95 protein-coding genes and 1 pseudogene (2 of these 96 cut by a window edge) are annotated in these 115,343 nt (G+C 60.3%); 55 read left to right on the top strand and 41 right to left on the bottom strand.

What is annotated here, in order from left to right; all coding sequences use genetic code 11:
• The 13 genes from CAG34_RS04200 to CAG34_RS04260 all read right to left on the bottom strand — a co-directional run.
• A protein-coding gene (locus CAG34_RS04200; RefSeq protein ID WP_085588196.1) for a TonB-dependent siderophore receptor crosses the window boundary here: on the bottom strand, positions 1 to 862 show its 5' end (the start). 1,550 nt of this gene lie to the left of the window's left edge; only the first 862 of its 2,412 coding nucleotides appear in the window; its start codon is at positions 860 to 862; its stop codon lies off the left edge, out of view.
• A gap of 34 nt (positions 863 to 896) precedes the next feature.
• Positions 897 to 1,391, bottom strand: coding sequence for a RidA family protein (locus CAG34_RS04205; protein ID WP_025339468.1), 495 nt, complete (start codon positions 1,389 to 1,391; stop codon positions 897 to 899).
• 19 nt (positions 1,392 to 1,410) lie between these two features.
• The gene (locus CAG34_RS04210; protein ID WP_085588198.1) at positions 1,411 to 2,973 is read right to left on the bottom strand and encodes an FAD-dependent oxidoreductase; all 1,563 of its coding nucleotides are present in this window, start codon (positions 2,971 to 2,973) and stop codon (positions 1,411 to 1,413) included.
• A gap of 517 nt (positions 2,974 to 3,490) precedes the next feature.
• Positions 3,491 to 4,591: an LLM class flavin-dependent oxidoreductase gene (locus tag CAG34_RS04215; RefSeq protein ID WP_085588200.1), complete on the bottom strand. Its 1,101-nt coding sequence runs from the start codon at positions 4,589 to 4,591 to the stop codon at positions 3,491 to 3,493.
• A 31-nt stretch (positions 4,592 to 4,622) separates the two neighbouring features.
• Positions 4,623 to 5,957 carry an LLM class flavin-dependent oxidoreductase gene (locus tag CAG34_RS04220; RefSeq protein WP_085588202.1) on the bottom strand — a complete coding sequence of 445 codons (1,335 nt, stop codon included), beginning with the start codon at positions 5,955 to 5,957 and terminating at the stop codon, positions 4,623 to 4,625.
• A 72-nt stretch (positions 5,958 to 6,029) separates the two neighbouring features.
• A complete protein-coding gene (locus CAG34_RS04225) occupies positions 6,030 to 7,649 on the bottom strand; it encodes an ABC transporter ATP-binding protein (protein WP_085588205.1) in 1,620 nt (539 codons plus the stop codon).
• Positions 7,646 to 8,560: an ABC transporter permease gene (locus CAG34_RS04230; RefSeq protein WP_085588207.1), complete on the bottom strand. Its 915-nt coding sequence runs from the start codon at positions 8,558 to 8,560 to the stop codon at positions 7,646 to 7,648. The genes CAG34_RS04225 and CAG34_RS04230 overlap by 4 nt, the downstream gene beginning before the upstream one ends.
• A gap of 1 nt (position 8,561) precedes the next feature.
• Positions 8,562 to 9,512, bottom strand: a complete 951-nt coding sequence (locus tag CAG34_RS04235; RefSeq protein ID WP_085588209.1) for an ABC transporter permease — start codon at positions 9,510 to 9,512, stop codon at positions 8,562 to 8,564.
• Entirely contained in the window at positions 9,509 to 11,134 is a 1,626-nt protein-coding gene (locus CAG34_RS04240) for an ABC transporter substrate-binding protein (protein WP_085588211.1), read from the bottom strand. Before CAG34_RS04240 ends, CAG34_RS04235 begins: the two co-directional genes overlap by 4 nt.
• A gap of 155 nt (positions 11,135 to 11,289) precedes the next feature.
• The gene (locus CAG34_RS04245) at positions 11,290 to 12,084 is read right to left on the bottom strand and encodes a class II aldolase/adducin family protein (RefSeq protein WP_085588213.1); all 795 of its coding nucleotides are present in this window, start codon (positions 12,082 to 12,084) and stop codon (positions 11,290 to 11,292) included.
• 17 nt (positions 12,085 to 12,101) lie between these two features.
• Positions 12,102 to 13,046, bottom strand: a complete 945-nt coding sequence (locus tag CAG34_RS04250; RefSeq protein WP_085588215.1) for a D-isomer specific 2-hydroxyacid dehydrogenase family protein — start codon at positions 13,044 to 13,046, stop codon at positions 12,102 to 12,104.
• Positions 13,043 to 14,176 (bottom strand): acyl-CoA dehydrogenase family protein, encoded by a 1,134-nt coding sequence (locus tag CAG34_RS04255; RefSeq protein WP_085588217.1) that lies wholly within the window; start codon positions 14,174 to 14,176, stop codon positions 13,043 to 13,045. The genes CAG34_RS04250 and CAG34_RS04255 overlap by 4 nt, the downstream gene beginning before the upstream one ends.
• 167 nt (positions 14,177 to 14,343) lie before the next feature.
• Entirely contained in the window at positions 14,344 to 15,234 is an 891-nt protein-coding gene (locus CAG34_RS04260) for a LysR family transcriptional regulator (RefSeq protein WP_075045447.1), read from the bottom strand.
• 198 nt (positions 15,235 to 15,432) lie between these two features.
• On the opposite strand from CAG34_RS04260, the gene CAG34_RS04265 reads away from it, so the two are divergent.
• Entirely contained in the window at positions 15,433 to 16,398 is a 966-nt protein-coding gene (locus CAG34_RS04265) for an ABC transporter substrate-binding protein (protein ID WP_085588219.1), read from the top strand.
• Between the two features lie 16 nt (positions 16,399 to 16,414).
• Complete coding sequence (locus CAG34_RS04270; protein WP_075045444.1) at positions 16,415 to 17,371, top strand: aliphatic sulfonate ABC transporter substrate-binding protein; 957 nt, start codon at positions 16,415 to 16,417, stop codon at positions 17,369 to 17,371.
• Positions 17,372 to 17,439: 68 nt separating this feature from the next.
• Here CAG34_RS04270 and CAG34_RS04275 read toward each other — a convergent pair whose 3' ends face one another.
• The 7 genes from CAG34_RS04275 to CAG34_RS04305 form a co-directional block, all read right to left on the bottom strand.
• Entirely contained in the window at positions 17,440 to 17,931 is a 492-nt protein-coding gene (locus CAG34_RS04275; protein WP_085588221.1) for a GNAT family N-acetyltransferase, read from the bottom strand.
• 299 nt (positions 17,932 to 18,230) lie between these two features.
• Positions 18,231 to 19,496: an MFS transporter gene (locus CAG34_RS04280; protein ID WP_025339453.1), complete on the bottom strand. Its 1,266-nt coding sequence runs from the start codon at positions 19,494 to 19,496 to the stop codon at positions 18,231 to 18,233.
• Between the two features lie 33 nt (positions 19,497 to 19,529).
• Positions 19,530 to 20,600 carry a sugar phosphate isomerase/epimerase gene (locus CAG34_RS04285; RefSeq protein WP_085588223.1) on the bottom strand — a complete coding sequence of 357 codons (1,071 nt, stop codon included), beginning with the start codon at positions 20,598 to 20,600 and terminating at the stop codon, positions 19,530 to 19,532.
• A 112-nt stretch (positions 20,601 to 20,712) separates the two neighbouring features.
• Positions 20,713 to 22,218, bottom strand: a complete 1,506-nt coding sequence (locus CAG34_RS04290; RefSeq protein WP_085588225.1) for a PLP-dependent aminotransferase family protein — start codon at positions 22,216 to 22,218, stop codon at positions 20,713 to 20,715.
• 512 nt (positions 22,219 to 22,730) lie between these two features.
• On the bottom strand, positions 22,731 to 23,081 hold the full coding sequence (locus CAG34_RS04295) for a RidA family protein (RefSeq protein ID WP_085588227.1): 351 nt from the start codon (positions 23,079 to 23,081) through the stop codon (positions 22,731 to 22,733).
• 17 nt (positions 23,082 to 23,098) lie between these two features.
• The gene (locus CAG34_RS04300; protein WP_085588229.1) at positions 23,099 to 24,343 is read right to left on the bottom strand and encodes an FAD-binding oxidoreductase; all 1,245 of its coding nucleotides are present in this window, start codon (positions 24,341 to 24,343) and stop codon (positions 23,099 to 23,101) included.
• Between the two features lie 7 nt (positions 24,344 to 24,350).
• The gene (locus CAG34_RS04305) at positions 24,351 to 25,772 is read right to left on the bottom strand and encodes a PLP-dependent aminotransferase family protein (protein WP_085588231.1); all 1,422 of its coding nucleotides are present in this window, start codon (positions 25,770 to 25,772) and stop codon (positions 24,351 to 24,353) included.
• A 345-nt stretch (positions 25,773 to 26,117) separates the two neighbouring features.
• Here CAG34_RS04305 and CAG34_RS04310 point away from each other — a divergent pair, with 345 nt between their 5' ends.
• Complete coding sequence (locus CAG34_RS04310; RefSeq protein ID WP_085588233.1) at positions 26,118 to 27,518, top strand: amino acid permease; 1,401 nt, start codon at positions 26,118 to 26,120, stop codon at positions 27,516 to 27,518.
• Between the two features lie 114 nt (positions 27,519 to 27,632).
• Here CAG34_RS04310 and CAG34_RS04315 read toward each other — a convergent pair whose 3' ends face one another.
• The 4 genes from CAG34_RS04315 to CAG34_RS04330 all read right to left on the bottom strand — a co-directional run bounded on the left by CAG34_RS04315 (position 27,633) and on the right by CAG34_RS04330 (position 30,269).
• The gene (locus CAG34_RS04315; protein ID WP_085588235.1) at positions 27,633 to 28,649 is read right to left on the bottom strand and encodes an alpha/beta hydrolase; all 1,017 of its coding nucleotides are present in this window, start codon (positions 28,647 to 28,649) and stop codon (positions 27,633 to 27,635) included.
• Positions 28,650 to 28,671: 22 nt separating this feature from the next.
• The gene (locus CAG34_RS04320; RefSeq protein ID WP_085588360.1) at positions 28,672 to 28,917 is read right to left on the bottom strand and encodes a DUF2790 domain-containing protein; all 246 of its coding nucleotides are present in this window, start codon (positions 28,915 to 28,917) and stop codon (positions 28,672 to 28,674) included.
• Between the two features lie 263 nt (positions 28,918 to 29,180).
• Positions 29,181 to 29,660: a DUF1348 family protein gene (locus tag CAG34_RS04325; protein WP_085588237.1), complete on the bottom strand. Its 480-nt coding sequence runs from the start codon at positions 29,658 to 29,660 to the stop codon at positions 29,181 to 29,183.
• Positions 29,661 to 29,705: 45 nt separating this feature from the next.
• Positions 29,706 to 30,269 carry a TetR/AcrR family transcriptional regulator gene (locus CAG34_RS04330; protein WP_085588362.1) on the bottom strand — a complete coding sequence of 188 codons (564 nt, stop codon included), beginning with the start codon at positions 30,267 to 30,269 and terminating at the stop codon, positions 29,706 to 29,708.
• Between the two features lie 277 nt (positions 30,270 to 30,546).
• On the opposite strand from CAG34_RS04330, the gene cynR reads away from it, so the two are divergent.
• Complete coding sequence (gene cynR / locus CAG34_RS04335; RefSeq protein ID WP_085588239.1) at positions 30,547 to 31,464, top strand: transcriptional regulator CynR; 918 nt, start codon at positions 30,547 to 30,549, stop codon at positions 31,462 to 31,464.
• A gap of 442 nt (positions 31,465 to 31,906) precedes the next feature.
• Here cynR and CAG34_RS04340 read toward each other — a convergent pair whose 3' ends face one another.
• From CAG34_RS04340 to CAG34_RS04360, 5 genes are all read right to left on the bottom strand, one after another.
• Complete coding sequence (locus CAG34_RS04340; RefSeq protein ID WP_085588241.1) at positions 31,907 to 32,170, bottom strand: DUF2790 domain-containing protein; 264 nt, start codon at positions 32,168 to 32,170, stop codon at positions 31,907 to 31,909.
• A 185-nt stretch (positions 32,171 to 32,355) separates the two neighbouring features.
• Positions 32,356 to 32,826, bottom strand: coding sequence for a cyanase (gene cynS / locus CAG34_RS04345; RefSeq protein ID WP_085588243.1), 471 nt, complete (start codon positions 32,824 to 32,826; stop codon positions 32,356 to 32,358).
• Between the two features lie 32 nt (positions 32,827 to 32,858).
• On the bottom strand, positions 32,859 to 33,521 hold the full coding sequence (locus CAG34_RS04350) for a carbonic anhydrase (protein ID WP_085588245.1): 663 nt from the start codon (positions 33,519 to 33,521) through the stop codon (positions 32,859 to 32,861).
• Positions 33,522 to 34,159: 638 nt separating this feature from the next.
• On the bottom strand, positions 34,160 to 34,639 hold the full coding sequence (locus CAG34_RS04355; protein WP_085588247.1) for a nuclear transport factor 2 family protein: 480 nt from the start codon (positions 34,637 to 34,639) through the stop codon (positions 34,160 to 34,162).
• A gap of 228 nt (positions 34,640 to 34,867) precedes the next feature.
• Entirely contained in the window at positions 34,868 to 37,696 is a 2,829-nt protein-coding gene (locus CAG34_RS04360; RefSeq protein WP_085588249.1) for a winged helix-turn-helix domain-containing protein, read from the bottom strand.
• A gap of 461 nt (positions 37,697 to 38,157) precedes the next feature.
• Between CAG34_RS04360 and CAG34_RS04365 the strand changes: the two genes are divergently transcribed.
• The 4 genes from CAG34_RS04365 to CAG34_RS04380 all read left to right on the top strand — a co-directional run bounded on the left by CAG34_RS04365 (position 38,158) and on the right by CAG34_RS04380 (position 43,834).
• Entirely contained in the window at positions 38,158 to 39,105 is a 948-nt protein-coding gene (locus CAG34_RS04365; RefSeq protein WP_256573517.1) for an alpha/beta fold hydrolase, read from the top strand.
• A 73-nt stretch (positions 39,106 to 39,178) separates the two neighbouring features.
• Positions 39,179 to 39,778 (top strand): glutathione S-transferase family protein, encoded by a 600-nt coding sequence (locus CAG34_RS04370; RefSeq protein WP_085588251.1) that lies wholly within the window; start codon positions 39,179 to 39,181, stop codon positions 39,776 to 39,778.
• A gap of 37 nt (positions 39,779 to 39,815) precedes the next feature.
• Entirely contained in the window at positions 39,816 to 40,937 is a 1,122-nt protein-coding gene (gene serC, locus CAG34_RS04375) for a 3-phosphoserine/phosphohydroxythreonine transaminase (protein ID WP_085588253.1), read from the top strand.
• Positions 40,938 to 41,281: 344 nt separating this feature from the next.
• Positions 41,282 to 43,834 (top strand): EAL domain-containing protein, encoded by a 2,553-nt coding sequence (locus CAG34_RS04380; RefSeq protein ID WP_085588255.1) that lies wholly within the window; start codon positions 41,282 to 41,284, stop codon positions 43,832 to 43,834.
• A gap of 22 nt (positions 43,835 to 43,856) precedes the next feature.
• On the opposite strand, the gene CAG34_RS04385 is transcribed toward CAG34_RS04380, so the two are convergent.
• Entirely contained in the window at positions 43,857 to 44,771 is a 915-nt protein-coding gene (locus CAG34_RS04385) for a LysR family transcriptional regulator (protein WP_054572910.1), read from the bottom strand.
• Between the two features lie 199 nt (positions 44,772 to 44,970).
• Between CAG34_RS04385 and CAG34_RS04390 the strand changes: the two genes are divergently transcribed.
• The 22 genes from CAG34_RS04390 to CAG34_RS04495 all read left to right on the top strand — a co-directional run bounded on the left by CAG34_RS04390 (position 44,971) and on the right by CAG34_RS04495 (position 69,360).
• On the top strand, positions 44,971 to 45,939 hold the full coding sequence (locus CAG34_RS04390) for an ABC transporter substrate-binding protein (protein ID WP_015270114.1): 969 nt from the start codon (positions 44,971 to 44,973) through the stop codon (positions 45,937 to 45,939).
• Positions 45,940 to 46,014: 75 nt separating this feature from the next.
• Positions 46,015 to 46,866: a proline/glycine betaine ABC transporter permease gene (locus CAG34_RS04395; RefSeq protein WP_015270115.1), complete on the top strand. Its 852-nt coding sequence runs from the start codon at positions 46,015 to 46,017 to the stop codon at positions 46,864 to 46,866.
• Positions 46,863 to 47,696 (top strand): glycine betaine/L-proline ABC transporter ATP-binding protein, encoded by an 834-nt coding sequence (locus CAG34_RS04400; RefSeq protein WP_085588258.1) that lies wholly within the window; start codon positions 46,863 to 46,865, stop codon positions 47,694 to 47,696. The genes CAG34_RS04395 and CAG34_RS04400 overlap by 4 nt, the downstream gene beginning before the upstream one ends.
• Positions 47,697 to 47,707: 11 nt before the next feature.
• Positions 47,708 to 49,231 (top strand): histidine ammonia-lyase, encoded by a 1,524-nt coding sequence (gene hutH, locus CAG34_RS04405; RefSeq protein ID WP_085588260.1) that lies wholly within the window; start codon positions 47,708 to 47,710, stop codon positions 49,229 to 49,231.
• Between the two features lie 159 nt (positions 49,232 to 49,390).
• Positions 49,391 to 50,911 (top strand): FAD-dependent monooxygenase, encoded by a 1,521-nt coding sequence (locus CAG34_RS04410; protein WP_085588263.1) that lies wholly within the window; start codon positions 49,391 to 49,393, stop codon positions 50,909 to 50,911.
• A 204-nt stretch (positions 50,912 to 51,115) separates the two neighbouring features.
• Entirely contained in the window at positions 51,116 to 52,120 is a 1,005-nt protein-coding gene (locus tag CAG34_RS04415; protein ID WP_085588265.1) for an AraC family transcriptional regulator, read from the top strand.
• A gap of 107 nt (positions 52,121 to 52,227) precedes the next feature.
• Positions 52,228 to 53,658 (top strand): coniferyl aldehyde dehydrogenase, encoded by a 1,431-nt coding sequence (locus CAG34_RS04420; RefSeq protein ID WP_085588267.1) that lies wholly within the window; start codon positions 52,228 to 52,230, stop codon positions 53,656 to 53,658.
• Positions 53,659 to 53,688: 30 nt separating this feature from the next.
• The gene (locus CAG34_RS04425; protein WP_085588269.1) at positions 53,689 to 55,047 is read left to right on the top strand and encodes an FAD-binding oxidoreductase; all 1,359 of its coding nucleotides are present in this window, start codon (positions 53,689 to 53,691) and stop codon (positions 55,045 to 55,047) included.
• A 192-nt stretch (positions 55,048 to 55,239) separates the two neighbouring features.
• The gene (locus CAG34_RS04430) at positions 55,240 to 56,577 is read left to right on the top strand and encodes a DUF1329 domain-containing protein (protein ID WP_085588271.1); all 1,338 of its coding nucleotides are present in this window, start codon (positions 55,240 to 55,242) and stop codon (positions 56,575 to 56,577) included.
• An 18-nt stretch (positions 56,578 to 56,595) separates the two neighbouring features.
• A complete protein-coding gene (locus tag CAG34_RS04435) occupies positions 56,596 to 58,422 on the top strand; it encodes a DUF1302 domain-containing protein (protein WP_085588273.1) in 1,827 nt (608 codons plus the stop codon).
• Between the two features lie 45 nt (positions 58,423 to 58,467).
• Positions 58,468 to 60,828, top strand: coding sequence for an RND family transporter (locus CAG34_RS04440; RefSeq protein WP_085588275.1), 2,361 nt, complete (start codon positions 58,468 to 58,470; stop codon positions 60,826 to 60,828).
• Positions 60,829 to 60,841: 13 nt separating this feature from the next.
• Positions 60,842 to 61,819 (top strand): YCF48-related protein, encoded by a 978-nt coding sequence (locus tag CAG34_RS04445; protein WP_085588277.1) that lies wholly within the window; start codon positions 60,842 to 60,844, stop codon positions 61,817 to 61,819.
• Positions 61,820 to 61,856: 37 nt separating this feature from the next.
• Positions 61,857 to 63,077 carry an amine dehydrogenase large subunit gene (locus tag CAG34_RS04450; RefSeq protein ID WP_256573520.1) on the top strand — a complete coding sequence of 407 codons (1,221 nt, stop codon included), beginning with the start codon at positions 61,857 to 61,859 and terminating at the stop codon, positions 63,075 to 63,077.
• Positions 63,071 to 63,625, top strand: coding sequence for a MauE/DoxX family redox-associated membrane protein (locus CAG34_RS04455; RefSeq protein WP_085588279.1), 555 nt, complete (start codon positions 63,071 to 63,073; stop codon positions 63,623 to 63,625). The genes CAG34_RS04450 and CAG34_RS04455 overlap by 7 nt, the downstream gene beginning before the upstream one ends.
• Complete coding sequence (locus CAG34_RS04460; RefSeq protein ID WP_256573521.1) at positions 63,622 to 64,218, top strand: redoxin domain-containing protein; 597 nt, start codon at positions 63,622 to 63,624, stop codon at positions 64,216 to 64,218. The genes CAG34_RS04455 and CAG34_RS04460 overlap by 4 nt, the downstream gene beginning before the upstream one ends.
• A 2-nt stretch (positions 64,219 to 64,220) precedes the next feature.
• Positions 64,221 to 64,739 carry a methylamine dehydrogenase light chain gene (locus tag CAG34_RS04465; protein ID WP_371858034.1) on the top strand — a complete coding sequence of 173 codons (519 nt, stop codon included), beginning with the start codon at positions 64,221 to 64,223 and terminating at the stop codon, positions 64,737 to 64,739.
• A gap of 2 nt (positions 64,740 to 64,741) precedes the next feature.
• On the top strand, positions 64,742 to 65,164 hold the full coding sequence (locus CAG34_RS04470) for a hypothetical protein (RefSeq protein WP_085588282.1): 423 nt from the start codon (positions 64,742 to 64,744) through the stop codon (positions 65,162 to 65,164).
• A 14-nt stretch (positions 65,165 to 65,178) separates the two neighbouring features.
• Positions 65,179 to 65,784, top strand: coding sequence for a c-type cytochrome (locus CAG34_RS04475; protein ID WP_085588284.1), 606 nt, complete (start codon positions 65,179 to 65,181; stop codon positions 65,782 to 65,784).
• A 55-nt stretch (positions 65,785 to 65,839) separates the two neighbouring features.
• Positions 65,840 to 66,334, top strand: coding sequence for a hypothetical protein (locus CAG34_RS04480; RefSeq protein ID WP_085588287.1), 495 nt, complete (start codon positions 65,840 to 65,842; stop codon positions 66,332 to 66,334).
• Positions 66,331 to 67,044 (top strand): NAD(P)H-dependent oxidoreductase, encoded by a 714-nt coding sequence (locus CAG34_RS04485; RefSeq protein ID WP_085588289.1) that lies wholly within the window; start codon positions 66,331 to 66,333, stop codon positions 67,042 to 67,044. The genes CAG34_RS04480 and CAG34_RS04485 overlap by 4 nt, the downstream gene beginning before the upstream one ends.
• A 2-nt stretch (positions 67,045 to 67,046) precedes the next feature.
• Positions 67,047 to 67,829 (top strand): enoyl-CoA hydratase/isomerase family protein, encoded by a 783-nt coding sequence (locus CAG34_RS04490; RefSeq protein WP_085588291.1) that lies wholly within the window; start codon positions 67,047 to 67,049, stop codon positions 67,827 to 67,829.
• Positions 67,830 to 68,007: 178 nt separating this feature from the next.
• Positions 68,008 to 69,360: a sodium:proton antiporter gene (locus CAG34_RS04495; RefSeq protein WP_085588370.1), complete on the top strand. Its 1,353-nt coding sequence runs from the start codon at positions 68,008 to 68,010 to the stop codon at positions 69,358 to 69,360.
• A gap of 90 nt (positions 69,361 to 69,450) precedes the next feature.
• Here the strand turns inward: CAG34_RS04495 and CAG34_RS04500 are convergent, their stop codons facing one another.
• From CAG34_RS04500 to CAG34_RS04515, 4 genes are all read right to left on the bottom strand, one after another.
• Positions 69,451 to 69,669 (bottom strand): general stress protein, encoded by a 219-nt coding sequence (locus tag CAG34_RS04500; protein ID WP_003256807.1) that lies wholly within the window; start codon positions 69,667 to 69,669, stop codon positions 69,451 to 69,453.
• Between the two features lie 200 nt (positions 69,670 to 69,869).
• Positions 69,870 to 71,195, bottom strand: coding sequence for an SDR family oxidoreductase (locus tag CAG34_RS04505; RefSeq protein ID WP_085588293.1), 1,326 nt, complete (start codon positions 71,193 to 71,195; stop codon positions 69,870 to 69,872).
• Between the two features lie 225 nt (positions 71,196 to 71,420).
• Positions 71,421 to 72,722 (bottom strand): Nramp family divalent metal transporter, encoded by a 1,302-nt coding sequence (locus CAG34_RS04510; protein WP_085588295.1) that lies wholly within the window; start codon positions 72,720 to 72,722, stop codon positions 71,421 to 71,423.
• A 196-nt stretch (positions 72,723 to 72,918) separates the two neighbouring features.
• Positions 72,919 to 73,671: an SDR family NAD(P)-dependent oxidoreductase gene (locus tag CAG34_RS04515; RefSeq protein WP_023662722.1), complete on the bottom strand. Its 753-nt coding sequence runs from the start codon at positions 73,669 to 73,671 to the stop codon at positions 72,919 to 72,921.
• Between the two features lie 100 nt (positions 73,672 to 73,771).
• On the opposite strand from CAG34_RS04515, the gene CAG34_RS04520 reads away from it, so the two are divergent.
• The 13 genes from CAG34_RS04520 (at position 73,772) to CAG34_RS04580 (ending at position 90,053) form a co-directional block, all read left to right on the top strand.
• On the top strand, positions 73,772 to 74,731 hold the full coding sequence (locus CAG34_RS04520; protein ID WP_085588297.1) for a LysR family transcriptional regulator: 960 nt from the start codon (positions 73,772 to 73,774) through the stop codon (positions 74,729 to 74,731).
• A 124-nt stretch (positions 74,732 to 74,855) separates the two neighbouring features.
• Positions 74,856 to 75,488, top strand: coding sequence for a hypothetical protein (locus CAG34_RS29125; RefSeq protein WP_256573527.1), 633 nt, complete (start codon positions 74,856 to 74,858; stop codon positions 75,486 to 75,488).
• Positions 75,379 to 75,948 carry an acyl carrier protein gene (locus CAG34_RS04530; protein ID WP_085588299.1) on the top strand — a complete coding sequence of 190 codons (570 nt, stop codon included), beginning with the start codon at positions 75,379 to 75,381 and terminating at the stop codon, positions 75,946 to 75,948. The genes CAG34_RS29125 and CAG34_RS04530 overlap by 110 nt, the downstream gene beginning before the upstream one ends.
• 11 nt (positions 75,949 to 75,959) lie before the next feature.
• Positions 75,960 to 77,234 (top strand): beta-ketoacyl-[acyl-carrier-protein] synthase family protein, encoded by a 1,275-nt coding sequence (locus tag CAG34_RS04535; RefSeq protein WP_085588301.1) that lies wholly within the window; start codon positions 75,960 to 75,962, stop codon positions 77,232 to 77,234.
• 169 nt (positions 77,235 to 77,403) lie between these two features.
• The gene (locus CAG34_RS04540; protein ID WP_085588372.1) at positions 77,404 to 78,318 is read left to right on the top strand and encodes a beta-ketoacyl synthase; all 915 of its coding nucleotides are present in this window, start codon (positions 77,404 to 77,406) and stop codon (positions 78,316 to 78,318) included.
• Positions 78,315 to 79,613 (top strand): beta-ketoacyl-[acyl-carrier-protein] synthase family protein, encoded by a 1,299-nt coding sequence (locus CAG34_RS04545; RefSeq protein ID WP_085588303.1) that lies wholly within the window; start codon positions 78,315 to 78,317, stop codon positions 79,611 to 79,613. Before CAG34_RS04540 ends, CAG34_RS04545 begins: the two co-directional genes overlap by 4 nt.
• Positions 79,610 to 80,815, top strand: a complete 1,206-nt coding sequence (locus tag CAG34_RS04550; protein ID WP_085588305.1) for a beta-ketoacyl synthase N-terminal-like domain-containing protein — start codon at positions 79,610 to 79,612, stop codon at positions 80,813 to 80,815. Before CAG34_RS04545 ends, CAG34_RS04550 begins: the two co-directional genes overlap by 4 nt.
• 43 nt (positions 80,816 to 80,858) lie before the next feature.
• The gene (locus tag CAG34_RS04555) at positions 80,859 to 83,729 is read left to right on the top strand and encodes an aminotransferase class III-fold pyridoxal phosphate-dependent enzyme (RefSeq protein ID WP_085588307.1); all 2,871 of its coding nucleotides are present in this window, start codon (positions 80,859 to 80,861) and stop codon (positions 83,727 to 83,729) included.
• Between the two features lie 9 nt (positions 83,730 to 83,738).
• Positions 83,739 to 84,476, top strand: coding sequence for a 3-oxoacyl-ACP reductase family protein (locus tag CAG34_RS04560; RefSeq protein ID WP_085588309.1), 738 nt, complete (start codon positions 83,739 to 83,741; stop codon positions 84,474 to 84,476).
• Entirely contained in the window at positions 84,473 to 85,237 is a 765-nt protein-coding gene (locus CAG34_RS04565; RefSeq protein ID WP_085588311.1) for an SDR family NAD(P)-dependent oxidoreductase, read from the top strand. Before CAG34_RS04560 ends, CAG34_RS04565 begins: the two co-directional genes overlap by 4 nt.
• Positions 85,238 to 85,239: 2 nt before the next feature.
• Entirely contained in the window at positions 85,240 to 86,523 is a 1,284-nt protein-coding gene (locus tag CAG34_RS04570) for a DUF1302 family protein (RefSeq protein ID WP_085588313.1), read from the top strand.
• A gap of 50 nt (positions 86,524 to 86,573) precedes the next feature.
• A complete protein-coding gene (locus CAG34_RS04575; protein ID WP_085588315.1) occupies positions 86,574 to 87,410 on the top strand; it encodes an outer membrane lipoprotein-sorting protein in 837 nt (278 codons plus the stop codon).
• 33 nt (positions 87,411 to 87,443) lie between these two features.
• Positions 87,444 to 90,053: an RND family transporter gene (locus tag CAG34_RS04580; RefSeq protein WP_085588317.1), complete on the top strand. Its 2,610-nt coding sequence runs from the start codon at positions 87,444 to 87,446 to the stop codon at positions 90,051 to 90,053.
• Positions 90,054 to 90,122: 69 nt separating this feature from the next.
• On the opposite strand, the gene CAG34_RS04585 is transcribed toward CAG34_RS04580, so the two are convergent.
• From CAG34_RS04585 to CAG34_RS04600, 4 genes are all read right to left on the bottom strand, one after another.
• A complete protein-coding gene (locus tag CAG34_RS04585; protein ID WP_003253954.1) occupies positions 90,123 to 90,506 on the bottom strand; it encodes a MerR family transcriptional regulator in 384 nt (127 codons plus the stop codon).
• A 164-nt stretch (positions 90,507 to 90,670) separates the two neighbouring features.
• The gene (locus CAG34_RS04590; RefSeq protein WP_025339443.1) at positions 90,671 to 91,249 is read right to left on the bottom strand and encodes an NAD(P)H-dependent oxidoreductase; all 579 of its coding nucleotides are present in this window, start codon (positions 91,247 to 91,249) and stop codon (positions 90,671 to 90,673) included.
• A gap of 1,034 nt (positions 91,250 to 92,283) precedes the next feature.
• On the bottom strand, positions 92,284 to 93,267 hold the full coding sequence (locus CAG34_RS04595) for an MDR family oxidoreductase (RefSeq protein ID WP_085588374.1): 984 nt from the start codon (positions 93,265 to 93,267) through the stop codon (positions 92,284 to 92,286).
• A gap of 47 nt (positions 93,268 to 93,314) precedes the next feature.
• The gene (locus tag CAG34_RS04600; protein WP_085588319.1) at positions 93,315 to 93,854 is read right to left on the bottom strand and encodes a TetR/AcrR family transcriptional regulator; all 540 of its coding nucleotides are present in this window, start codon (positions 93,852 to 93,854) and stop codon (positions 93,315 to 93,317) included.
• Positions 93,855 to 94,027: 173 nt separating this feature from the next.
• Between CAG34_RS04600 and gcvA the strand changes: the two genes are divergently transcribed.
• The 9 genes from gcvA to CAG34_RS04645 all read left to right on the top strand — a co-directional run bounded on the left by gcvA (position 94,028) and on the right by CAG34_RS04645 (position 106,782).
• The gene (gene gcvA / locus CAG34_RS04605; protein ID WP_085588321.1) at positions 94,028 to 94,996 is read left to right on the top strand and encodes a transcriptional regulator GcvA; all 969 of its coding nucleotides are present in this window, start codon (positions 94,028 to 94,030) and stop codon (positions 94,994 to 94,996) included.
• A gap of 167 nt (positions 94,997 to 95,163) precedes the next feature.
• Positions 95,164 to 97,662, top strand: coding sequence for a CoA transferase (locus tag CAG34_RS04610; RefSeq protein WP_085588323.1), 2,499 nt, complete (start codon positions 95,164 to 95,166; stop codon positions 97,660 to 97,662).
• Between the two features lie 126 nt (positions 97,663 to 97,788).
• A complete protein-coding gene (locus CAG34_RS04615) occupies positions 97,789 to 98,946 on the top strand; it encodes an iron-containing alcohol dehydrogenase (RefSeq protein ID WP_085588325.1) in 1,158 nt (385 codons plus the stop codon).
• 46 nt (positions 98,947 to 98,992) lie between these two features.
• Positions 98,993 to 100,489: a CoA-acylating methylmalonate-semialdehyde dehydrogenase gene (locus CAG34_RS04620; RefSeq protein ID WP_085588327.1), complete on the top strand. Its 1,497-nt coding sequence runs from the start codon at positions 98,993 to 98,995 to the stop codon at positions 100,487 to 100,489.
• 97 nt (positions 100,490 to 100,586) lie between these two features.
• Entirely contained in the window at positions 100,587 to 102,212 is a 1,626-nt protein-coding gene (locus CAG34_RS04625; protein WP_085588328.1) for a BCCT family transporter, read from the top strand.
• Positions 102,213 to 102,413: 201 nt separating this feature from the next.
• Entirely contained in the window at positions 102,414 to 103,469 is a 1,056-nt protein-coding gene (locus CAG34_RS04630) for an ABC transporter substrate-binding protein (RefSeq protein ID WP_085588330.1), read from the top strand.
• Between the two features lie 63 nt (positions 103,470 to 103,532).
• Positions 103,533 to 104,615, top strand: coding sequence for an ABC transporter ATP-binding protein (locus tag CAG34_RS04635; protein WP_085588376.1), 1,083 nt, complete (start codon positions 103,533 to 103,535; stop codon positions 104,613 to 104,615).
• 38 nt (positions 104,616 to 104,653) lie between these two features.
• Positions 104,654 to 105,928: an ABC transporter permease gene (locus CAG34_RS04640; RefSeq protein WP_085588332.1), complete on the top strand. Its 1,275-nt coding sequence runs from the start codon at positions 104,654 to 104,656 to the stop codon at positions 105,926 to 105,928.
• Between the two features lie 5 nt (positions 105,929 to 105,933).
• Positions 105,934 to 106,782 carry an ABC transporter permease gene (locus CAG34_RS04645; protein ID WP_085588378.1) on the top strand — a complete coding sequence of 283 codons (849 nt, stop codon included), beginning with the start codon at positions 105,934 to 105,936 and terminating at the stop codon, positions 106,780 to 106,782.
• 1,020 nt (positions 106,783 to 107,802) lie between these two features.
• Here CAG34_RS04645 and CAG34_RS04655 read toward each other — a convergent pair.
• On the bottom strand, positions 107,803 to 109,068 hold the full coding sequence (locus CAG34_RS04655) for an integrase arm-type DNA-binding domain-containing protein (protein ID WP_085588334.1): 1,266 nt from the start codon (positions 109,066 to 109,068) through the stop codon (positions 107,803 to 107,805).
• A 153-nt stretch (positions 109,069 to 109,221) separates the two neighbouring features.
• Entirely contained in the window at positions 109,222 to 110,136 is a 915-nt protein-coding gene (locus CAG34_RS04660; RefSeq protein ID WP_038409468.1) for a LysR family transcriptional regulator, read from the bottom strand.
• A 206-nt stretch (positions 110,137 to 110,342) separates the two neighbouring features.
• Here CAG34_RS04660 and CAG34_RS04665 point away from each other — a divergent pair, with 206 nt between their 5' ends.
• The 3 genes from CAG34_RS04665 to CAG34_RS04675 all read left to right on the top strand — a co-directional run bounded on the left by CAG34_RS04665 (position 110,343) and on the right by CAG34_RS04675 (position 114,620).
• Positions 110,343 to 111,365, top strand: a complete 1,023-nt coding sequence (locus tag CAG34_RS04665; RefSeq protein WP_085588336.1) for a zinc-dependent alcohol dehydrogenase family protein — start codon at positions 110,343 to 110,345, stop codon at positions 111,363 to 111,365.
• A 514-nt stretch (positions 111,366 to 111,879) separates the two neighbouring features.
• Positions 111,880 to 113,265, top strand: a complete 1,386-nt coding sequence (locus CAG34_RS04670) for a hypothetical protein (RefSeq protein ID WP_085588338.1) — start codon at positions 111,880 to 111,882, stop codon at positions 113,263 to 113,265.
• Positions 113,265 to 114,620, top strand: coding sequence for an aminotransferase class I/II-fold pyridoxal phosphate-dependent enzyme (locus CAG34_RS04675; RefSeq protein WP_085588340.1), 1,356 nt, complete (start codon positions 113,265 to 113,267; stop codon positions 114,618 to 114,620). Before CAG34_RS04670 ends, CAG34_RS04675 begins: the two co-directional genes overlap by 1 nt.
• Before the next feature lie 133 nt (positions 114,621 to 114,753).
• Here the strand turns inward: CAG34_RS04675 and CAG34_RS04680 are convergent.
• Positions 114,754 to 115,343 (bottom strand): annotated as a pseudogene (locus CAG34_RS04680) (MFS transporter); it runs 722 nt beyond the window's last position.

A 115,343-nucleotide genomic window follows, 5' to 3' on the forward strand; every position in this document is an offset into this window, starting at 1 on the left:
GCTCGGCCTTGCGGTACGACCAGGTGCTGAACGAGTAGAGCGTCAGGTCGTCTTGCAGCGGCAGTTCGGCGTTGTAGCCCAGGGTCAGAAGGTTGATCTTCGGCGTGCCATAGCCGCCGTAGGTAACCTTGCCGGCGCGGTCCAGGGCTTCGGCCTGGCTGTAGCCATTGGCGCTGGCCTTGTTGTCGTCGTTCTGGCTGCGGGCGTCCAGTGCCAGCTGGACGATGCCGTCGCGGCCGATCTCGAAGCCCTTGTTCAGGCTTTGCTGCACGGTCTGCTTCTTGCCGTCGTAGCCTTGGCCTGCGGTGGTCACGGCAGTGCCGCTGGCGTCGGCCTTGAGGATCACGTTGATCACCCCGGCGATGGCGTCGGAGCCGTATTGGGCGGCCGCACCATCACGCAGCACCTCGACATGGTCGATGGCACTGATGGGAATCAGGTCGAGGTCGGCGGGGGCAGCGCCGGCGTTGATGCCGCTGATGTTGAGCGTAGCGCTGGTATGGCGGCGCTTGCCGTTGACCAGCACCAGCACCTGGGCGGCGTTGAGGCCGCGCAGGTTAGGGGCGCGGGCCATGCCGCTGGCGTCCCAGCCGGTCTTTTCCGGCAAGGTCAGCGACGGCACGCTGGCGCTGAGGGCTTCCATCAGGCCGGGCTTGCCGGTTTCCTGCAACTGCTTGGCGCTGATCACGTCGATGGGCACCGGGCTGCTGGTTACGGTGCGTTTCTCGCTGCCACGGTTGCCGGTGACGATCACCGTGCCCAGGGCCTGGGCGGCGGGCTCCTCGGCCAGGCTGGGTGCGTTGTGCAGCCCGGCGGCCAGGGCCACGCCGAAAAAAGAGGCAGTTTTAAAAGCTGGCTTCATGCACGCAGTTCCTTGTCTGGCATGGCTGGCGCACTTACGGCGCCTTGGCCGCGATCGCGTCGATTTCCACCAGCGCGCCCGGCAATGGCAGGGCCACCACCTGGATGGCGGTGCGGGTCGGTGTACGGGGTTGCTCGGCGGTGGCGAAGAACTCGGTGTAGGCCGCCTGCAGCCCGGCGAAGTCGAGGGCGCCGCCGTTGGCCGGGTCACCCACCAGGAACACCCGCAACTGGACGATGTCGCCAAGGTCCAGGCCCTGGCTGCGCAGCGCCGTGCGCAGCTTGTTCAGCACCGAGCGGGCCTGGGTTTCGGTGTTGCCCAGCGCCGCAACGCTACCCTTGGGCGCCTTTGGGTCGGCTACGTCCGGTAGGGTGCCGCTGATGAACGTCAGCTGGCTGCCGGCCGGTACCGTGACCAGCTGCGAGATGGGGAAGTTCGAGCCGGGTGGCGCGACGCGCTTGATGCCGTCGGCGTGGGCGTTGAGGGTGAGCGACATGAGTACTCCGGCAAGCAGAAGAAGACGAGGCATGGGGGTGGTTCCTTGCAGGTCAGGCGGCAACGCCGCGGGTGGTCTGGCTGGCGTGTTTGGCAATCAGGCCGACCACCCGGCGGGCGGACTCGGCGGCACTGTTCTGCCAGATGCCCACGCCGCCATGGGCCAGGGCGTCGCTGGCCAGCCAGGTACGCCCCTGGGGCTGGTTGAGCAGGTCGTAGCCGGGCTGGGCGACTTCGTCGTGGACGATCCACGGCGCTTCGCTGAAAGGGATCATCGACCAGTTCACCACCACCGGCCTGGCCAGCTTGTGGCTGTGGCCCGGGTGCAGCGATTCCACCGCCTGGCGCGAGGAGGCGACCTGGGCCTGCAGCGGCTTGGCGGCAAACTGCTGGGCCACCGCGCCCGTGTTGTAGGTGGCGACCAGCACACCCTGGGCGCTGTTGAGGTGATCGCTGGGGTACCACAAGGTGCGGGCTTCGTGGTTGATGTAGCTGAGCCCGCCATAGATCTGGAAGTCGGTTTCCCAGAAGCGCGGCGACTGCCAGGCCACCTTGTTGGCCTTGTCGCCTTCGGCGCTGGCGATGGCCTGCCTGAAGGCCTTGTCGAAGTTGTTCGGTAGCTTGGCCAGCAGTGGCAGGGGCAGGGTGACGATGGCGTAGTCGGCCTGTTCGACGTGCTGCTGGCCGCTCTTGCGGTCGCGCCAGACCACCTTGGCACCGTTGTCACCGGTATCCACCCCCAGCACCTCGGCGCCCAGGCGCACGCTGTCCTTGACCTGGCGATAGAACGCCTTGGGAATCTGGTCCATGCCACCGACCGGCTGGAACATGGTCGAGGAGAACTCGGGGATTTCGTCGAACACCAGCGGCAGTAGCAGGTTGCTGTCCAACAGCTGGTCCAGTGGCACCGGCTGGCGCTGGATCGGGGTCTGGTCGCCGGCGCCGGCGAAGCGGGTGTAGCCGGCGCGTACCGAACCGCGGTACTGCTGCTGGCTGTCGAGGTCGCCGTAGACCTTGAGGAAGTCCAGCAAGGCCTTGCGCTGGCTGCTGTCGAGCTCGGCATCGAGGGAGTTGCGGCTGACACTGCGCGCCAGCAGTTCGCTGAAGTGCCCGCGGGTGTCGTTGACTGCCTGGCGCAGCAGCAGCGGTGGGCGAGCCAGGTCTGGCTGGGCCAGGGCGTTGCGGCTGCTGTTGACCAGCACCTGCAGCTCCACGCCCAGCTCACGGCAGTAGCCGAGGATGGTCAGGTGATGGCTGGGCAGGCGCGCGGCGCCGGCGTTGAAGAAGTGGCCTTGGTCGAACTCGACGGTTTGCGAACTGCCGTCGTTGTGCTCGACGCGGTCGCCCTGGCGCAAGGTCCAGACCCGGCCACCGACCCGCTCGCGGGCCTCCAGCACGGTGACCGAAAAGCCGGCCTTGCGCAGCTCGTAGGCGGATACCAGGCCGGAAATACCAGCCCCGACAATCACCACGCGCTTGCCGTTGCCGCCGCTTGCGGCCAGTTGCAGGGGTTGGAAGGTGGCAGCCAGGGCATTCTGCCCCAGCGCGCCCAGGGCTGCCGAATAGCCGCCAATGGCGGCGAGGCGGGTGATCAGGTCTCTACGGGACAATCCCATGTCGCATGCTCCGAGAAGGTTGGGTTCGGATGTGCGCAACGGGCGGATCGAAGGGAGGGACCCGACGGCGGCTGGCACAAATCCATTTGCCTCCGCCATGTTGGGGTCGGTTTACAGAACCTAATGGACTTTCACGGTGCTGTGAAAGGCTTTTTGGTTCTATATTAATTATGTTTATTGCTGATAAAGCTAATCAGTAGAAATGCGTAATGCTGATGTTGAAGCGGGTGCATCGAGGCGTCGAACCGCCGCGAAGCCCGCTCTCATAGAACTGCACATAACTCATTGAATTAGCAGGGACCCTGTGGGAGCGGCTTTAGCCGCGAACACCGGCGCAGCCGGTGCCATGCACAGTGTTGGATTCTTCGCGGCTAAAGCCGCTCCCACAGGGTACGAGGATCGCTTGCGAATTCAGTTATCTGTGCGACAGCGCGGCCCAAAGGGCTGGAGCGACGAGTCCTGTGCAGTTCCGTGAGCGCGAGCTTGTCCGCGAAAGGGCCTGCACAGGCGGCAGGGCCTATGCAGAACGCGTACTGCGTCCTGCCTCACGCTGGGCCACCAGCGCGCGGATCCGCGGAATCAGCTCCTGTCCGTACTCCACGGCATCGCGCAACTGCTCGAAACCACGGAACAGGAAGGTGCTCACACCCAGTTCGTAGTAGGCCAGCGCCGCTTCGGCCACCTGCTCGGGCGTGCCCACCAGTGAGGTGGAATTGCCGGCCCCGCCGCCCAGGGCTGCGATTTCGGTCCACAGCCGGGTATCGTGCACCTTGCGCTGGCCGGCCAGCTGTACCAGGCGCTCGGAGCCGACATTGCTCTTGCCGAAATTCTTCTCGCGGCGGTTGCCCTGGCGGATGCCGATGCGCTGCCTGGCATCGGCCAGGATGCGTTCGGCCCGCGCCCAGGCCTCTTCCTCGGTGGCCCCCAGGATCGGCCGCAGCGACAGGCTGAAGCGGATGTGATTCTCCCGCCCGTGGCGGGCCGCGGCCTTGCGCACCTGGGCAATGCGCTCGCGCACCTGCTCCAGTGGCTCCCCCCACATCATGTACACATCGGCGTGTTTCGCCGCGACCTCCACCGCCGCCTCCGAAGCGCCGGAGAAGTACACCGGCAGCTTGCCCACCGGCTTGACCAGGGTCAGGTTGTCTTCCACCCGGTAATGCTCGCCGTGGTGGTCGAACGGTGTGGTCTGCGTCCAGGTGTTGCGTAGTACCTGCAGGTATTCGTCGGTGCGGGCGTAGCGGGCATCCTTGTCGAGGAAGTCGCCGTCGCGCTGCAGGTCGCCGCTGTCGCCGCCGGTGATCACGTTGATCGAGGCGCGGCCGCGGCTGAGCTGGTCGAGGGTGGCGAACTGGCGGGCGGCGAAGGTTGGCGCCTGGAACCCGGGGCGGTGCGCCACCAGCAGGCCGATGCGCTCGGTCAGCGCGGCTACGTAGCTGGCCAGGATCATCGAGTCCGGCGCGCTGGTGTTGACTGCCAGCAGGGCCTTGTCGAAGCCGGCGTATTCCTGCGCCTGGGCGAAGGCCTTGATGAAATCAAGGTCGACCAGCGGGCCGCGCGGGGCCTGTGATTCGCTGCTTTCCTGGGGGCCGATGAGGCCGATGAATTCTAGGCTCATGCAATGGAACTCCTTTTCGTGTGGGGCGGATTCAGGCGGCTGCGATCTGCCCGCGACGCAGCGTGTTGCGGTTGGTCGGAACGCTCAGGCCAAAGCTGTCGCGCAAGGTGCTGCCGCTGTATTCGCTGCGCACCAGGCCGCGCGCTTGCAGCAGGGGCACCACCAGCTCGGTGAAATACTGCAGGCCATCGGGCAGCAGCGAGTTGATGATGAAGCCGTCGGCGGCGCCGTCTTCGAACCAGAACTGCAAGGCGTTGGCGACCTGCTCGGGGGTGCCGGTGAAGTCGCGTCTTGGGCGCGAGAAGCGCAAGGCCAGTTGGCGCAGGCTCAGGCTTTCGTCGCGGGCCAGTTGCTTCAACTGGTCGGCGGTGCCCTTGTGGCTGTTGTCGCCAAGGGTGCCCAGGTCGGGGAACGGTGCATCCAGCTCGTGCTGGCTGAAGTCATAGTCGTTGAACGGGCGGCCGAGGGCGACCAGGGCGTCCTCGATGCTCACCAGGTCGACGGCCTGCTGGTAGCGGCGCTCCACCTCTGCTTCGTCGCGGCCGACGATGGGGCGGATGCCCGGCAGGATGAACAGCTGGTCCGGGTCGCGGCCATGGCTTGCAGCGCGTTGCTTCAAATCCTGGTAGTAGGCGCGGGCATCGCTGAACGACTCGGGGTTGACGAAGATCGCATCGGCGTTCTGCGCGGCGAAGTTGCGCCCGTCCTCCGACACGCCGGCCTGGAAGATCAGCGGCTGGCCCTGGGGCGAGCGCTGGATGTTCAGCGGGCCCTTGACCTTGAAGAACTCGCCCTTGTGGCCCAGGGTGTGCAACTTGGCCGGGTCGAAGAATTCGCCGCTCTGCTTGTCGCGGGTGAAGGCGTCATCTTCCCATGAGTCCCACAGGCCCTTGACCACTTCGACGTGCTCGCGGGCGATGCGGTAGCGTACGGCGTGGGGCGGGTGCTGGTCCTTGCCGAAGTTGTCGGCGGTGCCCGACAGCCATGAGGTGACCACGTTCCAGCCGGCGCGGCCGCCGCTGATCAAGTCCAGCGAGGCGAGCTGGCGGGCGACCTGGAACGGTTCGGTATAGCTGACCGTGACCGTGGCCACCAGGCCGATATGGGTGGTGACCGCCGCCAGTGCCGAGAGAATGGTCAGCGGCTCGAAGCGGTTGAGGTAGTGGGGACTGGAGCGGGCATGGATGTGCAGGCTGTCGGCGATGAAGGCGAAATCGAACTTGGCCGCCTCGGCCAATTGCGCCTGCTGCTTGTAGAAACCGAAGTTGACGCTGGCGTCGGCCAGCGCCTCGGGGTGCCGCCATTCGCCCCAGCCGTGGCCGACACCGTGGATCATCGCGCCGAGATGGATCTGTCTTTTGCTCACGTTCAATACCTCTTGCCAGATAGGCCTCAATGTCTGATCCGCGCGGCACGCCCGTGCCGCACGGCAAAACGGTCAAACCGCCACGGGCAGCACGCTGCGCGAATGCCCGGGTATCGCCTCGATCAGCGCCCGCGTATAGGCGCTGGCCGGTTGGCCGAACACCTGCACCGCCGGCCCTTGCTCGACCACCTGGCCGCGCTGCAGCACCAGCACCTGGTCGGCCATGCTCGCCACCACTGCCAGGTCGTGGGAGACCAGCACATAGGCCATTCCCAGCTCGCGCTGCAGCTCATCCAGCAGGGCGAGGATCTGCGCCTGCACCGACACGTCCAGCGCACTGACCGGTTCGTCGAGCAGCAGCACCTCGGGCTCCAGGGCCAATGCCCGGGCGATCGCCACCCGTTGGCGCTGGCCGCCCGACAGCTCCCGGGGCAGGCGGTCGAGGAAGTGCACCGGCAGCTGTACCCGCGTGATCAGTTCACGAGCCTTGCGCTCCAGGGCCTCGCCCTTGAGCAGGCCGAACGACACCAGCGGTTCGACGATGCTGTCGAACACGGTGAAGCGCGGGTCCAGCGCGGCGAACGGGTTTTGCTGCACCAGCTGGATGCGCCGGCGCAGGGGGCGGAACTGCCGCCAGCTGCAGGCACTGACGTCCACGCCAGCGAACTCCACCCGCCCGTGGCTGGGTTTTTCCAGCCAGAGGGCGATCCGTAGCGCGGTGCTCTTGCCTGAGCCCGACTCGCCGACGATGGCCAGGGTCTGCCCGGCATGCACCTCAAGGTTCAGGTCATGCAGGGCGGTGAAGTGGGCATCCTGCCCGGGCAACGCGAAGTGCTTGCCGACGTTGCTCAGGCGCAGCAGCGCTGCCTGGCCCCTCGGCGCGCCAGGCCTGCGCCGTGGCACGAAGGCCGGCGCGGCGTTGAGCAGGTCGCGGGTGTAGGGCTGCCGTGCGCCCCAGAGAATCTGCCTGGGCGAGGCCTGCTCGACGAGCTCACCCTGTTTCATGACCAGCAGGCGGTCGGCGCGGTCGCAGGCCATGCCCAGGTCATGGGTGATGATCAGCAGCGCGATGCCGCGCTCGGCCACCAGCCGTTGCAGGTGGTCGAGGATGCGCCGCTGCACCGTCACGTCCAGCGCGCTGGTGGGCTCGTCGGCGATGATCAGCCGCGGCTCGCCGGCCAGGGCGATGGCGATCAGCACCCGCTGGCGCATGCCGCCGGAGAGTTCATGGGGGTACTGGCGGGCGCGCAGCGCCGGGTCGTCCAGGCCGACCTGGGCCAGCAGTTCCAGCACCTCGGCATCCACCGTCGGGTAGCGTCGGCCGCGAGCCAGCAGCAAGGCCTCGGCAATCTGCCGGCCGATGCGCAGGGTCGGGTTGAGGCTGACCATCGGGTCCTGCGGTACCAGGCCGATGGTGCGCCCGCGCAACTGGCGCCGGGTACGCTCGCTGGCCCGGGCCACATCCACGCCGTCGACCCACAGCTGGCCCTGCTCGATGCGGGCATTGCCCGGCAGCAGGCCGAGCAGGGCATTGGCCAGGGTCGACTTGCCCGAGCCGGACTCGCCGACGATGGCCAGCGTCTCGCCCTGTGCCAGGCTGAACGACAGCCGGCGCAAGGCCTGGATGGGTTGCCCGGCGAAGGTGTAGCTGACACTCAGGTCGCGGACCTCGATCAGGGGGCGCTGGCTCATCGGGCATGCTCCTCGGCGCTGCGCGCCAGGTGGTTGAGGCTGAACACCACGGCCACCACGAACAGCCCCGGCAGCAGGGAGACCCAAGGGGCGGTGATCAGGAAGTGGCGGCCGTTGGCGATCAGCGTGCCCCATTCCGCCGCCGGCGGCGCCGCGCCGAAGCCGAGGAAGCTCAGCCCGGCGGTGGCCAGGATGGCGGCGCCGAAGTCCAGGGTGGCGAGCACCGCCACCGGGCCCCAGGCGTTGGGCAGCACATGGCGCAGCAGTGTGCGCGCCCAGCTGGCGCCGCCCAGGCGGGCGGCCTCGACATAGGGCAGGGTCTTGATGCGCAGCACTTCGGCGCGGGTGGTGCGGGCAAAGCCCGGGATGATGCCGACGCCCACGGCGACTGCCACCGGCACCGTGCCAAAGCCGATCGCGGTGACGATGGCCAAGGCCAGCAGCAGGCCGGGCAGTGCCAGCAACACATCGATCAGGCGCATCAGCGCCGCGTCGACGCGCCCACCGGAAAAGCCGGCCAGCACGCCCAGGCCGAGGCCCCCGAGCAGGGCGATGGCCACCGCCAGCAATGCGGCCAGCACCGACAGGCGCGCGCCATAGACCACGCGGGTATACAGGTCGCGACCCAGCTCGTCGGTGCCGAACCAGTGCACCACGCCGGGGGCGCTGAGCTTGTCGGCGGGCGAGGTGGCGTAGGGGTCGAAGCTGGTCAGCAACTGCGGGGCCAGTGCCGCGAACAGGGCGAACAGCACGATCAATAGCGCCAGGCTGAAGCCGGGCCGGCGCAGTAGCGGGAGCAGGGCCTGCCGGGCGCGCTGCAGGTGCGTGCGCCGCTTCCAGGCGCCGGCAGGGTGTGCCACCTCGCCCGTGGGCTGGGTGTCGATCGGGGACAGGGAAAGGTCGATGGTCATCTCAGCTCACCTTGGCCGTGTGGGTGATGCGTGGGTCGAGGTACGGGTAGAGCAGGTCGACGATCAGGTTCACCACCACGAAGGCGGTGGCCGATACCGCGACGATCGCCAGCACCACCGGGATGTCCTGGCGCAGCACGGCCTCCTGTGCCAGGCGGCCGACGCCGTTGCGCGAGAAGATGGTTTCCACCAGCACCGCGCCGGATACCGTATTGCCGACCTGCAGGCCGATCAGGGTCAACAGCGGCAAGGCCGCGTTGCGCAAGCCATGGCGCGCCTGCACCTGGGCCCGGCTCAGGCCCTTGGCGAAGGCGGTGGTGATGTAGGGTTCCTGCCACACGCCCTGGAAGCCACGCTGCAGCACCTGGGCGTACACCGCGGCGCTGGGGATCGCCAAGGTGATCGCCGGCAGCACCAGGCTGGCCAGGCCCTGGCTGCCGGTGGCCGGGAACCAGCCGAGGCCGAAGGCAAATACCTGGATTAGCAGCAGGCCCATCCAGAACACCGGCACCGAGAAACCCAGCGACGGCAGGCGTGCCAGGGCGGTCTTCAGTGGCCGCCATTGCAGGTAGGCGGTCAGGTAGGCCAGGCCGACCCCGGCCAGCAGCGACAGGGCGATGGCCGCGCCGGCGAGGGCCAGGGTCTGCGGCAGGCGCTCGGCCAGCAGCGCGGTGACCGGCCGGCCCAGCGACAGCGACTGCCCGAGGTCACCGTGCAGGGCGCGCCACAGCAGGTCGAAGTACTGCTCGAACAACCCCTTGTCCAGCCCGTAGTAGGCACGGGCCTTGGCCAGGTCCTCGGGTGACAGGCCATCGGCCTCCATGCCCGAGGCGCTGAGCATGATCGCCAGGGTGTCGCCCGGCAGCAGGTAGAGGATGAAGTAGGTGATGGTGTAGGCGCCCCACAGCACCAACAGGGCCTGGCCGATGCGGCCGATCAGGTAGCGTTTCATGGCTGGCCGACCTGGATGTCACTGAGCAGCGCGAAGCCTTCTGCAGTCCAGCGGAAGTCCTTGACCCGCGGCGCGGTGGCGGCTTGCCAGACGCGTTCGTACAGCGGGAACGCCGACGCCTCGTCGACCAGCAGGTCCTGCAGCTGGCCGTAGGCCTGGGCCCGTTGCGGGGCGGCGGTGGCGGTGATGCCGCTGTCGAACAGCGCCTGGGCCCTGGCCAGGGTTTGCGGTTCGTAGGTGTTGGTGGCCAATGTGGTGCTGCTTGCTGCCCGCGGGTCGAGGATGGTCTGCAGGATGATCGGGTCGGCGCGGGTCATGTAGGTGGAGGTCAGGTCGTAGTTGCCGGACGCGTTCCCGGCCACCCATTCGGCGCGGGTCAGCACATTGAGCTTCAGGTCGATGCCGACCTTGCGCAACTGGTCCTGCACAAGCACGTCACCGGCGCTTTCGGCCGGGGTCAGGTTGTAGCGCAGGGTCAGGCGCTGGCCGTTCTTGTGCCGGTAGCCGTCCTCGCCCTTGTGCCAGCCGGCGGCCTCGAGCAGTTGCTCGGCGCCCGTAGGGTCATAGGCGAGCTTGTCGGCCTGGGGCTTGAAGTACGGCGTGGTGACGTCGTAAACGCCACTCACCACCGGGAACGCGGCGTTGTACACGGTATGCGCGTAGCTGGTGCGGTCGATGGCCTTCTGCAGTGCCAGGCGCACCTGGCGGTCGGCCAGCAGGCGGTCGTTGCGGGTGTTGGGGTAGAGGTTGAGCGCCGGGCCCGGCAGCGAGCGGCTCTGGATGGTCGCGCCCTTGGACTGGAACAGCTTCAGGTCGACTTCCGAGAACGGGTTGCGCGGCCACAGGATGTCGGCCTTGCCCTGCAGGAACAGGCCGTTGCGCACGCTTTCCTCGGGGATGTAGCTGATGTCCACGGCATCCAGGTGCGCCGGGCCCTGGTTGTGCATGTTGGCTGATGGCCAGGCGTAGTCGGCGCGCTTGACCAGCCGTGCGCCCACCTCCGGGGTGTAGTGCTCGAGAATGAACGGGCCGGTGCCGATGATGTTGCCCAGCGAGCGCGCCTGGGCGGTCAGCTTGTAGGAGGCCGGCGCAAGGATGGCCAGGTTGGTGGTCGAGGTGGCCTGCAGGAAACCGGCATTGGGTTTGGCCAGGACCAGGCGCACGGTGAAGTCGTCCAGCACCTCGGCGTGGTCATAGCCGGCCAGGTAGGTGGCACCGAAGATGGCCGGCAGCTGCGTGGCGAAGGCCTTGTTGCTGTCGAAGGCGGTTTTCACGGCGTGGGCGTCGAAGCGTTCGCCGTTGCTGAAGGTGACGTCCTGGCGCAGCTGGAAGGTGTAGCTCAGGGTATCGGCACTGACCTCCCAGCTTTTTGCCAGCCAGGGAATGATGCGGCCGGTTTGCGGGTCCTGGTCGGTCAGGGACTCGGCCACGTTGCGCAGCAGTACGCGGTGCTCCAGCCAGTAGACCTGGAAGGGGTCGACGCTGACCAGGGTGGTGTTGTCGCCCCAGAAGGCGATGTTCAGGGTGTTGCTGGCCGAGGTGTTGCCGGCGGGGGAGCAGGCGGTGAGGGCCAGGGCCAGGGCCAGGGAGCTGATGGCGAACAGGCGGTGCAGTCGGGGCATGGGATGGTCCTTCATTGAGTTGGGGTTACCTGTGCCGGCCTCTTCGCGGGCATGCCCGCTCCCACAGGAGTTTCACTTTCCTTGAGTGGTGCGCCGTACCTGTGGGAGCGGGTTTACCCGCGAAGAGGCCGGTACCGGCGACAGCTGCCTTCCAGTCAGTCCTGGTAATCGCGGCCCTCGCGGTCCAGCTGCCGGATCAACGCATCCCAATGCCGCTGGATGCCTTCCCCCTTGCCATCGGAAAACCGCTTCGACTGTTCATGCACCTTGGCAATCGCCGCCTGCGATGCATACAGCAGCGGGTCATTGCCCCCGGCCTGGGCCGCCACCTGGATGTTGCAGGCCCGCTCCAGCCCATGCAGCTCACGGAATGCGTGCTCGACGCTGATCCCCCCGGTGAGCAACCCGTGGTTGCGCAGGATGAGGATGTTGCTGTCGCCCAGGTTGGCCACCAGCCGCTGCTGTTCGTCCAGGTCCAGGGCCACGCCTTCGTAGTCGTGGTAAACCACCCGGCTGTAGTAGGCCAACGCGTGCTGGGAGATCGGCAGCAGGCCGTCACGCTGGGCCGATACCGCTGCGCCATCCCGGGTGTGGGTGTGCAGCACGGCCTTCAGGTCTGGGCGGGCGCGGTGGATTGCGCTGTGGATCACGTAGCCGGCCTGGTTGATGCCCAGCCCCAGCGGGTCGTCGATGATGGTGCCGTCGACATCGACCTTGACCAGGTTGGAGGCGGTGATTTCGTCGAACAGCAGGCCGAAGGCGTTGATCAGGAAGTGTTCGTCCGGCCCCGGCACGCGGGCCGAAAAGTGCGTGTAGATGTGGTCGGTCCAGCGGAACAGGGCGGCCAGGCGGTAGGCGGCGGCCAGCTTGACCCGTACCTCCCACTCTTCGGCGCTGACCCGGTCGCGCACCTTGTCGGTGCTGGTAGTGACGGCAGACAGTGAACTCATGGTGTGCTCTCCGGTAATCAGTAGCCGCGCGCGGTGTCGACCAGGTTGGCCAGGGGCGCCTGCTCGCGGTAGCGGTGGAAGTTGGCGATGAAGGCTTCAAGCAGGGCCGGGTAGCCGTCCTCGGAAATGGCCGAGGTGTGCGGCGACAGGAACACCCGTGGGTGGTGATACAGCGGGTGGCCGGCGGGCAGCGGCTCGGGGTCGGTGACATCCAGGCTGGCGCGGCCGATCAGGCCGCTGTCCAGGGCCTCGAGCAGGGCTTGCTGGTCAAGCAGGCCACCGCGGGCGATGTTGATCAGGTGCAGGCCAGGGCGGGCATGGGCCAGCACCTGACGGTCGACCAGGCCACGGGTGGCGGCGGTGAGTGGGGCCGCCAACACCAGGTGTTCGCTGCCGGCGAACAACTGCTGCAGGTCGGCGGCGCGCTCCACCCCGGGCACCTCGGCGATCGCCTGGCCGGGGCGGCTCAAGGCCAGCACCTGCATGCCAAGGGCCACCGCCTTGCGCGCCAGGCTCTGGCCGATACTGCCAAAACCGAGAATGCCCAGGGTGCGGCCGCGCAACGGCGCCAGATGGGTCAGGCGCCAGTCGGCATCCTTGACCCACAGCCCCGGCAGTTGCTTGGCGGCGGCGAACACCAGGGCCAGGGCGAATTCGGCAACCTGCTCGGCATTGGCGCCCTTGCCGCTGGTGACCGGTGTGCCCTGGAACACCCAGTCGGGGTAGAAGTCGATGCCCGAGGACACCAGCTGCACCCACTTCAGGCCCCAGGGCCAGCCTGGCGGCGGGGTGTCGATGCGCTGCCCGCGCACGTTGATCGGGCGCAGGATGAATACATCGGCAGGGGCTTGGAGGGCCAGCTGGCCGGGGGCGATATCGATGACTTCATGGTCCGGCAGGTGTTCGCGCAGGTGCTGGTTGGCCTGGGCGTCGAGCTGGCTGGCGATGATCGAATGGCTCATGCGTGCACCTCCGCCAGCGCCGCGCGGCCGGCCTGGCCGAACACCACATCGTCCTGCGGGGTGTGGATGCGGCTGCAGAGCACGTCGCGGTAGTGCCGTTCCAGTGGGTTGCGCCGCGACAGCCCGGGGTTGCCGGCGGCCTCGATGGCCAGCTCCACGGCCTGGATGGCGTTGGCGCTTACCAGGTGCTTGAGCTGCCCGGCATGCTGCGCGGCGACCTGCCCGGCGGTGGCTGCGTCAAGCAGGCCCTGGTTGGCGAACAGCAGGGTGTCGATGCGCCCCAGCACGTCCTGGAAGCGCGGCAGGCTGGCCAGCGGCGCGCCCAGGTTGGAGGGGGCACGCTGCTTGAGAAAACCCGCCAGCCAGTCGCGGGCGGCACGGGCCACGCCGTCGTACACCGCCGGCAGCAGTACGGCCATCCACAGCAGGCTCTCGCCGTCGAGTTCGGCCTTTGGTGCGCTTGCCGGGCTGACGCTGACGGCATGGTCGAGGGGGATCAGCACATCGTCGAAGCGCACTTCATGGCTGCAGGTGGCGCGCATGCCCAGGTGGTCCCAGTCATCGACGATGGTGATGCCGGGCGTGTCGCGGTGCACCAGGAAGCCGCCGACCAGCGGGTCGGCGTCGTCGCTGCGGCCCCAGACCAGGTACCAGGTCAGGCCGTGGCTGCCGGTGGAGTAGATCTTGCGCCCGCTCAGGCGCCAGCCCTCGGCTGTGCGCCGCGCCACGGTGGCGGGCAGGCCGCCGCGGGCCGGGGTGCCGAGTTCGGGTTCAACGCGCAGGGCGTTGATCAGTGCCCCCTGTTGCACGGCATCGCGGGCCACGCGCTGGCGCAGGTGTTCGGGCCAGCGGGCCTCGTCCTGCAGACGAAAGTGCTGCAGGTACTGCATCACCAGGATCAACGCGGTAGCCGGGTCGCCCTTGCCGACCGCGCCGATCACCCGACGGGCGCTGGCCAGGTCCGCGCCAGTGCCACCGAGTGCGCGGGGTACGGTAAAGGCGAGCAGGCCGTGGCGGTGCAGCAGGTCGAAATTGTCCTGGGGGAACTGCGCGCTGCGGTCGTAGCGTTCGGCGTTGGCCGCGAGGGCCTGCGTCAACTCGGCGAGGGCGCTGTCGGAGGGGTGACTCATGGGGTTTCATCCCTGAATGACGGTGTGTTGTTAAGACCGTATTCGTATGGATGAGCGCTGTAAAAGTCTTTTTGGTTCTATGCTAATTATTTGTTTTAAGAATTTATTGTTTTTACTGTTATGCATGAATTGCATTTATTGGCGGGGCGCCAGGCGCCCCTGCGTGGTCAACCCAGGAGCCTGTGCCCTGCCACCTCACCGAAAAGCTCGACCGGTTCCTGCAGGTTGCCCAGGTAACGTGGATGGAACAGCCACAGGTCTACCTGCGGCTTGAAATCACTGACATTGATCACATCCAGCGCATCGCGGTGGCGGCTGGCCTGCAACAGTGGTTCGGGCACCAGCCCCAGGCCCTGGCCATTGGCGACCAGGCCCAGTTGCAACTCGGTGCCGAAGGTTTCCAGGTTGATCGACAGGCTCAGCCCCTGTTCACTCAGCGCCCGCTGCAGACCAGCGCGGAAACCACAGCCGTCGGGGTTGAGCACCCAGCCACGGGTGTAGCAGTCCTTGAGCTTGTAGCTGCGCTTGGTGACGCTGCCCTTGGCGGCTACCACCTTCAGCGGCATGCGCGCGATCGAGCGGCTGGCGATGCCTTCGGGGAAGATCTTGCCCGGTGGGAACAGCGCGGCGGCGGCGTCCAGTTCAGCGTTTTCCATGCGCGCGATAAGGCTGCTACCCCAACCGCTGCTGACCTGGGTGCGCAATTGCGGGTAGGCCTCGCGAATCTGCGCCAGGGCATCGAGCAGCACCACGTCACCCAGGGTTTGCGGCACACCCAGGCGCAGGGTGCCCGAAGGCGCGCCATCGTTGGCCACCAGTTCGCGCAGCGAGTCGATCTCGCGCAGGATCGCCTTGCACTGCTCGTACACCCGCAAGCCCATGGGGGTGGGCTTGAGCGGCTTGGTGTTGCGGTCGAGCAGGGTGGCGCCAAGGTCTTCCTCGAAGTTCTGCACCCGGCGGGTGATCGCCGGTTGCGTCAGTTGCAGGGCCTCGGCGGCGAGGTTGGTGGATTGGCAGCGGATGACCGCGACGAAGGCGTCCATATCATCGATTTTCATAATTGGCGCTCACAGGGTCGGAGGGAAAATAAGGCATTAGCATAATCTGCCTGGCGGGTAATGCCATCGGTTCTGGTTTGATAGATGAAAACGCATATTAGGATATTCCTAAAATCAATTTAATTTATTTGACGGATCTCGCTAGAGTCGCCTGGCACGGGCCGCATGATGCTGCCCGCCCAGACACCGAGGAACGCCATGTCCATCCGATCGAAGCTGCTGACCCTGGCCGCGGCCCTGCTGCTGGCCAGCCAGGCCGGCGCCGCCGAGCGCCTGACCCTGCGCATCGGCGACCAGAAGGGCAACATGCGCGCCCAACTGGAAGCCGCAGGCGCATTGCGCGACCTGCCTTACGACATCCGCTGGGCCGAGTTCCCCGCTGCCGCGCCGCTGGCCGAGGCGCTCAATGCCGGGGCGATCGATGCCGGCATCATCGGCGATGCGCCGCTGCTGTTCGTGCTGGCCTCGGGGGCACCGGTCAAGGCCATTGCCGTGGACAAGTCCGACCCCTATGGCACGGCGCTGCTGGTGCGTCCTGACGCGCAGCTGCACAGCGCGGCCGAGCTCAAGGGCAAGCGCATCGCCACCGGTCGCGGGTCGATCGGCCATCATCTGGCCCTCAAGGCACTGGACCAGGTCGGCTTGAGCGAGAAGGACGTGGAGTTCCGCTTCCTCGGGCCGGTGGACGCCAAGATCGCCCTGGCCAACGGCTCGGTGGACGCCTGGTCGACCTGGGAACCCTACACCGCGCTGGCCGAGCTGAGCGGGCAGGGCCGGGTGCTGGTCAACGGCCGCGGCCTTTCCAGCGGCAACAGCTTCCTCGCCGCCACCGACAAAGCGCTGGATCAACCCGAGCGGCGCGCGGCGTTGCAGGACTACCTCAACCGCCTGGCCGGAGCGCAGGTCTGGGCCAACCAGCACCTGGACAGTTACTCGAAAACCCTGGCCGCGATCATCGGCTTCCCCGAGGACGCCGCCCGCCTGCAGTTCGAGCGCCGCCAACTGCGCTGGCAGGTGATCGACCCGCAGACCGTGGTGCAACAGCAGGACACCGCCGATTTCTACAACGCCCACGGCCTGATGAGCGAACGCCTCGATGTGGCACCGACCTTCGCCACCGGCTTCACCTTACCCGATGCCGCCACGCTGGCCACGCAACCCTGACTCCGGAGACATCTACATGTCCTTCAAACCCCTGCGCCAGCTTGGCCTGGCGCTGCTGGCCAGCGCCTTGCTGCCGAGCCTCGCTAGCGCCGAACAGACCCTGCGCATCGGCTACCAGAAATCCTCGACCCTGCTGACTCTGCTCAAGGCCCGCGGCAGCCTCGAACAACGCCTGCAGGCCGAGGGCATTCGCGTTAGCTGGCACGAGTTCCCCAGCGGCCTGCCATTGCTGGAGGCGCTGAACCTGGGCAATGTCGACCTGTCGGCGGATGTTGCCGACACCGTACCGGTATTCACCCAGGCTGCCGGCGCCAGGCTTACCTACTTCGCCCGGGAGACGCCTTCGCCAACGGCCCAGGCCATCTTGGTGCCGGCGGACTCGCCACTCAGGACCCTGGCCGACCTCAAGGGCAAGCGCGTGGCGGTGACCAAGGCCGCTGGCAGCCACTACCTGCTGATCCAGGCCTTGGCCAAGGCCGGGCTGACCTTCAAGGACATCACCCCGGCCTACCTGATCCCTGCCGACGGCCGCGCCGCCTTCGAGAACCACAAGGTCGATGCCTGGGTGACCTGGGACCCTTACGTGGCCAGCGCCCAGCGCCAGCAGAACGCCCGCATCCTGGCCGACGGCAGCGAACTGGCCAGCTACCAGCGCTACTATCTGGCCAGCAGCGACTATGCCCAGGCCCACCCCGAGGTGCTGCAGCAGGTGTACCAGGCCCTGCGTGAGGCAGGTGTCTGGACCAAGGCCAACCCGGCGGCCGCAGCACGCATCCTCGGGCCGCTATGGGGCAACCTGGACAGTGCCACGGTGCAGCAGGCCAATGCGCGGCGCAGCTACGACGTGCAGCCGGTGAAGCCGGAGAACCTGGCCGAGCAGCAGCGCATCGCCGATGCGTTCTACCGCGAGGGGCTGTTGCCCAAGGCGGTGGATGCCAAGGCGGTGAGCTTGTATCAGCCGGTTGCAGACTAGCGTGGGTTGTCTGTTTGGTTTGTTCTGTCTTGTTTTCAATGTCCGCTTTCGGGCGAAAGCGGTAACTATCAACTAATGGATTTGGCCATTTCCGACGTTCCAGTCCAACCGGTTTGCTCATAGACCGGTTTACCCGTCTCGGTGGCGTGCAGGACAGCGAAGGTGATACCTCGGCGAGCGAACTCGGCGTCAGCAGCCTGCATCAAGGCTGAAGCCAGGCCACGGCGACGGTAGGCCGGCTGGACGAACACATTCAGCACGTACCCACGCTTGTCCAGGGTCGGGTGCGATGGATGGGGAGGCCAATCAATGCTCATCAAGCCAATGGCTGCGACAGGTTGGTCGCCATCCATGAGCTTGAAACCGTAGTACCGACCGTCACCGAGCCGCTCTTCCAGCCATGGGCGAAAGTGCTGAGTCATGACTTGCAGTTTTTCAGGGTCGCCACCCGCCTCAAGAAACATCTCCTGGCGATGCGAGCAGATCATTTTTGCGTCATCGGGCCCGACAGGCCGGCACTCCAAGCCTGAAAACTCTCCACATCCTTGTAGTTCGATCATCGTTTATCCAGTGTCAGTGGCCGATTCATGGAAAGGCAGCCTATGGCACCTTCAGGCCTGTTTGCAATGGCTGACGATCGACCTTGGCAAGCCACTCAGCTTTTGTCATCTCTCAGGGAACTGCACATAACTCATTGAATCAGCGGGGCCCATGTAGGAGCGGCCTTGTGTCGCGATGGGGCGCGCAGCGGCCCCGGCAATTTCAACTGTTGCGCATCATTCCTGGGGCCGCGATGCGGCCCTTTCGCGACACAAGGCCGCTCCTACAGGTACAGCGACAACCTCGAGAGCAACGATGATCAGGCTTGTACCGCGTTGACCCCGCCAGTGGGCATGGATTTTTTGCGCACCGCTTGATAGAGAAGGCTGGACACCATGAAGCCCACAATGGCCAGTATGCTCATCAAGGTGAACACATAGTTGTAGCCCTGTTGACCAGGGAAGTGGTCGAGGAGCGCGCCATAGATGACGTAGGCAAACATGCCGGGGGCATAGCCGATCAGGCAACCGATGCCGAAGGCCGAGCCGGTGATGTGCTGGGGAATACCGACTTCACCCATGGGTGCCCAGAACACGCCGCGCATCGAGAACACAATCAGGGCGAAGGACAGGGTGGCCGCCATCCCCGCATAGATGAAGCCCGGGCTTTTTGGAATCAGCATGATCACGCCCATCAACGGCAGTAACGCCAGGAATGCCCACTTCAGGTAACGGCTGGTGCTCTTGAACTGCTTGTCGGCAATGAAACCACCGGCAGGCCCACCGAGGATTTTCAGGAAGTACTGGTTGATGATGCCGTAGGCGCCGACCAACGCCACGGGCAACCCGTACATTTCCTTGAGGTAGGGAATGAAATAGGTCAGGCCGCAGTAGACGATGTAGACCATGAACACGTTGAGACTGACCAACCAGATACCGGGTACCTTGATCGCCTCCATCAGGTTCGCCAGACCGTTTTTCGGCTTGGCGGCCGATTGCGCGTTACCGCCCTTGAGCAGGAGCCAGGTCAGGGTGCCGGCCAGAATGTCGATGACCGAGTAGAACAGGATCGCCGACTTCAGGCCGGTTTCCCCCGAGCCCATGGCGACGAACACGCCCAGTGCGGAAAAGGCCACCAGCGTATCAACCACGCCACGCCCGCCTTCCAGCAGGCCGAACAACCGGCCTTGCTCCTGATCGTCACCCAGATTACGGATGGCTTTGAGCAGCGATGGCCAGAACAGGCAGTCGGCACAGACGGCCAACAGGCTGAACACGATCAGCAAGCTGCTGAAGGGCGGAAAGGTTGCCAGGTACAACCCAAGAGCTCCGGTCCCGATCAGGCCGAGGGGGATCAGTTTGCGCGTGTCGTAGCGATCGGCGAGCAGGCCGCCAACCACAAACAGTGCAGTCGCGATGATCGCGTTGGCACTCAACAGCACGCCGATTTCAGTGTGGCTCAGGCCCATGAATTCCTGCATGGGGACATAGAAGGCGTCCTTGAGGTTCGCCAACTTGTAAATGGTGCCGCCACCGAGGATGAGAATCAGGAGTCTGAGCCATTTGGCCTTGTTTTGAGTTGTCATTATTGTTCTCCGGGCGTAATCGGGTCGTCAGGTTCAGGCGTTGGAAGGGGTGGCCAGGGTCAGTTCAGCCAAGGTGCGCAGTTCGCCCAGCAAGCGTCGGACATAGGCCACCTGATTGTTCGCCCAGCGGTGTTCGTCGGCCAGCATGCGCTCGAGCGAGTAGCCTTTCGGGAGCGGCGTTTCGCTCATCTCCCGGTAAGCAATGAATGGATCGGCCGCTTCAAGGCTCTGGCGGAAGGCCGGGGCCACGTAGTGATTTTCCTGCTCGAGAATGAACGCGATCACCTGTGGGGTTGCTTCGCCCAGCATCAACAGTTCGAACAGCATGCGGGCGCTGGGCAGGTCGTCTTCGTCGCTGCCTTGCAATACGCCGTAATGGCCGAAGCCGTTCTGTTCGGGGACGATGCGTACGCCCTTGAGGTGAGCCTGGCGGATGTGCGGCGCCAGGTTGTGCAGGGCCTGCAGGGGCTGTTCGCAGGCATTGATCATGTTGCCGAAGTCGAACAGGGCATGCAGGCGAGGGTGGTTGAGACGGTTGAGCAACTGCGCGATTTCGCTGCTCTTGAGTTCTTCATGCTGCTCGAAGTCAAAGTACAGATCGTTGGCGTCGGCCTGTTGTGCGAGGTAGTGCAGGTCGGTCTCGATCACGTCCATCACCCGCGACAGCGTGCCCTCGTAACGTGAGTAGACACGGATGTTGCGCACCCCCAGGGCCTTGGCGATGGCGATCACCTGGTCGACATCCTTTTTCAGCGTGCTGCTGATTTCCAGGTGCACATCCAGCCCCAGCGCCTTGGCCTTGCTGGCAAACGCCTGGAGCTGCTCTGGCGACATCTGGCTCAGGCTGTTTTCCTCGCCGTCGAGCAAGTGCAGGCTCAGGCCTTGCAGCTCGTGGCGATAGGCGAAGTCCAGCAGGTCGGCGGGGGTGACACGACCGTGGGTGAGGTTGGTCAGCAGCGGGTAGGCGTGGGCAAACAGGCGCAATTGCCCGAGACGCTCAAGCAACCGCTGGGCCAGTGCTTCGGTCAGCACTGGAGCAGCTACGTTTTCGACCACCTTGTGGCTCAGCAAGGCGTTGAATCGTTCCTGGATCTTGTTGTTCATTAGAGTCGTTCCTGGTTCAGACTCCGGGTCTACCGGCGCAGCCTTTATCGCGCCAGTCAGGAACTCTCGATAGATCCATTATCAACTAATTGATAAGGCCACTTGCCTCGCATCAAGTGGCTGGCGGAAGGTAACCCAGCGTGCGCAAGGCCTGGGCCAGCTCCTCGACACGCTCCCGGGCCTGCTTTTCGGGCGTGCCGGCAAAGCCGATCAACAGGGCAGGCGGCAGGTCATGCTTGATGCGGTAGTCGCTCAAGGCGTAGGTGTGAATGTTGTGTCGGGCCAGTTGCCGGGCGATGTCAGTGTCACTGAGTTCGGGGGGCAGCCAGGCGATCAGGTGCATGCCGGCATCCGTCGGAGTGATCCTGAAAAAGCTGCCGATCTGCTTTTCAAGTTGTTCGATCAATGCCTGCTGGCGCGCCTTGTACAGTGCACGCATGCGGCGGATGTGCCCCAGGAAGTGGCCTTCGCTCATGAAGTCCGCCGTTGTGGCCTGAAGCAGTGTGGGCGGGCTGCGATCCATGACCGCGCGCAGGGTGCAGAAGGGCTCGACCAGAGCCTGCGGCAGAATCACGTAACCCAGTCGCAGTGACGGAAAGAGCACTTTGCTGAACGTGCCGACGTAGATCACTCGGGCCATCTGGTCCAAGGCATACAGTGCCGGGAGAAGTCGACCACTGTAGCGAAACTCGCTGTCGCAATCGTCCTCGATGATCCAGCTCTGATGCTGCGCAGCCCAGTCGATGAGTGCCTGGCGCCGCACATAACTCAGGGTGACACCCAAAGGATGCTGACGCGAAGGCGTACAAAATACCAGGCGTGCATCAGGGCACTCGACAAGGCCTTGCTGGACATCGATCCCCTGTTCGTCAATACGCAACGGAATGATCTTGGCCCCCTGGGCTTGCAACGCAATTCGCGCGGCGATGTGCCCAGGGTCTTCCATCCAGACACTGTCCTGCGGATTGAGCAGCAGCATGCCCAGCAGGTTGAACGCTTGCTGCGCGCCGGAAACGATCACCACTTGCTCGGCATTGCAGTCGATACCTCGCGCATCGAAGACGTATTCGGCAATCGCTGTGCGAAACGCCTGCAAGCCTTGCAACTCGCCATAACCCAGAATCGCCTTGGTCGGCTTGAGCAAATGACGGTTCATCAGGCGCCGCCAGATGGCTTGCGGAAATTCTTCATAGGTGCTGTGACTGGGCAGGAAGGAGGTCGGCGTCGCGGGATCCCAGTCGGCATAGGACACCCCGCGAAAATGATCGCTGCGCAGCGACAGCATCGACTGGCTCAGTTCGGACAGGCGCGGTGGCTGGCGCGGTTGCTCGTCCTCGATACTCCGGTTTTCCCACTCAGTACCGACATACGTACCTGCACCCGTGCGCGAGGCCAGGAAACCTTCGGCAATCAACTGATCGAAAGCATTGAGGATGGTGATCCGCGACAGCCCCAACTCGATGCTCAAGGTCCGGGTCGACGGCAGGCGCACGCCCCCCTGAATTCTGCCGTTGAGTATCTGTTTGCGAATCTGCAGATACAGCTGGCGGTACAGGGGTATGGCACTGGCACGGTCCAGTTCGATAGCCGACAGCAGCAAACCTGTGGGGGATTTCATGACATGCTCGTCTGGTGAAATGGGACTTGACCTGGAAACCGTCAGGCGACGGGCTTTCAGGGTAGCGAGCGATACCCGATAAGTCATCCGTCCGGCTTTGATGTCCGGCGCAGCGTCCGTTTTGGGTAGATAGTGCCCAGTCGCGAATGGCTGCAAACGACCCAAAGCGAACACTGATCCAAAGCTCTGTAGTCAGTGCAGGCCTCATCGCCGGCAAGCCGGCTCCCACAGGAATATCACCAGCCTTCAGGCATGCGCTGTACTTGTGGGAGCCGCGCTTGCCGGCGATGGGCCGCGAAGCGGCCCCGATTACAGATGTCCGCTTTGGGTCGATAGCGGTCACTCGGCGAAAGCTGCATTTGGGCTAAACACTTATACTGGCGAGAGTATCAGTCCAGGCCTTGTTACACTTGAAACAACCGTTCCAGGAGTTTCGAAACAAAGGGGGAGTTCCGAAACTTGAGCCTTTCGACGGCCATTCGGGCTCGTCACAAGCCCGGCGCCGCGTGGCATTACTGGGGAACGGCGGCGGTAATGATTACTTCCACCAGCAGCCGCGGATCTGCCAGCTTCGCCTCGCCGCAGGCTCGCGCCGGTGCATGGCCGCTGGGTACCCAGGCATCCCATACGGTATTCATCTCGTCAAAGTCTGCCATGTCGGCCAACCAGATAATGGCCTGAAGCAGGTGCTGGCGAGTGGTGCCGGCCTCATCGAGTAGGGCATCGACCCGCGCCAGGGCTTCTCGGGTCTGTTCCGCCACCGTCTGGCTGGCCTCGCCGACCTGGCCTGCAAGATAAATGGTGTCGCGGTGGATCACGATCTGGCTCATGCGCGGGTTGATCTGTTTGCGCAGAATGGTCATGGGTCAATCTCCTTGGGTCAGAAACGGCGTGAGGAAAACGCGTCGATCCATGCAGGCGCTGTTCCTTCGATGAGTTGGGTTACCAGTTGCCCTGTAACCCCCGCCAGTGTCAAGCCAAGGTGCTGATGACCAAAGGCGTGAATCAGGCGCGGTTCGTTCGGCGAGACGCCAATGACCGGTAGCGAGTCCGGCAGCGACGGGCGAAAGCCCAGCCAGCGCCTCGCCACTGGCTGGCGAAGGCCAAGCACGCGCCGTACCCGTTGCTCCAGGTACTCGAAGCGCCGGGGGTTGGCCGGGTCATTGATCGAACCCAGCTCCACGGTGCCGGCCACGCGCAGGCGACCCGCCATGGGGGTCATGTAGAAGGCGCTTTCGACCGGGCAGCAGGGGCGTTCGAGCAAGGTATCTTCCAGGTCGAACTCGATATGGTAGCCACGCTCGGTATCCAGCGGGATGCGATCGCCCAGTTGCTGCGCGAGGGCGGCAGACCAGGCTCCGCCGCAGAGCACCACGCGTTCGGCGAGCAGGCTGTGGCCATCGGCGCAGTCCAGTTGTAGTGCATTGCTGCGCCGAACAAGGCGCTGCACGGTGCTGAAACACAGGGTGCCATCCTGCAGCAGTGGCGCTGCCAAGTCTTCGAAGAAGCGCTTTGGATCATCCAGATGGGAGGATTTGGGGAAGAGGATGCCGCCTACCGTCTTGCCGGCCAGCGCGGGCTCAAGTGCTTCGAGTTCGTCGCGACTCAAGCGCTGTTGAGGGATGCCGAAGCTGTCACGCAGTGCATAACCGCCGTCGGCGCCGCGCAGGCTGTCCAGGCTGGAGTAGGCATAGATGCAGCCTTTGTGGCGCAGGTGCATTTCGGCCACAGGCGCCTCATCCAGCAGTGGTGCATACCCTTCGTAGGTGTGTTGCAGCAATTGTGCAAGGGCCGTCGCGTTGCGCTGGAAATGATGAGGCCGGCACTGATTCAGGAAGCGGACAAGCCAGGGCATCAAACGAGGCAGGCGAGACCACCGTACAACAAAGGGCGAGTCCGCCGAGAAGAGCAGGCGTGGTATGTCGCGCAGCAGGCCAGGTTGTGCGATAGGCATGCAGCCGTAGGGCGCAAATGTGCCCGCATTGCCATAGGAGGCACCTGCAGCGACCGCATCGCGCTCCAGCAACACCACATGGTAACCCTGGCGGCGCAGCCACAAGGCAGTGGCAACGCCGACCGCACCGGCACCGATTACAGCAACTTCACAACGCTCTGGCATCTTCATCTAGGCTTCAGACCCTGTCGAACATGTGCAAATGGCCTTGCTGCGCGAAACGGGCAATGACGTCCAGGGCGTGGACGAGCTGCTCGCGAGACTTGGCCGCGGAAAGGTTGATGCGCACCGCGTTGGGCGACTGGTCATGGCGCAAGCTGAACGCCCCGCCGGGCAGTAGCCCGACGCCATGCTCCTGGCAAAGGCGGGCGAAACGTGACGCGCTCCAAGGTTCAGGCAGCTGCAGCCAGGCATGTGTGCCAACATCGCTGGCCTGGTAATGCAGGCCCTTGAGGTGCTCTGCGAGCAAGGCCTGGCGTTCGCGCAATTCCTCGCGCTGATGGGCAATCAGTGCCTCGCTGACGCGATCCTCGATCAAGCGTGTCGCGATCAGCGCGTTAAGCGGCGAAATGCTCCAGCAGTCGATGCGCAAGGTGGTGGCGATGTTCTGCACCTGTCCGGGTGGCGCGACGACGAAGCCGATGCGCAGGCCCGGTGCGATGCATTTGGAGAGGGCGGTGACATAGAACGTTCGCGCAGGGCGGCGCAACATGAATGTCTCGTCCCTGCACTCGAGCAACGGGCGATAGACATCGTCCTCGATCAGCCAAAGGTCGTCGTGTGGTGCAAGTACCTCAAGAAGGTCCGCACGACGTTGCGCGTCGAGGGTGATGGCGGTCGGGTTGTGGATCGACGGCACGAGGAACAGCACCCGTGGCGCGTAGTTAGCGATAGCCTCGCCCAGGGCTTGAGGGTTCATGCCCCGCTCATCTCCATCCACGCCGACCAGGTTCAGCCCCAATGACCGGCACAGGGCGTTGATGCCCTGATAGGTAATGCTGTCGGCCAACACGGTGTCACCTGCCACTGTCATGGCGCGCAGGATGCAGGCGATGCCGTGCTGAGCACCTTCGGTGATCACCACATTGCTCGCTTGAGCGGGTACATCCAGTGCACGCAACCAGTTCGCCGCGGCTTCTCGCGCCCAGGGCATGCCCTCGGAGGGGTGATATTCCTTCATCCCGGCAAAGCGCGGGTCGCTGGCCAGGCGCGGCAGGAGGGTGGCCAAAGCCTGGGTGTAGGCATCGGTAGCGGGGCGGTTGACGCTGAGGTCGATCATGCCGGGCGCATCGCTTGGCGCCGACTGGAACTGCACCTGTACCTGGCGCGGCACCGCAACCTGGGTGCCCCGGCCTGGGCGGCTCTCGACCAGGCCTTGCTCCTGCAGCACGGCCATGGCGCGGGTCACGGTGGTGATGTTGATGCCCAGTTCGCCGGCCAGCTCGCGATGGGGTGGAAGCCGTTCGCCCGGACGCAGGGCGCCACTGCGAATGGCTTCGGCAAGGGAGGAGGCCAGTTGCGCGTAGAGTGTTTCAGCGCCGTCGCGCTGCAGCAGCGTATCCGTCTTTAGGGCAGCAAGTAGCTCTTTGAATGGGCTCATGGCCTGATTTTTCCTTGTGCTTATCCTTCACATAGCAGGATAACAGCTGGGCTTGTCCTGTATTTTTACCCATGACAAACGATGTTGACAAGACATATATGGGTTGATAGCTTCAAATTGTACTGCTTGTCATGCATTACAATAATACGAACCCCTACGGTAGGAATTCGCCATGACAGATCAGCCGTTCCACAGCCTGGCGCGCAGCCCGCTTGCATTGCTTCCGGCTCCAGGGGGCCGCGGCAGACGCCCAGAATATCCGGCGTCGTATCACATTTCATCATCCGATGTCTCGTTCTGTGAGGCTCGCTTGTACGGCAACACGCAGGATCAGGAGGCGCGCCCATGAGCAATTCGCTGAAGCTGGATGAACCGCGTGAGCGCCGGCTGAGCGGCGCCTTGCGCCAGCGGCACATCACCATGATTTCGCTGGGCGGCATCATTGGCGCTGGCCTGTTCGTTGGCAGCAGTGCAACCATTGGCGCGATCGGCCCCGCAGCGTTCCTCAGTTATCTTGCCGCCGGCATCGTGGTGATGCTGGTAATGCGCATGCTCGGTGAAATGGCGGTGGCGATACCGGGCGTTGGATCGTTTACCGAGTACGCGCGACTGGGGCTGGGCAATTGGGTCGGTTTCACCAGTGGCTGGTTGTACTGGTACTTCTGGGTCATCGTCGTGGCGGTGGAGGCGGTGGTCGGAGCCGACATATTGAAGCAATGGATCCCGCTGCCCGCCTGGGCCATCGGCCTGAGCCTGCTGGCAGTCATGACCGCCATCAATTGTCTGTCGGTGAAGTCCTATGGCGAGTTCGAGTACTGGTTCGCATCACTCAAGGTGTTCGCCATCATCGTGTTCATCGGCCTGGGTTGTGCCTATCTGTTCGGTTGGGCGCCTAGCACCGGCGCCTTGCTGGACAACCTGGTCAACGACCGCGGCTTCATGCCTTACGGCATCGGTGCTGTGCTCGCCGGCGTGCCAACAGTGATCTTCGCGGTGGGCGGCGCAGAAATCGCTACCATCGCTGCAGCCGAATCGGATGACCCTTCCAAGAGTGTCGCTGCTATGACCCGCTCGGTGATCTTTCGGGTGATCGCGTTCTACGTCGTCTCTATTCTGCTGATCGTCTGTATCGTGCCCTGGGGCAGTATCGAGGCAGGGCATTCACCCTTCGTCGCCGCCATGGAGGTCATGCATGTACCGGGTGCGACGGTGATCATGGAAGCGGTGGTTCTGGTCGCCGTGCTGTCGGCGCTGAACTCCGGGTTGTATGTGTCTTCGCGCATTCTGTTCGGCCTCAGCGAGCGTGGCGATGCGCCGGCGGCACTGTCGCAACTGACCGGGCGCCGGGTACCGCGCATGGCTGTATTGCTGAGCAGTGTGATTGGCTACATTGCCATCGCCGCAGCGATCGCGTCACCACAAGGTGTTTTCCTTTTCCTGGTGAACGCCTCGGGCGCCATCATGTTGTTTGTCTACCTGGCCATCGCGATCGCTCAAGTGCGGTTGCGCCGTCAACTGGAGCGCGAAGCGCCACAGCGCCTGACGCTGCGCATGTGGCTGTTCCCCGGTTTGTCCTACGCGGTTATCGCCGCCATCGTCGGGGTGCTGGTGGCCATGGCGTTCCAGGAAGGGCTGCGCACGCAATTGCTTGCCAGCCTGGTCAGCCTGGGGGTGGTTTCGGCGGCGCATCTGTTGGTGCGCAAGCGCCGATTGCACGCCGGGCAGCACGGGACGCGCGCTGCATAATCGCGCCGTCGGATCGAAACCCCGCCAACTGGCGGGGTTTCCTCGCTAGCAGGGTTCCGGAGAGCCTGTAAGCACGACGTGGCGCTAAAGTCGCCCCGGTCCAAGACCTCTTGGTTACTTCAGGTGTTGCTTGATCGCCTGGGCAGCCTGGTCCAGTGCACTGCGGGTACCCGCCACTTGGCCGAGCACATTCAGCAGGCCGAAGTCGTGAATCATGCCGTTGTAACGCACGGCGGTCACCGGTACACCGGCAGCGTCCAGCTTGCGGGCATAGGCTTCGCCTTCGTCGCGCAGCACATCCATTTCGGCGGTCTCCACCAACGCTGGCGGCAAGCCTTTCAACTGATCCAGACTGGCTCGCAGCGGCGACGCGTAAATGTCATTACGCTGCCTAGGATCAGTGGTGTAGCTGTCCCAGAACCACTGCATCATATTGCGGGTCAGGAAGTGACCTTCAGCGAACTGGTTGTACGAGCCGTTGTTAAAGTTGGCATCGGTCACCGGCCACAGCAGGGCTTGGAATCGCAGCTTCGGCGTGCCAGCCTCTTTGGCTTTGATCGCGACCACCGCCGCCATATTGCCCCCGACGCTGTTTCCCACGACTGCCAGGCGACTGCCATCGACACCAATCTGCTTGCCGTTCTCGGCAACCCAACGGGTCGCCGCATAAGCCTGGTTAATAGCAGTGGGGAACCGGGCTTCCGGCGACGGGGTGTAATCGACGTAGACCGCTGCTGCACCGGAGCCGACCACCAAGTCGCGGATTAGGCGTTCGTGCGTAGGGTAGTCGCCCAGCACCCAGCCACCTCCGTGGAAGAACATGAACACCGGAAGTTCTCCTTTCGCACCTTGTGGGCGTATGACGCGAATCTCCAGCGCCTGACCGTCGACCTGAATACTACGGCGCTCGACCTGGATGCCAGAGACATCCACTTTCACGCTGGCCTGAGCGCCAGTGAGCACGGCGCGGGCATCTTTCGGGGACAAGGTTTCTAATGGTTTGCCGTCACCTGCGGCTAGGGCCTGTAGGAAACCTTGAGTGGTGGTTTCCACACCGGGGCTACCGGCTGCGAAGGCGCTGTTGACAGCAAGGGCGAGCAGACTGGCGGTGAGTGTGCGGGACAGTTTCATGGATACGTTCCTGAGGTGCTATTTAATTCTGGTTGGCGTTGGTGGTGGGGCGCAGATAACTGATTTCCTGCAGATTGCCGTCGCTGTCACGGTAGGTGAGGGTTGCGGTGCTGGTGTAGCTGGCGGCGTTGCCCGGTGCGTTTAAAGCGATCACTCGAGCAATGTCCATGTTCATTCCGTAGTGGTATGGGGTGGCGCTCTGGGCGAAGGCGCCGACGCTAACGCCGAAGGTCAAGGTGGCGATGGTGACTGCTTTGCTTAAGGTCATGATCATTCTCCGTTCGTTTGGATAATCAGATCAGCGACTGCGTGCTGCTTGAGTTTTATTTTGCGCGATGATTATTAGTGCGCAAAATATATTTTTGCTATCGGTGTCATTAAGGATTGCATCAACCGAAAACACAGCGTGGAACAACCCGATTGCAAAAAAAAAGCGTGGCTTACCCAATTGAAACCGTATTGGGTGCCACGCAAATTAGAGGGGGATAAAACCTAGGGGGGAATTGCTGAACATCCGTGTTCACAGAAAACTTACAGGCCCAGTTCAGACAAGCTCGGGTGGTCATCTGGACGACGGCCCAGCGGCCAGTGGAACTTACGCTCGGATTCCTTGATGGGCATGTCATTGATGCAGGCGTAACGGTTGATCATCAGACCGTCATCGCCAAACTCCCAGTTCTCATTGCCGTACGAGCGGAACCAGTTACCAGAATCATCATGCCATTCGTAAGCGTAGCGAACTGCCAGACGGTTCTCAGTGAACGCCCACAACTCCTTGATCAAACGATACTCATGCTCTTTGGCCCATTTACGAGTCAGGAAATCTTTTGCTTGCTCGCGGTTAAATGCGAATTCAGCGCGGTTACGCCATTTCGTATCGAGGGAGTAAGCCAGGGAGACTTTTTCCGGGTCACGGCTATTCCAGCCATCTTCGGCCAGACGAGCTTTGAGAATGGCCGTTTCGCGGGTAAACGGCGGAAGTGGCGGGCGAACTTCGTTATTAGCGGACATGATAATTCCTCGCTTACTGGGCTGATATCGCCCGCCTACTGGCAATTAACGATTTAGTAGTTGCTGCGCAATGGTTTTTGCATCAACTGCTGATCGGTTGTCACCAAGCAAATGGGCAACGGTGATGGCGCCGTCGATCAGAATCAGAAATTGGCGTGCAAGTGCCTCTGGATCAGCGGTGCCATATTCTTCACAGATAGAGAACAAAAAAACTTTCAGTTTCTCTTTGTGCTCTTTATCTACAAGTCGTACTGGATCCTCAGGATCGCCGGTTTCACCGGCCGTATTGATGAATGCGCATCCTCTGAAATTTTCAGAGGTAAACCAGTCGCAAAGTACATCAAAAATCCGTAGAAGCTTTTCAGCCGGTGAGTCAGCCTTATTCACTTCTGACTCAAACCATCGCATCCAGTTTCTGTCGCGCCGTTTTAAAATCTCAACGACGAGCGCTTCCTTAGTACCGAAGTAGCGGTAGATACTCTTGCGAGCAACACCAGACGTCTTCACAAGAAGATCCATTCCAGTTGCACCGATTCCGCCGCGATAGATCAAATCTTCCCCGATCTTCAACAACCGCTCTTTGGTTTCGTTACTGCTATCGCTGTTCATGTCGGCAATGGTAGAACGATCGTTCTCCATGGTCAATACCTCCCGCTCCAGTATTTTCAAAAAAGTAAAATCTGCTCAATTTACAAACAGTTAGGCAGCGCCTTGTGATCCTTAGGATACAAATGCTACACGCTGCACGCGGAAAGCGCTTGTTCTGTAAGGAGTCCGTTCCCCGAGGTGCTCCGAAGCCCGAGGATGCATGCACAGCGGTTCTATGCTATTTAGGAAGCGGTGCGCCTTTGCTCGTCGCCATTGGCCAAGCCTATAGTTGACCGCCATGCTGCTCCGACATATCCGATATCTTCTTGCGGTGGCTGAACACCAGAATTTCACAAGGGCAGCAGAGGCGTTGCACGTCTCGCAGCCAACGCTGTCACAGCAAATTCGTCAAATGGAGGACGTTTTGGGGGCCCAGCTTTTTGATCGTTCGGGCCGGACGGTGCGCCTGACAGATGCTGGTGAGATTTACGTGCGCTTTGCGCGCAGGGCTCTACAAGATCTAGATGCAGGTAAAAGGGCGATCCATGATGTCAAGGACTTAGCCAGGGGCTCGGTTCGCCTAGCGATCACCCCAACCTTTACGGCTTACCTGGTCGGGGCATTGGTCGAACCATTCAACTCCCGATACCCAGGCATCTCTCTTTGCATTAAGGAGATGCCTCAGGATCAGATGGAGGCTGCGCTTGCAGAGGATGAGCTAGATATCGGTATCGCTTTTTCTGAAGTGCGCTCACCGGAAATCGAGAGCCAGCCATTGTTTGTTGAAACGTTGAGCATGATGGTCAGCTCCCTACATCAACATGCTGTGCCTGATGCTCTATCGATGACCCAGCTCGAGGAGCAACCTTTGGTGCTTTTAAGTGGAGATTTCGCGACAAGACGTTACATAGATGAGTATTTTCACGAGCACAAAATTGTTCCGCGTGTCGCAGTGGAGGCAAACTCAATTACGGCTATAGTTGAAATTGTTCGGCGTAGCCACTTGGCAACAATTCTTCCAGACGCAATCTCTCAGGAACAGACAGGACTAATCTCAGTCCAATTGACGCCGACACTCCCTTGTAGGACAGCGGCCCTACTGGTCCGACGAGATGCTTACCGGAGCGCCGCTTCAGAGGCATTTATGAATATAGCGAAAAGCTGGGGGCAAAAATCAGGCTCTGTGAGGCCGCTCGACTCTTCTTTAAAGATTTAAGAGTATATCCGCGTCAAAGGCGATGCGTTGTCCTATTGACTAGGTACGTAAATTATCTGATTACAGCCTCTGTTGACACCGCGGCATCGTCCCAGGCAAGGAGTAAATTGCCGCGTGTGCGGCTGGGGTAGCCGCGAAGTTTCGCCTATGCAAGCGGGCACTCGAACGATTATCGAAAGCCAGCACGGTATTATGCATGCGAATTTGAGTGCTGCGCAAAATTTTAAACCGCCGCAATAGTTGGAGGAGGTTGCAGATCTGAAACTTCATGCTGTTCATTGGATTGCCTCGACTAGGTTGTGCGGTTTCTATAATTCCGAGTGACATCTAATCCTTGTTACACTCATTTTGGCTTGATCTGTGGACGACAGCCCTTCCGGGCCTCATTTCAGGCTGCGCACTAAAAGACTTAGTGGCGCAGCCGATTGAAATGAACCATCGTTCAGCTGTCCTTGCATCCAGTTCCGTATACCTGATAGCGAATCCTGTGCTGGTCCCCACTGTGATCGACGTAAGTCATCGTCACCGGGTAAACACCGCATCCGTCAGGTACCGGTGATATATTGACAACGTCAGCAATATCAAGCTTCATGTCGTAACGATAGTCCTCTACGACAGTTTGCTCTTGGGCTTCTGATGCATTCGCAATTGTCATTTGAGCTTGGGCCGCAAGCAGCAGTGAGGCGATAACGATTTTAAGTTTCATGGCTAAACCTTCCGATTGAAGTTTCCAATATTCGAGAAATATAAAGCGCTATTAAAGTGAGCGCGCAAAACCGCTGCATTCAATAGAAGGAATGCGAGGACAACTTCAACAGTAGTGACTTGCGCGCTACGTATTACTTTTGCAACACCTGCGCTTCACCAGTCCGGTGATGAATACAGGCCTATTTAAAATGGCTTGTAAGGCAGGAATTTACCATCAAGAGTGATGACTGCACGAGATCCGCCTTCTGGATCTTCAACTTTCTTGATGTCCATTTTGAAGTTGATCGCGCTGATGATGCCATCACCGAATTGCTCGTGAACGATTGCTTTGAGAGCCGTGCCGTACACCTGGATCATCTCGTAGAATCGGTAGATGGTAGGGTCGGTTGGCACCCCACCTGGGATGGATCCGCGCACTGGAATGGCTTGCAGTTGGGCGACTACTTCATTATCCAGATCCAAATGCGCAACTACGGCCTTGGCTGCAGTTTCGCTCAGTGGGTGCTGGCCCAACAGTGCAGCAGTAAGGTAGAACAGACTCAGGCCAGTGCCTTCGGTCAGGCTCTCCCAGGAAAGATCTTTACGAGCCTTCGCTTCGAGGATTTTTCCGGTCAGCGCCAGGGTTGGGTCCTGATAAGCATGAGATTGTTGCATGGTTTTTCTCCTACGGGTGGTGGTAACTGTCTTCAAGCTACTTTTGTTACTTGCCGGGCAGGGACAGCGCAGGTGGCCGGGTAATCGACAATCGATACGAATTGGCCAGATGTGTTATCCAGTGCGTCTATGCCTCCGCTTGCGATGTCATAGACCCAGCCGTGCAGATTCAACTTACCTTGCTCCTGCGCGATCCGAACGCTTGGGTGGGTCTGCAGGTTGGCCAGTTGTGCAATGACATTTTCTTTGACCAGAGACGCCAGTCGAGCGCTGTCATTACTGTGCAGACGACCCGCATTGATTACCTTGGCGCCTTCTGCGTAGCGCAACCAATTCGAAACTGCTGGCAGGTGATCGAGGCACTTGCATTGGGCGATTGCTGTCATGGCCCCGCAATCGGAATGGCCGCAGATGACTACATCAGTGACACCGAGGACGGCGACCGCGTATTCAACCGTAGCGGAAACACCACCCGGTTCCGGGCCGTAGGACGGCACGATGTTGCCAGCGTTGCGTACCACGAACAGCTCACCGGGTTCTTGCTGGGTGAGCAATTCAGGAACTACACGACTATCGGAACAGGCAATGAACAGGGTTTTCGGGGACTGGGTTGAAGCCAGGTGTTTGAACAGGTTCGAGCGTTGGGGAAATGCCTCACGCTGGAACTTAATCAGGCCTTCGATGAGGTTTTTCATGGCGATTGTCCTGGTGGGTGGCTGTTGGGGTTAGATTGACCCTAAGCAGCGATAGCGTCCAAGACCCATGTATTATCATCAGCATAAGCAGTGCCTATAGTTACGCAGCGTCATGCATCGCCCCACAGCCGCACTCCTTCTTTGCGGCTTGAGGGATACCAGGCGGGATTGTGACGCGGAGTGGAGAGGTAGCCTCAGCTGCGCCGATGGGACTTCAGGGGGCGCTGCATGGAAACCCCGGGCAGATCACCAGTACCTTTGGTGAGTAAACCGGACAGGTCTCGCTCAAGCTTCGCGTGTTCAAGGTCAGGCGGTTCGAAGTGAGGCTGTCTTCGACATGACGCGGATGGCAATCAAAAGGTGTTAGGGAGCTTGCCGGCGCATTACGGGCAGAGCCGCTCCGCAGTGCGAGTAGCTGCTACGTATAGGTGCCGTTCAGGAGGAGATGCAAAACGGTCAGCAGCGCCTAGTGAACCGTCCTTGTCGATTCCTCAATGCGCGGAAGATTTAGGCTCGTGCTTCTGGAGAAGATAGCTACTTGAAGCCTGTTCGAGGTGGGATGGATTGGATAGAGGGCCCGGTTCAGCCCTCGTAGTAGACATCGAAACTGATCGGACGTCCTTGTCCATCAAGTCAGCTCAGAGGCCCAGCTCTGAAAGGCCTGGATGGTCGTCGGGCCTACGCCCGAGTGGCCAATGGAACTTGCGTTCGGACTCCTTGATTGGGAGATCATTGATACAGGCAAAGCGGTTTTCCATCAGACCGTCATCCCCAAACTCCCAGTTTTCGTTTCCGTAGGAGCGATACCAGTTGCCGGAGTCATCGTGCCATTCGTAGGCAAAGCGCACTGCGATTCGATTACCTGTGAACGCCCAAAGCTCCTTAATCAGTCGGTAGTCGAGTTCCTTGGTCCATTTTCGGGTGAGAAAAGCTTTGGCTTCAGCCCGGTTTTGAGCGAATTCGGCACGATTACGCCATTTAGTGTTGAGGGAATAGGCCAGAGAAACACGCTCAGGATCACGGCTGTTCCATCCATCCTCCGCCAAGCGGACCTTCTCGATCGCGGTTTCGCGCGTGAAGGGCGGAAGCGGTGGACGCACTTCAGAGTTGGTATTCATTTTCGGATCTCCTACATCAGGGGCAGGAATTCAGCACCGGCGTCGCGGGCGATGAGTGCAGTACGCGGCGCCATTTTCAGCTTAGGACTGGCAGGCCCGTTCGCTGACCACCGCACAAACCTCGACCAGAAAACTCAAAAGCATCGTGGTTGATTTTGTCGGTTGCAGTCCAACGTACCTCCCTTCTGAGGCTCGGTCCTTGGCTGAAATCTGAAGATCCTGAATTTGTTATCGCCCATTCGTCCCGAACCGAAGCTCCTCTAGGAGCTGGCGTGCATTGATGACGTCTGTGCTCCCAGATCCCTCTCGGATACGGCTACAAGATATCTCCATTAGCTCATAGGCATCCTGCTGCCGACCCACCTTCGCCCACAGGCGAGCCAGGCAAGTGGTCACACGCAGCTCCCAAGAAAAAGCTTCCTGTTGGCGGGCCCACTTCAGTGCCTCTAAGAAGCTGCTTTCAGCTGGTTGATACTTTGCTAGCTGAGTTAGGACCTCGCCTTTTATTCGGAGCAGTTCGGCGGTGTTCCAATAGCTTTCGTTGATGAAGGTGAAGGTGAGGGCTTGTTGAATCTTGTCTTCCGCCTCGATCAAAGCACCAGATCGGCAAAGCTCCTCGGCAAGAATCCCTAAAAATGAGGTGTAATGCCCAGTGAATGACGTCGTTCTTAATGCTTCGACGGCATTGCGAAGCAGCGCTATTTCCTCGTTTGAACTGCGACGGAGAAGTGAAAGCGTATGCTGGAAGCAGCGGGCCCAGGCACTCCATACTTCCAAACCGTGCCGTGAAGTGGTATCTCGCAAAATTGCAAGATAGTGAGCAGAGGTCTCGTAATCTCCTACGATCAGAGATATAGGAATGGTGGCTTCGATTAGTGCATAGCACCTGGTCATAATGTGATCGCAGGCCAGCGCCTGCTCTGCGACCTCTGTGGCCAAGGAGGTTGCTTGATCTGGAAATCCTTGTACCCATAAGGTACGCGCTTGAATGGCTCGAGCAACTAAGCCCTGGTCGACTTGGTACCCTACAGTACTAGTGTGATGGACCGAATGGATATAACGTGAAATCAGATACTCCAATTCCCGCTGCGATTCACGTTGCTCCCCGTAGAAATGAAGCGACACACCGAGCAGACGATGACTCATCAGTATGTCGGGGACATCTTGGCGCTCTTCCGCTAGTACGGCAAATTTTTTTGCGACCTCTAGGGCCGCGCGCGGTTCTCCGCCATAAACTCGGGCTGTCCATAGTCCCCACAGAGCTTTCGCTTGGCCTCTCTGGTCTCCTAGCTTCAAGGCTAAATCAAGAACGTCTGTCCAAAGCGACGCCGTAGTCTTGGAGGGGCCATGTGTGAAAGTTAAGGCCACCGCAAGGCCGGAGCGTAGTTGCATGACGGATTTGGGAGAGGAGCCTGGTACTGCATCCACTGCCGCGAGTGCTGAGGTAAGCCGAACGCGGCACTCATCCACCAACGAAAGCTCCATCAGTAGAGGGATTGATCCGGCTGCCAAATCAATCCCAATCTCAGTTTTTCCCACAGGCGAGAATGACCATTCTAGCGCTGTTCGAACATTGTCTATCTGGTGTTTGTATAGTTTAAGCCATTGTGATGACGGCTCGCGTTGATAATCGCGAAGTGCCTTCACCAGCAAAGCCTTGATGAAGTCGGCATGCCGATAACCGCATGCTACGAACTCTCCATGACTCTTAAGCTTTTCCAACGCATATAGTCGTGTTGTCTCATGAAGCTTGTAGTGCGGCCCCTCAGTGGAACGCTCGATCTGGATCAGGGATTTTTCTACCAGTTCCGACAAACTGTTCAATATTTCAGATCGATCATCGCCCGCGTTGCCTGCTACCGCTACAGCCGTTGCTTGGTCAAAGCTTCCAGATAGAAAACCTAGCTGACGAAAGATCTTCTTTTCAGTGGCGCCAAGCAGTTCATAGCTCCAGTCCAGGGCGGCGCGCAGTGTTTGGTGACGTTGCAGGGATGTTCGATAGCCGCACCGAAGCAATTTAAGACGATCATGCAGTCCATCCGCTAAACCCTCAATCCCCAGCGAAGCAGCACGCGCTGCTGCGAGTACTATGGCCAGAGGGTTGCCATCAAGCTGGCGGCAGATCCCGCTAACCAACGCGATAAGCCTGCCCTCAAGTAGGGCGCTTTGGTCCGCTGCTTTCATCCGAGATAAAAACAACTGGACTGCAGCAAATGGCAGGAGGTCGTTAGCGTTCGACAAGCCAGGGGTAGGAACAGCCAAGGGGAGAACGTGGTAGAGATGTTCGCACTCAATACGAAGCAGCTCTCGACTCGTCGTGACAACGCTCACGCTTGGATTTAAACGCACAAGTGCTTCTACAAACTGGGCAGCGGAGTGAATCACGTGTTCACAGTTATCAAGCAATAGCAGTGTGGCATTGTCGCCCAGTGCCTTAGCAATCCGCTCTGCAGATGCGGCGCCGCCCGCAAACCTCAGTCCGAGAGTAGCGCCTATAGTGTCGGCTACTAGGCATCCCGTAGTGAGCGGCGCTAATTCAACGAACCAAACGCCGCCTGGAAAGTTATCAGACTGTTGCTTCGCCACCTCAATTAGCAGGCGCGTTTTGCCTATCCCTCCAGGCCCAGTTAGCGTGATCACTCGATGTTCCAGCAGATGCTCGTTGACTTCTCTCACGTCTTGCTGCCGTCCGATCAACGGAGAGTCGATAAGCGGCAAATTTCCCTTCGCGGAATTCCGCTTAACTTCCTGTGATACGGTTTTTTCATTGGACGGCATGACGAATCTGTATCCCTGTCCCCAGACCGTCTTGATCACATCTCGATCGGCACCCAACGCTTTACGCAGAGCTGACATATGCACCTGCAAATTATTCTCATCAATGAGCTTGTCAGGCCACACGTGCAACATGATTGCGTCTTTGCTTACTAGCTCGCCGTTCGCGGAGATCAAAAGGTTCAGGATATCAAAGGCAGGTCCGCTTATCATGACTGGTAAGCCGTCAACCAAAAGCTCCCGGCGATTTGACCTTATCTCAATTCGACCGAATTTGGTCATGGTGTGGGCTCCTAATGCAGGCCCCGCTTCTTAGTGAGCAAGGCGTCTGGTAAGCCGCGCATCCATAGCCGTTTCCCTAGCGGATGTCCCAATTCGCTGGTTCCGAGAAGCCTAACCCGGTAGTGGCTAAGCGCAGCGCCCGCTGCACCATCCAGGCAAGCACCGTCCCGGGCGCCTCTGAGCAGTCTAGCTTCAGAATCTTCAGGTTTCCCCCAAGGACTTAAGCATGCGAATGGCGCTAGCTTTGAGCAGCAGCGTCCAGAAATGGTCTGTGCCAGGGGAGGCCTAACATAGCCTCGGGCAGTCTCTCGACTTGGCGGAACAGGCTGCGGTGAGCAGGATTCGTAACCAAAAACTGACTGCAAGGTTACAAATCAGAATGTGTGACCACTATTGTCTAGGCATTGTGGCTATTAAATCGGTATCACACTGACTAAGCCCTTCACCTGGAGGAGTCATTCATGAAGACCGTTATGAAAATTGCTGCATCTTCTGCGCTCTACCTTGCCCTTGTTAGCACTGCCGCTTACTCAGAGGTGCCGCGTGAACAGATTAGTTACCGTACACTTCAAGTTAGTGGGTTTGATGTGTTCTACCGCGAAGCAGGGCCTCACGATGCACCGACCGTGCTACTTTTGCACGGATTCCCGACTTCCTCGCACATGTTTCGCGAACTTATACCTCAATTGGCAGTAAAGTACCATGTTATAGCACCTGACTTACCGGGGTTCGGTTTCACTAAGCGAACGGACAACAGTAAATTTAGTTATACTTTTGATAATTTGACACAAGTTATCGACGGTTTCATTCAGGCGAAAGGTCTAAACAGGTTCGCCATGTACGTTTTCGATTACGGAGCACCAGTGGGGTGGCGGATCGCTACAGCCCATCCGCAAAAGATCTCGGCTATTATTTCGCAGAACGGTAACGCTTACGAGGAAGGGCTCAGTAGCGGGTGGGCGCCAATACAAACGTATTGGGCAAACCCTACTCAACAAAATCGATTGGCACTCCGAAATCTGCTCGAGCTTAAAACGACCAAGTGGCAATACATGGAAGGTGTAAGAGACACTTACCATGTCTCGCCTGACGGGTACACAGTTGATCAGGCCCTTCTGGAGCGAGAAGGCCAACAAGATATTCAGCTCGACTTATTCCTAGATTATGCGAGCAACGTGAAAAAGTACCCGGAGTTTCACGGTTATTTCCGCAAACATCAGCCCCCACTATTGGCGGTCTGGGGGAAAAATGATCCATTCTTTCTTCCTGCTGGAGCTGAGGCGTTCAAAAGAGATATTCCAAAAGCTGAAGTCAGCTTAATAGAAAATACCGGCCACTTTGCCTTAGAGACCCATTCTACTTTAATTGCCGATAAGATCCTTGACTTTCTTAATCGAAACGTAAAATAAGTCACTGTATTCGCCAGGCCTTAAGAAATAGGTAGCACTAACGGTAGTTTAAGTAACGTACTGAGGTGACAGCATGACAAATCATGTGCTGACTTTATATCACGCTCCCCTTTCAAGTAGCTGTCATAGTGTGTTGATCATGCTGTCGCTGCTTGGTATAACTTGCAAGAGGGTCGAGATTGATATAAATGGCGGCACATCCCAGTCCTCAGCATATTCTGCATTGAAAGCTTTTTGGCGGGGCCCGGTGATTGATGATGACGGCGTTGTTATATCCAACTCAAATGCAATTCTCATTTACTTAGGCCGAAAATATGGAGGTGAACAATGGTGCCCAAGTGATCCCGTCGGTTCTGCAGCAATCCAGCGCTGGCTTTCAACCGCAGCCGGGCAATTATTTCATGCCGCTGGAGACACTGGAGTTGCATTACTTCGCACAGGATTGGATGCCGAACAAGCGACTCAGCGTTATGAAGGCTTTCTTGATCTTTTGAACTCGGAACTCACCAGTCGACATTTCCTGGTCAAAGGAATCCCCACAGTTGCCGATATCGCCATGTATACATTCGTGTCTAGTGCTACGAAGGTTAACATAGCTCTTGGTGGGTACCCTCACATACTGAGCTGGCTAGAAAAGATTCGTGCCCTTCCTGGGTTCGTAAACGTTGACTAGCGTTTCGAGATCGGGCTTATAACTATCGGAGCAAATCATGAATAGTTCTGTTTTGATCGGAAATTCGGCCTCCTTAGATTATCGTGCTTTTAACTTCAGTGCAGGGCCATCCGCACTCCCCGATAGCGTTATGAAAAAAATGCAAGCAGAGCTGTACAATTGGCAAGGGCTGGGCCTGTCGGTGATGGAAATCAGCCATCGCAGCGAAGAGTTCAGGGCAGTAGCAGAGAAAGCGGAGGCTGATTTACGTTCGCTGCTGAGTATTCCTGAACACTATGCTGTTTTATTTCTCTCTGGAGGAGCTAGTTTTCAATTTTCGCAAATCCCTTTGAATCTCCTAGGTGAGCATGATCAGGCTGATTATCTGGACACTGGGCTTTGGTCCCAAAAAGCTATCAAGGAAGCGTATAGATATACAAATGTGAATGTGGTGGGCAGCTCGAGGGGGGCTGGTTACTGCTCGATTCCACGTCAAGATGAATGGTCAATTTCCAAATATACCGCTTATCTGCATTATACTGCGAATGAGACTGTCGGCGGCTTGGAGTTAAGTGCTGTTCCTGAAATAGACTGGATTCCGCTTGTGGCAGACTTTTCTTCCAGTATTCTTTCTAGGCCTATTGAGGTTTCTCGCTTTGGGTTGATTTATGCTGGGGCGCAAAAGAATATCGGTCCTAGCGGATTTACGATCGTAATTATTCGTCAAGATCTCCTGGATCGTGCCAGCAAAAAATGCCCTGCACTGCTAAATTACAAGCTAATGGCCGAGCATAAATCGATGTACAATACACCGCCAACATTTTCTTGGTACATCGCTGGCTTGGTATTCGAGTGGCTTCAGGAAAAAGGTGGCTTAGCTGCTATAGCAGCTATCAATGAGCGTAAGCAGCGCTTGCTTTACGATTACATCGACCGAAGCGAATTGTATTTTAACCCTATCGCTCCGGAGTATAGGTCTTGGATGAATGTTCCGTTTCGCCTTGGAGATGTACGCCTAGACGAACTGTTTTTAGCCGGGGCAAAGGAGTGTGGGCTTCTTGGGCTGAAAGGGCATCAATCAGTGGGCGGAATGAGAGCCTCGCTTTATAATGCCGTTACCGAGCAAGCAGTACAGGCACTTGTTGAATATATGTCTGGGTTTGAGCGCTCTTTTGGATAAGTCAGCATAAGCTTCCGGCCGCCCCAACTTTGAACTCCATACTTCTGGACGGTGGAGTTCACCTATTGAAGGTGGCTTGACGCTGGCCGGGCATACCGACAGATTGATGAGCCGTCAGCATCATGCTTGTAGAACTTGTCCGCTTCGGTCGATAGCGGCCGCATGCACCAGAACCGTTATCCAACCTGGCGGTCGTTCACCGCTGGCAGGCCCCCGCGCTGTACTGACCACAGCCCCGTATCAGGCTCTAGGTTGCCTTTCGCCAATCACCGATCGTCAGCTCCATCGACCTCCAAGCTTGCCGCCCGGTCAACCGGGAGACCCTAGGCCGCGATGGTGAACCAATGGACGTCTTTGCTGACAATGAAATGTCGACCCGCAGTGATGTGGTCGGGCAACTGATCGTGGCGTTTTCCCTGATTCTGCTGTTGGCCTTGTTGCTGGGGCTGTTCTCCCTCTACCGCCTCGCCGGGGCGCTGGACGCCCGAGAAGTGGAGCAGAGCCGCTTCTATGCTGAATCCGCCATGGCCCAGCTGCAGAAGAACGACAAGACGTTCCTGCTGACCCATGCCAACTGGCAGGCCGCCTATGATCACTTGGGCGGGCAGGTCGATGCACATTGGGCATACGACGAGGACAATGTCGGCGCCACGCTCTATACCTCCGATGGGTACGAAGGCGTATATGTGCTCGATGACGACGGTACGCGGTACGCAATACTGGACGGTAAGCTCAGCCAGCAGGGCCTTGAGCAGCATACCGTCAGTGCCGGCAAGATCCTGCAGGAGGCTCGACAAGCAGCGCAGCACGAACAGGCGTCTTCAGGCTATCTGGTCTTTCGTGGCCAGCCGGCGGTGTACGTCGCTGCACTGATCCGCCCGCAGACCCAGCCGGCCCGCCCGCCGGGACCAACTGCGGTGTTGGTGTTCATTCGGGTTCTATCGCCACAGGTGCTCTTGCCGCTGGGGCAGGCGGCGGGGCTGTCCGGCCTGGCCGTGGGCGATTCGGCCGATCAGCGCCAAGGGCGCGGTGCCCTGCCACTCGAAGGCAGCGGCCACACCTTGGCATGGGATTTACCGCAGCCCGGCACCGAACTGATCCACACGGTAATCGCGCCCTTGGCTATCGCCGTTCTGTTCATCGCGCTGAGCATGGCATTGTTTGCACGCTATGCGATCCGCGCCAGCACCAGGATCGATCGCAGCCACCGTGCTCTGGTGACTTCCAGGGTTGCCCTGCAATCAAGTGAAGAGCGCTTCAAGGCAGTGGCCGAAGCTGCCTCGGACTGGATCTGGGAAACGGATGTGCTCCTTCGCCTGACCTACCTTTCGGACCGGTTCACCGAACTCACCGGGCACCCCGTCGAAGCGTGGCGACAGCGCCCGATTACCGAGTTGCTGTCGTGTGATACCAGCAACCTCCGGACCTCGCTGCACAGCCTCGCCGCGACAGGCTCTTCCGGCACGCTGCGCTGCCAGTACCAGGACCATCTAGGCCAGCAGCGTATCTGCAGGATCGCTTCTCGCGCGATCGTGGCCGAGGGCGTGTGTACCGGCTTTCGTGGCACGTGCAGCGACATCACCGACGAAGTCGCCGCCCATGCCCAGATTCAGCACCTCTCCTTGCACGACGCCCTGACCGGCCTGCCGAATCGCAACAAGCTGTTCCGTTTCCTCGAACAATCAGCCCCTGGCGCTGAGCTACCCCAGGTGGCGCTGCTGATGCTCGATCTGGACAACTTCAAGCCAATCAATGACAGCCTTGGGCATCCGGCCGGCGACGCGGTGCTGCTCGAGGTAGCGAGCCGCCTCGGTCAAGTTACCCGCGACAGTGATCTGGTCGCGCGTCTGGGAGGCGATGAGTTCATCGTCGTGCTGACCCGGCCAGGCGATCACCAGGACATGGACCGATTCTGCATGCGCGTGATCGAGGCGATCAAACGCCCCATTCAGGTCGAAGGGCATGTCGTGCAAGTGGGGGTAAGCCTGGGTGTAGTGCTGTCGGGCGATTACCCTGGTACGGCGAGCGACCTGATCCGACACGCCGACGTGGCCCTTTACAGCGCCAAGCAGGCGGGCAAGAACACCTGGCGATTCTTTTCGGCACAGATGAACGCAGCATTGATGGAGAAGCGTGTGCTGGAAAGCGAGCTGCGCGAGGGCATACCGCGTGGCGAACTGGTGCTGCATTTTCAGCCGCGCTTCAAGGTCGATGGGGTCTCGATCGCATCGGCCGAGGCCCTGGTGCGCTGGCAACACCCGCGCCTGGGCTTGCTCCGCCCGGATCGTTTCATCCCGCTTGCCGAAGAGTCCGACCTGATCGTGCTGCTTGGCAACTGGGTGCTGCAGGAAGCCTGTACCAAGGCGCGGGGCTGGCCGCAGGCGGTGATGGTCTCGGTCAACATGTCGCCGGCCCAGTTCAGCCGCAGCGATGTGGTCCGCGACGTCGGCAACGCGTTGCGCGCCACCGGGCTGCCAGCCCACCGCCTGGAGCTGGAAATTACCGAGAACGTCATGCTCAACGATGTTGAAGGCGCACTGCACACCATGCTTGCACTGAAGGAGCTGGGCGTGCGCCTGAACATGGACGACTTCGGGACCGGTTACTCCTCGCTGGGCTACCTGCGTACCTACCCGTTCGACAGCATCAAGATCGACAAGCGCTTCGTGCAGCACCTGGGCAAGAGCGGCAGCGACCGTAGCGTGGTCCAGGCCATCATCAACCTTGGCAATGCAATGGGCATGACGGTGACTGCCGAAGGTGTCGAGACCGCCGAGCAACTGGCCTTGCTCAGCGATGACCAATGCCATGAAGTACAAGGCTTCCTGCTCAGCAAACCGCTGGAAAACGAGGCACTGATGGGGATGATGAAAGACCAGGTGTCGTTAGCGCAATGACGCCTCGCAGAGGAGGGTAGTTTCATTCGGATGCAAACGACGGCCGCTCCGCGAACCATGCCACCGCCAGGTCCTTGAACGCCTCAGCCGAAGGCGTCAGCGGATAGCGCTGATCATGCGCCAGCACGATGCTGTGCGTTGGCAATTTCTCCTCGGTCGGCCGACACACCAGCGCTTGGCCATCATAGCTGCGGTCACCAAATGGTCGGGTGTAGATCAGCGCCACGCCAAACCCGTTGGCGACCAGGCTACGCTGCATCTCGAAGGTGCGCACGCGGTGCACAGCGGCGGGCGAAAGATCGTAGAAGCTGAACAGGTCCAGCACATGCTGCCAGCTGTGGACCTGATCGGTGACTACCAGGGTGTATTCGGATAGCGCTTTGAGGCTGACGCGCGACTCTTTGGCCAACGGGTGATCGGCAGCCAGCAGTACCTGAGCGGTCAGCTGGCACAGCTGGGTGCATTGAGTGTTCGGCGGCAGACCTAGATCGTAGGTGATCGCCAGCTCTATCGCGCCCTCACTCAGCCGCTTGCCCACGTAATCGAAGCTGCCTTCGCGCATATCGACCGTGACCCTCGGGCAGGACTCCTGCATCCGGCGCACGATCTGTGGCAGGCAATAGGGCGCCAGGTCTTCAAAACACCCGACCACCAACTCTCCGACACACTCTCCCGCATTGGCATTGATCTCGGCAAAGGTCCGAGCCTCGCTCAGAACGCGCCGGGCCTGGACCATGACGGTACGCCCGAACGGGGTCAGCGATATGCCGAGGCCACGTTGGCGCACGAAAATCGATTGGCCCAGCACCTCTTCCAATTCGCTGATGGCCGCCGAAATGGAGGGCTGCGAAACATGAAGCTCCATGGCGGCAGTCGTCAGGTTCCCGTGCTTGGCCGCTGCGAGCGCGTAGCGCAGTTGTCGCAGTGTGAACTTCATAGGTTTTTCCGTTGTGATACATCAGGACATATTATTTTATCCTTTTTTGAGGTTGTGAAATATTTCCTCTGTGCAGTGGCCACCGATCACAGGTGCCACGCCGATGCCGATTGCAAGGCTGATCAGCCAGTTTGGCGACCCTCTTTGGGCCGGATGCCCTCGACTACTGCAATCCATGTTCTTGTTTGGGAGCGTCACAATGAAAATTACAAAGGCTCTGCTGACCACGACACTATCTTTCGGGCTGCTGGCGGCCGCTGGTGCCAGCCAGGCGGCCGGCTGGTGCGAGTCTGGCAAACCGGTGAAATTCGCCGGATTGAACTGGGAAAGCGGGATGCTGCTCACGGACGTGATGCAGTTCGTGCTGAAAAATGGTTATGGCTGTGAAACCGACAGCCTGCCGGGCAACTCCATCTCCATGGAAAACGCCCTGAGCAGCAACGACATTCAGGTGTTTGCCGAAGAGTGGGTAGGGCGCAGCGAGGTCTGGAACAAGGCTGCCGCTGCCGGCAAGGTCGTTGGCGTCGGCGCGCCGGTCGTTGGCGCAGTCGAAGGCTGGTATGTGCCGCGTTACGTGATCGAAGGCGACCCCAAGCGCAAACTCGAAGCCAAGGCACCGAACCTCAAGACCATCGCCGATCTTGGGCAATACGCCCAGGTATTCAAGGACCCGGAAGAGCCGGACAAGGGGCGCTTCTACAATTGCCCCGCCGGCTGGACCTGCGAGCTGGACAACAGCGAGATGCTCAAGCACTACGGCCTGGAAAGCAGCTACACCAACTTCCGCCCGGGCACCGGCCCGGCACTGGATGCCGCCGTGCTGTCGAGCTACAAGCGTGGCGAGCCGATCCTGTTCTACTACTGGTCGCCGACGCCGCTGATGGGCCTGGTCGACCTGGTCAAGCTGGACGAGAAGCCAGGCGTGGATAAATCCCTGACCATCAAAGTGGGCCTGTCGAAGGCCTTCCACGAGCAGGCGCCGGAACTGGTGGCGGTGCTGGAGAAGGTCAATCTGCCGATCGACCTGCTGAACCAGAACCTGGCGCGCATGAGCAAAGATCGCATCGAGTCGCCGGAACTGGCCAAGTTGTTCCTCAAGGAGCACCCCGAGGTCTGGCACAGCTGGGTCAGCGAAGACGCAGCCAAAAAGGTCGACGCGGCACTCTGAGCGTGTGGGCTCGTCCGGCTCCTGCCGGACAAGGCACGCGACAGTCCGTTTCATGCACTTGCTCGAGAGAATTCCATGTTTCCCAAGAACTTCACGTTTTCCATTGCCGACTGGGTCAATGGCTGGGTCGATGCGCTCGTAACCAACTACGGTGACGTGTTCCGGCACATCTCCGACACCCTGCTGTGGGCCATCGTCAACCTCGAAGGCCTGCTGCGCGCAGTGCCCTGGTGGCTGATGCTGGCCATCGTCGCCGGTATCGCCTGGCACGCCACCCGCAAAGTCGTGACCACTGCCGTGATCGTCGGCTTGCTGTTCCTGGTCGGCGCGGTCGGCCTCTGGGACAAGCTGATGCAGACCCTGGCGCTGATGCTGGTCGCAACGCTGATATCGGTTCTGGTCGGCATTCCGCTGGGTGTGCTGTCGGCGCGCAACGATCGCCTGCGGGCGGTGTTGATGCCGCTGCTCGACATCATGCAGACCATGCCTAGCTTCGTGTACCTGATACCGGTGCTGATGCTGTTCGGCCTGGGCAAGGTGCCGGCGATCTTCGCCACCGTCATCTATGCCGCGCCGCCGTTGATTCGCCTGACCGACCTGGGCATTCGCCAGGTGGATGGCGAGGTCATGGAGGCGATCAACGCTTTCGGTGCCAATCGCATGCAGCAACTGTTCGGCGTGCAGCTACCACTGGCGTTGCCGAGCATCATGGCCGGCATCAACCAGACCACCATGATGGCCCTGTCGATGGTGGTCATCGCCTCGATGATCGGTGCCCGTGGCCTGGGTGAAGACGTCCTGGTCGGCATCCAGACCCTGAATGTGGGCCGCGGCCTCGAAGCGGGCCTGGCCATCGTGATTCTGGCGGTCGTGATCGACCGCATTACCCAGGCCTATGGCCGACCACGGCATGGGGTGGGCAAATGAGCGCCAAACAGACAATGAACAAGATCGAAGTCAAGAATGTCTTCAAGATATTCGGTGCTCGCGCCGAAGATGCCCTGGAACTGATCCGCCAGCAAAAAGCCAAGGATCAGGTCCTGGCCGAAACCGGCTGCGTGGTCGGGGTCAACGATCTCTCGTTGTCCATCGGCAGCGGCGAGATCTTCGTGATCATGGGGCTGTCGGGCTCGGGCAAGTCGACCCTGGTGCGCCACTTCAACCGCTTGATCGACCCGACCAGCGGCCAGATCCTGGTCGATGGCGAAGACATTCTGCAGTACGACATGGAGGCCCTGCGCGAATTCCGCCGGCACAAGATCAGCATGGTGTTCCAGAGCTTCGGCCTGTTGCCGCACCGCACCGTGCTGGACAACGTCGCCTACGGCCTGAAAGTCCGTGGCGAGAGCAAGGCCATGTGCACAGAGCGTGCCCTGCACTGGATCAACACCGTGGGCCTCAAGGGTTACGAAAAGTCGTACCCGCACCAGTTGTCAGGCGGCATGCGTCAGCGCGTCGGCCTGGCCCGCGCCCTGGCTGCCGACACCGACATCATCCTGATGGACGAAGCCTTCAGTGCGCTCGACCCGCTGATTCGCGCCGAAATGCAGGACCAGTTGCTGGAGCTGCAGAAGACCCTGCACAAGACCATCGTCTTCATCACGCACGACCTGGACGAGGCGGTGCGTATCGGCAACCGGATTGCCATTCTCAAGGACGGTCGCCTGGTCCAGGTCGGCACACCGAAAGAAATCCTCTACCAGCCTGCGGACGAATACGTCGATCGTTTCGTGCAGCGTCGCGTAGCTTCGCTTTAAGGAACGCGTGTATGTCGTTTGCCGAAAGAATCATCATCGCCGAGGCGCCAGTGCGTTGGCAGGACGTGGTGGCAGTGGCCCGGCATGGCGCGAAGCTTGAGCTGGCCCCATCGGCCTGGGCGCGGATCGAGAACGCCCAGGCCATTGTCCAGCGCATCGTTTCCAGCGGTGACCGCGCCTATGGCGTCAACACCGGGCTTGGCGCCTTGTGCAATGTCTCGTTGCAGGACGAACAACTCAGCCAGCTGTCGCACAACACCTTGCTCAGCCATGCCTGTGGCGTGGGTACGGCGCTGTCGGACGAACAGACCCGGGCCATCATGTGCGCGGCGATCATCAATTTCTGCCAGGGCCGTTCCGGCCTGCAGCGCAAGGTGGTCGAGGCGCTGCTGACCCTGCTCAACCAGCACATCACCCCGCAGGTGCCGAAGCAGGGGTCGGTGGGGTACCTGACCCACATGGCACATATCAGCATCAGCTTGCTGGGCGTCGGCCAGGTCAGCTATCGCGGCCAGATCATGCCGGCGCAGCAGGCCTTGGCCGAGGTCGGCCTGGCGCCGGTCAAACTGGGTGCCAAGGATGGCCTGTGCCTGGTCAACGGTACCCCTTGCATGACCGGCCTGAGCTGCTTGTCGCTGGACGACGCCACTCGGTTGAGCCAATGGGCGGACGTTATCAGCGCCATGAGCTTCGAGGCCCTGCGCGGCCAGCTCGATGCCTTCGACCCTGAAATCATCGCGATGAAACCGCACCCCGGCATGCAGCGCGTGGGCAGTAACCTGCGGCGCCTGCTCGAAGGCAGCGAAATCATTGCCAGCAGCCAAGGCATTCGCACCCAGGACGCCTTGAGCATTCGCTCGATTCCGCAGGTTCATGGCGCCGCGCGCGATCAGCTGGAACACGCTGCGCGGCAGATCGAAACCGAACTCAACTCCACCACCGACAACCCGATGCTGCTGGGTACGCCCGAGTCGTATCGGGTGGTTTCCCAGGCGAATCCGCACGGCCAGTCGGTAGCCATGGCGGCCGACTTGCTGGCCATAGCAGTGGCCGAGATCGGGGCGATTGCCGAGCGTCGTCTCGATCGCCTGATCAACCCGTTGGTCAGCGGCTTGCCGGCCTTCCTGGTCAGCCAGCCGGGGGTGAATTCGGGCATGATGATTGTCCAGTACGTGGCCGCTTCACTGTGTGCGGAAAACCGTCAGCTGGCACAACCGGCAGTCGTCGACAACTACGTCACCTCCGGCCTGCAGGAGGACCATCTGAGCATGGGCACCAATGCCGGGTTGAAGCTGCACCGCGCCCTGGAGAACTGCACGCAGATCCTCGCCATCGAATACCTGTTGGCGGCCCAGGCATTCGAGTTCCTCAAGGAGCAGCGCTTTGGCGCGGGTACCAGCGTTGCCTGGCGGTTGTTGCGCGAACGGGTCCCGGCGTATGCCCAGGACCGTTGGTTGGCCCCGGATATCGCCAGCAGCGCATCGATCCTGAAGGACCCGGGCCTGCTTGGCGCTGCATTCCCCGAGCTGCTATGACCGATGCAAGGGCCACTCAAGGCTTTGGCTCGTGAGGGTCAAGACCTGTGCAATCGGGGGGCAAATGCCCCTTGATTGCGAACGACCAATAAAACGTTGACTTTGCGCGCGCCCAGGAACATTCATGATTCCAAGGTCATTGATGTTCGAGGTGAGATCATGGCGCAGACCGACGTTCTCATTGTCGGAGCCGGTCCGACCGGGCTGGTTCTTGCTCTTTGGCTCAACAGGCAAGGCGTCGCTGTAAGGATCGTCGACAAGAGCAGTGGTCCTGGCGAAGCTTCTCGCGCCATGGCTGTTCAAGCCCGCACGCTGGAGCTCTATCGTCAGCTCGACCTGGCCGAGCCAGTGATAGAGGCCGGCTATAAAACCCCTGCCATGAACATGTGGGCACGCGGTCGGCACAGGGCGCGTATCCCCTTGGGCGACGCAGGCAGAGAGGTTTCAGCGTATCCCTTCGTGTTGATCTATCCCCAGGACCGCCATGAGCGCCTGCTGGTGCAGCAGCTCCAGTCACTCGGCGTGGAGGTGGAACGGCAGACCGAACTGCTGTCCTTCGAGGAGGGTGAAAGCCATGTCACGGCCCTCCTGAAACATGCTGATGGGCGAGAAGAATCCGTCACTGCGGCTTTTCTGGCGGGGTGCGATGGCGCTCGGTCGCTTGTGCGGCAAGAGATCGGCAGCGGTTTCGAGGGCGGCACCTACAAACAGCTTTTCTATGTTGCGGATGTCAGGGTAACTGGCGTCGAGCCGGCAGGTGAGGGGCATATCGCTTTTGACAAATCCGATTTTGTGCTGCTCTTGTGCTATGGCGAAAAGGACCAGTACCGCTTGATTGGCACCGTGCGTGATGAGCGAGCCGAGCATCCTGAACATCTGACGTTCGAGGACGTTGGCCATGATGCGATCAACGGCTTGAACCTAAGGATTACCGCCGTGAACTGGTTTTCCACCTACCGTGTTCACCATCGCGTCGCGGACCATTTCCGCCGTGGCCGGGCGTTTCTGCTCGGTGATGCAGCGCATGTCCATAGCCCGGCGGGAGGGCAGGGCATGAACACCGGCATTCTGGACGCGATCAACCTGGCATGGAAGCTGGCCGCGGTGTTGAAAGGGACGGCGCCCGACACATTGCTCGACAGCTTCCAGATCGAACGCCAGGCATTTGCCCGCACGCTGGTGGAGACAACTGACAAACTGTTCACCTTCGTTACCGCTCAGGGCGGATTTGCCGACTTTGTACGTACTCGCATCGCGCCGCTCTTCGCGAGCGTTGCATACAAGAGCGAAAACGTCCGTGAGTACCTGTTCCGAGTGGTTTCGCAAACCACCCTCGATTACCGCGAAAGCCCGCTGAGCCAAGGCAAGGCCGGTGGAGTTCAGGGCGGTGATCGCCTGCCATGGCTGCCTGTGGGCACCGAGGACAACTACGCTTCACTGGCAGCCATTCAGTGGCAGGTGCATGTTTACGGCGAAGCCAAGGCCGACTTGTCCCAATGGTGCGCAAGGCACGGTATTGCACTGCATGTTTTCGCTTGGGAGGATGCGTACGAGAAAGCCGGCGTTGCCAGAAATGCTGCTTACCTGTTGCGGCCTGACAACTATGTCGCGCTGGCTGATCCTGAGGGGGAGGCGACTACCTTGAGCCGGTATTTCGAGGAGCAGGGATTGATGCGATGACCACCCCAGCCCCACCAGTCTTGCGCTGTTATGGTCGATACTGAATCTGTCGGCATTTTCCGTGGTTGCACACATGCGTACGCTGTGTATGAATTGTGACTGACAGGCGCCAATTGGGTCTATCAAGAATCACTCAAGTGTTTTGTGTTTGCGTGGCAAGCGCCCTTGAGCCGCTCCACCCAGCACCGATCTGCGAAGAACAACATGAAATCAGCGCGTACCGTTATCTCGGAGAACTTTTTCCGACGCTTCAAGGATATCTTCGCCCCACACCTCGACGCGCTTGGCATTGACCTGGCGCTGCTTGAGCGCGCCGATATTGAAATCCCCGGTGAACAATATGTCGCGCTCTGGGAGGCCGCCGGTAGCTGCAACCCTGCTATCGGCCTGACCTTGGGCAGTCAGACCGAAGCCGACGACTTCGGCGCGCTGGGCCACGCCTTGCACTGCGCACCTAGCGTTGAAAAGGCCCTGATGACGCTGCACACGTACCTCGTGGTGTTCGCCCAGGAGTCGTCCATCGATTATTGCTGCGAGGGCCGGCAGCTGCGTGTCACCTACCAGGTCACCGACGCTACCGTACTCAATCGCCGTCAGGATGCAGAGTTTGCCATTGCCGCGATTCTGCGACAGCTGCAACTGATAACTGCCAGCGCAGTACGGCCATTGCGGGTGGACTTCGAGCACCCTCGTCCGGCAGATGTCTCCATGCACAAGCAATTGTTCATGTGCCCGGTGTTTTTCAACCAGCCGACCAACCGCATCACGTTGCCAGCCCAGGTGCTTGGCCTGCCTGCCACCCGAGGTAACGATCGACTGTTCAAGGCCCTGGAGCCGTACCTTCAGCAGGAGCGCGAGCAACGAAACATCAGCGACGAATTGCTGCCCCGGATCACCCGCATGATCGCACTCGGCATGGCCAGTGGGTTGCCGTCACTCGATCAGGTCAGCCAATACCTGGGCCTCAGCCGGCGTACCCTGCAACGTCGCCTCAAGGACCTGGATATCGAGTTCTCGGTATTGATCGAGGAGGTACGCCGCGACCTGGCAATGGGGTACCTGAACCACTCCGACTATTCGATGACACAGATTTCACTGTTGCTCGGCTACGCCGAATCCGGTTCGTTTACCCGGGCATTCCGCCGCTGGACCGGGCATTCACCGCAGCAGTACCGGCTGGCCGGTCGTACCCATGGCACCGGTGGCTGAAACTCTGGCACCTGCGGTCAATTCAGCCGTTGTCCCCCTCTATACCCTGAAAGAAGCGCCTGCGCCTGCCTTGGGCAGCTGGCCCACTTCATTTCAGGAGAGCGACGATGAACACAGCGGTAAACGCCAGCCCGGCCAAGTGTGGCGAAGCCGAGGCGTTACGCATTCTTTCGCTGCAGCGAGCCGCACAGCGCGAGCAGCCCATACCCACAGTGCAGGAACGCCGTCGGCATCTGCAGCGCCTGAAGCGCTTGCTGCTGGACAATCAGGAAGCCATCTGTGCGGCAATCAGCATGGACTTTGGCAACCGGGCCCACCAGGAAACGCTGCTGCTGGAGCTGTTTCTCAGCGTGGACGGCATTCGCGACTGCCATGGAAGGTTGGGCCGCTGGGCCAGGTCGCAGCGGCGTAAAGGCTCGTTCTGGTTCCCGGGGGCACGTAATCGTGTAGTACCGCAGCCCAAGGGCGTTGTCGGTGTGGTCGCACCGTGGAACTACCCCCTTTTCCTGGTAATGGGGCCAGTGACCAGTGCCCTGGCAGCGGGGAACCGCTGCATGGTGAAGATGGCTGCCAACTCACGGAATCTGTGCGCTTTGCTGCACCGCCTGGTGGGCGCTTACTTCGATGAGCGGACCTTGGCCATTGTGCCGAATGTCAGCGGTTCGGTTTTCTCTGGCCTGCCTTTCGATCACCTGATCTTCACCGGTTCTGCAGATACAGGTCGCCAGGTGATGAAAGCGGCTGCCAGCAACCTGACGCCGGTAACCCTGGAGTTGGGTGGCAAGTCTCCGGTAATCATCGCCGACGATTTCGATCTGAAGACCGCAGCCAGCCGAATTCTGCAAATGAAAACGGTGAATGCGGGGCAAACGTGCGTTGCGCCTGACTACCTGGTGATACATGAAAGCAGGCTCGAAGCCTTCGTCGAGCAGTGCAGGGGCATCGTTCCGGCACGTTATCCGACGCTGGATTCAAAGGACTACACCTCGATCGTGGATGGTGCCTCGTTCGAGCGTCTGCTGGGGTATCTGGACGATGCACGGGGCAAGGGGGGCAGGGTGATCGAGCTGTTGCGGGGCAAGCTCAGTGATCCAGCCTCACGAAAGATTGCGCCGGTGCTGGTGGTCGACGTGTGCGATTCGATGCTGCTCATGCAGGAGGAGATCTTCGGACCGATCCTGCCAGTGAAGACCTATCGCTGCATCGACGAGGCGCTGGAATACATCAACGACCGCGACCACCCGCTGGCACTTTATCTCTTCACCCACCAACGGGCGTTGCAGGAACGGGTCATCGCCCAGACCCGCTCTGGAGGGGTGGCGCTGAACGACTGCGGACTGCACGTGGCCCAGCATGATCTTCCGTTCGGCGGTGTGGGAGCCAGCGGCATGGGGCATTACCACGGTTACGAAGGCTTTCTTGAGTTCTCCAAGCTGCGTCCGGTGTTCCAGCAATTCGCCTGGCCGGCTTTCCCTCTGCTGTACCCACCCTATGGCAAAACCTTCGAGCGTTTGATTCGGCTGATGCTCGGCCGCTGATCTCAACCCTATCCAATGCGAGAACCCGGCATGACTGATAACGAGGCATTGCATGAGCACCGCTCCTTCTGGCAGCACGCCTATGGAGCCTATTCACCTGACGCACCCCTGAGCGAGGACCTGCGTGTCGATGTTGCAGTGATCGGCGGTGGCTTTACCGGGCTGAACGCGGCCTGGCAATTCAAGCGCGACAACCCCGGGGCACGGGTACTGGTGCTCGAGGCAGCGCTGATCGGTTTCGGCGCCAGTGGGCGTAACGCTGGCTTCAGTACCAAGCTGTTCGGGCTGGAACCTGAGTTGGTGGTACTGCGCTGGGGCAAGCAGAGGATGATCGACGCCCATCACTACCTGGAGAAGGCGGTGACGCACACCCGCGAGCTGATCGAAACGCATGGGATTGATTGTGACTACCGGCATGCGGGCCTGATGCGAGTCAGTTACTCCTCTGCGCAATTGGCACGTTTGGGCAAGACCCTGGAGTTGTATGAGTCACTGGGGCTGGCAGCGGACATGCAGTGGCAGAGTCAGGCCCAATTGCGTCAACGCAACGACTCGCCACATCTGCTTGGAGGGATTCGGGAGGCCGACACGGGTTACCTGAACCCGTGCAAGCAGGTGCGTGGCCTGAAGAAACTGGCAGCGGCGGCCGGGGTTCGCATTCACGAGTCCACACCGGTGCTGGATATCGACAACAGTGGCGGCGCAGTTGTGTTGAATACCCCCTCGGCAAGGGTAACCGCCGACAAGGTGGTCATTGCTACCAATGCCTACGCACAGGATGCTCCCGGGCCTCGCAGCTTGCGCTGGCGGCAGTTGCCGTTGTGGACCTACCAGATTGTCACCGAGCCTTTGAGCGACGATATGTGGCAGCGCCTGGGGTGGCAAGGCAGGGAAGCGTTCGGTGATAACCGGCAGATGCTGCATTACTTCCGCCCCACGGTCGACGGTCGCATTGTCATGGGCGGTGGCGATGTACAGGCCTATTCCGGCAGTGCCATGCAGGAGCGCCCGTCCACGGCCGCCTGGGAGCATTGCGAGGCCCACCTGAAATGGATCTATCCGCAGTTGCGTGATGTTCGGGTCGCCTATCGCTGGGGTGGGCCGGTTTCAGTCAACGCCGACATGGTGCCTGAGGTCAGTTTCATCGGTGATGAACGCATGATCTATGCCGGGGGCTGCTTCGGCCATGGTGTCGCATTGAGTCACCTCAATGGCCGGACGATTGCCGATCTGCTGCAGGGGCACAAGAGCGAGCTGACCGATTTCTGGATCGTGAACCGCAAAATCATCCCGATGCCGGGCAACACCCTGTCGTGCTGGGCCGGGCGTACTGCGCGAAGGATGCTGCGGGCCTGGGATTGGTGGGAGGAGCGTAGCCTCAAGGCGTGAGCCTGCGCGGCATGGCACCGGATGACAAACATCCTGACGCATCCTGCCAATCCTCGGCCTGCAGCTTTGAATACTGTCTATCTCACAGAGTCGGAATCGACCTTGGGCTGTTCCTCGGCAGCCCCTTTTTACCCCCTCTGTTTGCTGCGAACTGCCTTTCGATAACCACAAGAACCACGCAAGGAAAAGTTCATGAAACCACGCCCCCTGTCCCTGTTGGGCGGCGCGCTGTTGGCGCTGCTCGGTACCACCATTCCGTTCACGGCATTTGCCGACCTTACCCCCACTGGCGCCGAAAAGGCCGGGAACGCCGATGGCAGCATACCCGCATGGAGCGGCGGCCTGACCCAGGCGCCGGCCGGCTGGTCGCCGGGCCATGGCGACCCGTATGCCGGTGACAAGCGCCTGTATTCGATCGATGCCAGCAACGTCGCTCAGTACCAGGCACAGTTGCCGGAAGGGCAGGTGGCGCTGATCAAGGCCTACCCGGGCTACCGCCTGGACGTATACCCGACGCACCGCAGCTGCGCGATCCCCGCCGAGGTGGCCAAGCGTACTCAGGACTTCGCCGGCCAGGCGAGCATTGGCGCCGACGGCTGGCGCCTGGAGCATGCAGCCGGCGCCGCAGTACCGTTCCCGCAACCGAAAAGCGGCATCGAGGTACTGTGGAACTACAAGCTGCGCTACATGGCCAAGGGCCGCAAGGCGCAGATCTCGTTCCTGCGCCGTGAGGCCGGCGGCGGGCTCACCGAGGTCCGTCAATGGGCCAGCGAGTACTACCCCTACAATGATCCCGCGGTAAAGGCACCCGCGGACACCGACGACATCGAGGCCAAGCTGCTCTACGACATCCAGTCGCCATCTTCGCGCGCGGGTGAAATGTACCTGGTGCACGCCCGTCTCGACCAGCCACAGAACGCCTGGATCTACTTCCCAGGCCAGCGCCGCGTGCGCCAGGCGCCAACCTTCGCTTACGACAACCCGATCGCCGGCTCCGACAACCTGTACTTCGTCGACCAGATCAACATGTTCACCGGTGCCCTGGACCGCTACGACTTCAAGCTGCTGGGCAAGCGCGAGATGGTGGTGCCGTACAACTCCTACCGCCTGGTGGACAAGAGCAACACCTACGACAAGCTGATCGGCGAGCATTACCTGGACCGCGACGCGCAGCGCTACGAAAAGCACCGCGTGTGGGTGGTCGAAGCCACGGTCAAGGCTGACAAGCGCCACTCGTTCGCCAAGCGCGTGTTCTACTTCGACGAGGACAGCTGGAGCCTCCTGCATGTGGACATGTACGACGCCAAGGGCAACCTGTGGCGGGTACAGGAGGGCAGCTTGTGGGCCGACCCCGAGATCCAGGCCTGCACCAGCTTCGAGTACGTCAGCTATGACCTGATCGCCCGGCGTTACATCGCCGATGGCTTCACCCAGGAGGGGGCTGCCTTGGACCTGACCGCCGGCCTGCAAGGCCGGGTTGGCGACAAGCTGTTCAACGCCAACGAACTGCGCCGTCGCGGCGAGCGTTAATCCTCCGGAGACCACAGCATGAACAAACTCCCTTCGCGGGCATGGGCGAAGGCCGCACCGTGCCCGGCGCTGGCCCTGGCGGCATTCGGATTGCTTGGCACCCAGCCTTGCCAGGCCTTTACCTTCGGTAGCGAGGGGGGCCTGTCGGGCAGTTTCGACTCGTCCCTGTCCTACGGTTTCGCCAGCCGCCTGCAGGCCCCCGACTGCCATATGCTGGGTAACGACAACGGCGGTTGCAATACCGGCACCGGCAACGAGCTGGGCCGCTACTACAACCTCGAGCGCGGCAACGGCTACGCCAATGCCGACATCAACTACAGCAACGCTGACGATGGCAACCTCAACTACCACAAGCACGATGTCTTCTCTCAGGTGATCAAGGGCACCCATGAGTTGAGCCTGCGCTTTGGCGAGGGCTGGAGCGCGCTGGGCCGGGTTGCCTGGGCCCGTGATTTCAAGATGGACGATACCCGGCGCACCGACCTGCAAGGTGCGGCTCGACGCGACGCCACCAAACGCTTCGACTTGCTCGACCTGTGGTTGGCGAAAAGCTTCGACATTGGTGAGATGCCGGCCAAGATCAAGGTTGGCAACCAGGTGATCAGCTGGGGCGCGGAGATGTTCATCAGTGGTGGCATCAACCAGATAAACGCGTTGAGCCTGCCCAAGTACCATACCCCGGGCACCCAGCTCAAAGAGGTGTTCATCCCCGCGCCCATGGCTTCGTTCAGCCTGGGCATGACCGACACCCTGAGCCTGGAGGGCTACTACCAGTTCAAGTGGAATGCCTACGATGTCGACCCGGTAGGCACTTATTTCTCCACCGTCGACATCGTCGGTGAAGGGCGCAGGGCGATCCATTACCCGACAAGCTTCGTCGAGGGCCTGCAGCCCGGCACCTGCGTCGGTACACCGACTGGCCGTTGCGGTGACCCGCTGACCAGTGGCCTGAGCCACGATCAACTGGTGGCCAGCGGCCTGGCGGTGCCGTATGGCGGCGAGCGCAAGGCCAGCAACGGCGGGCAGTACGGCCTGGCGCTGCGCTGGATGGCCGAGTCGATAAACACCGAGTTCGGCCTGTTCTATCAGCGCTATCACGACAAGCTGCCCTTTGTCGGCTATACGGCACGGAGCAATCCTGACGCCTTGGTCGTGGACGACTATTTCATCAACTATGGCGAGGACAAAGACCTGTTCGGCCTGTCGATGAGCACCCTGGTCGGTCCTGTGGCCGTGGCCGGCGAGCTGTCGTTCCGGCCCCGGGATAGCGTGGCAATAGACCCTACGGTAGCGTTCGGGCAGGCCTTCACTGGCAGTTTCAACCGTTACAGCGTGTTCGACACTGGGGTGAGCAAGGGCTTTGTCGAGGAACGCAAGTGGCAGGCTGACGTCAACGCCACCTACACCTTTTCGGCCAACGACCCTTTGGGCTTCATCCCCAGTGCCCTGGGTGCGTCCGATGGCTTCCTGCTGGCGGAGGTGGCGGTCACTCGCTATCCGGGGCTGGATGACTCGGGGCGGGTGCCCTACGTACTGCCGGACTACTCGCTGCCCGACCGCACCTCCTGGGGCTACGTGACTGAGTTCGGCGTCAACTACCCGAACCTGTTCGGCAGTGGCGTGACCGTCACGCCACAGCTGGACTTCAGCCACGACGTCAAGGGCACCACGCCCAACGCCATGCCCTTCGTCGAGGGGCGCAAGTCGCTGACCAGCTCGTTGCTGTTCAACTACCGCGACAGCTGGAAAGGCGGCCTGCAGTGGGTGCGCTACTGGGGCGGGGGCGACAACAACCTGATGGCCGACCGCGACTTCATCAGCGGCAACATTTCCTACTCCTTCTGATCCGGCCGCCAAGCGCTGGCAAGGCGCGTGGCGGGGAGGCTTTTCATGCTGGCTTATCTGGTCTCGGCGCTCGAGCGCCTGGTCTTTCGCCATCGCCTGGCGACCCTCGGCCTGCTGGCCGTGGTTACCCTGGTGATGGGCCTGTTCGCCGCGCGTCTGGAGATGTCGGCGGGCTTCGACAAACAACTGCCCCAGCAACACCCCTATATCAAGACGTTCAACCAGTACCGGGACGTGCTGTTCGGTGCCAATCGGGTCATCGTGGTGCTGCGGGCGAACCATGGCGATATCTGGAACAAGGCGGCACTGACCCGCCTGCATGACCTGACCCAGACGCTGTTCTTCCTGCCCGGCGTCGACCGGCGCAGCGTCACTTCGCTGTGGACGCCGAACACCCGTGCAGTGCAGATCACCGAGGAGGGCATGAAGGCCGAGGACGTGGTCGGCGGCGACGTCACTGTCGGCAACCTCGATGCCCGGGCCATCGCCGGCATCCGCGAGCGCACCTTGGCCGGTGGTTTCGTCGGCAGCCTGGTAGCCAACGACCAGCGCGGGGCGATGGTGGTAGCGGAGCTGGCCGACCCGGACCCGGTGACGGGCAAGCGCCTGGACTACCTGGCCTTCAGCCGCCAGCTCGAAGAGCAGGTGAGGGCGCAATACGCCGACGCTGACTTTGATGTGCAGATCATCGGCTTCGCCAAGCAAATGGGCGATATCGGCAGCGGCGCCCGCAGCGTGGTCGAGTTCTTCGCCCTGGCCTTCGTGCTCACGGCACTGGCCGTCTACTGGTATACCCGCTCCTGGCGGCTGACCGTGCTGCCGCTGGTGTGCTCGCTGGTGTCGGTGGTGTGGCAGTTCGGCACCCTGACGCTGCTGGGCTTCGGCCTCGACCCGCTGGCAATCCTGGTGCCGTTCCTGGTGTTCGCCATCGGTGTGTCCCACGGCGTGCAGCAGGTCAACTTCATCGCCAAGGAGGTCTGCGCCGGTGCCGATGGCATGACCGCCGCCCGGCGCAGTTTCGTCGGCTTGATGATCCCGGGCACCCTGGCCCTGATCACTGCTTTCGTCGGCTTCGCCACCCTGGTGCTGGTGCCGATACCGATGATTCGTGAACTGGCTATCACCGCTTCGGTGGGGGTGGCCTACAAGATCGTCACCAACCTGGTGATGTTGCCGCTGCTGGCCAGCTACTGCCGTTTCGACCGGCACTACGTGGCCAAGGTGGAGCGCCTGCGGGCGCGCCGCGAGGGGCTGATGACCGGCCTCGGGCGCATTGCCGAGCCACGCAACGCAGTGCTGGTGACTGCGCTGGGCTTCGGCCTGATGGCGCTGGCGGTATGGCAGAGCCAAGGCCGGCACATTGGCCATGTGCTGCCGGGGGCACCCGAGCTGCACGCCAACTCGCGTTACAACCAGGACGTGGAGCAGGTGGTCAGCCATTTCGCCCTGGGGCTGGACCTGTTCACCGTGGCCGTGCAGACCCCGGCTGGCGGTTGCTACCGGCATGACATGATGGCCTATGTCGACCGTCTCACCTGGTACCTGGGCACCTTGCCCGGCGTGCTGTCGGCGCAGTCGTTGCCAGCCATGGCCAAGCTGGCAGCCTCCGGGGTCAATGAAGGCAATCCGAAATGGGCGGCGCTGCCGTTCGACGAACTGTCCCTGGGCGAAACCGTGCGCCAGGTGCCCGAAGCATTGCGCCTGTTCGATGCCGACTGCACCGTGCTGCCGGTCAACCTGTACCTGGCCGACCACAAGGCCAGCACCCTCAAGCAGGTGACCGCGGCCGTCGAGCGGTACCGCGAGCGTCATGTCCTGCCCGGAGTGGACGTGCGCCTGGCCAGCGGCAGTGCCGGGGTGCAGGCGGCCACCAATGCAGTGGTGGAGAGTTCCGAACTGCCGATGATGCTCTACGTCTACCTGACCATCGTCTTGCTGGTTGGGCTGGTGTACCGCGACTGGCGAGCCATGCTCGCCTGCTGCCTGCCGCTGACCCTGGCGACCTTCCTCGGCTACTGGTTCATGAAGGCCCTCGACATCGGCCTGACTGTGGCCACCTTGCCAGTGATGGTGCTCGCGGTGGGCGTGGGGGTGGATTACGCCTTCTACATCTACAACCGCCTGCAACTGCACCTGGCCGCGGGGCGCGACATCGTCGCCGCGTTCCAGCAGGCCCTGCGCGAGGTGGGTGTGGCCACAGTGTTCACTGCGCTGACCTTGTCGGTGGGGGTGGCCACCTGGTCATTCTCGGCGCTGAAGTTCCAGGCCGACATGGGTCTGCTGCTGACCTTCATGTTCATGGCCAACATGCTCATGGCCGTGACCCTGCTGCCGGCCCTGGCGGTGGTGCTGGAAGTGCTGGTTCCGCGACGGGGGCCGGTTCGCGCACCCCTGGCCGCTCATTGAGAAGGGCTGACTGATGAAGACCGTTCGATTGCTGCCCTGGTTGCTGGGGCTGATGTACGCAGGACAGACATGGGCGGCGCCGGCCATTGCCCTGAACGATGTGCGCCACGCGCCATTGGTGGCGGTGGCCCGGACCGGTGTCGGGGTGGTTGCGGTGGGTGACCACGGTGTGGTGGCGTTGTCCGGTGATGGCCAGCAATGGCGCCAGGCGCGCAGCGTACCGGTGGATGTGCTGCTGACCGCGGTCAGTTTCATCGACGATCGTCAAGGCTGGGCGGTGGGGCATGGCGGAGTGCTGCTGCGTAGCGTCGATGGTGGCCAGGACTGGGTGTTGCAACAACGCCTGGAGGGCAAGCCGGTGCTGTTGTCGGTGGTGTTCACCGATGCCCATCACGGCATGGTCGTCGGTGCCTATGGCTATGCGGCGCGTACGGTCGATGGCGGCGTCAACTGGCTACCGATGCAGGTGGGGGAGGAGGGCGACGACTTCCACCTCAATCAGGTGTTCCAGGCCACCGACGGCAGCCTGTTCATCGTCGGCGAGGCCGGCCATGCCTACCGCTCCACCGACCAGGGGGTGTCCTGGCAGCCCCTGGACACGGGTGTCAGTGGCTCACTGTGGGCCGGCACCGGCCTGCGCGATGGCCGCGTGCTGCTGGCAGGGATGAGTGGGCGGGTGCTGCTGGGCGACAGCCTGGGCCGACACTGGCAGGCACTCGACAGTGGCAGCCAGCAGGCGATCACTTCTGTGACGCAGCTGGACGATGGCCGCGTGGCCCTCGTGGGCAATGCGGGCCTGACGGCGGTTTCCGATTCGCAGGTGACGCACTTCACCAGCGCCCAGCGCGAAGACCGCCTGAACCTGTCGGCCCTGGCCGCGCAATCCGGCCACCTGCTGCTGTTCGGCGCTGCCGGCGTTATCGAGGGTGTGGCACCGGATGCCAAGGCAACTGTCACTACGCGCCAATCCACCGAAAATACCCCTCGATAGACTCAAGCCCAGGCCGATCGCCTGTTGCGGAGCCCCTATGTTCAAGCGTTCCTTGTGTCATCTGTTGTGTGGTCTGTCGTTGTTCGGCGCGGCATCGTCGGCGTTGGCCGGGTTCGTGCCGGAGCAGGCCCGTGTCGAAGTGCTCGGTGATCACCGTGACCAGCACTGGTTCTGGATATGGGGCAGCAATGCCCCCAACATGGTCGATGGCCGCGCCTACCTGTTCAACGATCAGGGTCGCAACCTGGGCCAGTTGAGCACCGGCATCTGGTCCAATGGTTTGCAACTCGCACGCAGCCGCGACGAACTGTATGCCACCGAGATCTACTTCAGCCGTGGCGTGCGCGGCAAGCGCACCGACGTGGTCACCGTCTACGACGCCAAGACCCTCAGCCCCAAGCGCGAGATCCCGATCCCGGCCAAACGCATGACCGCGCTGATTTCAACGGGCCTGAGCGTGCTGTCCGACGACGAACGCTTCCTGCTGGTGCTCAACTTCACCCCCGCACAGTCGATTTCGGTGGTGGACCTGGAAAACAGCCGTTTCGTCACCGAGGTGCCGATCCCTGGGTGTGCTTCGATCTATCCTGCCGGCCCGCGGGACTTCTACGCGATCTGCGGCAACGGCGGCTTCTTCCACCTGCGCCTGGGCGAGCAGGGGCAAGTGGCCTTGCAAGAGCGCACCGCCCCTGCGTTCGATCCGCTGCAGGATCTGCTGCTGACCACCGGTGTACGTGATGGCGACACCTGGTACTTCGTCTCGCAACACAACCGCGCCTATGCCCTTGGCATGAACGCCGACGGCGTGCGGCCGATCAAGCAATGGTCGCTGCTGAGCGAGCAGGAGCGCACCGACGGTTGGGGTATCGCCGGTAACCACGGTTTGGCCCTGCACCAGCAGAGCGGGCGGTTGTATGTGTTGATGCACAAAGATGTGCCGGAGAACTACCAGAAGCCCGGCACCGAGGTGTGGGTGTTCGATGTGGCCACGCAAAAGCGTGTTGCACGCCTGCCGCTCAAGGAGCAGAGCACCGCCATCAGCGTCAGCCAGGGCGCGCAACCACGGTTGTACAGCCTCGACTGGCTGGTGCCGATGCCGAGCCTGTTCACCCTGTGGGTCTATCTGACCGAGGGTGATGCCGGGCTGATCCCGCTACTGCGCCAGGGGGTGAACCTGTACGACGCCGACAGCGGCGAGCACTTGCGCAGCGTCGGCGATATCCCCCTGGGCTTCCTTAATGTGGTGGCGCCATGGTGATCGCCGAGCTGCTGCATGACCCCTTGGTGCATGTCGCCAGTGTCGGCGCCCTGAGCTTGCTGCTGGGGGCCGCCGCACTGCACAAACTGCACGAACCCCGAGCGTTCGCCGACGTGCTGCAACGCTATGCCCAGGTGTTGGGAGCATGGTGCGCGGCGCCCGTCTGGACGTATGCGCTGCCGATGCTTGAGGTGCTGGGCGCCGCTGGCCTGCTGCTGGGCCTGTGGTGGCCATGGGCGGTGCTGCCGGCTGTGTGTCTGCTGGTGCTGTATGCCGGCGTACTGGCCCTGGCCGTGCGCCGAGGCTCTGCCATCGAGGACTGTGGCTGCCATTTCGGTGGCCGTCCTCAGCCTCCAGCGCCGGCAGTGGCATGGCGCAACCTGCTGCTGGCGCTGCTCGCCTGCAACCTGCTGGCACCGATGGCCGAGCGTCAGCTGACCTGGCTGGACGGCTTCACCCTGGTGTTCGTCTTTGTCAGCGCTGCCGCTGTGTACCTGCTGGCGAACCTGCTGATCTCCAACCGCGCATCCCTGAGGCAACGTCCATGACCCATGCTTTGATCATTTCCAGCCTGCTGTCCTGGGCGATCACCCTGATGCTGATCCTCGCCGTGTGGGCCCTGGCGCGTCAGGTCGGGCTGCTGCACGAGCGTATCCAGCCGGTAGGCGCACTGTCGCTGGGCAAGGCGATCAAGGCCGGTGACGCGGCGCCGGTATTCACGCTGGCGAGCCTGACCGGTGGCTCGGTGAGCCTGGGCGGTGTGAGCGGGCAGGCCACCTTGCTGTTCTTCCTGTCCGAGACATGTCCGGTGTGCAAGACGCTGTTGCCGGTGCTCGATGCGCTGCGTCGCCAGGAGCGCCTGCACATCGTGCTGGCCAGTGATGGTGAACCTGACGAGCACCTGGCCTTCATTGCCGCCCAAGGTTTGCAGGCATACCCCTACCTGCTGTCGCGGGAGGTGGGCCTGGCCTACCAGATCAGCAAACTGCCTTATGCCGTGCTCATCGACGAGCACGGCACGGTCGCCAGCCATGGCTTGGTCAACACCCGTGAGCACCTGGAAAGCCTGTTGGAAGCACGGCGCCTGGGGCATGCCACGGTCCAGGCGTACAAAGCCGCGCAGCAGGGGTACCACGCATGACCATCAAATGGTTCGACGAAGCCACCCAACTGTTGACCCGCCGCGTCGCCCGTGGCACTTCGCGCCGGGGCTTTCTTGGTGGGCTGGGTACCTTGCTGGTCGGTGCCGGGGCAACGACCCTGTTGCCTGTGTTCCGCGGCGGCGCGTTCGCCCAGTCCAGTGCCGGGCTGCAGGAGTCGGGTGACCCGAACAGCTGCGAATACTGGCGCCACTGTGCCATCGACGGTTTTCTCTGCGGCTGCTGCGGCGGTACTTCCAGCAGTTGCCCGCCGGGCACCGTGCGCTCGGACATCACCTGGATCGGCACCTGCCGCAACCCCACCGATGGCAAGGACTACGTGATCTCGTACAACGATTGCTGTGGCAAGAGCAACTGCGGACGTTGCGTGTGCCAGCGTGACCAAGGTGATACGCCGCTATATCGCCCGCAGAGTTCCAACGACCTCAACTGGTGTTCCGGCAGCCAGGCGGACATGCCATACCACTGCTCGCTGTCGGTAGTGATCGGGGTCAAGGAGTGACCATGGTCGGGCGACTGTCATGGATGCTGTTGCTGGCAGCGCTGTCGGCCCAGGTATCGGCCACAGAGCCACGTCAGTTCGATTACATGCTCAATTGCCAGGGCTGCCACTTGCCCGATGGCAGCGGTAACCCGCAGCGAAGCGTGCCGGCCTTTACCGGCCAGTTGGGCAAGTTCCTCTGGATACCCGGCGGCCGCGAATATCTGGTGCAGGTGCCGGGTTCGGCATTGTCGGGGCTGTCGGACGATGCCCTGGCCGGAGTCCTCAACTGGATGCTGGCGCGTTTCGATGCCGGCCATCTACCCCCGGACTTCAAACCCTATACCGGCGATGAAATACAGCAGTGGCGTGGGGCAGTGCCTGCGGATGTCGAGACTACCCGCAACCGGCTGCTACAGCGTATCGCCGAACGAGAACGACATTGAGAGCACCCCTACCGATGAAGCCAAGTCTTTGTGCCAGCCTGCTGGTATTTGCCGTCACGTTGCAGGCACACGCTGCTACACCACCGCCCCAGGCCGCCACCTGCGTGGCCTGCCATGGCGCCGAGGGCCAGGGCAACCCGACACTGGGCGCACCACGCCTGGCTGGGCAGCAGGTTGATTACCTGCTCACGCAATTACGCGATTTCAAGGCAGGGCGCAGAGGCTACGACCCGCGGGATGGCCATGGCGCACAGATGCGCGCCATCGCGGCCAATGTGGCGGAAGGTGACCAGGAACCGTTGGCGCGCTATTTCGCTGCCCTTGGCGCCGAGCCTGCAACTGCGCCGACGGCCTCCAACGGCGAGGGGCAAGCGCTTTACCAACACACCTGTGCCGCATGCCACGGGCCGCAGGGGCAGGGCTTTGCGCACCTGAAAACGCCCAACCTGCGTGTGCTCGACCGAGCCTATCTCGACCGACAGTTGCAATCGTTCAGCGACGGGCTACGTGGCAGCGAACAGCATGCCAGCGAGCTGGCGGTCTGGATGCGAGGAATCGCCTTGCAACTGCATGACGATCAGCAAAGAAAGGTATTGCTCGATTACATTGCCGGGCCATGACTCATGGCTGCCCGGCACCTTCGGATTCTTGACCAACAGTAATGGTGATTTCTCTATGCCGTCAGGCACATTCATCAAGGGCTTCCGTCACGAGCTGGCCAACCGCGCCTTCGCCAGGGCTGCAGTCAGGCGCATGGCCACACGCCTGCAGGGCCAGCCAGCGCACCCGTTCTGGAAAACCTACGCCGACCTTGAAACCTTCAACCAGCCACGCTACGAAGCCGCAGCTCAGTTGTGGGGGCTGGACACGGCCCCTGGCCTGTTCACCCGCTGGAAATCATGGCTGGTTTCCTCGGTCCCGCGGCCTCTGCAAGGGTTGCTGCTGCGGTTGGTCCATCGTGAGACCGTGAAGTACTTTGCCTGGCTGCAAAGGCTGCGCGAGGAGGGCCCCTCAGGCGCACAGCGCTTTCTCGATTACATGATCGATCAAGAGCAACTGCAGCTGGACATGATGCGCATGGCCCTGAATGGGCGCTATCGCGACGTAGTGCGCAAAGCCGACGAATTCTTCCTCAAGTACAACGGTGTCAAACTGCTGGAGTTGCCATGAACGTTCTGATTGTCCACGCCCACAACGAACCCCGGTCATTCAACAGCGCCATGGCGCGGCTGGCAGCAGAGGTCCTGGAGGACAAGGGCCATTGTGTAGTGATGTCGGACCTGTATGCCATGCGGTTCAATCCGGTGGCCAGTGCCGAAGACTTCCAAGAGCGCGCAAACTCGGATTACCTGGTCTACGCCCTTGAACAGCGTCATGCCGTCAGTAGCGGGACCTTGGCCGCTGACATTGCTGGCGAGCTGGACAAGATTCGCTGGGCCGACCTCATCATCCTCAATTTCCCCATCTACTGGTTCAGCATGCCAGCCATCCTCAAGGGCTGGATCGACCGGGTGTTTGTCTCGGGCTACTGCTATGGCGGCAAGCGCATCTACGACCACGGCGGGCTCAAGGGCAAGCAAGCGATGCTGGCATTCTCGCTGGGAGGGCAGCCGCACATGTTCGGCCCGGATGCGATTCATGGCGAACTGGAAACTTTATTGCGGCCCATCCAGCGTGGCGTGCTCGGCTACGTAGGTTTGTCGGTACTACCTCCATTCGCCGCGTTTCATGTGCCGTACATCAGCGAAGACGCTCGACATGAGTACCTCGAACAATACCGTCAGCACCTGCTGACGCTCGATGAGCGTCCACCTCTGGTGTTTCCGTCACTGGATGATTTCGACAGCAATATGCGGCCCAAACGCGGACAGGCGAGGTGAACATGCAAGTTCATGTAGAGCGGCAGGATGAAATTGCCTTCCTGACCCTGGGAAACCGCGAGCGTCGCAACAGTTTCGATATCACGATGGCAACTGCACTGCTTGATGCAGTTCGAACCTTGGCAGCGCGTCCGCCGAAGGTAGTGGTGATGCGTAGCAGCGCTGAGCACTTTTCGGTGGGCGGTGATGTGCAACATTTCCGCCAGTTGCTCGCGGGGGAGCAGCAAGCCTGCATGGAAGGTGTCGAACAACTGGTCGGCGCTGTGAACGAAGCGGTGCTTGGTATCACCAGGTTGCCGTGCCCTGTGCTGGGGCTGCTCAATGGCGCCGTTGCCGGCTTCGGGCTTTCATTGGCGTTGAGCTGTGATCTGTTGATCGCCAGTGAAGATACTCGCCTGCACTATGCCTACGGTGGTATCGGCATCACCCCGGACGGCGGTGGCAGTTGGCATTTGCCGCGCCAACTTGGCCTGCACCGCGCCTTGGCCCTTGCATTGCTCAATGGATCACTGACGGCCTGTGAGGCTCGCTCGCTTGGCTTGATCATGGACGTAGTGGCCAGCGAGCATTTGCAGGCAACAGGCCTGCGCATTGCTGGCCGTCTGGTCGCTGGTGCAAGCGCCGCCCAGGCAGGCGCCAAGGCGCTGTTGCGCAATGGTCTGCTTGATGGGCTGCCCATTGCATTGGAAAACGAGCGGAAAACGTTTGTGCGCCTGAGCACCAGCAGTGATTTTGATGAAGGGGTGAGGGCATTCTGCATGCGCCGAACTGCATCGTTCAGCTGAGGTTGGCCCGCTCATTCGCTGGTGGGTCTGGTTTGTCTGGGGGGCAGGGTGCAGTACGGGACTGCGTCCGCATGTGGAATACCATCTGCCACTCCGATGGAGGCAAATGCAGCGGAACGACCTGTTTCGCCAGAAAGTCCAAAATGTAGTCGAAAATTCTTTCAAGGCTTGTGCGCAGATGACCTTCATCGTCTGGTTCGCCATGCTGGGCGCCGTCTTGCTGCTACTGGCGCTCTCATCCTCCTACCTGCGATGGATCCCTGTGACTTCGTCCGTGGTGTGCCTTGCCCTGGGTATCGGCCTGGGCACATCGGGGTTGGGTTTTCTTCATCTGGACCTGAGCAAGGCGAGCGGCTGGATGGAGCACCTCACCGAAGTCGCTGTGCTGTTTTCGCTGTTCTTCAGTGGCTTGAAGTTGCGCCTGCCCTTGCATGACCGCAGATGGTGGGGCGCCTTCTACCTGGCGGGGCCGGTGATGTTGGTCTGCATCGGTGGGGTAACGCTGGTGCTGCATCATGGCCTGAACCTGGGGTGGGGCATATCGGTTTTGATCGGGGCGATACTCGCACCCACAGACCCCGTGCTTGCCACCCTGGTACAGGTGGTTGATGCCCGGGATGATGATCCGGTGCGTTTCAGCTTGTCTGGCGAGGCAGGGCTCAACGATGGCGTGGCGTTCCCCTTCGTCATCCTCGGGTTGTTCCTTCAGCAGGATACCGGCCAGGCATGGTTCAGTGACTGGTTGTTCAAGGACATGCTGTGGGCAGTGACCGCAGGTCTGTTGCTTGGTTACTGGATGGGGCGCGGTCTGGGCAAGCTCACGCTCTTTTTGCGCCTGCGCAACGACGACAGTACCGTGTCGCCCAATGACTACCTGGCCCTTGCCCTGATTGCGCTGGCTTACGTGAGCGCCGAGTCGGTTCAGGCCTATGGGTTTTTAGCGGTGTTCGCTGCTGGCCTCGGTTTACGCCAGGCAGAGGTTCAGACCTCCAATGGCCCCGAAGAGCCGGCTGCTGAACACCTGGTACAGCCCGTGGTAGGCCACCAGCATGTAGCGCCGGAGATGGCCGTCAAAGGTGATGTGCAAGGCCTCGACGACTCGCAGGTGGCAGCAGGCATCATGTTGGGGGATATGCTGGCTTTCGGCAGCTTAATCGAACGGGCAATGGAGGTGTTTCTGGTGACCATGCTCGGGGTAGTACTCATCGAGCATTGGGACTGGCGGGCCTTGATCGTCGCCGCAGCGCTTTTCCTGCTGATTCGTCCCTTGAGCATCCTCCTGTTCCCGGTTCGAGGAATGCTGGATATCCGGCAGCGTGGGCTATTGGGATGGTTTGGCATTCGAGGAATCGGCAGCTTCTACTATCTGTTCTACGCCCTCAATCACGGGCTGCTTGCCACGTCAGCCGCGCAGAGCATCAACCTGGTTCTATCGGTGGTGGCGCTAAGCATTCTGCTGCACGGATTGAGCGTTCAACCGCTGCTTGCCAGATACGAAGCGTGGAAAGGGCGGCTCACTGCTTCGGTGTAGCTTGAAACCGACGCGGCACGTCTGGTGGCCGCTGCGTTCAATCTGAAAAAAAGCCAGGGCGCCGTGCACCCTGGCCGAACTCATTTCAAGTTAGCGATTTTCGCTACCACGACCGCCGCCGTGACTGTTCTGTCCGCCCTTGCGTCCAGCCTCGGAGGCGCGCTCACGGTCGTTGGCAAAATTGCCCCCAGAGCTCTGGCCGCCTTTGCGACCTGCCTCCGATGCCTTCTCACGGTCATTGGCAAAGTTGCCTGGGTTGTTCTGTGCGGTACCACCTTGGTGGCCACGATTGGATTGGTTGTCAGCCATGATCTTTCACCTCATGTCGTCACACAGGAAAGTCTGTGTTCAACTCGGACGTCAGGCAGGGGGGCGTTTGCTCCACTGCTTTCTGCTCGTCCCGACGGGTTGCGCGAAAGAACCCGTGCGGGCGACTGTGGCGCCACAGAGCTTTGTTCTCCAACCTTTGGGAGGGTTCTGACTTGCGTCGAGTTTGACGGCACGGTCGTTCAGCTCCTGCGTCGTGAATGGGTGATTGCAAAACCTACGATCATTCCAAGCGCCGCTGCGCCGATCAGTAGAGGCGTCTTGTCTTTTGACTTCCTCCAACCCCCGTCGATACTCCTCCTGCCACTCGGCGGCTCAAAGAGGTTGCCAGATGATGTTTCGGCTTTGGGACTGCGGTTTATTCCCCGACGCGTCAGCCACCCCGATAACAGAGGCAGACCTGGTACCAGGTAACTGGCCAGATGCGCCAGGCGGGCCGTGGCACCGACCGTGGTGTGGGCGCGTGGTGATATTGCGCAGGCCACCATGGCCTTCGCCACAAGTTCGGGATCATATACAGGGCCCGGAGGCGTCAGCGCATGGCCTGTGTAGTTGCCGCCGTCTCGGAAGCCCGGTGTGTCCATGACGGCCGGATAGATATCGCACACGTGGATCTCGGGGAACGCCGTCAATTCCCCTCGCAGCGCCTCAGTCAGCCCACGTAAGCCGAACTTGCTCGCCGAGTACGCGGCTGCATAGGGTTGGGCCACCCAACTGCCCAGTGACAGCGTGTTGATCAGGATGCCGCTGCCTTGGGCCTTGAACAGGGGAAGGGCTACAAAAGCGCCGCGCAGGTAACCCATCAGGTCAGTCTGGATGACCTGCTCGTGGGCCTCCAGTGGAGTTTCTTCGAAATTGCCGACCGCGCCAACGCCAGCGTTGTTGATCCAGATATCGATCCGTCCGCGGCCAAATGCTGCTGCCTGCGCGGCCAGCGCTTGCACCTGGTCGTTGCGGGTGACATCGGTCGTGATCGCTATGGCATCCGTCCCGCAGTCGGTGCATTCGTCCAGGACGTCGAACAACGCTTGTTCATCGCGCGCGGCAAGCACCAGGCGAGCACCCTTGCAGGCAAATGCGTGCGCGGCGGCACGGCCGATACCGCTGGAAGCGCCAGTGATCACCACGACTTTGCCGCGCAGCGGCCCTCTGCTCGGATAGCCCTCTTGGGGCGATTCCCGCTCTTTGCCAGACGTAGTCTGGTCGTCAACTGGCGCGATCGTTTCGCTGGCTTCGATCCGAGAGATTTCAAGAGCGGTGCCGTCGATCAGGGTCAACGTCAGCCCTTCAACCGTGCCAGCCTCCCGGTTCGGAAACACGGGTTCCCCTTCGGCATCCACGCTGTCGTAGATGAAACGCGTGCCCTCGATCCAACCCACGGCGGTCAGAAGCTCAGGGCCGAGGTAGTACTTCCCGTCCTGGAAGAAGCCTGGGAACTGATGTGCCCGCTCCACGTTTTCCACGCGATAGCGTTCACCTGATTTCATACCTGTCGCTTGATCGATCATTTTGCGAACCCCTGTAGATCTCGAAAATGTCAGCCTTCTGCTAGGCATCTTTGCGTGATGGATATGCAGGGGAAGCCAAGGTGGGTCGTAAAGTTCAGACCAACAAGTCCGGTGGTACGCTGCGTAATGGAATGCAGGCAGAAAAATACCGGTCACGCCGGTATCAGGCCGAGGCGCAGCGCCAATCAGCCCTGGCCAGCATTGAGCCAGGGCTGTGCGTTACCTTCAGGCGATAAGGTCTACTGCCAGCTGGAAGGCTACCCATAGCGCCAGGCCAGTGGCGAAGGCCAGCGCGATGTTTTCGAACCAGTTGTTGCGGTACGCCTTGCCCAGCAGCGATTTCTGGTTGGACATGATCAGCAGGCCCAGCGAGATCACCGGCAGGCCGATGATGTTCAGCGCGCTGACACCGATGGTAAGGGTCACGAAGTCGGGCATACCCGGGATCGACCAGGCCAGTGGCGTCACCAGGATGAACAACATGAACCATTTGTGCATCGGGTCGTTGTGGAATTCCTTTCCATAGCGTTCGCGCCGCTCGGGCTTCACATGCTGGAAAGCGTCGGTGATCAGCATGGGGAACGCAGTGGTCTTGCCAGAAATGCTGGCGAACAAGGTGGCGAATACGCCGACGAAGAAGATGTACCAGCCGATCGGGCCGAAGAACAGTTCCAACGCCTTGCCCAGGTCGCCAAGCGTTTTCACCTCGATGCCGTTGGGCCGCAGGATTTCCGCGCCGACGATCCAGATCGCCAGGTTGATGACGATACCGACGAATACCGCGAACAGCAGGTCGTTGCGCTGGATGCGTTTGTGTTGCGGGCCGACCCAGCCTTTTTCACGCATGACATAGGGGTGCACGAAGTTGGCTACCGAGCCTGCCACGGCACCGATCACCGATACCGCTACCAGCAGTGCGCCGTGAACGCCTTCATCGGCTGGAATGCTGAAACCGATGGTACCTTTGACGATACCCGCCACGTCGGGGCCGGACATCACAGCCAGCGCCAGGAAGGCCAGGGTCATCACCGCCAACAGTACTTTCATGACGCCTTCGATCATTGCGTAGATGTTGCGCCCCACCAGCATCCACACGGCCAGCACCACGGCCATGGAGCACAGCAGTGGGTAGTCGATCCGCAGCAACATCGCCAGCGCTTCACCCGCACCCTTGATCATGTAGGCGTTCATCAGGTGCCCCATCAACAGGGCATAGGCCAACATGAACCAGGCGAACACCGGGTGCAGTTGCGCATAGCCCTGCAGAATGGTCATCCCTTGGTTATTGCACAGCTGGAAACGGGCGATGATGTTTACGATCAGGTATCGGAGCAGCAGCGAAACGGCCAGCACCCACATCATGGCGTAACCGTAGTTCGCCCCGGCGACAGATGAGGTTATCAGATCTCCTGCCCCCAGCCACGACAGAACCGCGATGACGCCGGGGCCAAGCAATTTGATCAGCTTTGACAGGCGATTTTGAGGGGTTACGGCAGTTTTCCCCTCGACAGAAGGTATGCTCGACATGGTGACTCCATTGTTTTTTTTGTGAGAGCGGAGCGTAGTCGATCACAGTAGATAGGATGTCGTACAACTTAAATTCCAGCAAAGATGTTTCTTAATGTTTCGAGGCAAGGTGCAATGTCCAGAGGGCGGCCGAGACGACACCGACAGGCTTCCTCAAATAGTGAGGGAAGGCCGCATTTGTCGCGGCCTTTACTCGTTAGACTTGCGCTTGGCCACCGTCGACGAACAGTTCGGCCCCGTTGACGAAGCTGGCGTCGCTGGACGCCAGGAAAAGAGCGGCTTTGGCAATCTCTTCAGGCTCGCCGACGCGCCCCAAGGGAATCTGCGATGCCAGGTAGTCCAGCAGGCCTTGCTGCTGAGCTGCGTCCGGCCCGGCGAGGTCTACCAGACCCGGGGTGCGAGTCGCGCCGGGGCTGATGGTGTTTACCCGGATGTTGCGATCTTTAAGGTCGAGGATCCAGTTACGGGCAAAGGCACGCACTGCAGCCTTGGAGGCCGCGTACACGCTGAATGCGGGTGTGCCCGAGCTGGCAGCGGTGGAGCCGGTCAAAATTACCGAAGCGCCTTGAGCCAGAAGTGGCAGCGCTTTCTGAACCGTGAACAGCGTACCTTTGACGTTACGATCAAAAGTGTCGTAGTAGTGTTCTTCAGAAATGTCTCCCAGGGGCAACATAGAGCCACCCCCTGCGTTTGCGAACAACACGTCGATTCGCCCGTGCTCTGCAGCCACCTGTTGGTACAGGGCATCAAGTTCGTCCGGCTTGGAAGAATCCACTCGAACCCCTACCGCGCTGCCAATCTGTGCGACGGCGTTGTCCAACTCCGCCTGGCGGCGCCCTGTGATGAATACTCGTGCGCCTTGTTGAGCAAAAAGCTTGGCGGTCGCCAGGCCGATGCCCGAGGTTCCGCCAGTCACGATTGCGATTTTGTTTTCAAGCTTGCCAGTCATGATCATCTCCGGTGTTTGTGATGTTGCGTTGGGAGAAGCGTATCGACGACCGGGAAAAACCAAAATAGAATTGTTGGAAACTCATCGTTGCAGAAATGAAATGAGCAAACTTCCGGATTTTGAAGGGTTGGCGATGTTTGCCAAGGTAGCCGAGGAGGGCTCGTTCGCAGCCGCCGCCAGAGTCATGGGCGTTTCAGTACCCACAGTGTCCAGGGCGGTAGCACGGCTGGAGGAGCGACTGGGGGGGCGCCTGTTCAACCGCACATCTCGACAACTTTCATTGACCGAGTTCGGTCAGAGCATGGCGGGCAGGGCTGGGGAAATCTACCGGCAGGCCGAAGAGGTGGAAGGCGAGGCGATGGAGCTCTCCGTTCGACCTCGCGGCCTGGTTCGCCTCGCGATCCCCATGTCGTTCGGCTTGAGATGGGTCGCGCCCTTGATGCCCCAACTCATTCGGCAGTATCCAGAGCTCTCGGTAGACCTCCATTTGTCCGACGCTTCGGTCGACTTGATCGCGGATGGCTTTGACGCGGCCTTGAGGATCGCTGCATTGCCCGACTCTTCATTGGTGGCTAGAAAACTGTGTGCCGTGACTCAGTTTCTTGTCGCCTCACCGGCCTACCTCAATCAGCACGGAAGGCCAAAGCACCCCCGAGAGCTTGCAAGTATGCCTTGCCTTAGCTACGCCTATCGTGCTCGGACGCAAGTCTGGAGATTCACGCATACATCTGGAGTAGAAGAGGATGTCGTGCCTACGGGGCCTTTGCGTGTCACTAATTCGGAGGCGATGATCCCAATGCTGCTAGAAGGGATGGCCATCTCTGAACTGCCTGAGTTCATCGCGAGTGAGTATCTGGCGGATGGGCGCCTGGAAAGAATCTTGCCGGAGTGGAGTATGACTCGGGGCGGCTTGTATTTCGTGACACCGTCTGCGCGAACTCGGCCAGTGAAGATCAGAGCTGTTTCCGATTTCTTCTTTGAACACCTGTCCGCGCCGACGTGGCGCTGGACGCCGGGGTATGAGTCATCAGGTGATATTCAGCGAGCAGGGCTGGAGTAAGGTTGGTTCATCTACGGAGAATGACATGGGTAGTCAACATCCAAAGGCCCTGGCCCATGAGAAACGCCGGAATCAGAAAAATTTTCCCCAAAATACCCTTTGATACTCCAGCAGCCTATGGCTGGTGCTTGCCAGCGCCGTAGCGCTTCTTGCGGGATCAGTATCCGCGCTGCTTCTGTTCTCCCTCGAGCACGCGGCCCAATGGCGTGCAACCCACCGCTGGGTCATCTGGCTGTTGCCTCTGACCGGCTTTGCAGTGGGGCTGGTTTATCACTTGATCGGCAAGCCGGTGAACGCAGGCAATAACCTGCTAATCGACGAGATTCACGCCTCGAAGAAAACCGTTCCGCTGCGCATGATGCCTCTGGTGTTTGCGGGCACGGTTATATCCCACTTCTGGAACTATCGTGCTGTTTCAAACAATCGATTTTGTCATTTTACGATCCCTCTCCAAGCACCATTGAGCTGCATAAATCAAAGGTTCCAGGGCGCGTCGGGATTTCTCGCAAAAAGCGATGATGGCACGTTGACTCTCCCCTTAGGGGGAGACTTTAGACTCCCGGCCCTCGATATATCTGGCCTGAAAACAGCATTTTTTGGCCCGATGAATTTATTCATTCAATGCGGCTTTTGTAGGGAAACAATCAATGAACAATCCCTTGGAATTGGACAGCGTTATCAGCAGTACACAGGAGATTCTTGCGCAGTTGCTGGTGTTGGACCAGGCCGACGTGGCAGAGCACAGCAGTATCGTTGACGACCTCGGCGCCGACTCGCTGGACATCGTCGACCTGAGCTTCCAGTTGGGTCGTCAGTACGGTTGCACCTTGCCGAAAACCAGCGTGCTGGATCACGCGGTAGCGGTGTTCGGCGACGCCACCCGGTTTGTCGAAAAAGGCCGAATCACGCAGGACGGCGTGGCCTTGCTGGAGCAGAGCCTCAGCGCTTATGCGCCGGGCCAGTTGCACGTGGGCATGCAGCCGGGCGATGTCTTCTCGGCCACCACCGTGCGTAACTGGGCGCAGCAATGCCATAACGTTTTCAACTACCTCCCCGAGGCCTGCCCTGAGTGTGGCGCGGTTCATGCCCAACTCAATGAACGCAAACAAGTGGTGTGTGGCGGGTGCAGTGCTCGCCTGACCCCTCTGGACGGTGACTCGATCTCGCGTCTGTTGGTTGAGCAGTACGCGGCCACCCAGTTGAAAGCTTCGGCGTAGGGGTTGCCTTGATGCAGGCCCGAGAGGTTCTGGTCACCGGCTATGGCCTGGTGGCTCCCATGGCACTGGATGCGGGCTCGCTGTTCACGACGATCAGCGAAAACCGTTCCTGCATTCGCCGGCACCCGGCGTTTGTCGAACTGGGTTTTGCTAACCCGGCGGCCGGATTTATCGATGAGCAACAATGGCAGGCCATCGCGGCGGCCTTTCCGGGCGATCTGCAGACCACCTCCCGCCAGGAATGGCTGGCGCATTACGTGGCCCGTCAGGCGCTGGCCCATGCCGGGTTGGCCGACGGCGCATTTGCCCGAGTCGCCAGCGGTATTTTTGTCGGGGCCAACAAACATTGCGTGAGCGGTGATTTGCGGGACGCTAGCCGTTACATGGACGATCAGGGGCGGGTCGATCTCGACCAGTACCTGGATAACCACACCCTCAGCGGTGGGGCGTTTGCCCGGCGGGTTGATCAGCAAACCCGCCATCTCGCCGAATGGCTGGGTGTACGTGACCATATCTCCACACATTCCGATGCCTGTGCCGCCGGCACCATGGCCATCGGCAGCGCCTATCGAGCGATCGCCCGTGGCGAGATCGACCTGGCGTTGTGTGGCGCGGTGGAGTTGATGGCCCATGAATTGTCCTACTACAGCTTTGATGGGCTGGGCGCACTCTGCCAGCGAGTGGACTTTTCCCCACAAGAACAGAGCCGGCCGTTCATGCCGGACCGCTGCGGTTTTGTGCTGAGTGAAGGGGCGGCGCTGTTGGTGCTTGAATCCCGCGAGCATGCCGAGCGTCGTCAGGCCTGTTCGCTGGGCCGGGTTCTGGGTTACGCGAATCTGTGCGAGGCAGAGAAAATCACCTCCAGCAGCCGCGACGGCAGCAAGTATGCCGCCTGCATGACGGCGGCCCTGGCCGATGCCGAACTGCCCAGTGCGGCTGTGGATCATGTGAATGTTCACGGTACGTCGACACAGGCCAATGACCGTTGCGAGGCCCTGGGCCTGGCGCAGGTCTTCGGCGAAACCCTGGAGCAGATGACGTTCACCGCCAACAAATCTGCCGTAGGGCATTCGTTGGCCGGCAGTGGTGCCATTGAGGCGGTGCTGTCGTTGATGAGCATTCAGTCGGGCGTTGCCTTGCCGACCCTCAATTTTCAGCCGGAAAAATCCGAATTTCCGGAGTTGAAATTCCTTTGCGAACCGTTGCAGCAACCGATCAATGTCGTGCTCTCCAACTCCTTCGGTTTTGGTGGCGTGAACAGTTCGTTGGTGCTGGGCAGGGCATGACATGACCAGATCCAATTCAACCGCTGTTTATATCACCGCTGCGTCGGTACTCAACGCCGCCGGTACAGAATGTGCGTCTCGTGACAGTCAACCTCAGGCCGCGCAACCGTTGGATTTCGACCCGGCACGCCTGGCCCGTTGTGTCGCAGCGCCCGCCTTGCCGGCTGGTGTGTACGACCGCAAACTGTCCCGCAGCCTCGAGCCTCAGGGCGCGCGCCTGCTGTATTGCGCCGGCCGTCTCGCCGAGACCTTGCGTGGTCTGGAACTGCCCGATGAGCGGATCGCATTGACCGCTGCCATTCCGGAAGTGGATGGCCCCAGCTCGTGCTGGGATGCAGTGCAGGCCATTGGCGCACAACCGGCGGATCTGTTGGCGCAATTTTTTGCCCACACACCGCCGCTGCATGCGCTGATGATGCTCAACAGCAGCGTCATGGCCCACGCGGCCGAGGCCTTGCGTTGCAAGGGGCCCATGGGCGGTTTTTGCTCCCAGGGCAATGCCGGGCTGGATGCTTTGATGGAGGCCGCCGCCCATCTGAGCGAAGGCCGTGCCGATGCTGCCGTCGTCGTCAGTAGCAGCCCGAACATCACCCCGGCATTGTACCTGCGTGACGCTACACACCCACCTGTGAACCCCGGCCCGTGGGTTTTCGGCGAAGGTGCTGCGGCACTGTTGCTGACGACCAACCCGGGCAGCGGTGCTCAATCTGCGTTGCGCATTGCTGGGTTTGCCCGTGGTTACAGCGCGCAACCCGAGCGTGGACTGGCGGTTGGTCGCGACGTCATCGAGCGCGCTTTGAGCAACGAAAAACTCTGCCTCAGCGATGTCGGGCAAGTCGTCGCCGATGCACAGGATCCGCAGATTGCCGCGTTGTTTACCCTATCGGGGCACACCCTCGAACACTCCAAGGCGCTGGTAGGTGACCTGGGCGCCAGCGCCTTGCTCAGCGAAATCGCTGTGACCTGGGCACTGGATGGCAGCCGTTACACGCTGTTGCTCGAACATAGCCGAGGCGGGCATTGGGGCGCGGTGCTGCTGGCCAGAACGTCGTCGGACACAGAGACAATGGAGAGTTATCCATGAGCCCCACACGGATCGTGATCACGGGCATGGGCGCCGTCACCGGCTTCGGTTTCGAGTGGCAGTCCATGTGGCAAAGAATGTTGGCCGGCGAGCATTGCATTCGGCCATGGCAACCGGAAGGCGTCGAGGCGGGTGCGTTCCCCGTGCGTTACGCAGCGCCCGTGGATATGGGCTTGATGCCGGCACACTTGAAAGACCATCCGGCCTGGGGATTGTCGCTGGAAAAACGCACCCGCTTTGGTTGGGTCGCGGCCACCCAAGCCATTGCCGACAGTGGCCTGAGCCCCGAACAGTTGCGTGGCGCGGCGGTATTGTCAGCGTCCGGCGCACCTGCTCATCGTTTGCAGGACATGCTGCTCAGCCTGGCGGATAACCCGGCGCAGGCTCCGTCCTGGGCTCAATTGATGGCGCGACAGGCGCAGGTCGATCCTGACAGTTCACTGTGTCAGAGCAACGACCGCCTTGCGCGGGTGATTGCCGATGGTATCGGCAGTGAAGGCCCGGTGATCAATATCAGCAGCGCCTGCGCGGGAGCGTCCCAGGCCATCGGCAATGCATTCCAGATGATCCGTCGCGGCGAGGTCGAGCTGGCCATTGCCGGGGGCGCCGATTCGGTGCTGAGCCTGGACACCATGACCGCGCTGTATCTGCTCGGCGCCGCCAGCAGCGAGCAGCGTTGGGGCACCGAACTGTGTCGGCCGTTCGACCGCCATCGCAGTGGCTTGATTGCGGGTGAAGGCGGTGGTTTTGTCGTGCTCGAAACCCTCGAACGGGCGCTCGCCCGAGGGGCAACGCCGTACGCCGAAGTGCTGGGTTTCGGCAGCAGCCTGGATGCCTACAAAATCACCGCGCCCGACCCGCAGGGCCGGGGAGCGGTGCTGGCGATGCAGATGGCCCTGACGGATGCAGGGCTGGAGCCGCAACAGGTCGATCTGATCAATGCCCACGGTACGTCGACACCGCTCAACGATGCCGCCGAAACCCTGGCGATCAAGACCCTGTTCGCCGAGCGCGAACATTATCGGCGGTTGCTGGTGACGGCCAACAAATCCCAGTTCGGCCACCTGATTGCGGCCGCCGGAGCACCGGAGTTCATGCTCACGGCCCTGGCCTGCCGGGATGATCGGGTCACGCCGACCCTGAACCTGCATGATGCCGACGAACAATGCGACCTCGACTACTGCGCCCATCAAGCGGTCAAGCGCAAGGTCGACGTTGCCCTGAGCAACTCCTTCGGTTTCGGCGGGCTCAACACTTCACTGGCGCTGGGCAAGTACCGGGAGGTGCCGCGATGAAACAGGCTATCGCGATTGCCGGTGCGGGTTGCGTGTTGCCCAGTGGCTGGGGTGTCGAGTCTTTCTGGGCGGCTGCGAACGAAGGGCGCAGCGCAATTACGGCGCTGAACGCCCGACGGTTCAGCAGCGAACGCGTGGTGGCGTTCGGGCAAATTCAGGATCAGGACCACCAACGCAGCCGACAAGACCTTGCGCAAAACCTTCAGCGTTACTGCACGCCGGCAGTGATCTGGGGTGTCAGCGCGGTACGTCAGGCTTTGGAAGAAGCAGGCCTGGCCGATGAGCAGCCGGATGTCCGTTTCGGTTTGTATTGCTGTCAGGGCGGCTACACCCATCCGTCTCTGGAATCCTATGCCGAATTGTTGCTCGGCTGTCGGCAGGACGGCGTCGCCGACATGGCGGCGTTCGCCAGACGGATCCTGCAAGACCGTGCCCAGGACCCTTTTCTGGTGCTCAAAGGCTTGAGCAACTGCTTGCTGGGTGTCACCAGCCTGGCGCTGAAACTGGTGGGTGAGTGCAACGCCTATATGCAAGGTGTCGCCGGCAACCTGGCAGCCTTGCGTGAGGCTACGGCCGCTTTGCAGGATGGCCGGATTGATGCGGCAATCATTGTCGGTGCGGGCAGCGAGCTGGATGCCCTGGCGCTGTCCGGGTTGGTCCAGGCGGGAGTCATCAGCGCCAACGGCTCGAACACTCTGCTGCCGTTTGACCTTCGGGGCACCGGCGGCATTGCCGGGGAGGGCGCGGCAGCATTGGTGCTGCGCCGGCGCGAAGACCTGCCGGCCGGTCCTCAGGCGTGCCTCGCCGACATGACGGCCCATGCCACCCTCGGTCGCTTGAGCCTGCCCGACAGCCCAACCGATCTGTTGGTGTGCAGCGGCACCGGCGATGCGCACAAAGACAGCGTGTTGTGCCAGACGCTGGCCCTTGCGCGCGCCTCGCACATCACCAGCGGGTTGGCGATCAACGGCATTCTCAGCGCGGCGCCGAGCCTGGTGGATCTGATGCTTGCGCGTTGCGCATTGCAGGCCCAAAGCGTGCCGCCGATTGCCGGTTTGCAGCAGCCAGTGGCAAACCTGCCGTTTATTCAGGGCGCGCCCCACGCCGCGAGCCTTGAGCATTGCCTGGTGATGAACCGCGACGACAACGGATTCAGCGCCGCCTATCAAGTGCTCTACAGCGCAAAGGTCACTCAAGACTGACGCTGACTACCGCCTATTTTTTACTTTCAGGGATATGACAGTCATGGATTATCGCGATTTCGTTCGGCCCAAATTCGTCGGCCTGCTCCAGGCACTGGGCCTGGAGTGTGAGTTTCAGCGCGCCCTCGGTAGCCAGTTGTTCTACCGCAACCCCAAGGGCGACATGGTCACGGTCACCGACTTTCTCGGCGGTTACGGTGCGGCACTGTTCGGCCACAACGACCCACAGTTTGTCGATCAGCTATGTGGGCTGCTGCGCAGCGACGTGCCGTTCAACGCACAAATGTCGATCCGCGGTGCGGCCGGGCAATTGGGGCGAGAGCTCAGCGACGCCTTCAATCGCGAACTGAAGAACACCGAACGTTATATTTCGACTTTCTCCAACAGTGGCGCCGAAGCGGTGGAAATCGCCGTCAAGCACGCGGAGTTCCGTCGCCAGAAGAACCTGCAAAAGCAGTTTGACGACATCGATTTCACCCTGGCCAACCTGACCGCCAGCGAACGCGCCTACCGCGAGCTGGATGTGTCCGACCTCGACCTGCCTGCAGGTGTCCTGCCGGCCACCCTGAACAGCGTGACCTTGCGCCAGGTGGTTGAAGCCGTTCGCCAACACAACCTGGCGCAGTTGCACATCGAACCGGTATTCGTCGCCCTGCGCGGCAGCTTCCACGGCAAATTGGTCAATACCGTGCAACTGACCTATGGCCGTCAGTACCGCGCGCCGTTTGCCCGTTTTGGTCTGAACGTCGAGTTCATCGACCCCCAGCAGCCCCATCAGTTGCAGGAATTGCCGGCCCGGCACACGCACCATTGGTTGAGCCTGCAATGGGACGGCGAACACCTGAACGTGCTGAAACTGCCGTTCAGCGCGATTACCGCCGTGTTGGTGGAGCCGATTCAGGGCGAAGGCGGTATCAACGAGTTCGCGGCCGAGTTCTACCTGGGGCTGCGCAAGCTGTGTAACGAGCAACAATGCCCGCTGGTGGTCGATGAAGTGCAGTCGGGTTTTGGTCGCGCCGGGACGTTTCTTGCCAGCAGCCAGTTCAACCTGCAAGGCGACTATTACTGCCTGTCCAAGGCCCTCGGCGGCGGCTTGATGAAAATCGCCGCGACGGTGATCCGCAGCAGCCACTACGAGGGCGAGTTCAGCTACATCCACAGTTCGACCTTCGCCGAGGACGATCCGTCCTGCCATATCGCGCTGTCGGCATTGCGCCGGTTGTTCGCCAATGACGACGCGATGCTCAAAGACATACGCACCAAGGGCGCCTACCTCAAAGCCTCGCTCAATGAACTGAAGATGGCCTATCCGGATGTGATCGCCGATGTGCGCGGGCGCGGCTTGCTGGTAGGTTTGGAACTGCACGACCTGAGTGTCAGCAGCTCGCTGGTACAGGCGTCGGCCCAGTACAACGATGCCTTGGGCTACTTGATCGCCGGCTACCTGTTGCAATTCGAAGCGTTGCGGGTAGCACCTTCGGGCAGCAACTCCAACGTGATTCGCCTGGAGCCGCCAGCCTGTATCACCCTGGGCGAAATCGACGGGCTGATCGGTGCCCTGCAACGGGTCTGCGACATGCTGCGCCGTGGCGATGCGTTGCCGTTGGCGGCGGGTATCTGCGCGGACTCGATTCCCGCCGTGCCAGCCCGTCAGGACGATTTTCGGGTGGCCGAGCCCGTTGAAAAAATCGATGCCAAGGTCGAAGTCGTCGCCCGGGTAGCGTTCATCAACCACCTGATCGATGCCGATATCCTCGGTGACGTCGATCCCTCGCTGGCAGCCCTGAGCCCGGAACAGAAACGCACGTTCATCAACCGCACCAAGCCTGAACGCCGCGCTGCGCCAGTCGGCCCTGTGATCATTCGGTCGCGCCTCGGCATGGCGGTGGAGTTCACCTTGTACCCGCTGTGCATGGATTCCGATGCCATGGCCGAGTACATCCTCAGCGGTGACCTGGACAGCATTCGCGACGAAGTCGGCAAGCGTGTCACCGATGCCCGCGCCGACGGCTGCAGCATCGCCGGTCTCGGGATGTACACCTCGATCGTCACCAACAATTGTCAGGCGCTGAAGATTGCCGACATGGCGCTGACGTCCGGCAATGCCCTGACCATCGGCATGGGGCTCGAAGCCATCGAGCAAGGCTGTGTACAGCAAGGCCTGGCACTGCGCGAGCAAACCGCTGCCGTTGTCGGTGCCGCCGGTAACGTTGCCTCGACCTATGCCTCGGTGCTGTCCGCCACCGTCGATCACCTGATTCTGATTGGCAGCGGTCGTGACGGCTCGGTTCGGCGCCTGGAGAAAACTGCCCAACTGATTTACGCCGACGCGGCCCGTTCGATCCTCAAGGGCACAGCCGAACACGACCGTTTGGCGCAGCGACTGCTGAGCCTTGATGGTTTTTGTGACTTGTTGCGCTCACATGGACAAAAAGCCGACCTCGGTTTGCACATCGCCCGTCTGGTGGATGAGCGCCTTGGCGCGAACGCTTTCATCACGGTCACCAACGATCTCGACGCCCTCAAGGGCGCACGGGTTGTCCTGTGCGCGGCCAATGCGCCTCAGCCATTCCTCGGCGCCGATCATTTCGCCGAGCGCAGCGTGATTTGCGATATCGCCGTGCCGCTGAACGTTCATCAAGACATGCCGAGCCAACGCGAGGACGTGCTCTACATGCACGGCGGCATCGTCCAGACGCCGTTCGACGACGGCCTGGCGCCCAACGTGCGGGCCTACCTGAAAAAAGGTCAGCTGTATGCGTGCATGGCCGAGTCGGTGTTGATGGGCTTGTCTGGCATGAGCCAGCACGGCTCCTACGGCGATATCAGCCGTGAGCAAGTTCAGCAGGTCCGCGCACTGGCCGCGACCCACGGCTTCACCCTCGCGCAATTCAAAACTCGAAACTCGCTTTAAGGAGCGGTCATGACTCAGAAAATAGCTGTCGTGACCGGCGGCAGTCGCGGCATTGGCAAGTCCGTCGTGCTGGCTCTGGCCGGCGCGGGTTATCAGGTTGCCTTCAGTTATGTCCGTGACGAGGCGTCAGCCGCTGCCTTGCAGGCACAGGTCGAAGGGCTCGGCCGGGAGTGCCTGGCTGTGCAGTGTGATGTCAAGGATGCGCAGAGCATTCAGGCGTTTTTTGAACGGGTCGAGCAGCGCTTCGAGCGTATCGACTTGTTGGTCAACAACGCCGGTATTACCCGTGACGGTTTGCTCGCCGCGCAATCGTTGAGCGATATCACCGAGGTCATCCAGACCAACCTGGTCGGCACATTGTTGTGCTGTCAGCAGGTGCTGCCCTGCATGATGCGCCAACGCAGCGGGTGCATCGTCAACCTCAGCTCGGTGGCCGCGCAAAAGCCCGGCAAGGGCCAGAGCAACTACGCCGCGGCCAAAGGCGGTGTAGAAGCATTGACGCGCGCACTGGCGGTGGAGTTGGCGCCGCGCAACATCCGGGTCAACGCGGTGGCGCCTGGTATCGTCAGCACCGACATGAGTGAAGCCCTGGTCGGCGCCCATGAGCAGGAAATCCAGTCGCGGCTGTTGATCAAACGGTTCGCCCGGCCTGAAGAAATTGCCGACGCGGTGCTGTATCTGGCTGAGCGCGGCCTGTACGTCACGGGCGAAGTGTTGTCCGTCAACGGCGGATTGAAAATGCTATGAGCCAGGCACGCACGATTGTGATCACCGGCGCGGCCAATGGTATTGGCCGCGCCGTCGCGGAAAGTTTTGCAGCCCAGGCCGAGCACCTTTTGATCTTGCTTGATCGGGATCTGGCAACCTTGCAGAGGTGGGTCACCGAGGGCGAATTTGCCGCTCGCATCGAAACCCATCAAGCGAACATCGCCGATCTCGCCAGCCTGCAACTTCTGTTCAAGGGCCTGGCCAACCGGGTCGGCTTTGTCGATGTGCTGGTCAACAGCGCCGGGGTTTGCGACGAGAACGAGCCCGAAGATCTGGACAACTGGCACAAGGTGATTTCGATCAACCTCAACGGCACTTTTTACGTCACCTCGTTGTGCCTGCCACTGATGGCGGATGGTGGGCGGATCGTCAACATGTCGTCGATCCTCGGCCGAGCGGGTAAGGTTCGCAACACCGCTTACTGCGCCTCCAAACACGGCATCATCGGCATGACCAAGGCCTTGGCGCTGGACCTGGCGCCACGGCGAATCACCGTCAATGCCATCCTGCCCGCCTGGATCGACACACCGATGCTGCAAGGCGAATTGGCGGCTCAGGCGCGCATCGCCGGGATCACCCACGAGCAAATCCTGCGCAATGCCAAGAAGAAGTTGCCCCTGCGGCGCTTCATTCAGGGCGAAGAAGTGGCGGCCATGGTCCGTTATCTGGCGAGCCCGCAGGCGAGTGGTGTTACAGCGCAAAGCCTGATGATCGACGGCGGTGCCGGGTTGGGAATGTAGCCATGGCTCGACTGGGATTGAACCGCGGCCTTTTGGCCGCGCTGGTCAGCCTCGGCTCGCCGGTAGCGATCGCCGAGTGGTTGCCGGAGCATCATGAAGCGGAGATCGGCGTAGCCACGGCCGTGCGTCTGCACGGTGACGACCAGGTCACGCAAAAGGCCGTGTACCTTAAGTTCAGCCTGGAGGATGCCTGGGACAGCGGCTATTACAAGGCCAAGGGCCGAGCCCGGTACGACTTCCGTTATGACGGCAACAACCCCTACAGTGCGCAAGCCCGGGACGATTACCGGGCGACCGCCGATTGGCGGCACCTTTACTGGGGGCTCTACGTCGGTGACGGCGAGCTGACGGTGGGCTGGCAGCAGGTGGTGTGGGGGCGTGCAGATGAATTACGGGTGCTCGATCAGATCAACCCGCTGGACTATCGCGAGGGGGTGATCGGTCTGTTGGAGGACAGCCGCATCGCCGTGCCGATGATTCGCCTGGTGCAGCCGGTCGCCGAGTGGGAGCTGGAAGCGCTGGTGATCACTGATTTCGTGAAAAACCAGGCGCCGGCCGTCGGCAGCGAGTTCGATGCACTGATCTTTGCCACACCCGATCCGCAGATGTTTGTGGTCGATTCGCGGCCCGGTTATGACGGTCACAGTGGCTTCGGTTATGGCGCCAGTGCCAACGGCCGGATCGGCACGGTGGATGTCAGCTTCGTTGCCCTCAACGCCCGCCAGCAGGACCCGGTTTACGCCGTCGAAGGCCAGACCGAAGAGGGCCTGATTCGCCTCGAACGGCAATTCCCGCGCTATTCCATGGGCGGCGCCAGTGTGGCCATCGATGCCGGCCACAGCATCGTGGTACGCAGTGAAGTCGCCTACTTCGACAATTGGCGCGTCACCAATCCTTACCGCGCTTACGGCAGCGACCAGACGGCGATGACCAAGTCGCTGCTGGGCGTCGATTACCTGTTGCGGGACTGGCTGATCTCGACGCAGTGGCAACATCAGCGGCTGCTCGACTGGCAGCCCGGCATGGTCCAGGACAAACGCGACGACCTGTTCACCGTGTCTGCCGAAGGATCGCAGTTCCAGGATCGCCTCAAGACCCGCCTGGTTTTCGGCATGTCGCCGCCAGCGCAGGACGACAGCTTCGTTCAGGGGATCTTCACCTACAAACCGGTGGACTGGCTCAAGTTGGGGCTCGAAGTCGATGTGTTCTTCGGCAAGCCAGACCGCCAGTTCGGTGCTTACGCCAACCGCGATCAGGTGCGCTTGTCCGCCGGTTATCTGTTCTGACCACACCACTGCGGTGTGCGAACCACTCAAACAATGAAAAGGAAATCGCGATGTTGCCCATCTTCAAGACCCTGACTGTAAGCGCACTGTTGCTGAGCGCCGCTGCCGCCATGGCAGCTGAACCACGCACGGCCGACGACATCATTCGCCAGGCCCGGGACCGCGATGACGGCAAGAGCTTCATGTCCCAGGTGTCCCTGATCCTGATCGACAAGCAAGGTAACAGCCGCATCCGCGAGTTCAGCTACCTGCAAAAGGATTACCCGGACAGCGACAAATTCACCATGTATTTCTCCGCGCCGAGTGATGTGCGTGACGTCGCGTTCCACATCGAAAACCCGCGCGAGGCCCTGGGCCTCGAAGACAGCCAATGGATGTATTTGCCCGTCAGCCGACAGACCCGAAGGATTTCCACCACCGACAAACGCGGGGCGTTCATGGGTAGCGACTACTCCTATGCCGACCTCGACAAGATTCGCGCCGAAGACTATCGCCAAACGCTGGTTGGCGAAGAGCAGTTGCAGGGCCGCGATTGCTACGTGATCGAGCGTGTGCCGGCGACGCCTGCCGTGCTGGCCAAGACCGGCTACAACAAGCTCAAGGTCTGGGTTGACAAGAAAAACTCACTGGTGCTGCGCCAGGACTTCTTCGATGTAAAAGGTGTGATGTTCAAGCAGATGCGCACTCTGAAGACTGAAACCATCGACCAGATCGACAGCATTACCTTCAGCGAAACCGAAGACTTCATCGCCGGTACGCGCTCTCAGCTGCGTTTCAACCAGTTGCAGTACAACGTAGCGCTGGACGACCGCCTGTTCACGCAGACCGCGATCAAGCGCGGGCTGAAAGCCGGCGACTTGCCGGAATACGCCGTGTCTGCCCGCTAAGCGCCGCTCTCGATTCATCTGGAACCCTCATTCATGGAAAGATACCTGAACTTCGTCGAGCGCCATGCGCGGGCAATTGTGTTCGTGCTGGTGGCGATCACCGCCTACTTCACCTACACCCTGGGCGCGCTGATGTCGGACACCAATCCGTATCTGCTCAAGGACACTCACCCGGCGCGCAAGACGATCATTGATTTGCAGCGCGAGTTCACCGGCACATATGACTCGGTCATGGTGGCGCTGAGCAACCCCGAGAGTGTCTTCAACACCACGTCGCTGAACGCCCAGTTCGAGTTGTCCCAGGCCATACGCCGGCTGATGCTGGCGAACGATGAGGACCGTGTCGAACTGCAGCGCATCGTTGGCCTCCACAGTGGCGATCCCGATGCCCAGGCCTTGCTGGTGCAGATCCTCGCCGAAGGCTTTTCACAGAACGATTACGCTGCCGCCAAAGCGCTGCGCGACCATGGGATTGCCCGGCACTGGGACAGCCACGACCTGCAGTTCCTGAGCTTTCTTGCCGAGCGGCTCAACCCGATCCAGGAAATGGCCTCGATGGCTGACCTGGAAAACATCAGCTTGAGTGCCGATGGCGAGTTGTGGATCCACAAGACCCTGCACGCCCTGGATATGGACCCGAGCAAGGTCGAAGCGCAGATCATGGGCAACGAGCAGATGGTTGGTGGCGTCGTCTCGGCGGACAAGAAAGTCGCCATGGTCGTCGCCGAACTGGGCACCAAACAGGACGACGCTCAGGCCCAGTTGCGTGCCTATCACCAGGTCCGCGAGATCATTGCGAAGTACCAGGCCGCTCACCCGGAGTTCACCGATGAGGTGTTCATCGCCGGCATGCCGATCTTCATTGCGGCCCAGCAGGAAATCATCGATCACGACCTGGCGATGCTGTTCCCGATCGTGTTCCTGTTGGTGACCTCTCTGCTGGTTTTCTTCTTTCGCAAACCACTTGGCGTGGTGCTGCCGCTGTTCAATATCCTGTTCTGCACCATCTGGACCCTTGGCCTGATGGCGCTGCTGCGTGTGCCGATGGACTTGCTCACCAGTGTCTTGCCGGTGTTCCTGTTCACCATCTGTTGTGCCGATGCGATCCACGTCATGGCCGAGTATTACGAACAGCTCAATTCGGGCAAGTCTTTCCGCGAAGCCAACCGTGAAACCCAGCGCCTGATGGTCACGCCCGTAGTTCTGACAACGGTCACGACTATTGCGACGTTCTTGATTTCCACCACCAACAACATTGTCAGCATCCGCAACTTTGGCGTGTTCATGTCCATTGGCCTGACGGCGGCGCTGATCATCTCGTTGCTACTGATTCCGGCGTGGATTTCGATCTGGGGCAAAGATGCCGTCCCGCGCAAAGTGCAACTCAAAGAGTCGCTGATCTCCCACTACCTGGTGGTGTTCTGTGCCTGGCTGATTCGCTGGCGCAAGCCGGTATTGCTGGTGACCCTGCCGTTGTTGGCGATGATGACGGTGTTCACGTTCAAGGTGGATATCGAAGACTCGGGCATTGCCTACTTCAAGAAGGATAGCCCGGTGCGGATGTCTGACGAGTTCATCAACCGGGCCGGGGTCGCGGGTACGTCGCCGGGCTGGATCGCTTTCGACACCAAGACTCCGCGTGGCGCGCTGACCACTGAAACCGTGCAGTTCCTCGAACGTCTGGACCAGTTCATCAGGGCCCAGCCGAACGTGAGTTACACCTATTCGGTGGCGACCTACATCAAGCGCATGAACCTCGTGCTCAACGACATGAACCCTGCTTTCCTGCGGGTGCCGCAGGCGGTGGAGCAGGTGACGGTGGTCGATGATGACGGGAAACCGGAGACCTTCGAAGTCGATGGCAACTCGCTCATCGAGCAACACATCATGATGTTCGAGAACGGTGGCGGCACCGACTTGCAGAACGTGCTCAATGCCGATTACTCGAAGGCGGTGACGCTGTTCACCATGACCTCCTCTGTGGCGGGCGATTACCAGGCGATGCTCGATAAGCTGGACGCCTGGCTGGCGATCAACAAACCGGCCAACCTGCAAGTCACCCATGCCGGTACGCCGTACATATGGACCGGGGTGTTGCAGGAAATCACCCAGGGTCAGGTGCTGAGCTTCTCGCTGGCGTTGCTGGCCGTGACCTTGATGATGATGTTCTGGCTCAAGTCAGTACGCCTGGGCATCCTCGGCATGCTGACGTTGCTGACCACGTCGGTGACGGTGTACGGCAGCATGTACCTGTTGGATATCGAGTTGAACATCGGTACCACACTGGTGACGTTCCTGGTTGTGGGCGTCGTGGATTACGCCGTTCACCTGCTGTCACGGATCAAGATGCTGGTGCAGAAGGGCATCGAGGTCGACGAGGCCATCCTGGCGGCCATGCAGGGCGTCGGGCGCTCGACGGTGGTCAATGTCGTGATCTTCTCGATGGGCTTTGTCGCGCTGCTGTTCTCCGCCTACAAACCCGTCATTGACCTGGGGGTACTGGTGATACTGGCGCTGTCATCCAGTGGCTTCATGACCATTTTGTTGGTCACGCTGATTTCGCCGTGGTTCTTTGCCTCGATTGTGCCGCAACCAGCAGTGCAAGAGGGCGAGCAGCCGCGGGGTGAGGCTGTGCCAGGCTAAATCGCCGGGGCGCCTGCGTGTTGAAAACGGCACGGGGCGCCATGGCCGTTCAGGGGCGGCGGTGCGGATTCAGCGGGCTTTTTCCAGGTGTTCGAACTGGCATTGCATCTGAGCATCTTTGAGGCTCAGCTCAAACTCTACCAAGCCGTCATGCACTTGCTGCAAGGCCTGGATCTGCCCCATCAATTCCTGTTTTTTGTTATCGATGGCCTGCATGGCCAGATCCCAGGGCAGCTCCTGGCCGCGATGATCCTGCAGAATGGCCTGCATTTCCTTGAGCTTGAAACCGAGTTGCTGAGCGCATTTGATGAAGGTCAGCAGCTCTACGCTTTGCTGGCTGTAGATGCGGTACTTGCCTTCGCGTTGCGGGGGGGGCAAGAGGCCGATTTCTTCGTAATGTCGAATGCTTTTGACGGTGGTGCCCGACAGCTGGGCGGCTTTGCCGATGTACATGAAAATCCCTTTTTGACGCATCAGAAGCGAAAAGATGTCGCGCGCTCGCACAGGCGCGCGACATCTTTGCACAAGCGTCAGGGGGTTGGAAGCCAAGTTGGACAAGGTGTCGCAGCAGGGAGGCTCGGCTGGGCAGCGCAGGGGCACGATACGACCGGGGCCGATCAGCGGCTGGCGACTGCCTGGACTTGTTTGAGCCAGGCTTCACGCTGTTCCGGCTTGGAGCCCAATACCGGACCGAAGGTCAGGGTTTTCAGGGGTTTTATGCCGCAGAACTCCAGGGTGGTCTTGCGCATCTGGTGCAGGCCCGGCATGCGATACACCCACCGGTAGTACCACGGCGGCGTGTCCATGGTCACCAGAAGGTGAGCCGTGCGGCCCTTGAGCAGCTTATCCGGGAAGGGCGAGCCCTTGCGGTACTTGAAGGCAAAACCGGGCAGAAACACGCGGTCGAAAAACCCCTTGAGCAGCGCCGGAATGCCGCCCCACCAGATCGGGTACACCAATGTCAGGTGTTCGGCCCATGTAATGTCGTTCTGTGCGTTGATCAAATCGGGCTCAAGCAACTGGACCTGGTTATAGCCATCGTGCAAGACCGGATCGAAATCCAGGGTGTCCAGGCGCAGCAGGCGCACCTCATGGCCTGCTTGCGTGGCGGCCTCGACATAACGTTCGGATACAGCGCCGCAAAAGCTGTCGTTCGAAGGGTGGCCGAGGATTACGAGCATGCGTTTGCTCTTCATGACGAACTCCAGGTGATGAAGAGCCAAGGGTAAAGTCTGCCCCTTACGGTAGAGTCAAGCGTTGCCGGTTAGCGGTAGAGACAAACAGTTCAGCAGCGCTCGGGTGTAGCCCGGCAAATCGTCGAATGAGTGGGCGCAGGAACGTAATGTGTCAGGATCCCCGAAGAACATTTGGACAGGGCTCTAACGCGGGTTTTTCGGGTGTAAAAAACAGAAATGTACCCCCGAAAATACCCTCGATACCCCCAGCTGCATGCGCGATCGAGAATGGCGATTTCTGACACGGATCGGGATGGTCGTCGGCGGCTTTTAGTGTACGTCAGACCCGACTCACTAGGAGGTTGCCTGGATGATTGGTTGCCTGGGCAGTGCGACAAGGGCCTCGTGGGATTAAGCTGCGTCCGTCCTTCGCGGGCCGCTGTATCTATTCAAATTGGTCGCCCGGGGAAGCCTCATGCCTGCTTTGAACAAGCTGAAGCTGGCTGGACTGTCGGCCGTGTAGCTCGACAGCGCTTTGGTGTGGAGCCTTCGGACCCGTTGTACCGGCTGATCGAAAAATGCGTCGAACTCTATTCTCTGGGACCCGCCCCTTGCATGGGGTGCAAGGGGTCGAGTGTTCGAATCACTCCGTCCCGACCAAAAAACTCCAAAGAATCCAGTCACTTAACGGAGGCTGGATTTCTTATGCCTGATCGATTTTAGCTGGTCAGCAATTTTGCCCCACTTTTTGCCCCACCAAGCTGTCGATTGTATTCCCATGCTGATTCCACATCAGAATCCGGGAGTAGGGTTGCTCAGATCCGTTTAGCTCTATGGATTGACGGTTAGATGCTTGGACAGGTGAATCTTGAATGGCCGTTTTCGACCCAAAGCTGCCCTTGGAGGAGTGCACTCAGCTACCTGGTTTAGTACTTGATGGGCGTTCTTCGATTCTGGGAGTTTACAGGACTTCAATGACCTGGTTGAGAGAGGTTTGCCAAGCAGCCCAGGATCAAAGTGGATCAGGGCTGCTATCCAGGTATCAGGCGACCATCTTAGCCGTTTACGTCGACAATCAGCCGGCCACGGATCTTTCCATCCATCAGGTCAGCAGCTGCTGCAATCGCGCCCCCAAGGGTGATGTCTTTCGTCATCAGCGACAATGCGCCGAGGTCCAACTGGTTCGACAGCCTGTCCCAAGCTTCGACTCGCCGCTCAAAAGGCTGTGTAACGCTGTTGATGCCGAGCAGGCTTACCCCGCGGAGAATAAAAGGCGCAACGGTTGCCGGAAAATCCATCCCTTGGGCCAATCCGCAAGCAGCTACCAAACCATCAGACATTGTGTTCGCGCATGCATTGGCCAGCGTATGGCTGCCGACGGAGTCGATAACTGCCGCCCATTTTTCTTTTGCCAACGGACGTCCCGGGGCTGAAAGCTCGGCCCGATCAATGATGGTCGTTGCCCCCAGGCTTTTCAGATAAGCCTCTTCGCTGGATTTTCCTGTGGCTGCAGTGACGGTATACCCGGCACCGGCCAGAAGGCTGATGGCACAGCTACCGACGCCGCCTGTTGCGCCTGTGACCAGCACTGGCCCATGGGAGGGTTTCAATCCGTGGCGTTCCAGGGCCATCAGGCACAGCATGGCGGTGTATCCAGCAGTGCCGATGGCCATGGTTTGGCGCTCGTTCAGGCGCCTAGGGTGGGGGATCAACCAGTCGCCGTTCAATCTCGCCTTTTGTGCCAGCCCGCCCCAGTGGCTTTCACCCACTCCCCAGCCATTGAGCAATACGCGATCGCCAGGCTGGTATCGCGGATCGTCACTCGCCTCGACCGTGCCCGCGAGGTCGATCCCCGGGACCATTGGGAACTGGCGAACAACCGGCCCTTTGCCGGTGAGTGCGAGCGCATCTTTGTAGTTCAAGGTGCTGTAGGCCACCTTCACCGTCACGTTCCCGGCGGGTAGTTGGTCATTCTGCAGCTCGGTGAGTCGGGCTGAGTGCTTATCTTCCAGCTTTTCGATCAGAATTGCGTTGAACATGGCTTGCCCTAATTTAGACTGGTTGTCTTTAAATTGTCCAAAAGGAATCACCGCGTGATTCCTGCCAGAAAACCTTGGAAAAAAATGTCCATGGGGCGGACATGTTGGGTCAGTCGTGCACGAAGTACGGCACCCTCCCAACCCACCCAGAAGTAGGCTGCGAGGGTTTTGCAATCATGCTCGCAAGACACCTCGCCCAGCTTCACCGCTTCCTCCAGGCATGCAGATAAACGCTGCTCCCAGTCATGAAGTGTCAGTTCCAGCTGTTCGCGGAAGCTGTCGGGTAGCACCATTACCTCTTGGCCAAGGTTGCCGACCAGGCAGCCTCTGCGAAACTGGTACTTGGCCATCCCCCGTTTCGCTTCTTCTACGAAGTTTGACAGCCTTCGCAGCGGCAACACACTCTGGTCGCCAAAGCTGCGATCGAGCTTGCGAGCGAAATAGTCGGCATAGCGCTGAAGTACCGCTTGGCCGAATGCTTCTTTGCTGTCGAAGTAGTGATAGAAAGAGCCCTTGGGCACCTGGACACGTTTGAGCACGGTATCGATGCCGGTGGCGGCAAAGCCCTGTTCGGTGAGGATTTCCATGCCACAGCGCAGCAAGAGTTCGAGCGTTTCGCCATGCTCACGCGCGACTTTGGGCGGCCGGCCTCTTCGAGTGGTAGGTTGGGAGCTATTCATACGTTGTAATTTAGACTGATCGTCTCTAATGTCAACCATTGAGCGATTCGATTCCCGATAAGCCTAGCGTTGGATGGGTCATGAAAAAACGTTTGCCGCCCCTGAACTGGCTTCGAGCATTCGAGGCTTCCGCTCGATTGCTTAATTTCACGCATGCCGCTGAAGAGCTCAGTCTTACGCAAGCGGCAATCAGTCAACAGGTAAAGGCCCTGGAGTCCCAGTTAGGGGTAGCGCTTTTCAAGCGTCTGCCACGCGGGCTTGAGCTCACCGAGGCGGGTAAATCCTACTTTCCAGTAGTGAGAGAGTCGGTTGAGCGCCTTGCCGCATCGACCGATGAGATCTTCGGGCAAGGTCATCGAAGCGCACTCAGCATCCGTAGCAGCTTGGTATTCTTCACGCACTGGATAGCACCCCGATTATCCCGGTTTCGAGTGAAGCATCCAGATGCGAACATTCGAGTCGCGAGTAATATCTGGGTAGATGAAACAGAGTTCGATGCCGATCTCGAAATAAGGTACGGGCAAGGGCGCTGGCCTGGCATGAAGGCCGAGCGGCTGACGTGGGACACTCTGGTGCCCGTTTGTTCACCGGCATTGATTACCGGGGAATGTCCGTTGCAGCGCCCCCTGGATCTTGCGAAGCACCCGTTGCTGCACGTGCTGGGCTACGAAGAAGGGTGGGGCTATTGGCTTCAGAAGAACAACGCAGAGTGCGTTGACTCATCTCAAGGAATGCAGTTCGACACCCTAATTTCGGCATTGGCGATGGCTGAGCTGGGTCAAGGCGTCGCGTTGGCGCGCTCCTCGCTGGTCAAACACTTGTTAGACGAAGGCAGACTCGTCGCGCCCCTGGGCTGTCATGTGCCGACCAAGGAAGCGTTTTACCTGGTTTATTCGGCCCACAGCATGGTCAATCCCGATGCGGCGGCTTTTGCTCAGTGGCTGTGCGAAGAAGCACAGTCTTTCAAGGTGGAGTCCTGCGTGGAAGAGGGTGAACACCCCCCCAGCAATAAGCAAAGCACCATAGCAATAAAAAAAATGGCCCCTTAGGGCCATTTTTTATTGCTTTCGCGTTGCCTTCGAATTTCTGAAAGTAGCAACACATCGCAAGCCCTTGGATGGTGCAGTCGTCCAGGTGACCGGTTAATACGAGGCCTCAATAACAACATAACCGCGCCGGCGAAACTCGTCGGCCCGAGCTACCTAGGGTTATCCTCATGCAGCAAACCAATCAATTGCCTTTGCAAGGCGTCAATGTCATCGATTTTGGACAGTACATCGCAGGCCCTGCAGTAGCGATGATCCTCGCTGATCTTGGGGCGACAGTCGTTCACATCGACCCGCTGGATGGGCCGCTCTGGGACAGCCCGGCAAATGCCACGCTCAATCGCAACAAGCTGTGCATGCGCCTCGATCTGAAGGCCCCAGATGGGCTGCAGCAAGCTCGCGAACTCATCTCCCGTGCCGATATCGTGATCGAAAATTTCCGACCCGGAGTCATGTCCAGGTTGGGTCTTGATTTCGCAGAGCTGCGACGTGCTCGCCCTGAGTTGATCACGTTGTCGATTCCAGGGTTTGCCAGCGATGACGAACTGCGTGCGCAATGGCGTGCTACCGAGTCGGTGATCGCTTCGGCCTCCGGTGTATTCACCGATATGGGTCAAAACCGCGTGCTGATGGGCATCAATCCTAGTTTTTCGCCACTTCCTCTGGCGTCAGCGTACGGCACCATGCTGGCTGTTTCTTCTGTCGTGCTTGCTCTGCAGGCGCGTGAAAAGAATGGCGTTGGCGATCAGATCGAAGTGCCCCTGGCATCAGCGGTGATGGAAGGCCTGTCGTACAACTCGATCAAGATCGATGGGTACCCGCTGCGCTACAAGACCCTGCGTGAGAAGGAGAGCGAGCGTCGTCGGTCAGAGAACCTGCCGATGAATCTGAGCTATCAAGATCTGCAGGAGTTCCTCGACCCGTTCTACCGCACTTATGAATGTGCCGATGGCCGTAAGTTTTATGCAGTTTGCCCATCGCATCGCGCACATGCCAAGCGCTGCCTGCAGGCAATGGGTATCTACGAAGAAATGGTTGCCGCCGGCTTGCCGAAGGTTGATGACCCCTACCTGCCGATTGATCAATGGGACGGCAATGCATCCTTGGGCGTTTATCCGTTGCCTGCCGATTGGGCTGCACGTATCTCGGCCCGGATGAAAGAAGTGTTCCTGACGAAAACTGCTGCCGAGTGGGAAGTCATCTTCGGGGAGGGGGGGGTCCCCGGCGCGCCACACCGATCTACCCAAGAGTGGCTCCATGACGAGCACTCGAATACTGCTGGTTTGATCGTCGAGGTCAATGATCGCGAGTTCGGCGTCATGAAACAGCCAGGCCCAATTGCCTGGTTGGAGGGGTGTTCGGAGCCCATGCTCAAGCCTCTTTCGCGTCGCGATGTTAGCTTCGAGCAAGCGCTGGCAACTCTGTCTGAACGCGCTGCACGTTCCTTGCCGGCTGCTAAGCGCGACAAACCTGCCGGTTGGCTGGAAGGTGTCAAGATTCTCGACCTGACGAACGTGATCGCAGGGCCACACTCGACATCGTTCCTGGGCCGCTTCGGGGCAGACGTCATCAAACTCGACCCTGTTGTGCCCAATTATGATCCGTGGAATACCGTGGTATTCGGCATGTCTTCGGCACGTGGCAAGGAAAGTATTCTGGTCGATCTGAACAAGTCCGAAGGCCGGGACGTTTTCAATCGTCTCGTGAGGGAGGTTGACGTGATCGTCATGAACGCGCCTGATCGCCAACTGGCACCGCTCGGTCTCGATGAAGCAAGTCTGCAGGCGGTGAACCCTGGCGTTATCTTCTGCCAGCTGGACTGCTTCGGAGGCCCACGTCGCGGTCCTCGTACAGATTATCTGGGGTATGACGATCTCATCCAGGCCACCACCGGGATCATGCTTCGCTTTGGTGGCGGCATGGAAACGCCGGAAGAACATGCTCACGTCGGCACGATCGATGTGATGTGCGGGTTTGCTGCCGCGTTGGGCGTGGCAACAGCCCTGTATCGCAAGCATCATTCCGGCGAAGCTTACCGGGCACGCACCTCGCTGGCATCACTGGGTAATCTGGTACAGATCCCGTTCTGCTACGACTACTCAGGTCGAGCGCCATTCAATGAGCCGTCCGGGCGTGACGTGGTTGGCTACAGTGACCTTTCCCGGTTTTACAAGTCGGCGGATGGCTGGATCTACCTGGATGCCTGCGAGGCAGAACTGGACAAATTCGCAGCCATCAAAGAGTTCTCTGGCCTGGCGTCTGCGCATGATCGCGCTGCCTATCTGCAAAATGTCATTGGCCGCATGAGCAGCGCTTTCCTGCAAGAGCGTCTGCAGGCCGCCAACATCGCTGCTGCGGTGCCGGACAACATCGACCAACTGCGCAGCCAGTACAGCCGAACCGCTGATGGCCTGCCAGGTACAGAGAATGGCAGCTATTCCTTCAGCATCTACAGCGACCATCCGAGCGGTCATCGGATTACGCAGCTGGATCCCTACGCCATTCGCCCACGGGTAGCGCGTATTCGAGCGCTGCCACCCGCTGAGAAGTTTGGCGCTTCCACCCGCAAGGTGTTGGCTCGCTACGGCTATACCGATGCGCAGATTCAGTCGCTCCTGGATGCCGGCGCAATCGGCGAATCCTGGAGTGAGGAATATCTGCCGAGCTGAATTCTGAAGGCAGGTCAAGGGGCGGGCCTTTGATACGCCCCCCATGCTTGCCGATTTACCGATCAAGCGAACACGAGCCTAAGGCTGCTCGCGGGCGCGCTCATGCCCAGAAAAAGAGATAGAGCCATGACTTATAACAGCATCCTCCCGCGTATCCTGCAAACCGGTGCCGGTGCCAGCCAGCAAATCCATCAGGTACTGGCGAGCCTCGGCTGCCACAAGCCACTCATCATCACTGACCGAATGATGGTTGAGTTAGGTTATGCCGGTCGTATCAGCGCAGTTCTGGCAGAGCACGCAATAGACGTCGACGTGTTCTCCGACACCGTCCCCGAGCCTACCGTCGCTTCGATTCAAGCCGGCGTCGCGACCGCCAGGGAAGGGGGCTATGACAGCATCATCGCACTGGGTGGCGGAAGCCCGATCGACAGCGCCAAAGCGATTGGCATCCTGGCCAAGTTCGGCGGAGTCATGCGCGATTACAAGTTCCCGCGCAATGTCACCGAAATGGGCTTGCCGATCATTGCCATTCCAACGACTGCCGGCACTGGCTCCGAAGTCACCCGTTTCACCATCATCACCGATGAGTCGACTGACGAAAAAATGCTGTGCGTCGGCGCAGGCTTCATGCCTGTCGCTGCACTGGTCGACTATGAGCTGACGCTCTCGTTGCCGCCTCGCGTAACGGCCGACACCGGTATCGATGCGTTGACTCATGCCATCGAGGCTTATGTCAGCAAAAAAGCGAATCTGTTCAGTGATGCCCAGGCACTGGCAGCCATGCGCCTGATCGGGCCAAACCTGCGCAAGGTCTACCACGACGGGGCAGACCGCGCCGCACGGGAGGCTGTGATGCTGGGGTCTACCCTTGCGGGCCTGGCTTTCTCGGCGGCCTCTGTTGCCCTGGTGCATGGCATGAGCCGCCCAATCGGTGCTGCGTTTCATGTTCCTCATGGCCTGTCGAACGCCATGCTGCTGCCTGAAGTGACGGCCTTTTCCATTCCCGCTGCACAGGACCGGTACGCCGATTGCGCGCGCGCCATGGGCGTTGCCACGCAAAGCGACACGGACCAATCCGCAGTGGAAAAACTGCTGGAAGAGTTGGTCGCGATCAACGATGAGCTGAATGTTCCTACCCCGGCAGAGTTCGGAATCGATCGCGAGAAATTCTTCGAGCTGATGCCAACCATGGCTGCTCAGGCGCTGGCTTCCGGCTCTCCTGGCAATAACCCACGCGTGCCTACAGAGGCCGAGATGGTTCAGCTTTATCGCAGCCTTTGGTAATCGAACACCATCGCCATAGTTGAATAACAAAAAAGTGGAGTTTTACATGAATACTGTCGGTCATCTGATTAACGGCGAAGTCGTCCTCGAGTCCAAGCGCACCCAGGATGTCTTCAATCCCGCCACCGGCCAGGTGGCTCGCCAAGTTGCGTTGGCATCGAGCCAAACCGTTGAGCATGCCATTGCCACTGCTGAAGCTGCTTTCCCGGCTTGGCGCGATACGCCACCTATCAAGCGGGCTCGCATCATGTTCCGCTTCAAAGAGCTCTTGGAGCAGAACGCTGATGCGATCTGCAAACTGATTGGTGAGGAGCATGGGAAAATTTCCCATGATGCTGCAGGCGAACTGCAGCGCGGCATTGAGAACGTCGAATACGCCTGTGGGATCGCCGAGCTGCTTAAAGGCGAACACAGTAAGAACGTCGGCCCGAACATCGATGCCTGGAGCGAGTTCCAGCCGCTGGGTGTGGTGGCAGGGATCACGCCGTTCAACTTCCCCGTGATGGTTCCACTGTGGATGATTCCAGTGGCCATCGCCGCAGGGAACTGCTTCATTCTAAAGCCTTCCGAGCGCGACCCCAGCTCCACGCTGTTCATCGCCCAACTGCTGCAGGAAGCCGGTCTGCCCAAGGGCGTGCTTAACGTAGTGAACGGGGACAAGGAAGCGGTCGACATCCTGCTGCGCGACACGCGCATTCAGGCGGTCAGCTTCGTGGGTTCGACGCCGGTCGCCGAGTATATCTACGCCACCGCCACCGCTCACGGCAAACGCTGCCAGGCACTGGGTGGGGCCAAAAACCACGCCATCGTCATGCCAGACGCCGATATCGACAATGCGGTCAACCAGTTGCTGGGCGCTGCATTCGGCTCGTCCGGTGAGCGTTGTATGGCGCTCTCAGTTGCCGTTGCGGTGGGTGATGCGGCAGCCGATGCCTTGATCGGCAAAATGAAAGAAGCCATGAAAAACTTGAAGGTGGGCGCTTACACCGATAGCAAGAACGACTTCGGCCCAGTGATCACCAGGCAGCATCAGCAAAAAGTGGTTGGCTACATCAACAGTGCTGAACAGCAGGGTGCAACCGTGGTTGTCGATGGGCGTGAGCCAAACGTTGCTGGCTACGAGGAAGGATTCTTCGTCGGTGGTACGCTGATCGATCGCGTTACCCCAGACATGCAGAGCTACAAGGAAGAGATCTTTGGACCGGTGCTGCAGGTCGTGCGAGTCAACAGCATGCAGGAAGCAATGGCGCTTATCGACAAGCACGAGTACGGCAATGGTACGTGCATCTTCACCCGAGACGGCGAGGCTGCTCGCTACTTCTCCGACAATATCAAGGTGGGCATGGTTGGCATCAACGTGCCGCTGCCAGTGCCCGTCGCGTACCACAGCTTCGGCGGTTGGAAGCGCTCGCTGTTCGGTGATTTGCATGCCTACGGGCCCGATGGCGTCCGTTTCTACACCCGCCGCAAGACAGTCACCCAGCGTTGGCCGTCGTCAGGCGTTCGGGAGGGCGTAGAGTTCTCCATGCCGACCATGAAGTAACGTTTTGCTGTTGAGCGGGTGAGTATGGCTCACCCGTTCCAAGTGTGTTGATTTGCCAGATTACCGTTGACCGAACAATAACAATGGAACGGTTGTAATGTACGATTCAAACGCGAAGCGCCCGGACACTGCCACTAAAATTGACCTGCCGTTAGTTTTGTTCAGTATGTTGGTTATCGGCTTCAGTGTCGGGGGGCTGATGATGTTCCCTCAGCAATCCATGGAGCTGTCCACTCTTGCATTCGACAGCACCACTCGGCTTTTTGGCTCGACCGTACAAATTGTCGGGTTCTTTTGTGTGGGCATGATTTTTTGGCTGGCCTGCAGCAAATACGGAAACATCCGCTTGGGGGAAGGCAAACCCAAGTATGGAAACGTCAGTTGGGTGTTCATGTTCATTTGTGCCGGCCTGGGGTCGGCAACCATGTACTGGGCATTCATGGAATGGGCGTATTATTACGTCAGTCCAGGATTGGATATTGCGCCGCGCAGTAAAGATGCACTGGAGTACAGCATCGCGTACTCATTCTTTCATTGGGGCATCACCCCTTGGGCCATCTACGGAATAGCGTCCCTGGCGATGGCGTACCATTTCCATGTCCGCAAAAATCCGGGGCTGAGCCTTTCAGCAGCGGTAGAGGCCATCACGGGGCTGCGTGCCACCAGTCTCCTGGGGCGGAGCATGGACATCATCTTCCTGCTGGCGACATTTGGTGGATTGGTGCTGACCATCACGCTGTCCTCGTCCACTGTCGCCAAAGGTTTATCGATGTTGTTTGGCTTCACCGATGGATATGCCTTGAAGGCCTCGCTGGTCATCATGGTGACCCTGGTATTTTCGATAAGTTCCTGGGTGGGCATCGGCGGTGGCATGCAGCGACTGGCGCATGCCGCGTGTGGTTTGACAATGGCCTTTGCCGTGGTTGTGCTGGTGTTGGGGCCCACGGGGTTCACCCTCAACAATATCGCCAATGGCGCGGGCCTGATGCTGCATAACTTCATCCACATGAGCTTGGCAACTGACCCGGCAGGGACGGGAGACTTCGCACGTGGATGGACGGTCTTTTACTGGTTGTACTGGATCACTTACACACCTGGCGTCGCCCTGTTCGTGACGCGAGTATCACAGGGGCGAAAAATAAAAGAAGTGGTTTTTGCAATGGTGCTGGGAGGATGTGGCGGCTGCTGGTTGTTCTTCGGCAGCTTGCAGAGTTTTGCCATCCACCAGTTCATTACAGGCGCCATCGACTCGCCTGCTTTGCTTGACAGCATGGGCGGTGAGACCGTTGTCTCCATGCTGTTGGCAAGTCTCCCCCTCGGCAAAGCCCTGGCCGCAATCTACTTCTTTCTGATGATGGTCTTCCTGGCGTCACACCTGGATGCTGTGGCGTTTTCCGTGGCGGCCACCAGCACACGAAATTTGCATGAAGGTGATGACCCCTCTCCAGGCCTTCGTCTGTTTTGGTGCCTTATGCTGGCTGCGATTCCGTTGGCAATGTTGTATATCGACGCCCCGTTACATGCACTGAAAACAGTGGTAACCCTGGCGGCCATTCCATTTGTCATGATTTTGATTATCAAAGTGTACGGGTTGTTGAAGTGGATGCGTGAAGATTACGGAGATGTACCGGCTCATCTCATTGAACTGAATCCTGACTACCGCTCCGTGCTGGATCCTCACCAAGCTCTGGCGGTTGAAGATAAGAAATCTGAGGTTGCTTGACATTATCTAGGTTCCCTCTGGCGGGACGTGCATAACGCTGCATGGCCCGCTTTTTTTGCGAGCTGGCATAAAAATTTTAGGGGCTTTCCCCCTTTTTTTATTGCTTTCGAAGGTAGGTTTTTTTTTGGAAAGTAAGTGGGCGGAAGTGCAAGTTTCGTCGCAAGCAAAACTCCATCACATAGAATAATAGGGGTCACTGTCATGAAAAAAACAGCAGCGCTGTTGCTGGTAGGTGCCGTGTGCACGCAAGCTTGGGCTGAGCAGAAAATCACCGTGGTCTCCTACGGCGGTAGTCTGGCGGAGGCACAAGTCAAATCGGCCCACATCCCCTACACCAAGGCCACAGGCATCAAGGTGACCTCAGAGGATTACTCTGGCGGTATCGCGCCCATCAAGACACAGGTCGATGGCAAAAAGGTCAGCTGGGATGTAGTCGACGCCGAGTTGCTCAATGTATACCGCGCCTGCAGTACCGGATTGCTCGAAAAAATCGATCCCAAGACCCTCAGTCCGGCGCCGGACGGAACCCCGGCCGAAAAAGACTTCATTCCGGGGGCATTGAGCGAATGTGGGGTGGCCAGCTATGTCTGGTCAACCGTGGTCGCTTACAACACCCAAGCCTTTTCCGGCGCACAGCCAGCCAGCTTGAAGGATTTCTTCGATCTAAAGCGTTTTCCCGGCAAGCGCTCCTTGCGCAAGGCTCCCCAGGTGAACTTGGAGTGGGCGCTGATGGCCGATGGTGTGCCTCGCGACCAGGTCTATCCCATGCTTGAGACAGAAGAGGGCTTGGAGCGGGCGTTCCGCAAACTCGACACCATCAAGGATCAAGTCATTTGGTGGGAAGCTGGTGCGCAACCCCCACAACTGCTTGCCGATGGTCAAGTCAGCATGACGTCTGCATATAGCGGTCGAATAGTTATTGCCGCTCGTAAAGAGCATCAACCGTTCAAGATTGTTTGGGACGGTCAGGTCTACGACATGGAAGCCTGGGTCCTGCCGGCGGGCAACCAGAACAAAGCACAAGCGTTGGACTTTTTGAAGTTCGCGACGCAAAGTTCGGTGTTAGCCGATCAGTCGAATTACATTCCCTATGGACCTACCCGTTACTCAGCGCAGAAGATGGTCAGCGCTGACGTCCAGGCCGACCTTCCGACCAACCCAGAAAACTTTGCCACTGCGTTGCAAGTCGACTCGCAATGGTGGGGTGACCACGCTGACGAGCTTAACGAAAGATTCAATGTCTGGTTAGTGAAGTAATCAAGACGGCTGATGCCGGTTCTCCAGAAATGTGCGCGCACGAAAACAATAATAGGTGCTCTGATGGATTCTCAATCGTTTGTTAGTTTTCGCAATGTTCAGAAGAGTTATGACGGCGAATCACTGGTCGTCAAGAACTTCAATTTGGAGATCGAAGCAGGTGAGTTTGTCACAATGCTCGGTCCTTCTGGTTCTGGAAAGACCACCTGCCTGATGATGCTAGCCGGTTTCGAGACCGTGACGAATGGCCAGATACTCATCGACAGCAAGCCGGTCAACGATATTTCTCCCCAAAAACGCGGTATTGGCATGGTGTTTCAAAACTATGCACTCTTCCCACATTTGACCATCGCAGAGAATCTGGCGTTTCCTCTGAAAGTCCGCAAACTTTCGAAAAGCGAAGTCAACGAGCGCGTCAACAAGGCGCTCGATATGGTGGCACTGAGTAAACTGGGTAACCGCATGCCGGCACAATTGTCCGGTGGCCAGAAACAACGCGTCGCCTTGGCTAGGGCACTGATCTTTGAGCCGCGTCTGGTACTGATGGATGAGCCCCTCGGTGCACTGGATAAACAGTTGCGAGAGCAGATGCAGTACGAAATAAAACGTCTCTCTCGGCAATTGGGTATTACGGTCGTCTATGTAACACATGACCAAAGTGAGGCGCTCACCATGTCTGACCGCATCGCTGTGTTCAATGATGGGATCGTGCAGCAACTCGCGTCCCCTGCGGATCTTTACGAAAAGCCAGAGACCGCATTTGTGGCGAGTTTCATTGGTGAAAACAATCGTCTGCAGGGGCAGGTTGTTGCTATTCAAGATGCCACTTGCAGCGTTCGCGTCGGGGGGGAAACGGTAAAGGCGCTGGCCGTCAATGTCGCGGGCGTAGACTCAGCTGCAACACTCTCGATTCGTCCAGAGCGGGTGTTGATCAACCCGGCGCAATGGGAGTGCGAGAACCGCTTACCTGCGCGCGTTCTCGAAGTGGTTTACCACGGCGACCACCTGCGGGCGCGCCTGGAGTTGGCTGGGCAGCAGGAGTTCATCGTGAAAGTTGCCAATGCCGCGGGGAGCGGGTGCCCTAGGTTGAGCGAGCACATACACGTCGGCTGGTCTCACCAAGACTGCAGAGCCTTGGATGCCTGACGGTCAAGTACGCCCTTGTGCAAATTCCGGAGCTTTCCATGAGCAGCTTATATACCGTCACTCCGCCAATTGAAGAAAGCAGCGGCCCTGGCGAGCAGGCGAACCTGAAGGTTCGCCTGCAGAGGGCTGAACGCAGTAACAAAATGCGTTCACTGCTACTCGTCATGCCATTATTGGCTTTTATCCTTGTGTTCTTCCTGTTGCCCATTGGGGATATCCTCGTGCGCAGTGTGCAGAACCCGGCTTTATCCTCTTACATGCCGCAAACGGCCGCCTATCTAAAAGCCTGGGACAATCAAGGCCTGCCAGATGAACAGGTTTTTGCGGCGCTCGGCACCGAGATGCTAAGTCTGGCTGCTCAGCAGGAGCTGGACCGAGTCGGCTCGGACCTCAACCGGGTTCAAAGTGGCTTGAAAAGCCTGTTCAGCAAGACCGCTAGGGTACTGAGCAAATCGCAGCCGGTAGCGGGGCGATACAAGGATGCCTTTATTAGTATTGATGGCCGCTGGGCGAAATTGGAAACCTGGGCACAACTCAAAAGCATGGCGCCGGCCTATTCAGATATACATTATCTGGCGGCACTGGATCTGCAGTACGATGAGCACGGTAAAATTGTCCGTCAATCCGAAAGTCGTCGGATCTATGTGGATGTACTGATCAAGACGTTCACGATGACGTTTGGAATAACCTTGCTGTGCATGGTGCTGGGGTACCCCTTGGCGTACATGTTGGCCACACTGCCAGCCAAAGTGAGCAACGTGCTCATGATTCTTGTATTGTTGCCTTTCTGGACATCGTTGTTAGTGCGGACTACGTCCTGGATGGTGATTCTACAGTCTAATGGAGTGCTCAACAGTGCATTGATAAAGTTGGGCCTTATTGTCCAGCCACTGGACGTCATGTTCAATATGTGGGGCACGGTGATTGCCATGACGCACATCCTACTTCCGTTTATGGTCCTGCCAATGTACAGCGTCATGCGGAGCATCGACACCACATATATTCGAGCAGCCCATTCAATGGGAGCAAGCCCGCTTCGCACCTTCCTGAAAATTTATTTCCCGCTTTCGTTGCCTGGCCTTAGCGCGGGAGGGATTTTGGTGTTTATCCTCGCCATTGGTTATTACATCACGCCCGCACTGGTAGGGGGGCGAACCGGCCAGGTGATCAGCAACTTTATTGCCTATCACATGCAAACTTCCCTCAATTGGGGGCTGGCGGCGGCTATTGGCAGCATCCTGTTGGTGGTGGTGCTGTTCTTGTACTGGCTATACGACCGAGTGGTCGGCATCAGCAATATGAAGCTGGGGTGAACGATATGAGTCTTCCAACTTACACGGGTTTACTGGGAAAAAGCTGGTACTACAGCATGCGTACCGTCGGTGTTGTGGTGCTCTTGTATCTGGTGTTACCAGTACTAGTAATCATACCGCTCTCATTCAACGCGGAGCCATACTTCAGCTTTACCAGTGGCATGTTGCAGCTTGACCCTGCCGCTTTTTCTACCCGTTGGTATCAGGAACTATTCAATGACCCTATGTGGACGCTGTCTTTTCGTAATAGTTTGTTGATTGCGTTCAGCTCCACGGTTATAGCGACCGTTTTGGGGACGGTAGCTGCATTAGGGTTGAGCCGTGCAAACCTGCCTTTCAAGGGCTTACTCATGGGCACACTAATATCGCCAATGATTGTCCCCGTGATCATTTCATCGGCCGGTATGTATTTCTTCTATAGCAAATTAGGTATTGCCCAGAGTCATCTTGGGGTCATCATCGCCCACGCAGTATTAGGCACGCCCTTCGTCATCATTACGGTCACTGCGACCCTGACCGGATTTGATCATTCCTTGACACGTGCTGCGTCAAGCCTTGGTGCGTCTGCCCCTTATACGTTCATGCGAGTGAGTTTTCCGATCATTCGCCCAGGGATAATTTCGGGCGCGCTGTTTGCCATGGTCACCTCTTTTGATGAGGCCGTTATCGTTCAGTTTCTCGGCGGAGTAGAGCAACGCACAGTTCCACGGCAGATGTGGTCTGGCATGCGTGAGCAGATAAGTCCAACGATTCTTGCTGCTGCGACTCTGCTGATCCTCGGCTCCATCATTATGCTGGTGGCAATTGAAGTATTGCGCAGGCGCTCGCTGAGAATGCGTGGAGTACGAGAGTGAGTTGATGTTCATGGTGTTCAGGCGATTGTTCTCCTCGTGCGCTGTGGTGGTGGCACTGACAGAACTGTGGAGCCGTACGGGCGTCGGTAGGGCATGGGTACTGCAAACTCAGTGTGCAGCGCCCGCGGGAATAGCTGGCGTGAAAGCGGCTTACTCTCTCGTTCTAGGACCGCTCAGCGTTAGCGGTCCGTAACTGTGGCTTCCATTTCCGGCGCAGTGGGATCATAAAGTCCTATTGGTGCAGAGAGTGCCTACGAGAGCTTGCGGTAGTCTCTGCTCAGCGTCACGGCGGAACTCAGAAGAGGAGAGACAAGTCCGAACTAGACAGTGCTAGCCCAAGCCTTTTACTTGATCAAGGAAAGGAGCTCAAAGTGTCGGAGGCTGGAGAGAAAGGAACGGGTTATCGTGAGAAGTCGGCAGGCCGAGGAGATTCCTTTGACGCGGGATGTAGCTGTTCAGGAAGGTGGTTTTCCGCAGGCCTCGTACGCTACAAGCCCAAATGTTCTAGCCATTGGGCTTTTTTACATGAAGTGAATCGCCGCTAATTACATAGCCGCTTCGGCTGGCTGCAATGGCTAGAATGCAACCCGTCGCTAATGACCGCTTTCGACCCATTGCGGACACCTGTAACCGGGGCCGCTTCGCGGCCCATCGCCGGCAAGCGTACAGCACATGCCTGAAAGCTGGTGATATTCCTGTGGGAGCTGGCTTGCCGGCGATGAGGCCGGTACTTACAACAGAGCTTTGGATCAGTGTCCGCTCTGGGTCGATAGCGGACACGCACCTAGGGCAGATCATGCGTGTATTTGAGAAAGTTCGAATTCCTACGCTACATTCGAACTGGAGTTTATATATTATTGATTTATATGGCTTTGTTGTCAGGGCTTTGGCTGGGGTATCTAAGTTCGAATCCCGAATACTCCGCCATACTCACGAGATTCAGTTTGCTCATCCTGATAAGGCAGTTGTTGTGATCGTGAAGGTGGGGGAGTGCAACTATGATGTGTGCTTTCTTGGTAACTATTCAGACGCATGTTTGGCGTTGTTGCGAAGCCGGTCGAGGTAGTCGGCCCACTGCTGTGCTGCCTCTCGGCCCTGCGGCAGCAATTGCGCGCGGGCATACACGGCACCCAGTGCGCCTGGCATGCGATGCGATAACGACAACTCCAATACAATCGGATCGATACCTAAATGCTCGTGGGCAATGGTGCGGTAGGTGGCGCGAAAGCCATGGGCAGTAATGGCGTATTCCGGCCAGATTCGCTGGTAGGACTTGGCCAGAGAGGTGGCGTCGATGGGGCGGCCAGGATAGATCGGCGAGACGAACACCCAACCGTTGCCGGCTTCATCCACCACCCGGCGTTTGTACAGTTCACGTAGAAGCACGAGTGCCTGCTCAGGCAGCGGTACGATGTGTTTGCTCTTGTCCAGGTGGCGAGTTTTACTGACCACGTAACGCCAGTCGGCGCTGATCAGATCAACATCCTCCCAGCGCATTTTCACCAGTTCGCCCGGGCGCACTGGCAGCATCACCAGCAGGCGCATTGCGGTGGTCACGCTGCTCGCGTCGAGCTCATCCAGGCGCAACAGGAACTGACCCAAGTCGGCCGGTCGTTCGATCGCTGGATTGCTGGTGACCACGTGGCGGATTTTGAGCTCCTCGGTGTTGCTCAGAGCCACGTTACGCTCCACCCAGCCCCTGCCTTCAGCGAAGCCGAGCACGGCGCGAATGATGGTGCGAACGCGCTTGGCCATGGCCATCGTCCGAGCACGGCGCAGCGTACTGATGATCGAAGTGATGTGTTCGAGTCTGATCTCGGTGACAGGCTTTTCGCCGATGGCCGGCAAGATGTGATTTCGCAGTGCACCGCGAAACCCTGCAATGGATTTGCTGACCAAATCCGGAGATTTGAAATTCATCCACTCTTCGGCGACGTAGGCGAATGTGCGCGCCTCGTTGAGCCATTGCGCCTCGATCTTGGCTTTTTTTGCTTTGAGTGGGTCGATGTGATTGGCCACGCTATTGCGCGCTGCCCGGGCGAGCTCACGGGCTTCCTTCAAGCCCACATCCGGATACCTGCCGATCACGAACACGTTTTCCTTGCCACGAAGACGGTACTTCAGTCGCCAGTGCCGGGAGGGTGATTTGCCGGGCTTGAGCGAGGCACGCACCTGTAGATACAGACCCGGTACGTCGCCATCAGCGTACTTGCCTGAAGTGGTCAGCGAACGGATGAAAGCATCGCTCAGCTTTGGGCGGAAAGGAGGCGGTTTTTCGGGGGACATGGTGTGGGGGTATCTTTTTTAATTTTGGCTTGATGTCCCCCCAAGATACCCCCAGTCAAGCTGGAATTGAGTGGATTCTGACGGATGGCCATGGACGAATAATCTTTCTAACTCCATGTATTTAAAGGATTTGTGGCGCTTAGTGGAACTCGGTCAGAGACTATCGGGATCCCCGAAGAACATCTGTATCCGCGACCGCAACCACCGCTCTGCCGGGTCATTGTCCTGCGCCCCGCGCCAGGCCATGTGCAGCTCGAAACTACGCACATCCAGCGGCAGATCCTCGGCCCGCAACCCACCCGCCGCGGTCAACGCATCCGCTGTGTAGTCCGGCACCGTAGCGACAATATCGGTGCCCGCGAGCAAGCTCCCCAGCCCGTTGAACTGCGGCACCGCCAGCACCACGTGGCGCTTGCGGCCAATCTCGTCCAGCGCCTCGTCGATGAACCCCGACAGGTCCCCGGCAAACGACACCAGCGCATGCGGCCGCGCGCAGAAGTCGTCCAGGGTGATGGCGCCGGGCACGCTGTCGGCGCGCAGCAGTTTCGGCATGCTGCGGCGCAGCACCTTGCGCTTGGCGTTGGCTGGCAGTTCGCTGGTGTAGCTGACCCCCACCGAGATCTCGCCCGAGGCCAGCAGCGTCGGCATCAGCAGGTAATTGACCCGGCGCACCACCAGCACGATACCCGGCGCTTCGGCGCGGATACGCTTGAGCAACTGCGGCAGCAGGGCGAATTCGGCGTCGTCCGACAGGCCGATGCGGAACACCGCATTGCTGGTGGCCGGGTCGAATTCGGCAGCGCGGCTGACGGCGGTGGAAATCGAGTCCAGCGCCGGGGACAGCAGGGCGAAGATTTCGTGGGCCCGGGCCGAGGGCTCCATGCTGCGGCCGGTGCGTACGAACAGCGGGTCGTCGAACAGGTTGCGCAGGCGCGACAGGGCCGCGCTGATGGCGGGCTGGCCGAGGAACAGTTTTTCCGCGGCACGGGTCACGCTGCGTTCGTGCATCAGCGTTTCGAACACGATCAGCAGGTTGAGGTCTACGCGACGCAGGTCGTTTCGATTCATCGGTGCGCTTCGCCTAAAGTGGGGCAGAGGTGAATCTTAAGGCCAAAGGCTGGTACCCTGCACGGGTTTAGGGGGACCAATCGCAGGGAAAGTCAGGTGCCCAATCGATGACAAGCATGTCGACTATTAATGACCACTGATGGTCTAACCGGCAAAGCCCGGATAAAGTCCGTGGTAATTAGAGATTCACAAAGGCGAGGTATGCGATGTCCCGCATGATCCGTTTCCACAAGTTCGGCGCTGCCGATGTGCTCCGTTGCGAGGAGCAGGCCGAATCGTCACCTGCTGCCGACGAGGTACAGATCCGCGTCGAGGCGGTTGGCGTCAGCTGGTATGACGTGCTCTGGCGCCAGAACCTGGCACCGTCCCAGGCACGCCTGCCGGCGGGGATCGGCCACGAGATGGCCGGGGTGGTGACCGCGGTCGGCGAAGGGGTCGAGGATATTGCGGTAGGCGACCGGGTTGCCAGCTTCCCGGCCACCAGTGCCAACGACCACCCGGTGTATGGCGATGTCATCGTGCTGCCGCGTACGGCCATTACCCGTTATCCGGATGTGCTCACCCCGATCGAGGCCAGCGTGCACTACACGCCGCTGCTGATCGCCTATTTCGCCTACGTCGACCTGGCCCGGGCCAAGGCCGGGCAGACCGCACTGGTTACCGATGCCAGCCACTGCGCGGGCCCTGCCTTCGTGCAACTGGGCAAGGCCCTGGGGCTGAAGGTGTTTGCCGCCACAAAAGAGGCGGATCAGCGTGAGTACCTGCTGGGCCTGGGCGCCGACAAGGTGATTGTCACCGAAGAGCAGGACCTGTTGCTGCAGGTTGGCAAGTACACCGATGGTCGTGGCGTGGACATGGTCCTGGATGGCATGGGCGGGCCGCAGATGTCGCTGCTGGGCGATGTCCTGGCTCCACGTGGCAGCCTGGTGCTGTATGGCCTGCAAGGCGGCAACCAGACGCCGTTCCCGGCCTGCGCTGCGTTCCAGAAGAACATCCAGTTCCATGTGCATTGCATCGGCAACTTCACCGGCAAGCCTGAGCTGGGCATCAGCCAGGATCAGGTGGCGCTGCAGCGCGCCCTGCGTGATATCAACCAGTTCACTGCCGACCAGTTGCTGACACCGCAGATCATCAAGGTGTACCCGTTCGAACAGGTGGTCGAGGCGCATCGCTACATGGACCAATGCCCGTGCGGCGGGCGTGTGGTGCTGGACATGGCGCAACACTGACAGCGGTCTGCATCTATCAGGAAACCCGGGCAGAGTCCCGGGTTTTTTGTGCCTAATAGAGACTGGTTTTACGTTAAAAAAAGAACTTTCCTACAATTAAATACGACGCGGACTATATTTGAACTGATTGCTCCGTGGCTTGCCGAAATATCCCGCCAAGTTTTTTGTCTTGTACTGTTCCCGTCTGGCAGTCAATGTGTTTTCTCACTTCCGCTGAATGGTTTTTTTACCCTGATCTGTATCTTCTATTCGCTTTGCATCCCTTGATAATGGCTCAATGATAGTTTGCGCAAGGAGCGTGGAATGAGCATGGCTATGCCCAGGCCAGGGCGGTGTATGGCAGCGGCGGGGCGTCGCGACGATGCGTTTTTCTCGATGTCATGGCGACAGTGATGGTTACGTCATTACTTCCAATTAGTTGTAGGAAATTTCTTCTGGAAAAGTTCAGGGCATGTTGATGTTCAGGTCCTCTGATCAGCGTGCGCTGGCTGCATGAAGTTGATGAGGTGATCTCGTGACTGCTATTCACGACCAGGCAATGCACTATATCTACCAGCAAGTACTCGAGCGCTTGCTCAGTCATATGTCACAAGCGCAGCGTGCTTCCTTGCAATTGCTGATACAACGGCTGCTGGTTGCTGCAGGCGGGCCCGAATACATCGGTACCTGCCGCTTGCTGGTGCTGCAAGGCAACGATCGCCGCAGCGCCCGGCTGCTGGCCATGCTGCGTGCCGCACAACTGAGTATCGCCCTGCGTGCGCCGGTAACCTTCCAGCTGCGGGTGCTGGTGGTGAGCCTGCCCGTGGCTGACAGTGCCACGCTCGAATGCCATGAGCGCAGCTTCAATGCGCTGTTCTTGCCGGATGACCCGCGGGTGCAACTGCAGATGATCAAGGGGCGTGAAGTGGTGCCGTTCAGCCGGCATGCCCCTGCCGCGCCCGACAACTGGCTGTTGGCGAGGGACGCCATGCTGATGTTCGGTCACCTGGTCGACGCCAGGCCCGAAGCGCTGCTGGGGTGTCGTCTGCACCTGGAACTGGCGGCGGCCGTCGGCTTTGCGCTGCAGGCCCATTCACCTGCGGATGTATTTATCACCGCCATCCCTGCGCGCCAGCGCCGCCGGTACCTGGCCTGGGCACGGCGCAGCCTGCGCCTGGCAGGGGAGCGTGGTCCGCATGTGGTGCACCAGTGCCTGGCGACGCTGGCACAGGGGCTGAGCCGCCTGCACGGCAGTATCGGGTTGCCATCGGGTGCCTTGGCGGGGCCGACCTCGGCGAGCGTGCCGCAGAGTACGTCGGTGCGGTTGATTGCCATTGACGACCTGCTGCCGCCATTGCTCGAAGAGCAGCAGCTGGACCTCATGCTCGGTTGTCGCTTCGAGGGGAGCCAGGACGCCTGGCCATTGACCGCGTTCGTCGAGCCGTTGGCCCCGGTGCAGCTGCGGGAGCTGCATGCACGCAGTCTCGAGCCGCAGGCCAGTCGCCCGGCATTGCGGCTGGCTGGCCAGCCGGGCGCCAACAAGCGGCGCGACACGCTTCAGCTGCAGTTCGGCAAGGCATATGGCATCAACCAGATCCAACAGGTGTGCCTGCTGTTCAGCCCGTTTGCCAGGCAGGGGAAGAACCTGGAGCGTTTTCTGCAATGCTGGCATGCCGACATGCTGGTGGCGCTGCCATACCTGCATCGGGCCTTGCAGGGTAAACCCTGCCCTGATGCGGTGAAAAACTGGCTGGTGAACACCAGCGGCCTGCCGCTGGGGCAACTCCGGTTGATCTATGGCGGAGGCCTGCCGCTGGCCTCCTGGCGCCTCATGAGCCACCTGGCCCGTCGCGATGTACAGCTGAGGTTGCTGCCACGGCGGGCAGCGGGGCGGCGGCGTGGTCATGCGGGGCCGCCTTGATGGAGCAATCGGGCTCCGGCGAGTTCGCCTATCGCAAGGTCTATCGCTACCTGGAAGCCCTGATCGACCAGGTGCCACACAGTGGCCCGTGCCGATTGCCGTCGTTGCGCGTGTTGGCCCGGCGGTTGCGGGTGTCATTGGCCACCGTGCAGAGTGCCTACAGCCTGCTGGAAGAAGAGGGCCGCGTGCAGTGCCTGCCCAGGTCGGGCTATTACGTACAGGGCGCTGCCAAGGGGGATGCTGCGGCCATGCCCCGGCAGGCACCCCTGCCGGTACAGCCGATGCTGGAGCGCACCCTGTTCACCCACGAGCGGCGCCTGGCCCGTCAGCGCACGCACAGTGTCGCCCCGTGGGACGCGCCCGGCAGCGCCCGCCTGCGCAATGCCATTGCCGAACGCTATACCCGTTCCTCCCACCAGTACTGGCGTGCCGAGGACGTCCAGCTAGCGCCAGATGTGCAGGCGTTGCTGGAGACTTTGCTGGCGGCGCTGGCCCTGCAAGGCGGGACCGTGGTGGTGCACTCGCCCTGTTGCTGGCAGGTGCTGCGTGCGTTGGCCCGTGCCGACATGCGAGTGCTGGAGGTACCACTGGATACCCGCGGCAACCCGGACCTGCGCGCCCTGGCCCGGCTGCTGGCCAGCGAGCCAGTGTGCATGCTGGTCATGCCATCGTGCCTTGGCATGCCGCAGGGGCGGCTGGTTTCACTGCACTATCAGCAGCAGCTTGGCCAGCTGCTTGGCCAGCACCCTGTATGGTTGCTGGAGAACGACCTGGACAGCGAGCACTGTTACAGCGGGCCGCCGAATACGCGCCTGCGCGATTGGGTCGATCCTCGGTGGCTATTGGTGATGGGGGCGTTCGATGCCGCAGTGGGGAGCGAGGCGCCCTATGCCTACCTGCTGGGCCATGATGCCGGCCTGACCAGGGCTTTCGCTGAGCGTGCATTTCGGCTTGCACCGCTACGCCTGCAAGCGCTGGCGCACATGCTGGGCAAAGGCGAAATCGAGGCGCAACTGGTGCGGCTGCGCACCGACCTGCAAAAGCGCATGCAATGCCTGGCGCGTGAGTTGCAGCTGCAGTTCGGCCAGCGGGTGGTGTTGGAAACGCCGGAGGGTGGCCGGACACTGTGGGTGCGCTTTCGCCAGCCGCTGCCGTGGGAGGGTATTGCAGCAGCGCTGGCTGGTTCAGCACTGCATGCCCTGCCGGGCGAGCAGTTCAGCCTGCAGGGCCGCTACCAGCAGTATCTGGCGATGGCGTGGCTGGGTGATCACCCGGGGGAGCTGCAACAGGCGGTAGAGCGCCTGGCTCAGGTGCTGGAACTGCGCTGCGGCCGGCCTGCCGGCGCTACACCTTGAGCCGCCGGGGTTGCGTTGCAACCCATCGCCGGCAAGCCAGCTCCCACGGGGGCAGCGTTGAACTCAAGGTTGTCGCTGTACCTGTGGGAGCCGGCTTGCCGGCGATTAGGCCCTGGCAGGCAAACGCCTCCTGTCAGCGATTCGCTTGCTCCTGCCCTTGCCGCAAGCGGGTACTGACCAGCGCTGCCACCACCAGCAACGCGGCGATGATCCACAAGCCATTGCGGGTACTGCCGGTGGCCTGCTCGATCAGGCCCATCACCGATGGGCCGACGAAACCGCCAAACAGGCCGCAGGTGGTGACAAAGGCCAGCCCTGCCGCCAGGGCGCTGCCACTCAGGCGGCTGGAGGGGAAGACGAAGATGATCGACTGCACCACGAACAGCATCAGGGCTGTCAGCGAAAACCCGATCAGGCCGATGAACGAGTTGGCCAGCGACGCCAGCAGCAGCCCGGCCGCCATGGTCAGCAGGCCGCAGAACAGCAGGGTGCGGCAACGGCTCGGCGAGGTGGCCAGGCGCGGGAAGGTGGCGGCGCCGATGGCGGCAGCAATCCACGGTACGGCGGTCAGCAGGCCGACCTGGAAGGGCGACAGCGCGCCGTAGGTGCCGATGATGCCCGGCAGGAAGAAAATCACCGTGTAGATGGTGATCTGGTGCACGAAGTACACCACGATCGCCAGCCAGATCTGCCGGTCGCGGAACATCTGCCCCAACTTGCTCT

Origin of the sequence: Pseudomonas sp. B14(2017) (assembly GCF_002113255.1) — a bacterium.
In the GTDB taxonomy this organism is placed as follows: domain Bacteria; phylum Pseudomonadota; class Gammaproteobacteria; order Pseudomonadales; family Pseudomonadaceae; genus Aquipseudomonas; species Aquipseudomonas putida_Z.

Excerpts from the sequence above, each read along its gene's own strand:
- CAG34_RS04205 (WP_025339468.1), bottom strand. The coding sequence starts at position 1,391 with ATGCCTCGTCTTCTTCTGCTTGCCGGAGTACTCATGTCGCTCACCCTC.
- CAG34_RS04210 (WP_085588198.1), bottom strand. The coding sequence starts at position 2,973 with ATGGGATTGTCCCGTAGAGACCTGATCACCCGCCTCGCCGCCATTGGC.
- CAG34_RS04215 (WP_085588200.1), bottom strand. The coding sequence starts at position 4,591 with ATGAGCCTAGAATTCATCGGCCTCATCGGCCCCCAGGAAAGCAGCGAA.
- CAG34_RS04225 (WP_085588205.1), bottom strand. The coding sequence starts at position 7,649 with ATGAGCCAGCGCCCCCTGATCGAGGTCCGCGACCTGAGTGTCAGCTAC.
- CAG34_RS04230 (WP_085588207.1), bottom strand. The coding sequence starts at position 8,560 with ATGACCATCGACCTTTCCCTGTCCCCGATCGACACCCAGCCCACGGGC.
- CAG34_RS04235 (WP_085588209.1), bottom strand. The coding sequence starts at position 9,512 with ATGAAACGCTACCTGATCGGCCGCATCGGCCAGGCCCTGTTGGTGCTG.
- CAG34_RS04240 (WP_085588211.1), bottom strand. The coding sequence starts at position 11,134 with ATGCCCCGACTGCACCGCCTGTTCGCCATCAGCTCCCTGGCCCTGGCC.
- CAG34_RS04245 (WP_085588213.1), bottom strand. The coding sequence starts at position 12,084 with ATGAGTTCACTGTCTGCCGTCACTACCAGCACCGACAAGGTGCGCGAC.
- CAG34_RS04250 (WP_085588215.1), bottom strand. The coding sequence starts at position 13,046 with ATGAGCCATTCGATCATCGCCAGCCAGCTCGACGCCCAGGCCAACCAG.
- CAG34_RS04255 (WP_085588217.1), bottom strand. The coding sequence starts at position 14,176 with ATGAGTCACCCCTCCGACAGCGCCCTCGCCGAGTTGACGCAGGCCCTC.
- CAG34_RS04260 (WP_075045447.1), bottom strand. The coding sequence starts at position 15,234 with ATGAAAATCGATGATATGGACGCCTTCGTCGCGGTCATCCGCTGCCAA.
- CAG34_RS04265 (WP_085588219.1), top strand. The coding sequence starts at position 15,433 with ATGTCCATCCGATCGAAGCTGCTGACCCTGGCCGCGGCCCTGCTGCTG.
- CAG34_RS04270 (WP_075045444.1), top strand. The coding sequence starts at position 16,415 with ATGTCCTTCAAACCCCTGCGCCAGCTTGGCCTGGCGCTGCTGGCCAGC.
- CAG34_RS04275 (WP_085588221.1), bottom strand. The coding sequence starts at position 17,931 with ATGATCGAACTACAAGGATGTGGAGAGTTTTCAGGCTTGGAGTGCCGG.
- CAG34_RS04280 (WP_025339453.1), bottom strand. The coding sequence starts at position 19,496 with ATGACAACTCAAAACAAGGCCAAATGGCTCAGACTCCTGATTCTCATC.
- CAG34_RS04285 (WP_085588223.1), bottom strand. The coding sequence starts at position 20,600 with ATGAACAACAAGATCCAGGAACGATTCAACGCCTTGCTGAGCCACAAG.
- CAG34_RS04290 (WP_085588225.1), bottom strand. The coding sequence starts at position 22,218 with ATGAAATCCCCCACAGGTTTGCTGCTGTCGGCTATCGAACTGGACCGT.
- CAG34_RS04295 (WP_085588227.1), bottom strand. The coding sequence starts at position 23,081 with ATGACCATTCTGCGCAAACAGATCAACCCGCGCATGAGCCAGATCGTG.
- CAG34_RS04300 (WP_085588229.1), bottom strand. The coding sequence starts at position 24,343 with ATGAAGATGCCAGAGCGTTGTGAAGTTGCTGTAATCGGTGCCGGTGCG.
- CAG34_RS04305 (WP_085588231.1), bottom strand. The coding sequence starts at position 25,772 with ATGAGCCCATTCAAAGAGCTACTTGCTGCCCTAAAGACGGATACGCTG.
- CAG34_RS04310 (WP_085588233.1), top strand. The coding sequence starts at position 26,118 with ATGAGCAATTCGCTGAAGCTGGATGAACCGCGTGAGCGCCGGCTGAGC.
- CAG34_RS04315 (WP_085588235.1), bottom strand. The coding sequence starts at position 28,649 with ATGAAACTGTCCCGCACACTCACCGCCAGTCTGCTCGCCCTTGCTGTC.
- CAG34_RS04320 (WP_085588360.1), bottom strand. The coding sequence starts at position 28,917 with ATGACCTTAAGCAAAGCAGTCACCATCGCCACCTTGACCTTCGGCGTT.
- CAG34_RS04325 (WP_085588237.1), bottom strand. The coding sequence starts at position 29,660 with ATGTCCGCTAATAACGAAGTTCGCCCGCCACTTCCGCCGTTTACCCGC.
- CAG34_RS04330 (WP_085588362.1), bottom strand. The coding sequence starts at position 30,269 with ATGAACAGCGATAGCAGTAACGAAACCAAAGAGCGGTTGTTGAAGATC.
- cynR (WP_085588239.1), top strand. The coding sequence starts at position 30,547 with ATGCTGCTCCGACATATCCGATATCTTCTTGCGGTGGCTGAACACCAG.
- CAG34_RS04340 (WP_085588241.1), bottom strand. The coding sequence starts at position 32,170 with ATGAAACTTAAAATCGTTATCGCCTCACTGCTGCTTGCGGCCCAAGCT.
- cynS (WP_085588243.1), bottom strand. The coding sequence starts at position 32,826 with ATGCAACAATCTCATGCTTATCAGGACCCAACCCTGGCGCTGACCGGA.
- CAG34_RS04350 (WP_085588245.1), bottom strand. The coding sequence starts at position 33,521 with ATGAAAAACCTCATCGAAGGCCTGATTAAGTTCCAGCGTGAGGCATTT.
- CAG34_RS04355 (WP_085588247.1), bottom strand. The coding sequence starts at position 34,639 with ATGAATACCAACTCTGAAGTGCGTCCACCGCTTCCGCCCTTCACGCGC.
- CAG34_RS04360 (WP_085588249.1), bottom strand. The coding sequence starts at position 37,696 with ATGACCAAATTCGGTCGAATTGAGATAAGGTCAAATCGCCGGGAGCTT.
- CAG34_RS04365 (WP_256573517.1), top strand. The coding sequence starts at position 38,158 with ATGAAGACCGTTATGAAAATTGCTGCATCTTCTGCGCTCTACCTTGCC.
- CAG34_RS04370 (WP_085588251.1), top strand. The coding sequence starts at position 39,179 with ATGACAAATCATGTGCTGACTTTATATCACGCTCCCCTTTCAAGTAGC.
- serC (WP_085588253.1), top strand. The coding sequence starts at position 39,816 with ATGAATAGTTCTGTTTTGATCGGAAATTCGGCCTCCTTAGATTATCGT.
- CAG34_RS04380 (WP_085588255.1), top strand. The coding sequence starts at position 41,282 with ATGGACGTCTTTGCTGACAATGAAATGTCGACCCGCAGTGATGTGGTC.
- CAG34_RS04385 (WP_054572910.1), bottom strand. The coding sequence starts at position 44,771 with ATGAAGTTCACACTGCGACAACTGCGCTACGCGCTCGCAGCGGCCAAG.
- CAG34_RS04390 (WP_015270114.1), top strand. The coding sequence starts at position 44,971 with ATGAAAATTACAAAGGCTCTGCTGACCACGACACTATCTTTCGGGCTG.
- CAG34_RS04395 (WP_015270115.1), top strand. The coding sequence starts at position 46,015 with ATGTTTCCCAAGAACTTCACGTTTTCCATTGCCGACTGGGTCAATGGC.
- CAG34_RS04400 (WP_085588258.1), top strand. The coding sequence starts at position 46,863 with ATGAGCGCCAAACAGACAATGAACAAGATCGAAGTCAAGAATGTCTTC.
- hutH (WP_085588260.1), top strand. The coding sequence starts at position 47,708 with ATGTCGTTTGCCGAAAGAATCATCATCGCCGAGGCGCCAGTGCGTTGG.
- CAG34_RS04410 (WP_085588263.1), top strand. The coding sequence starts at position 49,391 with ATGGCGCAGACCGACGTTCTCATTGTCGGAGCCGGTCCGACCGGGCTG.
- CAG34_RS04415 (WP_085588265.1), top strand. The coding sequence starts at position 51,116 with ATGAAATCAGCGCGTACCGTTATCTCGGAGAACTTTTTCCGACGCTTC.
- CAG34_RS04420 (WP_085588267.1), top strand. The coding sequence starts at position 52,228 with ATGAACACAGCGGTAAACGCCAGCCCGGCCAAGTGTGGCGAAGCCGAG.
- CAG34_RS04425 (WP_085588269.1), top strand. The coding sequence starts at position 53,689 with ATGACTGATAACGAGGCATTGCATGAGCACCGCTCCTTCTGGCAGCAC.
- CAG34_RS04430 (WP_085588271.1), top strand. The coding sequence starts at position 55,240 with ATGAAACCACGCCCCCTGTCCCTGTTGGGCGGCGCGCTGTTGGCGCTG.
- CAG34_RS04435 (WP_085588273.1), top strand. The coding sequence starts at position 56,596 with ATGAACAAACTCCCTTCGCGGGCATGGGCGAAGGCCGCACCGTGCCCG.
- CAG34_RS04440 (WP_085588275.1), top strand. The coding sequence starts at position 58,468 with ATGCTGGCTTATCTGGTCTCGGCGCTCGAGCGCCTGGTCTTTCGCCAT.
- CAG34_RS04445 (WP_085588277.1), top strand. The coding sequence starts at position 60,842 with ATGAAGACCGTTCGATTGCTGCCCTGGTTGCTGGGGCTGATGTACGCA.
- CAG34_RS04450 (WP_256573520.1), top strand. The coding sequence starts at position 61,857 with ATGTTCAAGCGTTCCTTGTGTCATCTGTTGTGTGGTCTGTCGTTGTTC.
- CAG34_RS04455 (WP_085588279.1), top strand. The coding sequence starts at position 63,071 with ATGGTGATCGCCGAGCTGCTGCATGACCCCTTGGTGCATGTCGCCAGT.
- CAG34_RS04460 (WP_256573521.1), top strand. The coding sequence starts at position 63,622 with ATGACCCATGCTTTGATCATTTCCAGCCTGCTGTCCTGGGCGATCACC.
- CAG34_RS04470 (WP_085588282.1), top strand. The coding sequence starts at position 64,742 with ATGGTCGGGCGACTGTCATGGATGCTGTTGCTGGCAGCGCTGTCGGCC.
- CAG34_RS04475 (WP_085588284.1), top strand. The coding sequence starts at position 65,179 with ATGAAGCCAAGTCTTTGTGCCAGCCTGCTGGTATTTGCCGTCACGTTG.
- CAG34_RS04480 (WP_085588287.1), top strand. The coding sequence starts at position 65,840 with ATGCCGTCAGGCACATTCATCAAGGGCTTCCGTCACGAGCTGGCCAAC.
- CAG34_RS04485 (WP_085588289.1), top strand. The coding sequence starts at position 66,331 with ATGAACGTTCTGATTGTCCACGCCCACAACGAACCCCGGTCATTCAAC.
- CAG34_RS04490 (WP_085588291.1), top strand. The coding sequence starts at position 67,047 with ATGCAAGTTCATGTAGAGCGGCAGGATGAAATTGCCTTCCTGACCCTG.
- CAG34_RS04495 (WP_085588370.1), top strand. The coding sequence starts at position 68,008 with ATGACCTTCATCGTCTGGTTCGCCATGCTGGGCGCCGTCTTGCTGCTA.
- CAG34_RS04500 (WP_003256807.1), bottom strand. The coding sequence starts at position 69,669 with ATGGCTGACAACCAATCCAATCGTGGCCACCAAGGTGGTACCGCACAG.
- CAG34_RS04505 (WP_085588293.1), bottom strand. The coding sequence starts at position 71,195 with ATGATCGATCAAGCGACAGGTATGAAATCAGGTGAACGCTATCGCGTG.
- CAG34_RS04510 (WP_085588295.1), bottom strand. The coding sequence starts at position 72,722 with ATGTCGAGCATACCTTCTGTCGAGGGGAAAACTGCCGTAACCCCTCAA.
- CAG34_RS04515 (WP_023662722.1), bottom strand. The coding sequence starts at position 73,671 with ATGACTGGCAAGCTTGAAAACAAAATCGCAATCGTGACTGGCGGAACC.
- CAG34_RS04520 (WP_085588297.1), top strand. The coding sequence starts at position 73,772 with ATGAGCAAACTTCCGGATTTTGAAGGGTTGGCGATGTTTGCCAAGGTA.
- CAG34_RS04530 (WP_085588299.1), top strand. The coding sequence starts at position 75,379 with ATGAACAATCCCTTGGAATTGGACAGCGTTATCAGCAGTACACAGGAG.
- CAG34_RS04535 (WP_085588301.1), top strand. The coding sequence starts at position 75,960 with ATGCAGGCCCGAGAGGTTCTGGTCACCGGCTATGGCCTGGTGGCTCCC.
- CAG34_RS04545 (WP_085588303.1), top strand. The coding sequence starts at position 78,315 with ATGAGCCCCACACGGATCGTGATCACGGGCATGGGCGCCGTCACCGGC.
- CAG34_RS04550 (WP_085588305.1), top strand. The coding sequence starts at position 79,610 with ATGAAACAGGCTATCGCGATTGCCGGTGCGGGTTGCGTGTTGCCCAGT.
- CAG34_RS04555 (WP_085588307.1), top strand. The coding sequence starts at position 80,859 with ATGGATTATCGCGATTTCGTTCGGCCCAAATTCGTCGGCCTGCTCCAG.
- CAG34_RS04560 (WP_085588309.1), top strand. The coding sequence starts at position 83,739 with ATGACTCAGAAAATAGCTGTCGTGACCGGCGGCAGTCGCGGCATTGGC.
- CAG34_RS04565 (WP_085588311.1), top strand. The coding sequence starts at position 84,473 with ATGAGCCAGGCACGCACGATTGTGATCACCGGCGCGGCCAATGGTATT.
- CAG34_RS04570 (WP_085588313.1), top strand. The coding sequence starts at position 85,240 with ATGGCTCGACTGGGATTGAACCGCGGCCTTTTGGCCGCGCTGGTCAGC.
- CAG34_RS04575 (WP_085588315.1), top strand. The coding sequence starts at position 86,574 with ATGTTGCCCATCTTCAAGACCCTGACTGTAAGCGCACTGTTGCTGAGC.
- CAG34_RS04580 (WP_085588317.1), top strand. The coding sequence starts at position 87,444 with ATGGAAAGATACCTGAACTTCGTCGAGCGCCATGCGCGGGCAATTGTG.
- CAG34_RS04585 (WP_003253954.1), bottom strand. The coding sequence starts at position 90,506 with ATGTACATCGGCAAAGCCGCCCAGCTGTCGGGCACCACCGTCAAAAGC.
- CAG34_RS04590 (WP_025339443.1), bottom strand. The coding sequence starts at position 91,249 with ATGAAGAGCAAACGCATGCTCGTAATCCTCGGCCACCCTTCGAACGAC.
- CAG34_RS04595 (WP_085588374.1), bottom strand. The coding sequence starts at position 93,267 with ATGTTCAACGCAATTCTGATCGAAAAGCTGGAAGATAAGCACTCAGCC.
- CAG34_RS04600 (WP_085588319.1), bottom strand. The coding sequence starts at position 93,854 with ATGGAAATCCTCACCGAACAGGGCTTTGCCGCCACCGGCATCGATACC.
- gcvA (WP_085588321.1), top strand. The coding sequence starts at position 94,028 with ATGAAAAAACGTTTGCCGCCCCTGAACTGGCTTCGAGCATTCGAGGCT.
- CAG34_RS04610 (WP_085588323.1), top strand. The coding sequence starts at position 95,164 with ATGCAGCAAACCAATCAATTGCCTTTGCAAGGCGTCAATGTCATCGAT.
- CAG34_RS04615 (WP_085588325.1), top strand. The coding sequence starts at position 97,789 with ATGACTTATAACAGCATCCTCCCGCGTATCCTGCAAACCGGTGCCGGT.
- CAG34_RS04620 (WP_085588327.1), top strand. The coding sequence starts at position 98,993 with ATGAATACTGTCGGTCATCTGATTAACGGCGAAGTCGTCCTCGAGTCC.
- CAG34_RS04625 (WP_085588328.1), top strand. The coding sequence starts at position 100,587 with ATGTACGATTCAAACGCGAAGCGCCCGGACACTGCCACTAAAATTGAC.
- CAG34_RS04630 (WP_085588330.1), top strand. The coding sequence starts at position 102,414 with ATGAAAAAAACAGCAGCGCTGTTGCTGGTAGGTGCCGTGTGCACGCAA.
- CAG34_RS04635 (WP_085588376.1), top strand. The coding sequence starts at position 103,533 with ATGGATTCTCAATCGTTTGTTAGTTTTCGCAATGTTCAGAAGAGTTAT.
- CAG34_RS04640 (WP_085588332.1), top strand. The coding sequence starts at position 104,654 with ATGAGCAGCTTATATACCGTCACTCCGCCAATTGAAGAAAGCAGCGGC.
- CAG34_RS04645 (WP_085588378.1), top strand. The coding sequence starts at position 105,934 with ATGAGTCTTCCAACTTACACGGGTTTACTGGGAAAAAGCTGGTACTAC.
- CAG34_RS04655 (WP_085588334.1), bottom strand. The coding sequence starts at position 109,068 with ATGTCCCCCGAAAAACCGCCTCCTTTCCGCCCAAAGCTGAGCGATGCT.
- CAG34_RS04660 (WP_038409468.1), bottom strand. The coding sequence starts at position 110,136 with ATGAATCGAAACGACCTGCGTCGCGTAGACCTCAACCTGCTGATCGTG.
- CAG34_RS04665 (WP_085588336.1), top strand. The coding sequence starts at position 110,343 with ATGTCCCGCATGATCCGTTTCCACAAGTTCGGCGCTGCCGATGTGCTC.
- CAG34_RS04675 (WP_085588340.1), top strand. The coding sequence starts at position 113,265 with ATGGAGCAATCGGGCTCCGGCGAGTTCGCCTATCGCAAGGTCTATCGC.